Source organism: Flavobacterium lacus, from assembly GCF_003268815.1.
In the GTDB taxonomy this organism is placed as follows: Bacteria; Bacteroidota; Bacteroidia; order Flavobacteriales; family Flavobacteriaceae; genus Flavobacterium; species Flavobacterium lacus.
The window spans coordinates 1-115,343 of record NZ_QLSV01000013.1 but is presented as its reverse complement, the minus strand read 5'-3'; the positions used below and the strand labels follow the sequence as shown (position 1 = coordinate 115,343).

Below are 115,343 nucleotides of genomic sequence, written 5' to 3'. Positions count from 1 at the left end.
ACCGCAAATGCAGGAACATTTAGCGGCATTCAAAGTGTTTGTGCTTCGGAAGGAACATTTGATTTGAATACATTATTAGATGGAACTCAACAAGCAGATGGTACTTGGACAAATAATGAAGGAGCAACTATTTCAAATGTAATAACGATCACCAATTTATCGCCGGGAACGTATAATTTTATTTATACAGTTGAGACCGATTGTAATAAAGATTCAGAGCCTGTGCAATTAATCATTATTCAAGGAACGGAAATTCTTCCGGAAGATGTGATTGTATTATCACCTATTTGTCAAGGCGAAAATTCTACGGTTACCATTTTCAATTTAGCAGATGGAAATTATTCTTTAAATTATTCGCTTTCAGGAAGTAATATAGTAGACAATCAAATCTTATTGTTAACAGTTATTGATGGCGAAGTGAGTTTTGAAATCGATACCGCACAATTGGCAAATCCCGGAGCAACTACTCTAGTTTTTAATTCTATTCTAAATACGGATACAAATTGTGAAACAGTATTATTAGGATTATCTTTTGAAATTGAAATCTTACAATTATTAACTTTGGAAATTAGTAACCTGACTATTCAAAATGTTTGTCTTGGAACGGAAGTTGTCGTTCAAATTTCAGGAGCAACTAATTTGGCTGACGGTACCTATCAATTTATTTATTCTATTCCGAATGCAAATCCGATTACCGGAAATTCAGGAGATGTTGCTATTACCGGAGGTTCAGGTCAATTTGCAGTTCCTGCTTCTGTATTTCCAACGGCAGGAAATTATACGTTGACTTTTAATTCAATTACAAGTGAAACTTTACCTTGTGATAATTTGAATCCGGCTATTTCTGCTTCATTTGAAATTTTACCGGCTGCAACCGTAACAGAAGCATTGGTTACGTTAACTGCACTTTGTGCAAATTCTGATGGAACTGTTTCAATTATAAATGCAATAAATTTAGCAAACGGAACATACCAATTAACCTATCAAATAACCGGAGCAATTTCATATAATGAAACAATTTCTGTTGAATTTTTGAATGGACAAGCTAGCTTTGTAATTCCATCCAACATAATAATAAATGCCGGTGAAATTACGATCTCCATCAATCAAATAAATTCTAATACAGGAAATCCTTGTGGCACACCAGGTCATACTTTTAATGCAGTAACATTAACCATAGAAAATGTAGAAACTCCTGAACTTATTGAAGGAGGAAATTCATTTTGTGAAGATGTAAATGCTACCATTGCCAATTTAAGCAACAACATCGATAGTGGCCAAACCATTATTTGGTATGATGCTCCTTTGAATGGAAATGCCTATTCTGATTCAACAGTTTTGGTTGATGGGCAAATTTATTATGCTTCCATTCAATCTTCAACCGGTTGTGAAAGTACCATCCGATTAGCGGTAACGGTATCAATTAGAAATTGCACAGACATACTTATTCCCGATGGTTTTTCACCAAATGATGATGGAATTAATGACTTTTTTGTGATTAAAAATATCAGAACATTGTATCCGAATTTCGATTTAGAAATATTCAATCGTTACGGCAGCATCCTTTACAAAGGAAATGCAGGGTCTCAAGATTGGGATGGAACATCAGACAAAGGAATTCAAGTTGGTGGGAACAAACTTCCCGCAGGCGTCTATTTCTTTATCATCAATTTTAATGACGGAATTAGAGAACCATTACAAGGAAGGGTTTATTTAAGCAGATAATTACAACATTGGTTATGAAAAAACTTTTGAAATATAAAATTCAATTATTGTTGTTGCTCTTCTCGTTTGTGGCAGAAGCGCAACAGGATCCGCAATACACGCAATATATGTATAATATGAGTGTGCTCAATCCTGCCTATGCAACAGACAATCCGGATGTAATTAATTTTGGAGCTCTTTATCGTGCACAGTGGGTTGGATCGGTGGGCGGACCAACAACAGGTTCATTTTTTGCTCATTCGCCTATTGCTAAAAAGATTGAAATGGGACTTTCTATTATCCACGATCAAATTGGTGATGTAGTGAATGAAACCAACGTTTTTGTCGATTTTGCTTATGTTTTAAAATTGAATGAAACTAATAAACTTTCCTTTGGAATAAAAGGAGGAGCCACTTTTTTTAATACAAGTTTTGACGGATTTGTTTATTCAGACGATCTTCCCGATCCGGCCTTTGCCAATAATTTAAGCAGAACTTTTCCTAACGTTGGAGTAGGGGCTTTTTACTTTGGTGAAAATTATTATGTAGGTTTATCCAGTCCGAATTTATTACGAACCAAACATTTAGAACGACAAGACGGAATTATAGCAACCGGTGTTGAAGAAATTCACTACTTTTTTACAGGTGGTTATGTGTTTAATTTGAATGATAATTTAAAATTCAAACCCGCCTTTATGACCAAAGCGGCAACCGGAGCACCAATGTCTTTTGATATTACAAGCAATTTTTTAATCAATAATGTGTTTGAAATTGGAGCCGGATATCGATGGGATGATTCTGTGAGCGGATTAGTGAATTTTAAAGTTTCGCCTTCGCTTCGGGTTGGTTATGCTTATGATTACACGCTTTCTAACTTGGGAAATTTCAATTCCGGAAGTCATGAAATTATGATATTGTTTGATTTGAACAAAAAAGGAAAGAACAATGGCTACGATAAATCCCCACGATTTTTCTAAAGAAATTAAAATGAGAAATAGCAACTATATAATTTTCTTTTTGTTGATGAGTCAATTTATTTTGGCTCAAAAACCAACTATCAAAAAAGCAAATGAACTTTTTGCCAACAAAGCATACGTGGAAGCAGCTAAAATGTATGAAAAGTTTAAGCAAAATCAAGACCAAAGTGTATTACAGAATTTAGGCGATTGTTACTATTACAATGCTCAAATGAAGTTTGCCGCAGATAATTATGGAAATCTGGTTTTTAAATACAAAGACAGTGTAAAACCGGACTATTATTTTCGTTATGCTCATGCCTTAAAGGGAATCGATGATTACGAAAAAGGCGATAAAATCATGAGCGATTACTTGAAATATCCTGTCGACACCAAAAAATTCAAAGAGCATCTCAACAATATTGTACCCTATAATTACAAGGTCAATCAAATGACGAGAAGCAACAGTACGGGCGATTTCGGAATTTCCTTTTTTGGAGAGAAAGTTGTTTTCGCTTCTTTGCGAAATGCTGAAAGTCCACTGTACAAATGGAACGAAAAGCCGTATTTAGATTTGTATGAAGCCACAGTTTCAACAGATGGAATCTTAGAAAATATCAAACCTTTTTCTGAGCAAATCAATACCAAAACACACGAGAGTAATGCTGTTTTTACCAAAGATGGTAAAACAATGTATTTTAGTAGAACCAGTGATGAGCAGGTTCAAGTTGGTGATGAAAAATTTGCATCGGTTAAACTTTTTAAAGCAGAATTTATAGAAAATGAATGGACAAACGTAACAGAATTACCTTTTTCTAGCAATCAGTTTTCAACACAACATCCCGCTTTGAGTGCGGATGAAAAGAAATTGTATTTTTCAAGCGATAGATCCGAATCACTTGGCTCGTTTGATCTGTTTTATGTTGATATTTTAGAAGACGGCGGATTTACAGAACCACAAAACTTAGGCAATAATATTAACACTATTCACAGAGAGCAATTTCCTTTTATAGCAGACGATGGAACATTGTATTTTGCTTCAGATGGTTTGCAAGGATTAGGCGGTTTGGATATTTTTATGGCACGTAGTTATGATGAAGTTTTTGCGAAACCCATCAATTTAGGAGAAACCATTAACACTGGAATGGATGATTTTGCTTATGTTGTAAAAGCAGAAGAAAATCTGGGGTATTTTGCTTCCAATCGAAAAGGGAGCGATAATCTCTATTCTTTTATTCGTGAAGAAAACGAACGCAGATTCATAGTAGAAGGAGATGTGCGAGATAAAGTGACCAAAGAACTTCTTCCGGGAACAACGGTAACTTTATTTGATATGGATGATAAATTAATCGGTCAATTAGTAGTAGGAGCAGACGCTGATTATGTATTTAACTCCGAACCCAATACAAAGTATAAAATTGTTGCCGATAGAGATTTTTACGCATCCAAAGAACAAATTTTTGAAACAACTGATGATGGAAGGGTTCGTTTTACAATTGAATTAGAAATTGAATCCTATGATGATGCCGAAGAAATTATTGTGACTAAAGACGACGGTTTAGTCTATATCCAGTTGGAAAACATTTATTTTGACTTGAATAAGTGGGATATCAAAGAAGAAGCAGCTCGAACTCTTGATGTCTTAGTGGCAATTATGAATAAATATCCACGAATGGTAATCGAATTGGGTGCTCACACTGATTCTAGAGCCTCAGATGCTTATAATTTGCGTTTGTCGCAAGATAGAGCAGGTGCTGCTTTGGAATATTTAGTTTCAAACGGAATTAACCGAAATCGCATGCGGTCAAAAGGATATGGTGAACGTGTTCCGTTAATTAAGTGCGGCGACAATTGTTCGGAAGTGGAACATTCCATCAATCGGCGTTGCGAATTTATTATCTTGAAATAATTATTTAATTACCAAATCATATTTAGAGAGCAATCCTTTTAAGCCTTCGGTCGAAAAGATTGCTCTTTTCATTTTATTTTTTTCCGGATCCAATACAAAATCGTAACTCGAATAGAAGTCGGCTTTTTGAAGGTTTGTATCAATAAAAACAGCTCTTCTCAAATTGCAATTGTCAAATAAAGCTTCGGATAAATCGCTCTTCATAAAATCAACCGAAATCATACTACAATTGATAAAGTGCATTTTTTTAAGTTTTAATGCATAAAACTGAGCGTAATCTAGGAGGCAATTCGTGAAATTGAAATCATAAATCACTTGATCGGTCATCGCAAAATTAACCGATGTAAAATCACAATAATTAAAATTTACACCGCGTAAAGACACATAATTAATTTTTGTCTCTTTGAAGTTACAGTGTTTAAAAACACAATCAACAAACATGACTCCGGTGAAATCACACGTTGTAAAATCACAATTTTCAAAAGTACAAAGCTCAAATTCTTTGTATCGAATTTCTAATGAACTATAAGTTATGTTTTGGAAAGTTTCTTCCATTAAAAAATTAGACGCCATTAATTTATTTTTTTCAAAGATAAGATTGAAAGTGAAATGAAATGATACAAGATGGTTTAATTTTTTAAACTAATTACCGTCAATTCTTCCTTAAGTAAGTATGGTCAAATTTATTTTAACTAAAAATTAATATTCGTTATAATTCGAATCAACGGAGAAATTGTAAATTTATAATCAATGGAAAATACTATAAAAAAAGGATTTCGTTTTAAAACGTATGAAGCTAAATTTCAAACACCATTTGATAAATTGTTTGAAATTTTTAAAGAATTAATCATGCATACTTCAGGCGATTTTGATGAAGCGATTGATTGGTTAAGACAGCTGGATGTTACTTATCAATTAACAGATGAAAACTATACAGTTGATGACTTTATTGAAGATTTAAAGAAAAAAGGATACATCAGAGAAGAATTCAAAGACGATGGAACGCCAGGCATTGGCATTACAGCGAAAACAGAAAGAGCAATTCGTCAACAAGCTTTGGAGCAACTTTTTGGTGATTTAAAGCGTTCTAGTTCTGGAAATCATAAAACCAAGTACTCGGGAAATGGCGAAGAACAAACCGGTGATTTTAGAGCTTATCATTTTGGCGATAGCGTTGAAAGCATTTCTTTAACTGAAAGCTTGAAAAATGCTCAAATTAATAATGGAATAGGCGATCTCAAATTAACCGAAAATGATTTGGTGGTTGAAGATACTCACTTCAAGGCTCAAATGAGTACGGTTTTGATGATAGATATCAGTCATAGTATGATTTTATATGGTGAAGATCGTATAACTCCTGCAAAAAAAGTAGCCATGGCGTTAGTAGAATTTATCATGGCTCGTTACCCAAAAGATACGATTGATATTCTTGTTTTTGGTAATGATGCCTGGCAAATTGAAATTAAAGATTTGCCTTATTTGAAAGTTGGTCCCTACCATACTAACACTGTCGCAGGTTTGCAATTAGCGATGGATTTGTTACGCAGAAAACGAAATGCTAACAAACAAATTTTTATGATAACTGATGGAAAACCAAGTTGTGTAAGAGAAAAAGATGGAAGTTATTACATGAATTCCAATGGCTTAGATTCCTATATCGTCGAACAATGCTACAACCAAGCAGCACAAGCCAGAAAATTGAACATTCCAATTACAACGTTTATGATTGCCAAAGATGCTTACTTACAGCAATTTATTGATACGTTCACCGAGGCCAATCAAGGAAAAGCATTTTATTCTGGTTTGAAAGGTTTGGGAGGAATGATTTTGGAAGATTACGAATCGAATAGAAAAAAGCGAACTCGAAAATAGAAAAGTATATAAATAGTGACTTTTTGACCGTTACAAACAACATATTAAAAAAAAATGAAAATAGAAACGATTACAACGATAGGTGAATTAAAAAATGTAGGTTGGAAATCAAGAAGTATTAAAGAGGAACTTCGAGATAATTTAATTAAAAAAATAAAAGCGAAAAAACCACTTTTTGAAGGCGTGCATGGTTTTGAAAATACGGTAATCCCTGAATTAGAACGTGCAATACTATCAAGACATAACATTAATTTACTCGGTCTTCGCGGTCAAGCAAAGACGCGTTTGGCAAGACAAATGGTAGAATTGTTGGACGAATACATTCCGATTATTGCTGATTCTGAAATAAATGATGACCCATTCCAACCCATTTCAAGGTTTGCAAAAGATTTAATAAACGAAAAAGGTGATGAAACGCCAATTACGTGGTTGCATCGATCGGAGCGTTTTTTTGAAAAATTAGCCACTCCGGATGTAACGGTTGCCGACCTAATTGGGGATATTGATCCAATTAAAGCAGCAAATTTAAAATTAGCCTACGCTGATGACAGAGTAATTCACTTTGGAATGATTCCGCGTGCCAATCGCTGTATTTTTGTAATCAATGAGTTGCCTGATTTACAAGCTAGAATTCAAGTTGCCTTGTTCAATATTTTACAAGAAGGCGATATTCAAATCAGGGGTTACAAACTTCGTTTAAATTTAGATATGCAATTTGTTTTTACTGCAAATCCCGAAGATTATACCAATCGAGGTAGCATTGTTACCCCATTGAAAGATAGAATTGGTTCACAAATTTTAACGCATTACCCGGATAGTATTTCAATTTCCAGAAGAATCACAGAGCAGGAGGCAAAGATAAATGCGTCTCAATTACAAAGGGTACATGTACCTTCATTGGCAAAAGATTTGTTGGAGCAAATATCGTTTTCAGCTCGTGAAAGTGATTATATCGATTCAAAAAGTGGCGTTTCGGCAAGAATGACTATCACAGCGTATGAAAACTTAATTTCAACAGCAGAACGAAGAGCATTGCAACACGGATTGGACAAAACTACAGTTCGTTTGTCCGATTTTATGGGAATTATCCCAGCCATAACCGGTAAAGTTGAATTGGTTTACGAAGGAGAACAAGTAGGAGCAGTTGCTGTTGCATTGGATTTAATTTCAGATGCAATTCATGAATTTTTCCCGGCCTATTTTCCAAAAATTGAAAAATTGGAGCGTGATGCCGATGTCAGTCCGTATGCCAAAGTAGTAGAATGGTTTTTTTCAGAATCCGGTTTCGAATTGTTAGATGATGCAAATGATTCAGAATACCAAAAACAATTGGATGCGGTGACACCTTTGAACGATTTAATCGGAAAATACCAAGCGGACTTTCCGAAAGAAGATGTCTATTTTCTAAAAGAATTTATTCTATGGGGTTTGGTAGAGTTTAATAAACTCAGTAAGGATAGAGTAGAAGTAGGATTTCAATTTAAAGATTTATACGGGAGTTATATTAGTAAATTGTAATTTTTAATCCAGCGTGATAAAAAAATACAATTTTTTACTTACCTCGACAGGATTAACTTCGTTATTCAAGCATAAACTCCGCAGTAGAAATGAAAAGTTTTTTCAAACAAAGATTGAAAAACTTCTCTTGATTGGGATCTGAATTTTATGAGCAAGCTCAACATTCAGATTTCTAACATAAAAGCCCTCGCTATCGCGTGGGCTTTTCATTCTTAAGTGACCTCGACTGGATTTTGCGAGTAACATCCAATAAAGCTCCGCTTTGAAAATAGTAAAAACAAAAAAACGCTCAAGCAAGCTTGGCGTTTTTTCTTTTTTTACTATTGATTCGTGACCTCGACTGGATTCAAACCAGTAACCTTCTGAGCCGTAATCAGATGCGCTATTCAGTTGCGCCACGAGGCCTTAATTCGGGTGCAAATATAGTTATTTTTGTGTAACTTGCAAACCAAATTTACTTTAAAAATCACTTTTTTATGGCTCTTGAAAAATATATTCGTAATATCATTGACTTTCCGAAAAAGGGTATTGTTTTTAAGGACATTACGCCATTATTGGGTAGTTCAAAAGCAACTTCGGAATGCTTGCAACTTCTTTTACAAAGCTTAGATCATCAAAAAATTGACAAAGTGGTAGGGGTAGAAAGTCGTGGTTTCTTTTTTGCCACGCTGTTGGCTCAACAATTAAACGCGGGTTTTATTCCGGTTCGTAAACCCAAAAAACTTCCTTTTGATACCATTTCGGCTTCTTATGAATTGGAATATGGATTTGATTCGTTGGAAATTCATACTGATGCTATCCAACCCGGCGATAAAGTGTTAATTCACGACGATGTGTTAGCAACCGGCGGAACCGCCAAAGCCGTTTGCGAATTAGTAGAACAATTAGGCGGCGAAATCGTACAAGTCAATTTTTTAATGGAATTATCGTTCTTAAACGGAAGAGAAAAAATAAAAGAATATCCTTTTTTTGCAGCGATAACCTATTAATTTTTTACATCCAATGCTCGTGATGTGACAAAATATCGCCAACCGATAATAGCCATTTGCCATTTTTTGGCATTGGCTAAATCTAAATGCTGTTTAGTAAAACTCGGAAGTAGAGCTTTGTTCAGTTTTGCTAAAAGTGGAAACATCGTTTAATTTTTTATAAAGATAAAAAAAATCCCGTGCGAACGGGATTTATAATTTTAGTTGGTTTCTTCAATAACCACAGAACCTTTTTTCTTACCTATAAATAGTGAGGGAATTGGTTTGCTTGATTTAAAGTTTCGTTTTAATTTACTTTCTTTTTGTTTTAAATTTATCGATATGGATGTAATTTCACCTTTATCATTTCGCTTTATGCCGGAATAGTTGAATTCAATATTACTTTTGGCTAAAGTTGATTTATAAAAATCTAAATCTTCTTTTTTAGAGTTTTTAGAGATTGTAAATCCTTCATTATCACCTAGTATAAAATCAATATTGTCACTGTTTTCTTTTGCAACTGGATTATTTTTTTTATAAAAATCAGTAGACTCGAGTATTATTACACCATTTTTGCCAGCGTCACCATATTTCTTGATTGCATGATCTTTATCAGAAAATATTGATACAGATGAAATGATATTGGGGTTTATTTTTTCAAAATCAGAATAATTGATTTCTTTACCATCAAAATAAATTAATGCTTTTTTGTAGTCAATTGATTTGTTTTTTTTAATAAGCTCGATATTCTCTGTAGGACGAGATGTTTCGTAGGAAACTACAGTTTCGTAATAAACATTATTTCCAAATTTGTCTTTTTCTTTTGTTTTAAAATTATTTTTTTTTGAATCAGACGTTTCATAGGAAACACCAAAACCGGAAGTGTTTTTTTCTTTTGTTTTGTCCCTATTCTTATTAGAATCAGGCGTTTCTAAAATATAGTTGTAAAGAAACAAACCCTTCTCTTCGGATGGTTTAGTCAATTCATTATAACTTACTTTAACCGATGGCAACTTAATGGTATTTACTTCATAATAGAGTTTATCTTTAGCAGCTTTTTTATTATATTTCTTTTCAAATTCGTTTGCCGAAATCTCTTTCATGTCGCCGATCTCGTCATTTAAATCAATTTTTACATTATCAACCGATTCATGCACTTTACCATTTAAAATCAAAACAACTTCTTGGCCGTTTTTATAAAGATTAAGTAAACTCATATATTTTTCTAATGTTTCTTTACTGATAGTATTATCCTCTTTTAGAATAACATTAATTGGGATATGAACTACATCTTCAAAACCATAATCCAAATCGTCATTTTCATCCGAATTAATATAGATTTTGATGCTATTAATTCCTTTATCCGATTTACGCTCCATCACGCGATTGTAGGTTTTCCCAAAATCAAATTCTAATTTAATGGCAATGATTTCATCGTTACTGTTTCGTTTTACATTTGAAATGGTTAGTTTTTGTCGTTCATCTGAAAAAGTTTTTTCTAATTCTTTAATTTCTCGATCAGAAGTATTTTTGGTTAGAATAGAGGAATAACTGGAAGAAACGGCATAGGTTGTTTCTTTAACTTTATTTTCTTTTTCTTGAGCGACTATTTCAATTTGAAAAAGTAACGTAAAAGCAACTAAAACAGGAAGTACTACAGCATATTTCCAAGAGTTCTTTTTGTGCGAGGGATTGGTGTTTAACATAACGATTCGTTTTTTGATTAATGATTGAAAAAATTGATTGGTGATGGTTAATTGCTTGTTATTGGTGACTACTTTTAATAAGGTTTTTTGATAAGCGTGTTTGTTGTTAATCGTTAAGAATGTTTCATGATCGGCTATGAATTCTAAGTTTTGAATGATTGCTTTTCGGTACAACCAAACCACAGGATTTATCCATAAAAGGGCACACATAATTCTTGATAAAAGCACATCAAAGGAATGTTTTTGTTTTACATGAATGGACTCGTGAATGAGGATGTGATTTAATTCCTCCTCCGAAAAATGTTGCTGATTCACAACAATATAGCCAAAAAAAGAAAACGGGTTGTTAGTATTTGAAGAATGGATTAAAGTAAAATGCTTTTCTTTTATGCTTTGCTGATTTTTAATGCTTTTGTAAAAAGAAATCACCTCAAAACCTATTTTAAATAAAACAACAAGAGTAATTAGCAAATAAAAAGCAATAAATAGTTCATTCCAGTTAAATGTTTCTTCAATTTCAACTGCATTTTTAATAATAACCGGTTCAAAATTGGTCATTTCCCGGAAAATGAACGGTTTACTTTCCACCCAAACGGTTTTTGTAAATGTGATCAATGGCAAGACGAACGAAGAAATCAATCCCAATAGTAAATACCAACGGTTGGATGTAAAGAAGGTTTCTTTTCTTAAAAACAGAACATACATCAAATAGAATACAACTAGTAAACCATTTATTTTTGCGAAATAAATTAACCAGTTTTCCATATTATTTCTTTTTTTCGATGATCGCTAAAATCTCTCTGAGTTCTTCGGCAGAAATTTTTTCCTCTTCCGCAAAAAACGAAACCATATTTTTATAGGAGTTGTTGAAGTAATGCTCAATCGCAGTATTCATAAAGGTCTTGCGGTACTTTTCCATGCTGATGATAGGAAAGTACTGGTGTGTGTTGCCATACGCGTGATGCGAAACATATCCCTTGTCCTCCAAATTCCGAATAATAGTAGATAAGGTATTGTAATGCGGTTGATCTTCTGTAATTTCGGCCATCACATCTTTGACAAAAGCTTTTTCGAGCTTCCATAAAATGTGCATGATTTCTTCTTCTTTATTGGTGAGCTTTTGCATAATTGTAAAGTTTAAAACAAACCTACAACTATATTTTTAGTTATGCAACTATAAAATTAGTTATTTAACTATAAATTAAGTTTTGGATGTGATTGAAGATAGAAGACGGCAGATTTCATTCGCAGTAATAATCATCATAATAGCCATTAAAAGCTTAGTGCCTTAATTTCTTCGTGGCAAAGAAACAGACTACAACAGCCAACCTAAAACCAATAACCTACAACCCTTACTTATTCCTCCCTAACCATCTTCATCACCCAAACCGAACAACCAACAGCAACCAAGCCAAGCGTTCCCATTACCATCCAATTCACTTGATAACCAAAATGAGCGATGACTTCCATACCGGTTTTAGAACTCATAATGTGAGCCAAACTAAAACTCATCGTATAAAAAGCCATGTATCGGCCTTCTTGACCGCGAGGAGCACGACTCAAGGCAAACGAAATGGAAAACGGAAAAGCAAACATTTCACCAAAAGTCAAAAACAAAATGTTAATCAATAAAACACCGGCCCACACGTTAATCAGTAAAACATAAAAACTCAACGCCATGCACAGTGAGCCAAACAACACGATTTTTACCTTGTTCACTTTTTTGCGATCAAAATAATTTACAATCGGCATTTCTAACAAAAAAATCAAGAAACCGTTCAAAGTCATAAGTAAACCGGTTTGAAATTCCGTTAAACCATATTGTTCTTGATGATAGAGTGGAAGCGTTGTAAACAATTGAAAGAAAATCATCGCTGTAATAAAACTTACGATTAAAAAAACCCAAAACGGACGGTCTTTATAAACCGATTTCACTGGCAATTCATCCACAAAAACACTTGAATCAACCACTTTTTTCTTTTCTTTCACTAAAATCCAGAAAATAGAAATCGCAACAATACAGGAAGCACCATCCACCCAAAACAAACCGTGATAACCAATATTCATAATAATCAATCCGCCCAAAGCGGGTCCGGCGGCAAAACCTAAATTCACTGCCAAACGCACCAAAGTCAGGGCTCGCGTTCGATTTTCGGGTTTTGCATACGCACCTAGCGAAACAAACATGGCTGGTCTAAACATATCGGCTACCGTCATAATGACAAACATAGCAACACATAATCCGGCAAAAGAAGTAATAAATTGAAGAGCAAAAAACAGCAAACCGCTCACAAATAAGCTAAAAACCATGACTTTATAAAAACCAATACTGTCCGATAATTTTCCGCCCAAATAGGAACCCAACATCGAGCCCAAACCAAAGCAAACCATAATCCATCCCACTTCGCCATAGCTAAAATCCAAATCTTCCTTGAGGTATTTCGACAAAAACGGCAACACCATCGTACCCGCACGATTGATAAAAGTAATCAACGTTAAGATCCAAATTTCCCTCCTAAAACCTCGAAAAGAATTGATATAACGATTAAAAGCAGTTTTGAGCATCGGTAAAAATTGAGTACTGCAAAGGTACAAAGTTGCGTGTGTTTAAAAAGCGAACAGTTAAACAAAAAATGTTTATGATTTTTCAGGAGCTATTCCGGCTATCCGTTCCAAGCTTTTTTGTCTAGTTTTTTTTTTCTAAGCCAAAAAAGGAGCTTCTGCTAGTCGCTCTTTTTTAGCTAGAAAAAATACAACTAGACTGCAAAAGGCTTTCCACTACTATTCGGGCTAGAAATGTCGTTAATTACGCATTTCACTAGAACATTTTTCTGCGCATATTTTGATTCAAACCTACCAATCAATTTCCTATTTTTGTAAAAACACAACAATGAAAAAAGTAGTCTTTCTTTTCTTGCTCACGCAATTTGCTTTTTCCCAACATAAATTTGAACGCGATTCTGTCATTCAATTTCAAAAAAATATGAATGAACATTACGCCGATTCTGCCAAAAGTCCACTCAAGAAAAAAGATGTAGCCGTTTTCAAAGAATTAGAATTTTTTCCAATCAACGAAAACTATTTTGTGACAGCCAAGTTCATCCGAACCAAAAAGGAAAAGCCGTTTGAAATGAAAACCACCACTTCCCGAAAACCAATTTACCTCAAATACGGCGAACTCCACTTCGAACTCGACGGAATTCCGTGTCAACTAAATGTTTATCAAAACGTCGAATTCTCTAAAAAACCGGGTTACAAAAACAGTTTATTTCTTCCTTTCACTGATTTCACTTCCGGTGTGGAAAGTTATGGTGGCGGCCGCTACATCGACCTCGAAATCCAAAAAGGAAAGAACTGGACAATTGATTTCAACCAAGCCTACAATCCCTATTGTGCCTACAACGAAGTCTATTCCTGCCCAATCGTTCCTCAAGAAAATGATTTGAAAGTAGAAATAAAAGCAGGGGTAAAGGCGTTTAAGAAATAATATTTCTACTCTTTACTTTTTGAAATTTTTAATCCATGAAAACCGTGTCAAAACTCTTTAACCTCCACACGCACAGCTACACCAACCAAGAAAACATTCTTGAGTTGGTCAATCAATACCCATGGGAATTTGATGAAAAAATCCCATTGTATTCCATCGGAATTCATCCTTGGTATATTGATGAAAGTAGATTAGATTCCGATTTACAATTAATTAACGAAAAACTCTCACTCTCAAATTGCCTCGCGTTAGGCGAATGCGGATTAGACAAACGAATTGAAATTCCAATGGAAATTCAAGAAAAAGTATTCAAAGCACAAATTTTATTAGCAGAAAAACATCAAAAACCTTTAGTTTTGCACTGCGTTGCTGCTTTTCAGGAAATCATTCAAATCAAAAAGGAACAAAAGGTTACAGTTCCAATGATTATTCACGGATTTTCCAAAAACGAACAAACAGCAAAACAACTTTTGGATAACGGTTTTTATCTTTCTTTCGGGAAATATTTATTGCGAAATCCAGAGTTAAAATCGGTTTTTCAATCCGTACCAAACAATCGATTGTTTCTGGAAACCGATACAATTGAAGAATCATTAGAAGAAGTTTACGCACTAGCAGCGAACTATAAAAGCATAGAAATTGAAGAAATAAAGTCAATCATTCAAACAAATTTTGAAAAAGTTTTTAGAATGAAAATGGACGATAGACCGATTACCCATAACCTTTAACCTATTACCTAGCAATGGCTAAATGGCAAGAACGAGCAGAGCTCTTATTTAAAACAGAAGGATTAAACAATTTAAGAAATGCAAACGTACTCGTAGTAGGTTTAGGCGGAGTTGGCTCATTTGCAGCCGAATTTCTCGCTCGTGCCGGCGTTGGAAGTATGACCATTGTAGATGGTGATGTCGTAGATATTACCAACATCAACCGGCAATTACCAGCCTTGCATTCTACCATTGGTCAACCAAAAGTACAGATTGTTGGCGATCGATTAATGGATATTAATCCTGAATTAAATCTTACTCGTTTAGAAGAATTTTTATCACCGGAACGTGCTTTTGACGTAATTACCGAAGATTTTGATTACGTTTTAGATTGTATCGATAGCATTACACCTAAATTGAATTTGATTATTGCAGCAAAACGTAAACGTGTCAAAATAATTTCCAGTATGGGAGCTGGCGGAAAAATGGATGCTTCTAAAGTAAAAGTAACTGACATTGGTAATTCTGAAAACTGTTACCTGGCCAAAACGATGAAAAGACGATTGAAAGAAGTAAAAATCGACAAGTTAAAAGTCGTTTTTTCTTCTGAAATTCAAGATGAATCCAGTCTAAAAATGACCGACGGGAAAAACTTTAAAAAATCATTTTACGGAACCAACAGTTGGATGCCTTGCCTTTTCGGGTTGTATGCAGCGGAAACGGTGGTGCGGTATTTGTTGAAAAAGTAGGCACTTAGGTTCAAAGGTACTAAGGTACTGAGGACGTCACTGATTTACATTATGAAATTAATATCTAGAACTTTTAAAACCTTAGCCACTCAGAACCTTAGAACCTTAGCCCCTCAAAAAAAATGATACAAACCGTAATTTTCGACATGGATGGCGTAATCGTTGACACCGAGCCGGTGCATCACTTTGCGTATGTTCAACATTTTAGACAATTAAATATTGACGTTTCACCTGAAATGTATGCTTCGTTTACAGGCAATTCCACCAAAAATATTTACGAACGCTTAAAAGGAATTTACAATTTGAAAGAAGATGTTCAAACCTTAGTAGAAACCAAACGAAACTTATTTAATGAGGCTTTTGATCAAAAAGAAGATTTGTATTTATTGGATGGAGTGGAAGATTTAATCCAAGAACTACACTTTAACGGAATGCAATTGGTTTTGGCTTCTTCCTCAGCCAATGTGACGATTCAACGTATTTTTAACCGATTTGATTTGGATAAATACTTTACCTACAAAGTTTCAGGAGAAGATTTTCCAAAATCAAAACCACATCCTGCTATTTTTCTTAAAGCAGCCGAATTAGCAAAAACTGCCGTTCAGCATTGTATTGTGATAGAAGATAGTACCAACGGAATTTTAGCCTCCAAAGCAGCCGGAATATATTGTGTGGGTTATGAAAGTGTAAATTCAAAACTTCAAGATTACTCATTAGCTGATGAAGTCATCAGTCATTTTAACGAATTGAGTTTTGATAAGATTAGGAGCATTAGTTAAATAAAATTCCCCTCTTTTGAAGGGGAATCTACTAAATTTAGTCCTTAATTTCTACTTTTGCATCTTTATCAGATACATCAATCGTGGTTTTTTTATCACCATCTTTGGTGTTGATTTTTACACCGTCTTTTCCAATTTCCAACGATGTTCCGTCTTGTTCAACAGGCTCAGTGGGAGCGGGAGTAGGAGTTTCAGCAGGTTGTTCAATGATGATTGTATCTGCCGGTTGTTCTTCCTTCTTACCACAAGAAATTAAAAATAAAGTGGTGCATACAGTTGCAAGAATTACATTTTTGTTCATATTAGTTGGTTTTTATTTTTTGTAAGGTAGTGAATTTAAACGAATGAACCTATAAATTAACGTTTACTCACTTTGTTGGGTAGCGTATGTTTATCAATTATCCGACTTCCATCTTTTTTTACTTCTCCGTTTTTTCGCATTGACCAAAAGAAATCACTCGAAAATCGTCTGGCTTCTTCTAAATTCACAATCGGAAACGGATAATCTGTTCCAATTTCAAAATCATAAAGCATTTGTTCAATGGGGGTCAATTTCCAAGGTTCGTGAATGAATTCGGTTGGGATTTTGGAAAGTTCAGGCATCCATTTTTTGATAAAAATTCCTTCCGGGTCGTGTTCATAAGAATTTTTTACCGGATTGTAAACGCGTAGGGTGTTAATTCCGGTCACGCCTGCTTGCATTTGAATTTGAGGATAGTGAATACCCGGTTCAAAATCAAGAAATTGTCTGGCTAAGTGCGGACTACAATTTTGCCACGGTTGAAACAAGTGATGGGTATAAAATGAAACCACCAAAGCCCGCATTCTAAAATTCAAGTAACCGGTTGTGTTGAGGCATCGCATACAAGCATCGACCAAGGGAACGCCTGTTCTTCCGGTTATCCAAGCTTGATGAAATTCAGGAATTACACTTTGATTAAGCTTTCGATAACCTTTATTTACTGCTATGAATTCCATGTGGCATTCCATTTCAAATTTCTGAATAAAATGAGCTTGCCATCGTAAACGTGAAGCGAAATTATCAATTTGACGCACATTTTTTTTCTGGTCTCGAAATTTTAAAGCCAACTGGCAAACTTGCCGAATAGATAAATTTCCCCAAGCAATATAAGGTGAAATTCGGCTACAACTGTGTCTGCCTAATTCGGGTTTAGAAATGTGTTTACTGTAATTTGCAACTCGTTCTTTTAAAAATGAATTCAAATACCGCATTCCGACGGAAGTTCCTCCTTTTTGAAAAGGTGTATTTTTGGCAGTAGTTATTGAAACACTTTCGAAAATTGAACTAATTTTTCCAAAATCTTCGCTCGATAAAAATGAATTCAATTTGGGTTGAAATGGAAAAGGCTCTACATCCATAAATTCGCACCAATCGTCTCGCCAGGTTTTTCTATTCGACAATCCTCTTTCTACGCCATTGGTGATGTATTCATTCCATACAATGTTATGCTTTTTACAAAATGAAGCAACTGCTTTATCTCTGTCGAATGTGAGGTTAATTCCGGTTTCTTGATGCGAAAATAGATTTGTAATGGATTGATTTTGATTGATTTTTTCAAACGCATCAACCGCTTCACTTTCAATAATTAATAGTTGAGTTTGATACGATTTTAATTGATGTTGAAGTTCTTCCAACGATTGTTTTATAAAATCAAAATGACGTTGACTGTAATGATGATCATTGAGTAAAGACGGTTCAAAAATATAAAGCAAAAGCGTTGGATTATCAGATTCTAAAGCTCTAAAGAGAGCTTCATTATCAAATAATCGCAAATCTCTTTTGAACCAAACCACATTCATTTTTACTTATTTTAAATTACCCAACAGCTTCTTTATATACTTTTAAACATCTTTCCCGTGCTTCTTTGTGGTCAACGATGGGTTTTGTGTAGTTAACACTCTCAACTTCCGGCACCCATTTTTTAATGTATTTCCAATCTTTGTCAAATTTTTTAATTTGCTCAGTTGGATTAAAAATCCGAAAATAAGGAGCTGCATCCACCCCGGAACCCGCTGCCCATTGCCAGTTACCTACATTACTGGCTTGTTCATAGTCCAGTAATTTTTGAGCAAAATAAGTTTCGCCCCAACGCCAATCGATTAAAAGGTGTTTGCATAAAAAGCTGGCAACAACCATTCGCACCCGATTGTGCATGTGTCCGGTGGTATTGAGTTCTCGCATTCCGGCATCCACCATTGGGTAACCTGTTTTACCTTTGCACCAATTTTTAAAATCATCTTCATTGTTATTCCACTCAATTCGATCGTATTTTTCTTTAAAACTTTTGTTGTTAGTATGAGGAAAGTGCCATAGAATTTGCATGAAAAACTCCCGCCAAATGAGTTCGTTCCAAAAGGTTTCATTTTCTGATTCAATGGCTTTTGCAATCATTTTTCGGATGGAAACAGCTCCAAATCGCAGATAAACTCCAAGCATCGAAGTTCCCGAAACAGCCGGAAAATTGCGAGTAGCTTCGTAATTATTTATCAATTGATGTGAAACATCAAAAGGAGGAACTTTTATAGTGGAAGATTTAAAACCGATATCTTTCAAACTCAAAAAAGGGTAGGTGTGAAGCCCAATTTTATCTAGCTTTTTATCAGATTCATGATGAACTAATCGAATCGTTTTAAACTTTTCTTTCCATTTTTTGGAGTAAGGAGTATACACAACATAAGGAAGTCCGTCATCTTTTACGACTTCGCTTTTTTCAAAAATAACTTGGTCCTTCGTGGTTTTAAACTCAATTTCATTCTTCTTAAATAACTGATAAATTTCTTTGTCTCTTTTACGAGCATACGGTTCATAATCATGATTCACATAAACTGTCGAAATATTATTTTCAGCAATTAATTTTTGAAATATGTCAATTGGTTTTCCATGAAAAACAGCCAATGATTTTCCTTTTTCTTCTAATTGCTTCTGAATTTTAGAAAGTAACACGTGAATAAATGTCACACGAGCATCGTCTTTTGGTAATTGAGACAGAATATACTCATCAAAAATGAAGATAGGAAGCACTTCTTTAGCACTGTTTAAAGCATGAAAAAGACCGATATTGTCCTCTAAACGTAAATCTCTTCGGAACCAGAAAATTGTCATAATTTGGGTAATGGGTTAATGGTAACAAGTCAAAGTTAACTATTTACTAGCAAGGTTGACATTCCGCCATCCACATGAAAAATCTGTCCCGTAATCCATGTGCTTTTATCACTTAGCAGAAAAGTAGCCATTTGAGCCATGTCTTCGGTTGTACCAAATCGCTTGAGCGGATGACGTTCTGCTGATTTTTCACGTTTCACATCATTGTTCAAAAACTTATCTGCCAATGGTGTATCCGTTAAGGAAGGAGCAATCACATTCACCCTAATTTTTGGAGCATATTCGGCTGCCAATGCTTTTGCAAACCCTTCAATCGCTCCTTTTGCAGCGGCAACACTAGTGTGAAAAGGCAATCCCATACTAGCGGCAACACTACTGAAAACCACAATGCTCGATTGTTCAGAAGCGGTTAAATTTGGTAAAATAGTTTGAATTACTTTGACCATACTAATAAAATTGATATTCAAATCTGCTTCAAAAGTTTCAGGTTTAATGCCTTTGAATGGTCGCAAGTTGATGCTTCCCGGGCAATATACCAATCCATCAATAACGTTAGGTAGTTTTGAAGTATCTAACATATCGGTTGAAGCATCAAACGGAAGATGCGTTACATTCAAATCCTCTTTATTTTCAAAAGTTCTTGATGCTACAAAGACTTTACATTCAAATTGTAATTCTTTAGCGATGGCATACCCAATTCCGTAGGAACCACCTATTAATAAAATATTTTTCATTTTTTATCCTTTATATTCTCCAAAAAGTTCAATTAATTTTTTCTGACGGTAATCAAATATTTCTTTTAACTTTGGTTTAACCAAAATTGGGTGAACCAATTGTCCTAGAATTCCCATAGGAAGTTTATAATCTACAATATCTTCCATTTCAACTCCTCCAGGAATTTCTTTTAAAAAATGTTTATGATGCCATAAAGCATAAGGGCCAAATCGTTGCTCATCTACAAAATATTCTTTGTCGTGCACATGTGTGATTTCGGTAACCCATTTGGTTGGAATTCCTAAAACGGGAGTAACAATATATTGAATGATTTGCCCCGGAAACATTGGTTTGTCTGCCCCGCTTAGGATGTTAAATCCCATGTAATCTGGAGTAATTGTTTTTAAATTCTTTGGACTTGATAAAAAATTCCATGCTTGTTCTAAAGTAATCGGAAGGTTTTGTTTCGTGTGTAAGGTGTATATTTTCATTTTTTCTGTAAAGATATAATATTGTTTAATATTTAGCATTAATTGTTAAACAGAATATTTTCGATTTATATTTTCTTTAACAGTTTCTGCAAATAGGAAGCCGTAAATTTGAAGAATTAACTAAACTTATTTAATTATGAAAAAAATTGTACTAGCAGCGTTATTTTTTGTTGCTTCTTTCACTCTTTCGGCACAAGTAAAAACTCCTGCAGCGAGTCCGAGAGCAAATTTTGAACAAATTGTTGGTTTAACGGATATTGAAATTGATTACGGTCGTCCGAGTGCAAAGGGTAGAGCTGTTTTTGGTGATTTGGTTCCATTTGGAAAAATGTGGAGAACGGGTGCCAATCAAAACTCGATGATCACCTTTGGTGATGATGTAACCGTGGACGGAAAAACACTTAAGAAGGGAAAATATGCTCTTTTTGTTACGCCAAAAGCAGACAATTGGGAAGTTGTATTTTATACGGATACAGAAAATTGGGGAACACCTGAAAAATTTGATGAAGCTAAAGTAGCTGCACGAGTGAATGTTAAACCGGAAACCTTGAACCGTCATGTAGAGACGTTTACAATTTCACTGAACAATGTAGACAATGATTTTGCTCATTTAGAGTTTTCTTGGGAAAAAACGGTAGCCGCCGTTAAATTTGAAGTGCCAACTAAAAAGACAGCGATGGCCAACATTGATAAAGTACTAGCCGGGCCAGCTGCAAGTGACTTTTTTGCCTCTGCTCAATACTATTATCAATCAAATGGTGATATCAATAAAGCGTTAGAATATGTAAACAAAGCAACTGAAATGACAGCGGCTAAAGGAACACCATTTTGGTATAACCGTTTAAAATCTCAAATTCAAGCGAAAGCGGGTGATAAAAAAGGTGCGATTGAAACGGCAAAAGTTTCCTTAGAAGCAGCTGAAAAAGTAGGAAATGCCGATTATGTTAAAATGAATAAAGAAAGTATTGCTGAGTGGAGTAAAAAATAAATTTACTTTTTTATAAGTTTAAAATCCTATCATTTTTGTGATAGGATTTTTTGTTAAAATGCAGTTCGTACAGCTAAAATAAAGTTTCTACCAGCAGCAGTAATTCCTGACGAATACGGACGATAACGTTGGTCTGTTATGTTTTCAATTCCACCTGAAAACGACCATGTTTCATTGAGTTTATAAACTGATTTTAGATTTAGTGTATACCAACTTGGCACATACGGATTTCCATTCGCATCGGCTGCATACAAGTATTCTTTTTCCACTTCGGAAGGAGCTAAATCTTCTGCTTTAATCGTTGAATTATACACTAAAAATAAATCTGTTGTCCATTTATTAGTTTTAAAAATCAAGCGAGAATCACCAAAAAATGGAGCGGCATGTCGAAGTGGAGCAGTGTCGCCATTGTCTAATTCTTCTTCACCTTTGGTCCAATTGGCATTGGTTTTCCAATGCAGTTGAGGTAAAATTTCAACATTTAATCCGGCTTGAATTCCATAAACATTTGCTTTTGCTGCATTTTGAATGGCTTGAATGTTGCTTACTTCACCTTGAAATTCGATCGTACTTTCTCCGTTTAACGTAAAATTTCTTCGTACCAACGCATCAATCACATGCGTGTAAAAACCGGTTACATCAAACGAAATCGATTTTCCAACTTTTTGTTGAATGCCAATTTCGGCATTATAAGCATATTCATATTCCAAATTCGGATTGGGAACCACTAAATTTCCGGGTGTACTTTCATAAATTTTTCCCACATCATCCACATTCGGTGAACGAAAAGCGGTTCCTGCATTAAAAAATAAAGCTGTAATTTTTGTAGCCAAATAAGTAAAACCCAAACTTCCTGTAAATGCACTGGTATTAATATTTGTTTCGTCAAACGGATAATCTACAAATGTTTTATCGAACGTTGCATCTAACCAAATTTGATTAAAACGTATTCCGGACTGAAACGTAAATTTATCATTTAATTTATTTTCATATTGTAAATAAGCCGCCAATGACTGCCATTTTGAACCATCCGGATAGCGAGAAGGAGCATTAACTTGTTCGCGTGTTTGAATATTTTGTTGAAAACCAATGGAATTCACATTGTTCAATATGTATTCTAAGCCATATGATATTCTATTTTTTGATCCAAATTTTTTAATAAAATCAATATTTGCAGAATATGCATCTACATTTTCAACGTTACTGATTCGGGTTAAACCGTTAAAGTTTCGGTTGTGACGACTTTCTTCAAATTGTTGAAAACCAGCATTAAACTGTGCTTTATCAAACCATTTATTACCCTTAGTATAATTAATTTTTAAATGGTGCATCGACCAATCTTGTGGGCCGTAATACCATTCTGCGAAGCGAAGGTTTCCGTCTCTTCGTCGTAATAGTTGATCATATCGATTAAAATCGGAGGTGCTGGAATAATGGTAAGCATAAGTAAATTTCCAAAATTCATTGGGCTGATATGCTACTTTTTGAATAAAATTGATTTGGTTATAACCCGAAGCAACTTGTTTTTGAGGATTACTATTCACGATAATTTCATCAATACCATCAACAGTTTGCACATAATCGGGTCGAGTGTACGCATCTGATCCATGATTTCCCATACGTAAATCTTCAAAATCACTAAATGAAGCCGAAGTAACAAAAGCCCATTTTTTAGAAGAAACATTCAAATCAAAATGCAACGTTTTTTCGTTGTTGGCAGACGACCATCGACTCATTACATTTCCAAAATAATATTGATTTTTGTTGGGCGTGAATTCGGGTTCTAATGTATAAAAATTCATTACTCCTCCTATTGCATCGCTACCATAAATTACTGTTCCAGGACCAAGAATGACTTCGGTATTTTGTATCGAATTGGCATCAATCGAAATAATATTTTGCACATTTCCACTTCTAAAAATCGCATTGTTCATTCGAATTCCGTCCACATTTATTAAAACTCTATTGGTTGCAAAACCACGAATCATCGGGCTTCCACCACCTAATTGACTTTTTTGGACAAATACTTTTCCGGTATTAGTTAACAAATCGGCTGTAGTTTGCGGATTAGCTAGAATGATGTCTTTTGGTTTAAAAGTGACGATGGAATTTGGTATACTTTTTTTGGTTTCTTCCCATTTTGAAGCCGATAAAATGACTTCGTTTAACGAGGTATTTTCGGGAGTTAAAAACACTTTAAACCCTGCTCTTTCAAGTTGATTGTAGCTCATTGTCAAGGTTTCATACCCTAACATTCTGATGTGAATTTGCTTTACTTCTTTAAAATCGGTAAGATTTGCAACTCCCATTTTATTTGTGACCGCTGAAATTTTAGGTTGGTTTGAATTGAAGGTAACGGCTTCCAGTTTTTCACCAGAAACCGCATCTTTAACGATTACCTCTTGGGCGAATAATCCAAATGAAAAAAGTTGGATCAATATAAATCCAAGTAAATTTTTATACATAACAACCTTAGTTAAGTTTTGATTTCGAAAAAGCTTGAATCAAAAATGATAATCCAATGGTGAGTGCAGCTCCAATTGCATTAAGCCACAAATAGCCTAAAATTTCTTTTCCGGATGGATAAATATGAATGCATTGGTAATAAATCATAAAAATAACTAATTGACTAATTACGCCTCCATAAAATATGGCATTCCCTTTTATAAATTTCAGAAAGAATGCCACAAGAAATATGCCAAGAATAGTTCCGTAGAACACCGAGCCAATGATATTTACTAATTGAATAAGATTTTCAACTAATGTACCGAAACAAGCAAAAAGAATGGCGATTGCTCCCCAAAGGAATGTGAAAAATTTAGAAGCTAGCACAAAATGTTTATCTGATTTTTCGCCTTTAATATTTCGTTTATAAATATCAATTACGGTTGTAGACGATAATGCATTTAGTTCAGAAGCTGTGGAAGACATGGCAGCAGAGAGAATGACAGCCAACAATAATCCCACCAAACCAGTTGGCAAATAGTTCAATATGAAATGAATAAACACATAATCTTTATCGTTCGATTCTTGATTGATGCTTTTGATAATAGCTTTTGCTTCTTCTTTCAGCAGTTTTTCTTTTTCGTATAAACCAATCATCCTTTTACGTAAAGTAGGATTGTCAACATCAATATTTAACTGGTTCGAATAGGCTAAAGTTACAATTTTCTTTTCTTGGTGAATTTCTTCAAGTTCCTTTTCTAATGACTTATATTCTTGTGCATAAATTGATTTTTCTACAGCAATTTGACTGGTAGGATTGAAATTTAAAGGTACTTTGTTGAACTGAAAAAACACAAAAACCATTACTCCGGTAAGCAGAATAAAAAACTGCATTGGTACTTTCATAAATCCGTTGAAGATGAGTCCTAACTGACTTTCTCGCAACGATTTTCCTGAAAGATACCGTTGAACCTGGGATTGATCTGTACCAAAGTAAGAAAGGGCTAAAAATAATCCGCCCGTGATTCCACTCCAAAAAGTGTAGCGACTATTCGGATTAAATGAAAAATCAAGGACATTCATTTTTTCATTCACCCCTGCAATTTGAAGAGCATTACTAAATGAAACTTCTTTTGGTAAATAGCTCAATATCAAATAAAATGCAATAAACATTCCCGACATGATGATGAACATTTGTTGTTTTTGCGTAACATTCACTGCTTTCGTTCCTCCGGAGACAGTATAAATAATTACTAGAACACCAATAATAAAATTGAGTAAATTAAGGTTCCATCCCAAAATAGAGGATAAAATAATAGCGGGAGCATAAATGGTAATTCCGGCCGCTAAACCTCTTTGAATTAAAAAAAGAACAGCAGCTAAACTTCTGGTTTTTAAGTCGAATCTATTTTCTAAAAATTCATACGCAGTATAAACACTGAGTTTATGATAGATAGGAATAAAGAACATACAGATTAAAACCATCGCAATCGGCAAACCGAAATAGAATTGCACAAAGCCCATTCCGTCATGAAAAGCTTGACCGGGAGTAGAAAGAAAAGTAATTGCACTGGCTTGTGTTGCCATGACAGAAATACCTACTGTCCACCATTTTGCTTCGTTATTGCCTAATATATAGTCTTTAACGTTCTGACTTCCTTTTGTTTTCCATGCACCGTAAACCACTATAAAAAGCAGCGTAAAAATAAGTATGAACCAGTCGAGTATTTGCATGGATTATGAAAAGTAAATCATTATAAAATAAAACAATAAAATGTAGAACGCATTCATGAGCAGCATCCAAATATAGATGTTCTTCAAGTTGTTTTTTTTACTGTCTTTCATGTTCTAATTTGTTTTTGTTCCGATGGAAATCATATTGGCAAACAAACGAAAGGCTCCCGAAACACCCGCAGGAAGCTCTCTAAAAAAGCTCAAACCGGTGTAAATGTAATGTCCTTTTCCGTATTGAGCCACTAAAAGCCCACCATTTTTTGCCTCTTCACCTTTGTCATTAGATGACAGGATAGGCGTGAAGGTTGCGTCCCATTCATTCGGATAATACAAACCTTGCTCTTGAACCCAGCCTTTAAAATCGTTAGAAGTGATTTTATTCGGAAAGTCTAGTATTTTATGATTGGGAGCTAAGAAACGAACTTCAGCATCTTCTTCGGTAACTCGATCTCTTGATAATTTTAACGAAAAAGGAGCTAATTCTTTCACTGTAAGTTTTCCTGTGGTATTGTATTGCACAATCATCGTATTACCATTTTTGACAAAATCAAAAAGCAATTGTTGTTTGAAAGCCAATTCTTCAACCGTGTTGTAAGCTCTGATTCCTAAAATAACTACTTGAAAATTAGTGAGATTTTCTTGTGTAATTTCTTCGGGTTTTATTGAGGTCACTTCATACCCCATTTGCGATAGATAAAGTGGAACTTCGTCACCTGCACCCATGATGTAAGCTATTTTTTCATTTTTAATGATAATATCTAACTTACTGAATTTTGCCTCGGAAAAGGCTAAAACTTGCTGTTGAGCAATGTGTTCGTATTGAATGTTAATTTGCTCTTTATCAAGTTTTTCGTTGTTTACAACCACATAACTATTCGCTATTATTTCTGCTGAATTTTTTGGTGGAGTTACTTCAAAATATAAAGTGGTTTCGCCTCCTTTTTTATTGATTTGGAAAGGAATGGATTTTGGAAAAACTTTCCAACCATCTGCAGCCGTGAGAAATGCATCGCCAGTTAGATCATCTTTTCCGGCTTTTATTTTTACACCAACGGATTTGCTTTTTTCGGAATTAAATATTTTTACCTTATCTAAAATAGACGAAGTGGCAACCGGAACAACGTCGAGTGGTTTATACACTTCACCTTTAACTTCGTCGTTGTATTTATAAATTACTTTTCGTTCAAATGGTATGACAACTCCGTTTATTTCGACTAAAAAAGTGACAGAAATAGTTCTGATAATATCGGGAATTCCAATATTTTCTTGATTGGAAACGGTGTACATTCCCACTGTTCCTGCCTCTTTTAACCAATACGGAGCAGTATATTCATGGTTTAAATTTATTTTTAATTCAATATCAAAATAAGTAGGTTGGTTGTTTTCTAAGGGGGTAATCGACATTGTGTTGACGGATGCCGGATGGGTGTTGATAGTATTTAGAACCATTTTTTGATCACTTCGGTTGGTTGCTTCTAATTTTACTTTTAAAGTGCTTCCCGGAGTTGTGCTTTGCGAATTGGCAACGGCTTCTAAATATAATCCGGCACAAGCTGAAATGATTTTTTTAAGTTCTTCTAATTTAATGTTTTTCCAATGCTCATCCTCCAATTTTTGAATTTGTGAATAAGCTTCTGTTAGTTTTGGAATGCTAGCCGAAGGATTTTTAAAATCAAACTCTTTTTCAATTTCTGAAATTAAATTTCCAATGATTGAACCACCTTTTACACGACTCCAAGAGGTATCAATTCCTTCAAAAATATTTTTATTGTCTTTCGCTGCTTCTCCTTTTATGAGTTCTAAATATTCAATTTCGTCACCTCTGGAACCAGTGCTTCCAAATCCTTGCGATTGGTGACGGCTTCGGCTAAGAGCAGCAATTTCCTGATTTGATTTTCCAAAAGATGGATAATAAACGCCCATGTCAAAGTTGTTCAGTTTACTTTTATCGGCTTTATCAAACTTTTCTTTTCCACCGTAAAACCACCAAGACGTGTTGAAAAATAAACGTTTAGGTTGCCAAATGGAAGTATACTTTAATTGATTTGGATAGACTTTTGGATCATTCGTTTGGTCAAAAAGTTCAATCGAAAGCATTGCAGAGGAAGTATGGTGTCCATGCGTTGTCCCTGGCGAACGATGATCAAAACGATTAATAATTACATCCGGTTTAAATTTCCGAATTATATAAATCATATCTTCAAGGACTTCGTTTTTGCTCCAGATTTTTAAAGTTTCATCGGGAACTTTTGAAAATCCAAAATCGTTGGCACGGGTAAAAAATTGTTCTCCTCCGTCAATTTTCCTGGCTTCAAGTAATTCTTGGGTTCTAATTACGCCTAATAATTCACGTAGTTCTGTTCCGATAAGATTCTGACCACCATCACCGCGAGTAAGCGACAAATAACCGGTTCTGGCTTTTATATGATTGGCCATGTAGGAAATTAAGCGAGTATTTTCATCATCCGGATGAGCAGCAACATATAATACGGAACCTAAAAAATTTAGTTTTTGAATCTGATGATAAATTTCAACCGATGAAGGTTTTTGAGGCTGTTGAGCCAATAAAGTTGTAACTGAAAGGAATAAGAGAAGAAATAAAAAATATTTTTTTAAACTCATTGAAAGCTTATTTTTATGTAAAATTCAAATATAGTAAATTAAATAAGTTGACGTTTTAATTAGAAATTCTTTAACAGTTATTCCTTAGAATATGTTAAAATTAGTCAAAGTGCTTTATTCATACAAAACAGTTTTCGGCTTATTAATTTCAAAGTCTAAATAACCAAAGTCACTTGTTTTAAACGTATTGGATTTAAAAATATTTTCGCCCTGATTAGGAATACGAGGATAGTAGGCAAATGAAATTTGGAATGAATTAAAAACAAGGTAATCATTTGTAATTATAAGACCTAAACCCAACTTAGAATAGCCATTACTTTTAACAAAGTTGAGTGATGAGTCTGATAAAAAAGCTAAAGAATAGTTGATAAAAGGACTAAATCGAAATCCAGCCCACTGCCACGGTGAATAACTTTGTGTTTGAAATGAAACTAAGACTTTGCTGGTTCCTAAAAATTTTGGATCGTTAAATCCATTAATACCATTTGATTCGTTTATCGAAATCCGATCACCGACAGATTCTAAACGATGGCTACCTATAATAAAGTCATTCTTGATAAATTGGCGTATTTTCCATTTTCCTAACTCGATCAGTGGCGTGAAGTAGTTTAATTGTAAGGCAAGAGCTGTCTGTTGATTTTTTCTCCCCCTAAAAAAGCTTCCATACTCATAATTGGTACTTAAATAGCCCCATTTAAAATAATTACCCAACGTTGCTTTAGCCCCTATATACAAACGTTCTTCATTATTTTTTTGTTGAACTCCTGCGGTTATGCCATAGTATTTTCCAATGGGAATATCTTCCGCAATCGCAAAATTGAAAACATACTCATCCTGAACAAAATTTCGGGAGGAAAGCCCTATGCCGGTTAACCAAAATGATTCATTGGTAAAAAAATCAATTGCATCGAATTCAGGAGAGATGTCTTCCAGATAATTTACTTTGTAATACCGCAGGGTAGTCACCAAATTTGTATTTTTCCGATCATTAAATTCGTCACTTCTTATTCGAAATGAATGTCCTACCCACAAATCAAATGTATTGTATTTGAATGTTTGAAGTGAATAATTTGATGCTATATTAGGCAAACTATCTCGTCGCAATCGATTTTCCATAAAAAACCCTCCTGCCCAACGCGTAAAGGGAGAGAAGAAACTTCGCTCTACACGCATGCTCTTGGAATAATTGCTTTCTAAATCTATTTGATAGATTAAATCGGTTTGGATATAAGTATTTTTTATATTTGGAATAACGTATCGTGTAGAAAAAGCTCTTCTTTTTTCATCTAATTCGTGTTGATATCGATTGTCCCAAAGATGACCTGAACCTAAAAAATTACGCTCCGTAAGTTCATACGTTGCTTTGGAAGGGGTTATAGTAGCATTCGGAATCAAACTCCATGAGTCCAAAACAGTTATAGTAACATCTACACTATCGGTATTTTTACCAACTAGTTCTGAATTAATAGCAACGCGTCGGACAAAGCGTTGACTTCTTATTAAACGTTCTGTTTCTTGGACAATTAAACTATCATAAGGTTTGTTTTTTTTAAGTAGAAGTATGTTTTTTATAGCAAAATTCCTGCTTTTCATATGAATAGTATTGCCAGCTTTTTCGGTAAATCGCTTAGGTTTTTTTGTGGAATCTATTTCAGAGTAACCAAACGGATCAAGGGTTTTAATAGTGATATTTCGTATGATTTTATTCTCATAAACAGCATGTTTTTTAGCTATTGATTGAATTTTATTGGGTTGTTTAGGCTTCACATTCGTTGATCTAAAAACAAGCTTGTGTACAAATTTTGTAAACTTATTTTTTTTAGAATAATTTTCAATTTTTTTATAGCCGATAGCTGTAGAATCAGCCTTGGTTTTATTATCCTGAGCATAGGAAACAAAACACAACCAGAATAGTAGGAATGAAAATAGGTACTTTTGAGTCATAGCTTAATGATTCGAAGATAACGCAAAAAACAGAAATGTGTTATCTTTAGAATGTTAATCTGTATACTCATGATTTTCCGTGGTGTATTTTAAAACTGTAATCCCTTTTTGCAATAATAAACTGTTTGGATAAGTAATAAGTTCTCCTTCCTTGGTTTTCAAATAGGTATGAAAACCTCTGATGTCTTCAATTTCAGCTTCAATGGGAAAATCTTTGTCGTGAATTCTAATGGTATCACCAATTTTAAATGGAGCAGAGAAGAATAAAATTATACCCGAGGTTACATTGCTCAATATAGACCATTGGGCAAACATGGCGACACCTATGACGGCAAAAACGGATGAAAAGACTAGAATAACATTTTGCGGTTTAACTCCCCAAATGATAAAAACAGCAATAATGGCAATAGAACTTAAAAGAATATTGAAATATTTTATCACTAGATTGGAACGATGTTCTAGTGTGTGACTCACTTTGGCAAACCGTCGAACAATTTTAGCCGTCATGATTCGGGCTATAAAATAGAGCAATAAGACAAATCCCGTTGCAATTTCTTCTTTGATGTAAAGTTTAAGGAAGTCCATTTCTTATTCGATTATAAAATTCGTTAATTTTTGAAATACTAAATGCATTGGCATTCCCACCACATTGGTATACGAACCTTCAATTTTACTGATGCCGATATAACCAATCCATTCCTGAATAGCATAACTTCCGGCTTTATCAAAAGGTTTATAATTATCTATATAATAGCGTATTGCCTCGTCTGAAAGTGTTTGAAAAGTTACTTTGGTCACATCGTAAAAAGTTTCAGTTTTATTTGTTGTGGTAATACAAACCGAAGTAATTACTTCATGTGTTGAATTGGATAACGATTGCAACATTCTAAAGGCATCTTCTTCATCTTTTGGTTTTCCTAAGCATTGCTTTTTGTGCCAAACAATGGTGTCGCTGGTAATTAAAATATTGTTTGGATGTAGCTCCCCATCAAAGGCTTTTGCTTTTAGTTCAGCTAAAAAATTGGTGATTTCTGAAGCTTCAAGGTGTAGCGGATAAATTTCTTCCACTTCTTTCAACTTAATTTCAAAATCAATGTTTAAGTCTTTAAAAAACTGTTGTCTTCTTGGTGAACCCGAAGCTAAGATGATAGTGTACGGTTTTAGTTTTTCTCTAAGCATTGGTATTCATTTTGATGTTAAAGGTAATTACAGCAATTGATAAAATCCCAAAGAAAATTACCCATTTTAAAGTAAGGCTCAACGCTTTAAAATCTTGATTTGTTTTGGCATTCCAACATTTAATTAGAGCAAATAAAAGTGGTCCTAGCACCAAAAAAAGAACATATAAAACAGCATAATACAAATCAAAACTCATTAAATGTTGGTTGATGTACCACGATATAATGGCGGAGGCAATGGCCAATAGAACAAAAATTATTTTGCCAGTTCTCGCAATGCCCAAAATAATGGGAAGTGTTTGCATGCCTTGGTTGTAGTCACCTTTTACGTCTTCGCAATCTTTGATTATTTCTCGAATAAAGTTTAGAAAAAATGCAAAAATTGCATAATCGGTTAAGATTTTGAAGAGTAAAGCCATCTTGTCGCGGTTACCATCGTATGTTGCCGGATACAAATCGAAAACACCAATGATTAAAACACTCAATCCGAGAATAAAAGCAACTAATAAATTTCCTAACAACAACATTTTTTTTAACGTAGTAGCATAAAAATAAAGACAGGCTGCGATGAATATAAAAATCGTGGCAAAACTTGGTTTTTCAATTAAATTAGAAAGATAAAATCCAATGGCAACACCAGCAATGTTAAGTCCGACATAAATGTTATAAGCTCTTGATTCTGAAATGGATTTTCCGACAATTACGCTATCCGGACGGTTGATTATGTCTGTTTCCTGATCAAAAATGTCATTAATCACATAACCGGCTGCCGCTAACAACACAGTTGACAAAACCAATAAAAAGTAGTGCCAATCAGCTAATGCCAAATAACCATCTTGTTGTTTTAAAAATCCGTAACGAAAAATTAACTGCATGAATGCTAGTAAGAGTAAGTTTTTGTAGCGTATTAATTTTAGATAAATCATTTTGTTGAAGGATATAATCTTTGTTTAATTGTAGAATAAAATTATCTGCTTTTTTGCCTGCTTTGCAGGAGATTGCTTCGCCAGTTCGCTATTGCTCGTGTCCTCTTTCGACTTCGTCCTCTTTCGGAATGACAAAAAGTTTCTTCCATCTCCCATCTTCCAACTTCCAACTTCCATCTCAATCATGCTTCCCGTCATAATACAAGTGCCATTTTCCTTGCACTTTCATAACTTGTTCAATCACTTCACGCACAGCTCCTTTACCACCGTTCTTATGCGAAATGTACTTTGAAATTGCTTTTATTTCCGGACTGGAATCTTGCGGACAAGTCGGCAAACCAACCAATTTCATTACATGATAGTCGGGAATATCGTCGCCCATATAAAGCACTTGTTCAGGATTTATGTTGTAAATAGCACAGTATTCTTTAAAAGTTTTCACTTTGTCAGGTGAACCTAAGTAAATAGCTGTAATGCCAAGATTTCGCAACCGAATTTGAACGCCTTCATTGCTTCCGCCGGAAATGATACAAACATGATAACCGCTTTCTACCGCCGCTTTCAAGGCAAAACCATCTCTAATATTCATAATGCGAAGCATTTCGCCGGTAGGCGTTATGTGAACAGAACTATCCGTTAGTACGCCATCAACATCAAAAACAAAAGTGGTAATGTCGTTCATTAATTCTTTATAGCTTTTTGCCATGGTCAATAATTGATTTAGTTAAGAGTTTGTAAATTTCTTTTTGATTTTCATCAGAAATAAAATTCAAATGCGAGTTTATGGTTTCCGTGTCATTCCTTTTTGCCGGTCCGGTTTGAGCATTTTCGGGCGATAATTGAATTATTTTTTGAGCCGTTTCAACAATTAATGGCTTTAAAATTTCAAACGAAAGTTGATTTTCTACACAAATATCATTTCCAATTTTATACAGATGATTTACAAAATTACAGACAAATACAGCCGCCACATGCAACGCTTTTCGCTGTTCGGAGGAAATGGATTGAACTGAATTGGAAATAGATTTGGCTAATTTTTCAATCCTCATAAAATCATCAGCCAGTTCGCTTTCCAAACAAATCGGAATTTCTTTAAAGTTAATCGCTTTGTTTTTGGTGAATGTTTGCAACGGATAAAAAACACCACGGCGATTTTTTGAATCTAAAATTTCGATCGGCATACTACCTGAAGTATGAACAACCAAACGATTTTCAAATGGAAGTTTTGACGAAACTTCCCCAATCGCATTATCCGAAACGGCAATGATGTAAATAGCAGCTTCTTTTATTTCATCATAATCGGAAACAATTTTATCTAAAGAAATCAAATGCGAAACACTTTCTTTCTGCCTTGAAAATACTTGAATTAGCTCAATTTCATCACTTTGCAAAAAAGCAGTAATCAAATGTTGAGCTACATTTCCCGAACCGATAATAACAATTGAAACCATGGGTCAAAAATAATAAAAACACAACCGATTTCCGATTAAAATCAGTAAGAATAAAAACCTGCTTCAACTTCCCTTAAAAATTATATAAAAATCAATAAGATTCTTTCTTTTATAAGTATTTTTGTGCTTTTAAAAATTACTCTTATTACAATGGACAAAAAAATATTTTCTTTCCTTTTTTCCACTCGTTTAATGGCTTTTTTATTTATTTCATTTGCAGTGGCAATGGCAGCCGGAACCTTTATTGAAAGTTATTACAACACTGATACAGCAAGGATTTGGATCTATAACGCCTGGTGGTTTGAAGTGATTATGCTGTTTTTTGTCATCAATTTTATTGGAAACATTAAACGTTATCAACTTTGGAAAAAAGAAAAATGGGCCACTTTGATGTTGCATTTTTCGTTTATTTTTATCCTCGTGGGAGCATTCGTTACGCGATATATTAGTTTTGAAGGAATGATGCCTATTCGAGAAGGAGCTTCTGAAAAACGATTTTATTCGGATAAAACCTTCCTGACCGTTTTTACAGACGGTGATTATAACGGGGAAATTAAACGAAAAACCATAGAAAAACCATTAATTCTATCGCAAGCGGCAAACAATAGTTTTTCGATTAATGATAAATTTGATACCAAACCTTACACGATTCGTTACAAAAATTTCATCATGAATGCCACTGAAACCATCAAACCCGATGAAAGTGGCGAGAAGTATTTAAAGTTAGTCGAATCGAGTGGTGGAACTCGTCACGAGCATCACCTTAAAGAAGGCGAAGTGCAAAGTTTACACGGAATTCTTTTTGCCTATAACAAGGACACCGACGGAGCAATTAACATCATTCAAGACGGAGATTCATTTTTTATCAAATCTACTTTTGGAGGGGATTTTATGCGAATGGCTGATCAAATGAAAGGGTTGGTGGTAAAGGACTCTCTTCAACCCTTGATGTTTCGTTCGCTTTATAATATTGCCGGTGCTCAATTTGTGTTGCCCGATGCTCCTATAAAAGGGAAAAAGGATTATGTTTCTAACAACGATTGGAAAGACATGTCAACCGATGATGCGTTGGTATTGCAAGTAGAAGCGAATGGCGAAACAAAAGAAGTGACTTTAGTTGGCTCAAAAGGAAAACAAGGCGTTCCGCAAACCGTTACGATAGGGGATTTGGATATCACGCTGATGTTTGGAAGTAAAATTTATGAACTACCTTTTAGTATTCAATTGAATGATTTTATTGCTAAACGTTACCCGGGAACCATCAACAGTTATTCCGCATTTGAAAGTAAAGTAACCGTTTTGGATGGTGATAAAAAGCAAGATGCGCATATTTTTATGAACAATATTTTAGATTATCAAGGCTACCGATTTTTTCAAGCTCAATTTGATCAAGATGAAAAAGGAACAATTCTCTCGGTTAATCATGATTTTTGGGGAACTTGGATTACCTACATTGGTTACTTTTTGCTTTACATTGCAATGATGGCCATTTTGTTTGATAAAAATACACGCTTTGCAGATATTAAAAATAAGTTAGAAAAAGTGAAGAAAAAGAAATCTGCTTTATTATCGATTTCATTTTTACTTTTTTCATTACTTGGATTTTCTCAAGAAACTGCAGAAGCACAAAATCATAGTCATAAACGTCCAACATTAGCTGAAGTTGAAAAGTTTCTCGAAACTACTATTCCTAAACCGGAACACGCAGCCAAATTTGGTCGATTAGTGATTCAAGATGCGGGCGGAAGAATGAAACCGGTAAATACTTTTTCGTCTGAATTATTGCGTAAAGTCAGTAAAAGCGACAATTATAAAGGCTATACTGCCGATCAGGTTTTTCTATCGATGTCGCAAACACCCAATGCATGGTTTGAAGTGCCGTTGGTTTTTCTAAAAAGAGGAAACGATAGTATTCGTGCTATTTTAGGTGTTGATAAAGAGGCTAAATTCGCTCCATTCATCAGCTTTTTTGATGAAAAAGGAAATTATAAATTGTCTCCTTTTTTAGATGAGGCATATAAAGCTACTATTCCAAATCAATTTCAAAAAGATTTTATTGAAGTGGATAAAAAAGTAGTGCTTCTAAATTCGGCGTTGAGCGGAAGTATTCTCAAAATTTTCCCTGTTCCAAACGATGATAACAACAAATGGATTTCTTATTTGGAATTGGATGAATATGAGGATACAGAACTTAAAAATCTAAAAAATATTCTTCCGGCGTATATGCAAATTTTAGGTGAAGCGAGTCGCACACAAGAGTATAAAATGGCCGATGACATCATCGGCGGAATGGAGAAATTTCAAATTAAATATGGAAGTGAAGTGCGTCCGTCCGACAGTAAAATCGATTCGGAAATTACATACAACAAATATGATATTTTTAAAAAGTTGTATTATTTGTATATGTTGGCGGGCGTTTTGATGTTGTTGTTTACGATTATTCAAATTTTTAAATCATCCAAATTCATTAACTATACCGTGAATACTTTTCACATTCTAATCGGTATTTTCTTTGGTTTACATACGTTAGGTTTAATTGCCCGTTGGTACATTTCCGGGCATGCACCGTGGAGTGATGCTTATGAAAGTATGATTTATGTGGCTTGGGCAACCATGTTTTTTGGATTGGCATTTGATAGAAAATCAAAATTAACCGTTGCTTCAGGTGCCTTCGTTACGTCGATGATTTTAATGATTGCTCATTGGAGCTGGATGGATCCTTCGATTGCGAACTTACAACCGGTTTTAAATTCGTATTGGTTGATGATTCACGTAGCGGTAATTGTAGCAAGTTATGGTCCGTTTACGTTAGGAATGGTTTTGGGAATTGTGTCGCTTTTATTGATTTTACTCACCAACGATAACAATAAAGAACGCATGAAATTGAACATTCAGGAAATCACTTATATTAACGAAATGGCGTTAACCATCGGTTTGGTCATGCTAACGATTGGTAACTTTTTAGGTGGTCAATGGGCGAACGAAAGTTGGGGTCGCTATTGGGGCTGGGATCCCAAAGAAACATGGGCATTAATTAGTATCATGATTTATGCTTTTGTGATTCATGCTCGATTTGTACCTTCCTTGCGTGGAACTTGGGTGTTTAATTTGATGAGTATTTTTGCCTTCTATTCGATCATGATGACCTATTTTGGCGTGAATTTCTACTTAACAGGTTTGCATTCTTATGCGAGTGGAGATAAAGTGGTTACACCTAGTTTTGTTTATGTTTCTGCAGTTGTAGTAACCCTGCTGGGAATAGCTTCCTATTTTCAATATAAAAAATATTACAAAAAATAGTTTAGCAACGTTTTGTGATTTGTTTAGGATGTTGATAACGGGGAAAACTTTAAATTTGAAATAAAATTAATAGTATGAAATCATCTTTTTTAATCATTTTTTCTTGCTTTATGTTGCTAAGTTGTCAAAACCAAGCTCAAACAAAGAAGGAAAATACAGCCACACAATCCACTATGAAACAATCGATTTATACATTTAAAGTAGAAGATTTAGAAGGAAAAGAATTTGATTTTGCTTCCTTGAAAGGAAAAAAAATCATCGTAGTAAACACCGCTTCCAAATGCGGATTAACACCACAATACAAAGATCTTCAAGCCTTATATGAAGAATACAAGGATAAAGGATTGGTAGTTATCGGTTTTCCTGCCAATGATTTTATGAAACAAGAGCCTGGAACCAATGAAGAAATTGGTGCTTTCTGCGAAAAAAATTACGGCGTCACTTTCCCGATGATGAGTAAAATTTCGGTAAAAGGAAAAGAAATGCATCCGTTGTATCAATTTTTGACCCAAAAAGCACAAAACGGTTTGCAGGATAGCGATGTAGAATGGAACTTTCAAAAATATTTGTTGAATGAACGAGGTGAATTGGAAAAAGTAATCAGTCCACGAACAAGTCCAAAAGATAAAGAAATTTTGGACTGGTTAGCAAGTTAAATTCACTTTTATTAACTAAATTTAGTAGGAACACAGATTAGTAAAATCAGATAAATTTTTAAAATTTTATAGATTTCTTTAATCTGTGTTCTTCATTAATGCATTTTCTTCCAAAATTAACTGCATAAAAACAGAATCCAACCAACGATTAAACTTAAATCCGGATTCTTTAATAATTCCCACATTTTTAAATCCATACTTTTCGTGAAATAAAATACTCTGGGTATTTTCAGCATCAATTACACCGATCATCGTATGCAATCCTTGTTTTTTGGCTAATTCGATTAACGATTGAAGTAATTTTCCACCAATGCCTTTTCCTTTAAAATCAGTAGAAACATAGACCGAATGTTCCACCGTAAACCGATACGCCTCGCGAAAGCGAAATTCGCCATACATACCAAAACCGGCAATTTTTCCATCCATTTCTGCCACAATAACAGGAAAGTTTTTGGCTGTTTTATCTTTCAATAAATCAGACTGTTTAGCTAGACTTCTTGGTGCATAATCATACAGCGAAGTAGAATGTAAAATGTTATCGTTAATGATGTCCAAGATACCTGAAACATCGCTTTTATTATATGGTCGGATTTGAATTGTCATTTGTTGAAAAGTATTTTCAAATATAACAAAACTTTAATCGTTGTAACAAGCTTTTTTCAATGTTAAAATAATAACTTTGTTTGTTGCTTCATCATGTTTTTGTTGCAATTAAATTTCATGCAAACGAAATGATTTATCCCAAAATAGCGTTAGCCCAAAGTATCATCGAAATATGTCATGCTAAAGGTATTCAACATATTGTTATTGCCCCAGGTTCAAGAAATGCACCCTTAACGATAGGTTTTACGGCCAATCCGTATTTCACTTGCTACAGTATTGCAGATGAACGTTGTGCCGCTTTTTTTGCAATGGGAATTGCTCAACAAATTGGCAAACCGGTTGTTGTTGTTTGTACTTCCGGTTCGGCTGTTTTAAATTTTTATCCGGCTGTTGCCGAAGCTTTTTACAGTATGATTCCGTTAGTCATTATTTCTGCCGACAGACCAAAAACGATGGTGGATATTGGTGACGGACAAACCATTCGTCAGGAAAATGTCATGGCCAATCATACTCATTTCAATGCCAATTTAACGGAAACTGCTTCTGAAGAAAATGATTTCCTGATTAACGAGGCATTTAATAAAGCCTTTTCAAAATCGGGACCAACTCACATTAATGCTCCCTTTGAAGAACCGTTGTACGAAACAATTTCGGTTCCAACAGTGGATACGATGATTTCTACCTTTGGAAAAGTCTATAAAACCATTCCGTTTGAAGATGTCATCGCAGCCACGAATATTTGGAATACGGCCCGAAAAAAATTAGTGCTGGTTGGAACACTCAATCCAAATGAAATTGATTCAGTAATCATAAAGCATTTGGCTAATGATCCTTCTGTTTTGGTGATGACAGAAACGACCTCAAACCTGCATGATGAATCATTTTTAAATAACATCGATGCAATTATTACGCCTTTTTCCAAAGAAGATTTTGACTATTTTCAACCGGATATTGTCCTCACATTTGGCGGGATGATTGTATCGAAACGCATTAAATCATTCTTGCGAAATTATCAGCCAATACATCATTGGCATGTGGATAGACACAGAGCCTATAACACATTCGGTAGTTTGACCTATCATTTTGAAGTGAATCCGAATGATTTTTTTAATCAATTTTTGCCTTATACAAAATATATCGAAAGTAACTACCGAGATGTAGGATTGGGAATTAAAGCAGTACGAAAAGAAAAACACGCTGCTTACATGACTAATTTATCCTTTTGTGATTTTAAAGCCTTTGAGCAAATTGTAAATAAACTACCTGAAAACCTTCATTTGCAGGTGGGAAACAGTTCGTCTATTCGCTATATGCAATTGTTTGATTTACCAAAATCGGCGGAGGTTTTTTGTAATCGTGGAACGAGCGGTATCGATGGAAGTACATCAACTGCCATTGGAGCAGCATTAGCTTCAGAAAAAGACACTTTATTAATTACCGGCGATGTGAGTTTCTTTTACGACAGCAATGCGTTATGGAACAATTACATCCCCAAAAATTTTAAAATTATCGTAATCAATAATGGAGGAGGAGGTATCTTCCGTATTTTACCAGGTCACGAAGAAAACGAAACGTTTCACACGTATTTTGAAACGGCTCATTGTTTGACGGCAGAGCAATTGGCTGCGATGTATCGTTTTGAGTATCGAAAAGCGAGCACGGTTGAAAGCTTGGAGCAAGAGTTGAAATCATTTTTTATGGAGACAGATACTCCTCAAATATTGGAAATCTTTACACCGACTTATGAAAATGATAAGTTGTTGAAGGATTATTTTAGAAAGTTAGTTTAATCTTATTCTTTCAAAATCTTTTGTGTTACTATAGAATCCGTTGTAATCACTTTTACAAGATAAATACCACTGTCTACATTCAACTCATACGAATTGCTTTGTTTGGATGGATAGGTTTCAATTAATCTTCCATTCAAATCGTATAAAGAAACACTCAAAACAGTTTTGTCAGTATAGATGGAAAAAGCATTTTCAACAGGATTTGGCGAAATTACAAAGCGATTGTTCAAAACGAAATCGCTCGTATTTAAAGTGCAATTCGAATCAACCGTACAATTTGGAATCTCCCAATCAATCAATAAAAGTTCGATTGATTCAATTTCTGCTTCATCACAACAGATGTAGCTTAAATTTGGGTTTCCACTGAAAGAGGCTGATTCATTTGCTCCGTTTTTAAGATTCAATTCCACCAAATTATTGTTTTCTAAATAAACATATTCCAATAATGGTGAGTCACTTACGTCCACTTGAACCAATTGATTGTTTTGACACTCCAACGCAAGCAAGTTAGGTAATTCGTTTATTTCTAAGTTTGTAAGTTGATTGTTATTACATATTATACCTGCTAAATTCGGGCATCCTGCTAAATTTAAACTAGTTAAATTGTTATGTTCACAAAGCAAATTAATTAAATTTATTGATTCACTCACATTTAATTGTTCCAAAGAGTTATGATTAACAATCAATATAGCTAATTGTGATAAACCACTTGAATCAAATGCTACAAAGTTATTATATCTAAGATTAATTGAATACAACTGTGAATTGGGATGAAAAGTAATTGTGTGTAGATTATTCATTTCGGCATCCAGCGATAGTAGGTTTTCTGTGAGCGAGAGATCCAATACTTCCAATTGATTTAATTGACATTGCAAATGATTTAAATTGGGTAGTTCTGGAAGTACTACTGATTCTAAGTTATTCATTGCACATATTAGATCGATCATATTCGTAAAAAACTCAATTCCATCTAAGGAAGAAATATCACTATTAAAGACATTTAATTTGATAACCTGCAAGGCTTCATTGACTTGAATAATTCCGTCGTTATTGCTATCAATTTGAATTGAATTATTGTTTTCATCTAACGCAATAGTATTCAACGGAGAAGCTTCCAAAAGTTTAGCTTCAAATTGAGTATCCGTGAACGAAATGTCTTGTGCAGTTGTAGTTATACTGATGAATGATAAAAATAGTATAGCGTATTTCTTTTGAATCATAAAAAATCGATTTTTATGTAAATGTAAAAAATAGTGACAAGTAAGATTATGAAATTTTAAAAACAAATTTCTTGTGCGTATTTGGAAATCCTTCCCGTTCATAAAAGACATGCGCTTTTCCGCGTTTAAATCCGGAAGTGACTTCAATTTGAAGAAAATTCCTTTTCTTGGCGATGATTTTTAATTCATCCAGTAATTGTTTCCCAATACCATGACTTCTATAGTTGGCATCAACAAACATTTCTTGAATCTCGCCCACCAAACCGCCATGATGAATGAGGTTTTGAACATGACAACTCAGAAAACCAACTGGATTTTTATTGATTTCTGCAATTAAAAAAATGTGTTTGAGGTTTGCAAGATTCTCAAGAAAGATTTCGTGCTGTTGTTCTCTGGGAAAAACAAAGTCTTCCAACTCGTTAATAAAATGATAAACAGTCTCAAAATCGGTTACGGTTGCGTGGCGAACGTGGCAGTTCATGCTGCTACTTTTTGATGGATTTTAAAACGACTTTTTTGTCAAAGTTCAGCACTTCTAAGGTAATTGGAACTTGATTGACTGTTTGTCCTTCAATGACATATAATTTAGCGGCTCCTTCTTTTACGTTGCTTAGACTAAAATCGATATCGCCGTGCGTTAAGGTATTTTTGATGTCTACGGTATCAATCCATGCTTCTGCCATTACAATTGAGGCTTCTTCGGAATAATGAAATGGTTTAGTTCGGATGTCTTTCAATACTCGACAGTTGGGTAAATAACAAAATGTTACACCCCTTGATTCAGCTTTTGCTCCTAAAAAGTAGACAAGAAAAATAACTCCAATTAATAAACCGAATAAGAAAAAAGCAAGACGTTGATAGAATTTCATTACTATATTTTAAGGCTACAAAAGTACGAACTAATTCGCTAAAACACAATCAAATTAATATCACTGTTGGGTAAATCAAACCAATCGCCAATGGATTTGTTGGTTAGAATACCGTGGTAAAAATAGAGTCCGTTTTTAAGTCCGCGATTGCACCGAATGGCACTTTCAACACCGCCATCTTCCGCAATTTGAATGAGATATGGCGTTAAAATATTACTAATTGACAACGAAGCTGTTTTAGAATAACGTGATGGAATATTCGGCACACAATAATGAATAACGTTGTTTTTGATGAACGTCGGTTTTTCGTGTGTTGTGATTTCGGAAGTTTCAAAACAACCGCCGGTATCAATGCTTACATCTACAATTACAGCACCCTTTTTCATGTGTTCTACCATGGTTTCTGTTACTACAACAGGCGTGCGGTTTTGTCCACGCATGGCTCCAATGGCTACATCGCAACGACGTAATGCTTTTAATAATCCTTTTGGTTGAATGGTTGAGGTAAAAATGGGATGTTTTAAATTGTTTTGTAAACGACGAAGTTTTGTGATCGAATTATCGAAAACTTTTACATTGGAACCCAATCCAAGAGCAGTTTTAGCAGCAAATTCGCCCACAGTTCCTGCACCAATAATTACAACTTCGGTTGGGGCTACTCCGGTAATATTTCCAAAAAGTAAGCCTTTGCCAAATTGGTTGTTTATCATCAATTCGGCTGCAATTAGGATGGAAGCGGTTCCGGCAATTTCGCTTAACGATTTCACGGCAGGGTAGGAACCATCGTCATCTTTGATGAATTCAAAAGCAAAAGCGGTGATCTTTTTCTTAGCTAATTTTTCGAAATATTCTTTTTTACGTGTTTTTAGTTGAATGGCAGAAATTACAATTGTGTTAGGATTGATCATTTCGATTTCGGCAGAAGTTGGCGGTTCTACTTTTAGAATCATCGGACAACTGAACACCTTTTTAGGATCTTGCGTGATTTCTGCACCGGCATCCGAGTATTCTTTGTCAGAATAACTCGCACTTTCTCCTGCTCCCGCTTCCAACATTACCCGATGTCCATGCGAAACAAGCGAATTGACAGCATCCGGTGTCAGGCAAATTCTACGTTCCTGATAGGAAGTTTCTTTGGGAATTCCGATAAATAATTCGCTTTTATGTCGGGCAATTTCCAATTTTTCTTCCTGTGGAAGTAATTGCTGTTTGGAGAAAGGAGTGATAGGCATAAATCAAATTGTAAAAATAAGTGTCTAAGTTATGAATTATTTTGGAATTTGAAAGAGATATTTTTTTTCTGAAAAGTTTCAGGTTTCAAGTTTCAGGTTGAGTTGAACTATAAATTAATTTATAATTAGTGTACGATCACCGTTTTCTAAAATTTCGATAGTAATGACACTATTTTTTTCCGGAATTAGAGTCGGAATTTTTTCCGCCCATTCGATAAAACACCAATGACCAGAATAGAGGTAATCTTCGATACCGAAATCAAGGGCTTCTAGCTCATTTTTTAGACGATACATATCGAAGTGATAAACTAAACCTTCATTAGTTTCATATTCGTTAACTAAAGAAAAAGTAGGGCTGGAGGTTGGATTTTTAACACCTAATGCCTTGGCTAACGCCTTGACAAGGGTTGTTTTTCCGGCACCCATTTGCCCGTTAAAAAGGATTACTTTTTCGGGGTTTGAATTTATTATTTTTTGAGCGATGGATTCTATTTCGCTTAAATTGAACTGGTATTGCATTTTAGTTTTTCACTTTTAGTGGTACACAGAATTTGATTCAAATTGCAAAATTAGCAAATTTTATGCGTTTCGGCTCGCTTCTTATTTGGAGAGGAGCTGGGGTGAGGAAATGGCACACGGATTTCATCAGATAAAGTAGATTTCCACAGGTTTATAACTACTAAATTAGAGTTTTCAACCGACAACCAACAACCAACAACAGTTCTTACCTAGGATTAAACACAATAAACGGCACAATCATTTCCTCCAACGAAATCCCGCCATGTTGATAAGAGTTTCGATAATAACTCACGTAATGATTATAGTTATTTACATAGGCCAGAAACAAATCATTTTTAGCAAAAATAAAAGAACTACTCATATTTATGGTAGGAAGTCCGATTTTTTTTGGGTCTTTGGCTACATATACATCTTTGTCTTCGTAAGTCAAACTTCTTCCCGTTTTGTAGCGAAGGTTTAAACTAGTGTTTTTATCGCCAATTACTTTCGACGGATTTTTCACATTTATAGTTCCGTGATCGGTGGTCAAAATAAGTTTGAAACCCATTTGTTGAGCCATCTGAATCATTTCTAACAACGGTGAATTCTTGAACCAACTCAACGTTAATGAGCGATACGCTTTGTCATTGGAAGCCAATTCTTTCACTACTTCCATTTCGGTTTTGGCATGCGAAAGCATGTCCACAAAATTGTAAACAATTGTAGTTAAATCGTTGTTTTTTAAACCCTTGAAGTTATCAACTAATTTTTTACCATCTCTAAAGTTGGTGATTTTATAATATTCACTTTTAATGTGTAAGCCTAACCGTTTTAATTGAGCTTCTAAAAATTCACCTTCATATAAATTTTTTCCACCATCTTCAACATCATTTCGCCAATATTGCGGAAATTGTTTTTCCATTTCTAGCGGTGTTAATCCGGAAAAAATAGCATTTCTGGCATATTGAGTAGCGGTAGGAAGCATAGCGTAATAGGCCAATTCTTTTTCTGCTTTGTAATGCAGATTGACAACACTTTCAAAGGCTTTCCATTGATCGTAACGCAAATTGTCAATCACAACAAAAAGAATCGGTTTGTCTTTTTTTACAATTTCGGGCAATACATATTCACGAAATAATTTGTGTGATAAAACCGGTTTGTGAGCTTTGTCTTCAAACCATTTTTCGTAATTTTTTTCAATAAACTTTCCAAATTGATTGTTGGCTTCTACTTTTTGTGATTCTAAAATAGAAATTAAGCCTTGGTCTTCAATGTTTTCTAGTTCAATTTCCCAAAAGATCAGTTTTTTATACAATTCTGTCCAATCTTCAAATGTATTAACCATCGCTAAATCCATCGCTATTTTGCGGAATTCTTTTTGATAATCTAAGGTTGTCTTTTCAGAAATTAACCTTGAATGATCCAGATTTTTCTTTAATGCCAATAAAATTTGATTCGGATTCACCGGTTTTATCAAATAATCAGCAATTTTAGAACCAATGGCTTCTTCCATGATATGTTCTTCTTCGCTTTTGGTGATCATAATCACAGGAACAGCCGATTTTTTTTCCTTCATTTCCGAAAGAGTTTCCAGACCACTCATACCGGGCATATTTTCATCCAAAAAAACAATATCAAATTGATTTTCTTCAAATATATCTATCGCATCCCGACCGTTATTGCAAGTGGTCACGGCATAATTTTTATTTTCTAAAAATAGAATATGTGGTTTAAGTAAATCAATTTCATCATCTACCCAAAGAATTTTTATTTTGTCCATAAATGGTATTTTATATTTGGTGCAATTTAACAATTATCGAACGCAGGAAGTATTAAAGTTATTGTAAAAAAATCGTTGATTGATTCAAAATCTAAATCAGTATATTTGCAATCCAACATTAAGGCTGTGAGCAGAACCAATAAATTAAAAATTTTTAACGACCCAATCTACGGTTTTATAAGTATTCCGAATGAATTGGTTTTCGATTTAATTCAGCATCCCTATTTTCAGCGTCTGCGAAGAATCTCTCAAATGGGATTGTCTTATTTGGTTTACCCCGGAGCTCATCACACCCGTTTTCATCATGCTTTAGGAGCAATGCACTTGATGCAAAAAGCGGTGGAAGTTCTACGTTTTAAAGGGGTTTTAATTTCACAAGACGAAGAAACAGCTCTTTATATTGCCATTTTGTTGCATGACATTGGTCACGGACCGTTTTCGCATGCATTGGAACAAAGTATTGTAGAAAATGTGCATCACGAGGAAATTTCCCTGTTATTTATGCATCAACTTAATGAGGAATTTGAAGGGAAATTAATTTTAGCAATTCAAATTTTTAAAGGAGAATACCACAGAAAATTCATGCTTCAATTGATTTCGAGTCAGTTGGATATGGATCGGATGGATTATTTAAAAAGAGATAGTTTTTATTCTGGTGTTGCCGAAGGAAATATCAATTCCGACAGATTAATTCAAATGCTTCATGTGGTTGACGATGTGTTGGTTGTGGAAGAAAAAGCCATTTATTCCATCGAAAAGTTTCTAATGGCGAGGCGATTAATGTATTGGCAAGCTTATTTGCACAAAACCAGTTTGGTGGCAGAATTAATTCTAACTAAAGCGTTAAAAAGAGCCAAAGAACTGTCGCAAAAAGGAGTTGTGTTGGATGCTTCCCAACCGCTTTTGTTTTTTTTGACTAATAAAATTGAAAAAGAAGATTTTACAGCAACTATTTTAGAAAAATTTTCTCAATTAGATGATTTCGATATCATGAGTGCCTTGAAATCATGGCAATATCACAATGATTTTGTGCTCAGTTCTTTAAGTAAAATGATTATCAACAGGGATTTGCTTAAGGTTAAACTAAGTAACGAAAAGTTTGAAAGAGAAGTTTTAACCGCTTACAAAGAGCAATTATTAATCGAATATCCAGTCTCGATATCAGAAACGGATTATTTTGTTTTTAAAGGAAAAATAAAAACATTAGGTTACAATAAAGAAGCCCAACCCATTCAAATTGTAAAAAAAGACAGGACAATTGAGGATGTGGTTATTTCTTCTGACCAACTAAATTCAAGAGCATTCTCTAAGCCGGTGACAAAATACTACATTTGTTTTCCAAAAGTACTCGAAGAAATTAACAAATTATAGGTAGTTTTTTATATTTTTGTCAGAATGAAATTTACTGCAGAACAAATAGCATCCATCTTAGAAGGCGAAGTCGTTGGAAACCCCAATGTTGAAGTCTTTAAATTGTCCAAAATTGAAGAAGGTTCAGAAGGATCACTTACTTTTTTAGCAAATCCTAAATATTTAAATTATATTTATTCTACAAAAGCATCAATTACTATTGTAAACAAATCGTTTGAAGCAGAACAAGAAATTGAAACAACCTTAATAAAAGTTGTGGATGCTTACAAATCTTTTTCAAAATTACTCGAATATTATAACCAAGTAAAATTGATGAAATCCGGAATCGAGCAACCTTCTGTAGTTTCAGAGGGCGTTACGTACGGAGAAGGATTGTATTTAGGTAGTTTTTGTTACATTGGCAAAAATGTACAAATTGGCACTAATGTAAAAATTTATCCAAATAGTTTTATTGGTGATAATGTTGTAATAGGTGATAATTGTGTATTTTTTGCCGGAGTAAGAATTTATTCAGAAACAGTAATAGGTCATAATTGCACTCTTCACTCGGGGGCAATCATAGGTTGTGACGGATTTGGATTTGCACCAATGGCCGACGGTAGTTTTGATAAAATTCCACAAATAGGAAATGTGATTATCGAAGATAATGTAGAAATAGGGTCCAATTCAACAATAGATAGAGCAACTTTAGGTTCAACAATCATTAGAAAAGGTGTTAAATTTGATAATCAAATTCATATTGCTCATAATGTTGAAATTGGCGAAAATACTGTTATTGCGGCTCAAACAGGCATTGCTGGTTCCACAAAAATCGGAAAGAATTGTTTGATAGGCGGACAAGTAGGAATTGCCGGTCATCTTGTTATTGGTGATGGAGTGCGAATTCAAGCTCAATCTGGAGTAGGTAAAAATTTAAAAGATGGAGAAGTAGTTCAAGGTTCACCATCTTTTAATTATGGAGATTATAGCAAATCGTATGTGCACTTTAAAAATTTACCAAAAATTGTTAACGATTTAGAAGTATTAAAAAAAAATAATGAATAGTAATGGTACAATCGGCTAAACAAAAAACAATCAAAAAGGAAGTTACTTTAAAAGGAGTAGGCTTACACACCGGTCAGGAAGTAACCATGACATTTAAACCGGCTCCTGTAAACAACGGTTTTACATTTGTTAGGGTTGATTTAGAAGGTCATCCAATTATTGAAGCAGACGCCAATTATGTGGTTAACACACAACGTGGAACCAATTTAGAAAAAAATGCGGTTAAAATTCAAACTTCCGAACATGTGTTGGCGGCTTGTGTAGGATGTGATATCGACAATATTATTATTGAGCTAAACGCTTCAGAACCACCTATCATGGATGGTTCTTCTAAATTTTTCGTTGAAGCACTTGAGCAAGCAGAAGTGGTTGAGCAAGCCGCTGATCGAAAAGTATATGTTGTGAAAGAAGTAATTTCGTATACAGACGAAGCTACCGGCAGTGAAATTTTGGTCATGCCCTGTGAAACTTACCAAGTGACAGCCATGGTTGATTTTGGAACTAAAGTTTTAGGTACTCAAAATGCAACATTAAAAAATATCAGTGAATTTAAAAAGGAAATTGCCGATGCCAGAACTTTTAGTTTCTTGCACGAATTAGAATCGCTGTTAAATAATGGTCTGATTAAAGGTGGCGATTTAAACAATGCTATCGTTTATGTTGATAAAGAAATTTCTCCGGAAACAATGGAAAATTTAAGAACCGCTTTTGGAAAAGATAAAATTTCGGTAAAACCAAACGGTATTTTAGACAATTTGACATTGCATTATCCAAACGAGGCCGCCCGTCATAAGTTATTAGATGTGGTTGGTGATTTAGCCTTGGTTGGAACTCGAATTCAAGGAAAAGTAATTGCCAATAAACCAGGTCATTTTGTCAATACGCAATTTGCTAAAAAGCTTGCCAAAATCATCAAGATAGAACAACGTAATCAGGTACCAACCTATGATTTACATCAAGAACCATTGATGGATATTCATAAAATCATGGCTATGTTGCCACACCGTCCTCCATTTTTATTAATAGACAAAATTTTTGAGCTTTCTGAAAGTCATGTGGTCGGCTTGAAAAACGTAACCATGAACGAACCATTCTTTATAGGTCACTTTCCGGATGCTCCCGTAATGCCTGGTGTTTTAATTGTAGAAGCAATGGCTCAAACAGGCGGTATTTTAGTACTAAGCACTGTTCCGGATCCTGAAAATTACCTTACTTATTTTATGAAAATCGATAATGTAAAATTCAAACATAAAGTGTTGCCGGGTGATACATTAATTTTTAAATGTGATTTAATTACGCCAATTCGTCGCGGAATTTGTCACATGCAAGCCAATGCATATGCCAACGGAAAATTGGTTGCAGAGGCCGAACTAATGGCACAAATTGCCAAAAAGAACTAACAACTAAACTATGAATCAACCTTTAGCCTACGTACACCCGGGAGCAAAAATTGCACGAAATGTTGTCATTGATCCGTTTACAACCATTCATAATAATGTAGTGATTGGAGAAGGAACCTGGATTGGTTCCAACGTAACCATCATGGAAGGAGCTCGAATTGGTAAGAATTGCAATATTTTTCCAGGAGCTGTAATTTCAGCGGTACCACAAGATTTAAAATTTGGAGGCGAAGATTCACTCGCTATTATCGGGGATAATTCGACCATTCGCGAATGCGTGACCATCAACAGAGGAACAATTGCTTCGGGTCAAACAACCATTGGAAAGAATTGTCTGATTATGGCAACGGCTCACGTGGCACACGATTGTCATATTGGTGATAATGCTATTATTGTGAACGGAGTTGCTTTAGCAGGCCATGTTACCGTGGGTAGTTTCGCCATCATTGGTGGATTAGCTGCCGTGCATCAGTTTATTAACATTGGTGATCATGCTATGATTTCAGGTGGTTCGTTAGTTCGAAAAGATGTTCCGCCTTTTACCAAAGCAGCAAAAGAACCTCTTTCGTATGTGGGAATTAATTCAGTAGGACTGCGAAGAAGAGGGTTTACCTCGGAAAAAATCAGAGAAATCCAAGAAATATACAGAATATTATACCAAAAAAATTATAATACATCACAAGCTGTGAGCATTATTGAAGCAGAAATGGCTGCTTCTCCTGAACGTGACGAAATTCTTCAGTTTATTAGAAACTCTTCACGAGGAGTAATGAAAGGTTACACGGGAGTTTATTAGAAAGGTAATTGGTAAATGGTGATAGGTGCTGGTATTTCCTATAAAAAAATTAAAAAACAAACAAAAATTTAAATAAAAACAAGAATGGCAAGTACTTCAGATATTAGAAACGGATTATGTATCAAACACAACCACGATATTTATAAAATAATCGAATTTCTTCACGTAAAACCAGGAAAAGGCCCTGCGTTTGTTCGTACAAAATTAAAAAGTTTAACCAACGGAAAAGTGTTAGACAATACGTTTTCTGCCGGTCATAAAATTGATGTGGTTCGTGTAGAAACGCATACGTTTCAGTTTTTATACTCAGAAGGAGCTGATTTCTATTTTATGAATACCGAAAGTTTTGAGCAAATTACGCTAAACAAAGATGTGTTAGATGCTCCGGATTTATTAAAAGAAGGAACCAACGTTATGATTCAAATCAACACGGAAACCGATTTACCTTTATCAGTTGATATGCCGGCTTCAATTATTTTAGAAGTAACTTATACAGAACCGGGTGTGAAAGGAAATACTGCTACAAACGCAACAAAACCAGCTAAAGTGGAAACAGGTGCAAGTGTAAACGTTCCTTTATTCATCAACGAAGGCGACAAAATTAAAATTGATACGGCTTCGGGTGCGTACATGGAGCGTGTGAAGGAATAATTTCAAAAATCAATTACAATATCAATTTCAAAAATCAATTACAAAAATCAATATCAATTTCAATAACAAATTTCAAGTTTTATGAAATTTCCAAAAACACATTCGCTCAAAGAAATAGCTCAAATTATTGGGAGTGAATTTGTAGGGGATGAAAATTTTCCGGTGCAAGGTATGAATGAAATTCATGTGGTTGAGCCCGGCGATATTGTATTTGTTGACCATCCGAAATATTACGATAAAGCTCTTCAATCGGCCGCAACTATTGTTCTAATTAATAAACAAGTGGATTGTCCGGACGGAAAAGCCTTGTTGATTTCTGACGATCCTTTTCGTGATTTTAATAAATTAACGAATCATTTTAGACCGTTTACCTATTCAAATGTATCGATTTCATCTTCTGCTCAAATTGGAGAAGGAACTCTGATTCAACCGAATTGTTTTATTGGAAATCATGTGAAAATCGGCAAAAATTGTCTCATTCATGCCAATGTTTCCATTTATGATCATTGTGTAATTGGTGACAACGTCGTCATTCAAGCCGGAACCATTTTAGGAGCTGATGCTTTTTATTACAAAAAGAGACCCGAAGGATTTGATCAATTGCTTTCCGGAGGTCGAGTAGTGGTGGAAGATAATGTCGGAATTGGTGCTTTGTGCACTGTTGACCGAGGTGTTACAGGCGACACAACCATTGGGGCCGGAACAAAAATTGACAATCAAGTGCATGTTGGTCACGATACCGTAATTGGTAAAAAATGCTTAATTGCCGCACAAACCGGAATTGCAGGTTGCGTAATCATTGAAGATGAAGTAACTTTATGGGGTCAAGTAGGAACGACAAGCGGAATCACAATTGGTTCAAAAGCGGTGATTATGGGACAAACCGGTGTTACGAAGTCTGTCGATGGCGGAAAAACCTATTTCGGTACACCAATCGAAGAATCACGTGAAAAGTTGAAACAATTAGCCAATATCAAACGTATACCGGAGATAATTGAAAAATTAAAATAAAATGAGTCCAAAAGAATTAGTTCAAGCGTTTTATAATTCTGATGCGTTGTATAACAGCAGCACATTGGAAACTTTTTTGCATCCTGATGTAATTTTAGAATGGAACAGCAGCAAAGGTTTTTTAAAAAAAGATCGAAACGAATTGATTCAGATGGCAAATGATTTAAAGATTGGGTATGAAACATTTGTGGTTCAAATTCATCAAATTTTAGCCGAAGATAATTTAGTTTCTGTCCACTATACTCATTTTGGAACAACAATTGAAAATCCGTCTCAAATAAATCGATTAGCTTATTTCTTTGTGATTTGGGAAATTGTTGACGGAAAATTGTTTCGAGGTTATCAAATGAGCCAATTACCTTAAAGAAAATCAACTGTATAGTAATTTTGCAAAAAAAATATAAAAAAGCATAAAAAAAGTAATCGAAAGAATTACTTTTGTAACTCGAAAATTAAACACAAACAAACACAATCATGAGCGTTTTAGTTAATAAAGATTCAAAAATAATTGTTCAAGGATTTACAGGAAGCGAAGGAACTTTCCATGCTTCACAAATGATTGAATACGGAACAAATGTAGTTGGTGGCGTTACACCGGGTAAAGGTGGTTCAACCCATTTAGACCGTCCGGTTTTCAATACCGTAAAAGATGCAGTTGAACAAGTGGGAGCAGACACAACCATCATTTTTGTTCCACCCGCTTTTGCTGCCGATGCCATTATGGAAGCTGCGGATGCCGGAATTAAAGTAATTATCACCATCACAGAAGGAATTCCTGTTGCGGATATGATTAAAGCATATGCTTATATTAAAACTAAAAACTGTCGATTAATCGGACCAAACTGTCCGGGTGTAATAACTCCGGGAGAAGCAAAAGTGGGCATCATGCCGGGCTTCGTTTTCAAAAAAGGAAATGTAGGAATTGTTTCAAAATCAGGAACATTAACCTATGAAGCGGCTGACCAAGTGGTAAAACAAGGTTTAGGAATAACGACAGCTATCGGAATTGGTGGCGATCCAATCATCGGAACTACAACCAAAGAAGCAGTTGAATTATTGATGAATGACCCGGAAACACATTGTATCGTAATGATTGGTGAAATCGGTGGTCAATTAGAAGCTGATGCTGCAAAATGGATCAAAGCCGACGGTAACCGCAAACCGGTTGTTGGTTTTATCGCAGGTGAAACAGCTCCAAAAGGAAGAACAATGGGGCACGCAGGTGCTATCGTTGGTGGTGCAGATGACACAGCAGAAGCGAAGAAAAGAATTATGAGAGAAAGCGGAATTCATGTAGTTGATTCACCAGCTGAGATTGGTAAAAAAGTAAAAGAAGTTTTAGGATAAACATTCAAAAATAGAAAGATATGATAAGCCTTGATTAGTCAGGGCTTATTTTTTTTAAATATAAAATAGAAGTATAGAAATGTATAAAGAACTAAGCAAATTTAAAAATAGTGGAAGTTTTCAATTCTCGTCAAACGATGATTTGGAAGTAGTTTGTAATGCTCCAAATGAGGCCAGTGGTGTTTTTTTGGTGTATGCCATTCAAGAAGAAAATAGAGAATTAATTATGGTTGGTTCTACCGGAACAGTTCAAAATGATGGAACGTTGAAAGCTAAAAACGGCGGCTTGTATGACAAAATCGTAAACGGACATCAATTTGCCAAAACCGCTCGAAAATATTCTTGGAAAACACAGTTAAAACTAGAAAAAATAGAAGCAGTTGAAGTGTTTTGGTATGAAACCTATAACAACAAAACCAAAGTAATTCCAACCTTTGTAGAAGGACAAATTTTACAATTGTTTTTGAAGGAAAATGCAAAGTTTCCGAAATGGAATGTGGCTTTTTAAAAGATTTAGTTAAAATTGAAAGAAGGTTTTCTGAGTAAGAAAACTTTTTTTGTTTAAATCCGTTCGACGAAATCCACTAATTTCACATCAAATTTAAAAATAGAATTACTATTTTTAATAAATCTTCAAACAATTCAAATGAAACACCTAGCACTATTACGTGGCATCAACGTATCCGGTCACAACATGATTAAAATGGATACTTTAAAAACCATCCTTGAAAATAGTGGATTTCAAAATGTGGAAACCTACGTTCAATCCGGAAATGTGTTTGTAGAATCGGAAGATGAAAATCCACAAAGTGTTGGTTTTACCATCAAACAAGAAATAGCTAAGCACCTTGGTTTTGATGTTCCGGTTATAGTAATTAGTAAAGCTGACTTAGAAAAATGCTTGACTAATAATCCGTTTTTCAAAGAAAAAGGAGTTGATATTAAGAAACTATATGTTGCCTTTATTTCAAAAGAATTGAACAATACTTTTTTGAACGAATTAAAAATAAGTCAATTCAAACCCGATGAAGCCTTTATTGATGGAAACCGAATCTACATGAAATTAGAAACCGGTGCAGGAAATACAAAATTGACTCAAAAATACATTGAAAAAAAGTTAAATGTAACCGCTACAAGCCGAAATTGGAATACGGTTAATAAGTTGATTGAGTTGTTTTAGGAGAGGTTAAAAGTTTAAATGGGACGAATTTTATAAACTTTACAGTAAATTAGTACAATTGTTAAAGTCTTTCCGTTTTTTGAAAGATTTTTTTTATATATTTGATTTTCAATTACTTTTTTATGAAAAAAATTTACACTTTAGTTTTGTTGGTTATTACTTTTTTAAATGGCAATGCCCAGATAATTAATATTCCTGATGCGGCTTTTAAAGCGAAGTTGTTGGAAGCGAGCCCAAGTAATCAAATTGCGTCGACACAAGCAGTTAATGCTAATGGTACTATTTATGTTTCAGGTTATAATAAAATTGATACAAATAATAATGGTGAAATTGAAGTCAGTGAAGTAATTAATATTAAATACTTAAATGTGGGCTTTTCATATATAAATAGCCTAGAAGGAATAAGCTCTTTTTCAGCTTTAGAGTATTTATTCTGTCATTATAATTCAATAACTAATTTGGATGTTTCGCAAAACAGTTCGTTAATAACTTTACAATGTAATTGGAATTTATTGTCAACATTAATATTACCAAATGGTCCATTATCTTATTTTAATTGTGAGTATAATCAATTAACAAATTTAGATATTTCACAAAATCAACAATTAAAATTACTTTATTGTTACAACAATCAATTATCTACATTAGATGTTTCTCAGAATCCTAACTTACTTTATTTGTCTTGCGAGTATAATCAATTAGATAATCTGGATGTTTCGCAAAACAGTTTGTTGATAAATTTAAATTGTAGTAATAATTTATTATCAACATTAACAACACAAAATAGTGCATTGTCTTCTTTATCTTGTGAAAATAATCAATTAACCAGCTTAGATGTTACGCAAAATACAGCTTTGGAAGATTTAAGTATTTTTTCCAATCAATTAACTACCTTAGATGTTACACAAAATATAGCTTTAGATTATTTATCATTAAATGATAATCAAGTAACTAACTTAGATGTTACACAAAATATAGCTTTGTCATATTTATTATGTGGTAACAATCAATTAACCAATTTAGATGTTTCACAAAATATAAATTTAATAAGCTTATTTTGTGATTCCAATCAATTAGCAACCTTAGATGTTACACAAAATATAGCTTTAGATTATTTATCATTAAATGATAATCAATTAACTACCTTAGATGTTACACAAAATATAGCTTTGTCAGATTTATCATGTGGTAACAATCAATTAACCAGTTTAGATGTTTCACAAAATATAAATTTAATGGGTTTATTTTGTGATTCAAATCAATTAACTAGTTTAGATGTAACACAAAATGTAGCTTTATCTGATTTAAGTTTTGATAACAATCAATTAACTACTTTAGATGTGTCGCAAAATCCAAATTTATATATTATATTCTGTAATTCAAATCAATTAACAACTTTAGATGTAACTCAAAATAGTAGATTATCCTATTTGGTATGTAATTATAATCAATTATCATCTTTATATATTAAAAATAATAATCAATTTTGGTTAGATTTAAACTTTGATGAAAATCCAAATTTAGAATATGTTTGTGCAAACGAAAATGATATTGCAATAGTTCAACAAAGAATCAATTCCTATGGATATACAAATTGCCATGTTAACAGTTATTGTTCTTTTGTACCAGGAGGATTATTCTACACTATACAAGGAAATACAAAGTATGATAGTAACAACGATGGTTGTGATGATTTAGATATAAATTATTCAAATTCGAATTTTACAATTTCAAATGGAGTAGCGACAGGATCATTAATTGTAGATACTTCTGGAAATTATTCAATTCCAGTTCAAGGAGGAAATCATACAATCACACCAGTTTTAGAAAACCCATCTTATTTTAATGTTTCTCCATCCTCAGTAACAATTAGTTTCCCATCCGAAACAAGTCCTTTTAATCAAGATTTTTGTGTCACCGCCAATGGCATAAAAAATGATTTAGAAATAACCATCATTCCCATACAAGTGGCTCGCCCAGGTTTTGATTCTAATTATAAAATAGTTTATAAAAACAAAGGAAATCAATTAGCAAATGGCACTCTTACTTTTAGTTTTGATGATATAATTATGGATTTGATTTCATCAATTCCTTCCCAAGATGGTTCAGGAACAAACATTTTAAATTGGAATTTTTCGGATTTAAATCCTTTTGAAACAAGAGAAATTAATTTAACTTTCAATATCAACTCACCAATGGAAACGCCTGCTGTTAATGGAGGTGATAGTTTAGTTTATACGGCCACTATTGTTGGAGCGACAGATGAAACACCAAATGACAATACATTTACATTAAACCAAACGGTAGTGAACTCCTTCGATCCAAACGACAAAACCTGTTTAGAAGGCAATACGATTTCCCCTGAGATGGTTGGTGAATACGTACATTACGTCATCCGATTTGAAAATACTGGAACTTTTGCTGCAGAAAATGTTGTAATTGCAGATGTTATTGACGCAACAAAATTTGAAATTAATACATTAATTCCACAAAGTAGTAGTCATAATTTCTTTACGAGAATTAATGGTAACAAAGTTGAATTCATTTTCGAAAACATTAATCTTCCTTTTGATGATGAAAATAACGATGGTTATGTAGCTTTCAAAATTAAAACGAAATCTAATTTGTTAGTGGGTAATACGTTTACCAATAAAGCGAATATTTATTTTGATTATAATTTTCCTATCATCACCAATACAACTTCCACAACGGTAACGGCTTTAAGCAATCAAGATTTTGATTTTGAAACTAACTTTACACTCTTTCCAAATCCGGCAAAAGATGTTATAAACATTAAAACAAAAAGCGAAATGGATGTAAACTCGGTTTCCATTTACAACACACTCGGACAAATTATAATGACAACCATTCATGCTGAAAATGGTGAAATAAATGTTTCAAACTTACAAACGGGAAGTTATTTTATAACCGTGTTTACAGATAAAGGTAGTTCAACAGCAAAATTTATTAAACAGTAAAAACACATTTTCTCTATTTAAAAGCTCTACTTCGATAGAGCTTTTTTTATTTCCATAATTTTTTATATTTTTATCAAGTGATAGTTTACATCCAAGCCTGCGACGATCATGTAGAAAAAGGAAATATGTAAGTTTTTAAAGCGTTAGATGCTTGTTCACTAACCATTCATCCCAATTCGCGCATCATTCTTTTTGGCGGACAACCGTTTGAGCAAGAACGCCACATATTTTGGAATTTTGTGGCTTCCGATGCATCAACCATAGAAAAAGCAAAAGAAAATTGGAAGAATAAAACCTTCCCTAGAGTTAAAAATGACAATACAGATGTTCCTCTTCCGTAAGGATTTTAATAAATTTAAATAAATGAACAACAATCAGCTTATCCAGAAGGTTTTTGATTTACAAAAAAGCAAAACCCTAAACTATCAAATCGATAAACTTTTAAATTCCAGCAATTTAAAAGAAGAGGAAATAATTCATATCAAAGAACAAGCCAATAAATTATACGCTCAATACAAAAGAGAGTTTATCATCAAAAGGAATAAAATTGTATTTTTTTCTGCTACAGCGTTAACAGTAATCACGATTTTAGTTTTCTTTATTTTGCTTCCAACCCAAAATATTGTTCAAAATGTGGGGATTCTTTCCATTTTTGGCACACTTTGATTGTGTCTCGGACTTTATTGCATGCTGTTTTTTTATAACTCATGGAAACCTGAAAAAATTGACGAAAATCCAACTTTAGATTTCAATTTTGGAAATTTCTTTTCCTTTTTTGGCTTATTAGCTGCGATTCCGGCTGTCATTTTTTATTTTTTAATCTCTTGGTTGATTGAAAGTGGAGCAGAAAAAAGACTACTAGAAACTAAAGTAGAAACAAAAGCGTTAGTGGTTAACGGAAATTATTACGAGGGAGGCGGAATCAGACGAAGACGACCCGATGAAGCAGAAATAACCGTAAAATTTAGAACAAAAGAGAATATGGTCATCAGTAGAACAATAGAAATTCCAACATATCAATTTCAACATTTTTATAAAGGCCAGCAGGTTGACATTATTTATTCAAGCGAAAATCCTAACAACATTATGCTTCTTAATTCAAAAGAAAGTTTGCAACAAGTGTATAAAACGGAAGAAAGAGAAGTGATTTTTAAAGATTTATTTGCTTTCCTAGAATTTTCAGACAATGAAATTCAAGACAATTTAAATAAAATTTCAACAGGCTGGGTGTATGATAAACAGCAACAAGGTTGGGTTAATGCGAGTAGACAATGTTATATAAAAAAATCGGAAGGAGCTATTTTCTATATTCCAAAACGAGAACTCATTATGTTATTGGATCATGATATTCGTAAAAATAAATTCAGAAGAGTTTTTGAAAACCAAGGCGGAATTTTGGCTCAATACGAAAATGAAAAATATATAATTCAAAAAATGTCAGAGCGATCTGGCAATAGCGTCACCGTTTTTTATTTAGTGATGCAAAATATTTCCAATGCATCAACAAAGTAGATAGCAATACGAATAACTTTAATTTACTTTTAACAACAAAACACGGTGTTTGCATTCAATTCTGCCAATAGAATTACTTATATTTGTCGTTTAAATCTAACAAAACAAACAAACATAGCATGAAATTATTAGAAGGAAAAGTAGCCATAATCACCGGAGCCAGTCGCGGAATTGGTAGCGGAATCGCTAAAGTTTTTGCTCAACACGGAGCAAATGTAGCATTCACTTACAGTTCGTCTGCAGAATCAGCTTTGGTATTAGAAAATGAATTAAACGCTCTAGGAATCAAAGCCAAAGGATACAAATCAAACGCAGCCGATTTTAACGAAGCTCAAAAATTAGCAGAAGATGTCATGGCAGAATTCGGCACCATCGATATTTTAATCAACAACGCCGGAATCACGAAAGACAACCTTTTAATGAGAATGTCCGAAGAAGATTTCGATAAAGTCATCGAAATCAACCTAAAATCGGTTTTCAATATGACCAAAGCCGTTCAGAAAATTATGTTGAAAAACCGTAAAGGTTCCATCGTGAACATGAGTTCGGTGGTAGGGGTAAAAGGAAATGCAGGTCAAGCCAATTACGCTGCTTCAAAAGCCGGAATGATTGGTTTTACGAAGTCAATTGCGTTAGAATTAGGTTCGCGAAACATCCGTTGCAACGCCATCGCACCCGGATTCATCGAAACCGAAATGACCGGAAAATTAAACGAAGAAGTCGTGCAAGGCTGGAGAGATTCCATTCCTTTAAAACGTGGCGGATCACCGGAAGATGTGGCCAACGCTTGTCTTTTCCTAGCTTCTGATTTGAGTGCCTACGTAACCGGACAAGTGATGAACGTGGATGGAGGAATGTTGACTTAGGGAGTTTAAAAGTTTATGGGTTTATAAGTTTAAAAGGTATTACTTATGAGGATATTCAGTTTTGAAAAGTTAATAGCTTGGCAAAAAGGAAGAGAATTGGCTCTTTTAATTTATAAAACAACAAAACAATTTCCGAAAGAAGAAATATTTGGTTTAACAAGTCAAATGAGACGTTGTTCCATTTCCATCGCATCAAATTTAGCTGAAGGTTCTGGAAGACAATCTTTAAAAGAAAAAGCTAGATTTTCTGAAATTGCCTACAGTTCATCATTAGAATTATTAAATCAAGTCATTTTGTCTAACGATTTTGAATACATCAATGAAAATGATTATTTAAGTTTAAGAGAAAAAATAGCTGAAGTTAATATGTTAATTGATGGTTTATACAAATCACAAATTAAAAATTTGGAACACTAATTTAACCTCAATCCCTTTTAACCTTTTAAACCTTTAACCTCTTAAACTTTAGCAATAAATGACCACAACCACCGTCCTTTTACTCATACTTTCAGTATTATTAGCCGGAGGAGTATCATTTTTTCAATATTTCTATAAAGCCAAAACCCATTCAAAAATCAATTGGTTCTTGGCTTTTTTGCGTTTCATTGCGATTTTCGGATTATTGGTTTTATTAATCAACCCAATTCTTACCCGAAAATCATTCGAAACCATCAAGATTCCGTTACCAATTGTTGTCGATAATTCGTCATCAATTACCGAATTAAATTCCAATGAATCAGCGTTAGAAGTTTACAAAAAACTGACTTCCAATTCCGCTTTACAAGAAAAATACGAAGTACAATCCTATCAGTTTTCTAGCGAATTGGAATCTTTGGAAACCTATGACTTCAAAGGAACCCAAACCCGAATCGATGGCGTAGGCAAAGGACTGAAGAGCATCCACAAAAGTGTCAACCATCCCACCGTTATCATTACCGACGGAAATCAAACACAAGGAAACGATTACATTTATTCATTCGACGAAAATAAAGCCGTTTACCCAATTGTTTTGGGCGATACGACTTCGGTTTTAGATTTAAAAATCAGCCAGCTTAACGTCAACAAATATGCTTTTCTAAAAAATAAGTTTCCCGTAGAAGTATTTGTCAACTATTCCGGAAACAAAAATATGAATGCCACTTTTTCTATTTCACAAGGAAATTCAGTTTTGAGCAAGCAAAATGTGAGCTTTTCATCCCGTCAAAAATCACAATTAATCACTGTTTTATTACCCGCCGAAAAAGTAGGCGTTCAAGTTTTTAAAGCAACTATTTCTTCATCAGAACCTGAAAAAAATACGTATAATAATACCAAAAATTTTGCGGTTGAAATCATTGATCAAAAATCGGAAATTGCTATTATTTCTTCAATAAATCATCCGGATATCGGAGCGTTAAAACGTGCGATTGAATCAAATCAACAACGTAAAGTAACCATTGTTAAACCGAATCAAATCAATTCGTTACAAGATTTTAATGTGTTGATTTTGTATCAACCAATCTCCGAATTCAAGTCAGTTTTCGAAAAGAATGTGCTAGCTAATTTGAATACTTGGATCATCACCGGATTACATACCGATTTCACTTTTTTAAATCAACAACAATCGACGTTTGATTTCAAAATGAGTGGTCAACAAGAAGATTATTTGGCTACTTTTTCTACACAGTTCAATCTTTTTGCTATTGATAATATTGGTTTTGAAAATTTTCCACCGTTGCAAAATCCCTTCGGGACAATTACATCCAAATCAGCTTTCGAAAAATTACTTGGAGCCAGAATTCGTAATGTAGAACTTGATTCGCCAATTTTAGCCTACACCGAAAATCAAGGCAAAAGAACCGCCTTTTTGTTTGGTGAAAATAGTTGGAAATGGCGTTTGCAAAGCCATATCGACCAACAAAGTTTTGAAAAATTTGATGTGTTTATTGATAAAACGATTCAATTTTTAGCTTCCAACAACGCTAGAAAATCATTGGTTGTCACGCACGAAAATTTCTATAATTCTGGCGATGCTATCGAAATAAATGCTCAATTTTTCAATAAAAATTATGAGTTTGATGACAATGCTCGTTTATCCATCACGGTAAAAAACAAAGCGACCAATCAAACCAAATCGTATGATTTATTGAAATCAACCAATTCATATAAAGTAAATTTAGACGGACTTTCAGCCGGAAATTATTCATTTACTGTTACCGAAAACAACACCAAAACTTCCTATTCCGGCTTTTTTGAAGTTTTAGATTTTGATATTGAAAAGCAATTTGTGAATCCTGATTATGCTAAACTAAATCAATTAGCCAATCAAACCAATGGAAAATCATTTCTCGCTAATCAAACCGACGAATTGATTGCAATGTTATTGGCGAACGAAAACTACAAACCCATCCAAAAAGAAATCGTCAAAAAAACGCCCATTATTGATTGGATTTGGTTGTTAATCATTATCGCTTTAGCCCTGACTTCGGAGTGGTTTATTAGAAAGTATAACGGTTTACTTTAATTTTTTCTGAAAATTTTTCGTTTCAAAATATAATATTGAAATCGTAAATAATCAAAATAAATTGCCATTATTAACAAAGCACTAGCTACAAGAAGCGTTTTCAGTTCAAAATATTTGAATAAAATTCCGCCAATCAATCCTCCTGCAAAGAAAAAGGTGATAATTGCCAAACGCAACGTAATGTTTTTTTCTAACACTACTTTTTTTCGTTCATTATTTTTGAAGAAAAGCTGCGATAAATCGATTCCTAAATCAGTTAGAAGTCCGGTAAGGTGCGTAGTTCTTACCACAGATTTTGAAACATTGGTGACCAAAGCATTTTGAATTCCCATCGCTAACAGTAAAGCATAGGCAATATACTGACTGTTAAATAGGTTTAAATTTTTTTCAAAAAAAGTTAAAGCGACAAAAGTGATCAACACTATTTCTAAAAGTAAAGGATAAAAGTGGGGATTTTTATTTTTATTTTTTAAAGCTAATTCAGTCAAAAAATTAGAAATAAATGCTCCTAGTAAAAAGCACATGGTAAAAAGTAAAAAAACCAGTCCGGTGGCATAATCTTTCCCAGCTATTTCTTCGGAAAAAAAAGCAATATGCCCGGTTACATTAGTGGTTAATACGCCTAATGCTAACAATCCACAAATATTTACAATCCCCGCAACCATTGAAAGTGTGGTCGCTAAACGAATGTTGTGTTTAAAAGTTCGGCTATTTCCTAGATGTCTGAACATTTTTTATCAAAGATAAAATGTATTGCTCCAAAACGGTTAGCGATAGTCATTTAATTTTTAAGATTTGCTTAAGATGTGTCTTTCCATGTAATTTATTCATAAATGTGCAGTTATTTTGTTATAAATTTTAAGATATGAAAAGATTAATTTTAATTGTTTTTTTAATAACAAATTCATTTTCACAAGCCCAAAACTGGCAAACCAATTTTGAAGAGGCAAAATCTATTGCTACCAAAGATAATAAAAATATTGTCTTAGTTTTTTCAGGTTCTGATTGGTGTGCTCCCTGTATGAAATTAGAAAAGAACATTTGGATGTCAGATGAGTTTAAAGCGGAGGCAAATAAAAGTTGGGTCAGTTATAAAGCCGACTTTCCAAAGAAAAAAGCCAATCAATTAACTCCGGAACTAACAGAACAAAACAAAAAATTGGCTGAAAAGTATAACAAAGGAGGAAGTTTCCCTTTAGTTGTTTTGTTAGATAAAAATGGAAAAGTGCTAGGAATGACCGGATTCAAAAATGTATCACCTACAGAATATATAGCGATGATTAAAAAATTCGAGAAGTAAATGAAATCGATTCTTCTATATTGTAGTCTTTTCTTTTTGTGGAATTCTTCCGCTCAAATCATTCATACCAAAAAGACATTTATGCTTGGTAGTCCTTTTGAAATGACCGTTGTGGCTAAAGATACTGTTCAAGGAAATCAATTTATTAACCAAGCCATTGAAGAAGTCAAACGTATTGAAAATTTAATTTCCGATTGGTTTCCAACCACACAAATTTCCAAAGTCAATCAAAATGCCGGAATTTCTCCTGTAAAAGTGGATGAAGAAGTTTTTGAATTGATTGAAAGAGCCATTAAAATTTCGAAATTAACAAACGGAGCTTTTGATATTTCCTATGCTTCCATGGATAAAATTTGGAAGTTCGATGGAAGCATGAAAGAAATGCCTGCGCAAGAAGCTATCAAAAATTCAGTTGCCAAAGTAGGTTATCAAAATATTATCCTAAATGAAAATGAATCGACAATTTTTCTAAAAAACAAAGGAATGAAACTCGGTTTAGGTGGTATTGGTCAAGGTTATATTGCCGATAGAGTCAAAGCTTTATTAATCGAAAACGGCTGTAAATCTGGAATTGTAAATGTCTCTGGTGACATCTTTGCCTGGGGAAAACAACCTGATGGAAAACCGTGGACAGTTGCTATTGTAAATCCAATGAATAAAAATAAAGTGTTTGCTACTTTTCCTTTGGAAGACAGTGCAGTGGAAACTTCCGGTACCTATGAAAAATTTGTCACTTTCAACGGAAAACGTTATTCACACATTATAGATCCAAGAACAGGTTATCCTGCTACCGGAATTGTAGGTGTATCGGTTTTTGCAAAAACCACAGAACTAGCCGATGCACTGGCTACCGGAATTTTCGTGCTCGGCATTGATGTCGGAATCGATTTAGTCAACCAAATCAACGGAATCGAATGCATCATTGTAGATGATAAAGGTGTGGTGCATACTTCTAAAAATATTGACCTGAAGAAATTCAACAATTAATAATATCAAAGTAATTTTTTTTAAATTTTTATAAATCTGTGTCATCTGTGTTCAAATAATTATCAAAATGAAAAATATAATAATTCTTGCCCTAATTCTAATCGCATTACAATCCTGCAATTCAGTAAAAGAATACGAAAAAGAAAAAATCAACGATGCCGACATGAAATTAGCCGCTCGATCGTCAGAACGTTTTGAAACCAATTTTCAAGTTTATCGCGAAGCAGCAGCCGGAGCCAATGGTGGCAAGACCGGCGGTGGTTGCGGATGTAATTAGTTTAAAAGTTTAAAAGGTTAAGTGGTTAAAACAATTTGAAATACATTTTTATGAAAAATATAAGTTTTATTTTTCTTCTATTTATTACTGCAATAGGGTTTGCTCAAGAACAAGATTCAACACTCGTGTTCAAAAAAAGAGTGCTCGAATCAGTTGAAGTCGATTTTTTAATGAGTTATTATAAACAAGACGGAATTCATTCAGCGGTTTCCGGTGGAAAAGGAATGGAAGAATTAACCGACATTACACCAACCATTGTTGTTTCTGTTCCATTAAACGACGACGATGTGTTAACGGTTGACATGGGAATTTCGGCCTATTCATCGGCTTCGTCAGGAAATATCAATCCGTTTGATAGTGCTACTCCAAGTCCGTGGCAAGCGAGTTCCGGTGCTTCTGCACAAGATGTTTTAACTACGTTGGTCGTCAATTACAGTCATAGTTCGGATGATCGAAATACGATTTGGAATGCACACCTTTCCGGTTCGATAGAATATGATTACTCTTCCATTGGATTTGGTGGTGGATTAACCAAATTATTTAACGATAAAAATACTGAAGTAGGTATCGCAGCTAATGTTTATTTAGATACATGGAAACCTATTTATCCGAAAGAATTGCAAGATTTTGCCGATAACGGAAATACATTAAACGGTGGAATTTTTGATGATTTTTCAATCACTGGAAATACAGATTATAACCCAAACCGTTTTGTTTTTCAACCGATGAAAAACAGAAATTCTTTTGCTCTTTCTTTCAGTTTTTCTCAAGTACTAAATAAGAAAACACAGCTTTCAATTTTTGTAGATGTTTTGCAACAGCAAGGCTTGCTTTCTACTCCGTATCAACGCGTTTATTTTGCCGATGTGAGTGATTCGTTTATCAATGAATTTCAATTAGCGGATGATATTGAACGATTGCCGGACAGTCGATTTAAATTGCCAATCGGTGCTCGATTGAATTATTATATCAATGAAAAATTGGTTTTCAGAACCTATTACCGCTTTTATGCTGACAATTGGGGAATCAGTTCGCATACAGCAAGTATCGAATTGCCGTACAAAATAACTGACCGATTTACTGTTTTTCCCATGTATCGTTTTTACACACAATCCAAATCGAAGTATTTTGCTCCACACGAACAACATCTTTCGACCCAACAATATTATACTTCCGATTATGATTTATCAACATTTGATGCCCATCAATACGGATTTGGTGTCAATTATACCGATATCTTTACAACGTCTAAAATTTGGAAGTTTGGCATAAAAAATATTGATTTAAGATATAATCATTATTCTAGAAGTGATGGGTTGAAGGCGAATATTGTTTCCTTCGGAATTAAATTTGTCATGCAATAGTTATGTAACATTAGTTACAAAAAAAAATGTTAAAATGAAGTAATTTTGAGGAAAACCTAATCACATGAAAACTATTTTTTACACAGCACTTTTTTTTGTTTTTACACAGTTTACAGTTGCCCAAAATGACTTTAATTATTCATTAGAAATCAACCCAATAACCATTAATGGTCTTCCTGGTTTACATTCTTTTTCTTTTGGTCAAGACAACGGAAAATGGCTAATTATTGGCGGAAGATTAGATGGTTTGCATGCCCGGCAACCCTTTAACGCTTTTCCGGCATCCAATAACAATACAACTATTTTTGTGGTCGATAAGTCAACGCAACAAAGTTGGTCTGTTTCACTTTCAACTCTTCCGGTTGGAATTCGGGAACAGCTCCAATCGACCAACATGAATTTCTATCAAGATGGCTCAACACTTTATATTATTGGAGGTTATGCTTTTTCAACAACCGCTAATGATCACATTACGTTTGATAAATTAACAGCCATCGATGTCCCGGGATTAATCAACGCAATCATAAATAATACACCAGTCACACCATTTTTTAAACAAACGACTCATTCATTATTTGCTGTAACTGGCGGACAATTGGGAAAAATAGATAACGTTTTTTATTTAATCGGTGGACATCGATTTGATGGTCGCTATAATCCGATGGGTAATCCGACTTTTACGCAGAATTATTCTAATCAAATTAGAAAATTTACCATTGATAATTCTGGAAGTCAATTGAGTTTTTCTCTGATAGAACAAATTACCGACCCGATTCATTTGCACAGAAGAGATTATAACTTAGTGCCGCAAGTTTTTCCGGATGGTGAGTTAGGCTACACCATTTCTTCCGGTGTTTTTCAAATTAATCAAGACTTACCTTTTTTGTATCCTGTGGATATTAAAGCGGAGGGACATTTTCCTCAAACCGGTTTTAATCAATATTTGAGTAATTATCATAGTGGAAAAGTAGGATTATATGAAGTAAACGCCAACAACATGCATAGTTTGTTTTTTGGTGGAATGAGTCAATATTATTACAATGGAACGACCTTAGTACAAGATAATTTAGTTCCTTTTGTGAAAACCATTAGTCGAGTGACAAGAAATGAAAATGGCGTGTTATCAGAACATCAATTTCCGGTTGAAATGCCCTTGTTAAGCGGTGCTGGTGCAGAATTCATTCAAAATTTAGATCTGCCTCATTGTACAAATGAAGTAATAAAATTAGACGATATTGATGAGGAAGAATTTGTTATTGGTCATCTGGTGGGAGGAATTCATAGTAATAGCTTGAATCCTTTTTCCGCTAATCAAACCAGTACCACTTCTGCAAGTCCAACAGTTTACGAAATAAAGTTAACCAGACAAGAGGATTTATCAATTGCTGTAAACCAAAACACGAATCCTTTTAGCGTAAAAATAGCTCCAAATCCAATCAAAGGAAAAAAAATAAATGTTGAATTTTATATTCCATACCACGGTGATGTTGCGTATTTTATTACATCATTAGATGGTAAAATGGTGAGTGAAGGTGAAATTGTCGATTTTGAAGTGGGTTCAAATAAATTTGATTTTCAGTTGAACCAAAAAATGTCAGAAACCTTCATTATTACCTTTGTTTTTGATAATAAATTCTATAATTCACAAAAAATAGTGGTTCAATAAACCAACTACGAAATTGTTTTAAAATGATAAAATTACTGATTGTTGAAGATGAAATTGGAATAGCTAACTTTTTAAAACAAGGTTTGGAAGAAGAAGGCTATGAAGTGTGGGTTGCAAACGATGGTCAATTAGGATTGGAAATAGCGATTGCCCAAAAGCCTGATTTAATTTTATTAGATTGGATGTTGCCGAAACGCTCTGGGTTAAACGTTTGTGAATCCTTTAGAAAAACCAATACTACAACGCCAATTATTTTTCTAACAGCCAAAGATACTGTTCAAGAAACGATAGAAGGCTTAAAAGCCGGAGCGAATGATTATATAAAAAAACCGTTTAGTTTTGATGAATTAGTAGAAAGAATAAAAATTCATTTTAGAACAACAAATGAAACTGATGTTTTGAATTTAGGAAAGATTAAAATCATCCATTCCAAACACCAGGTTTTTTCAGAAAATAGCGAGGTTTCATTAACGCAACGGGAATATGAACTGTTGATTTATTTAATTAAGCATAAAGGAACTGTATGCACTCGAAATCAAATTATTGAAGATGTTTGGGATATTCATTTTGAGTATGATACGGGTGTAATTGATGTATTTATGAATGCCATTCGTAAAAAACTCAATCTTTCTAAGGAAGATGAAAGTATTAGAACCATTCGTGGGGTTGGTTATATTGCAAACGATTACTCTTAATACAAACCATGTTCAAATTATCTTTTCGAAATAGAATTGCTTTTTACTACATTATCAGTACTGCATTACTGATAACAATTGTGTTTGTAGTAATTTATCAAATGGTAAGTCTAAGCGTCTACAACCACATTAATGATGACATTCAAAACGAGGTTGAAAAACATTTACAAGAAATTGAAATAGATCGCAACAATTCCTATCTTATTCAAGTAGATGAATGGCGGGAACGAGAACATAATACGGTGGACGTAAACCCGGTATTTGTTCAGTTTTTTGACAGTAACAACAAATTAATTGATAAATCTCCCAACCTAAAAAAACTCAATTTAAAGCTATATCCGGAAAATAGAAATGACGAATTTATTGATACGTATTTAAACAAAAAACCTATTCGTCAGATTCAGGTTCCGCTTAATGATAATGAAAAAGTAATTGGTCGTTTGATTGTAGCTATGTCGTTGGATGATGCCATTATGGTATTATCAAATTTACGCAAAATCTTAGCGATTGCTTTTCCATTAATTTTGATAAGTTTATTTCTTATCGCTCGGTTTATTGTGGGAAGAAGCATCAAACCAATCAAAACGATCATTGAAACATCAAAACAAATTAGTCGCGAAAACCTAAGTTCGCGAATAGATTTACCACAAAATAAAGATGAATTATTCGTACTTTCAAAAACAATTAATGACCTGTTAGACCGAATTGAAAATGCTGTAGAACGCGAAAAACAATTTACATCCGACGCCTCCCACGAATTACGAACACCTTTAGCTGTCATTAAAGGAACGTTAGAAGTCTTAGTACGTAAACCTCGCAGTCAATCGGAATATGAAGAAAAAATAAATTACAGTATCAAAGAAGTTGATCGTTTAAATCAATTAGTGGATGAATTACTTTTGCTCGCTCGTTTTGAAAATCAGAAAGAAGCGAGCAAAAAAGAACAAGTTTTTCTCAATGCTCTGATTTTAGATAATTTAGCACGGTATTCGCAGAAAATTAATAACAAAAATATTACCATTATTCACGACTTTAAAGATGATTTTTTTATACTATCCGATAACTATTTAGTTTCGATTATTATCAGCAATCTACTTTCAAATGCGATTAAATATTCCAATCAAGATGGAGTTGTTTCTATCTATTTGTTGAAAGAAAATAATCAAATTATTTGCAAAATTCACAATAACGGTATTGGAATTCCAAGGGACGAGTTGGATAAAATTGAAAACCGCTTTTTTCGATCACAATCTGTACTTGAGACCAACACAAAAGGAACAGGTTTGGGGTTGTCTATTGTAAAACGACTTACCAATTTATTGAATATCGAAGTCAAAATTCAGAGTAAATTAAATAGTGAAACTATTGTTGAATTAAGGTTTAACTAATCGATTCCTAAGGCAATCTTAAGTCAATTTCAATAGTTACATAGTAACTTTACTAAAATTAAAAATTTGCCAAAATGCTTCAAAAAATTATAGGCTTTAGTTTAAAAAATAAATTTTTAATACTGCTTTTTACACTCGGTATTTTTGGTTATGGTTTGTTTTCTGTTTTCCAAATTTCTATTGGTGCAGTGCCTGATATTACCAATAATCAAGTGCAAGTCATTACCACTTCCCGCAATCTTTCCACACAAGATATTGAACAATACATAACTTATCCTGTTGAAATTGAGATGGCTAATTTGCCTGGTGTAATCGAAATTCGCTCTATCTCTAAATTTGGCTTATCGGTGGTTACCATTGTATTTGAAGACAAAGTTGGAACGTATTTACCAAGACAATTAATTGCCGAAAAAATTAAAACAGCCACCGAAAAAATACCGGAAGGATTCGGAACACCGGAAATGGGACCAATTACTACCGGCTTAGGCGAAATTTATCAATATACATTAGAGGTTAAACCTGAATTCAAAAGCCGATACTCAGTTACCGATTTAAGAACGATTCAAGACTGGGTCGTTAAGAGACAATTATCCGGTATCAAAGGTGTGGTGGAAATTAATACTTGGGGTGGCTTTTTAAAACAATATGAAATTGCGATCAATCCAGCTAGTTTAAAAGCAATGAACATTTCTACTACTGATGTTTTTACAGCTTTAGAAAAAAACAATAGTATTGCGGGTGGTTCGTATATTGAAAAAACCAATCAAAGCTATTTCATTCGTGGCGAAGGAAAAGTCAATTCTGTTCAAGATATAGAGAATATTGTGGTTAAAAATGATTTGGGTTTACCCATTTACATTAAAGACATTGCTAAAGTTCAATTTGGTCACGCCAATCGATTTGGAGCCATAACCGGAAATGGTGAAGGCGAAAAGGTTTTGGGTCAAGTGATGATGTTGAAAGGAGGAAACTCAAAACAAGTCATTGATGATGTAAAACTTCGTGTAGCAGAAATTGAAAAAACATTGCCCGAGGGTGTTTACATCAACGGATTCTTAGAGCGAAGTGAATTAGTTGGAAAAACAACGTTTACCGTTGCCGAAAATTTAATTTTAGGCTGTTTAATCGTCATTTTTGTGGTGGTTTTATTGCTTGGAAATTGGCGTTCCGGATTGGTAGTTGCATCTGTCATTCCGCTTTGTTTATTGTTTGCCATCTCGTTCATGAATATTTTTGGAATTGATGCCAATTTAATGAGTTTAGGTGCTATCGATTTCGGGATTATCATCGATGGTGCAGTAATTATAGTTGAATTTATTGCGTTTCAAATTGCTCATAAATCCAAACATTTAATCGGTTTAGCCAAAGAAGACCGACACTGGAAATGGATCAAATCACTTATAAAAGTGCTTCTAAAATGATGAATTCAGCCATTTTTGGTCAGTTAATTATTCTGATCGTATTTATTCCAATTCTTTCCTTATCAGGTGTGGAGGGAAAAATGTTCAAACCTATGGCCATGACGTTCAGTTTTGCCTTAATCGGTGCAATGTTGTTGTGTTTTACCTATGTTCCGGTTGCGGCTTCGTTGTTTTTAAAACCGCAAGAAGAAAATCCAAAATCCATCTCAAATCGTTTGATTAACAAATTGAATTCTTGGTATTTACCCGTGATTACTTGGGCGTTGAGCAATACTAAAAAAGTACTTTACGGAGCTGTTGGGTTATTATTTTTAGCCGTAGGATTGTTTTCAACGATGGGAGGCGAATTTATTCCAACATTAGATGAAGGTGATTTCGTAATTCAACCCGTTTTAAAAACAGGAACATCACTTTCTAAAACCATTGAAACGACTACCAAAATCGAAAAAATAATTCTCAACAATTTCCCTGAAGTTACCCAAGTTGTGAGTAGAATTGGTGCTGCCGAAGTGCCAACCGACCCAATGAGCATGGAAGAAAGTGATATTATCGTTAAATTGAAACCTAAATCAGAATGGGTTTCGGCAAACTCTAAAGATGAATTGGCTGATAAAATTAAAGCCGCTATAGAAGAAAAAATTCCTAACATGGAAATTGAGTTTACGCAACCTATCGAAATGCGATTTAACGAATTAATTTCAGGTTCTCGTTCCGATGTAGCCATTAAAATCTTTGGTGAAGACTTAAATGTTTTAGCTAAAAAAGCAAGAGAAATTGAAAAAGCTATTAAAAATGTGGAGGGTGCTTCGGATATTATTATCGAAAAAACGGAGGGTTTGCCTCAAATGATGGTTGATTATGACCGAAGTAAGATTGCTCGTTATGGCTTGAATATAGCCGATTTAAACGAAATGATAGCGTTGGGTTTTGCAGGAAAAACTGTTGGAAATGTTTTTGAAGGTGAAAAACGATTTGATATGGTGATTCGTTTGGATAAAGCCAATAGAAGCGATATTGAAGACTTACGAAATCTGTATGTTTCCACTCCAAATGGTGAGCAAATTCCGTTAAATGAATTAGCCTCTATTGAATATACCGAAGGTCCGGCTAAAATTTCAAGAGACAATACGAACCGAAGAATTATTGTGGGAATCAACGTCAGAAACCGCGATTTACAGAGTGTTGTAGATGATATGAAAAAAATTATCGACACCAAAATTGATTTGCCAACAGGTTATCGTGTTACCTATGGCGGACAATTTGAAAATCTGCAAAGTGCCAAAGCCAGATTATTAATTGCTGTACCCATTGCCTTATTCTTAATTTTTATCTTACTGCATTTTGCTTTTGGTTCCATCAAAGAAGCTCTAATGGTGTATTCTGCAATTCCTCTCTCTGCTGTAGGTGGTGTTTTATTTTTATGGATGCGAGATTTACCCTTTAGTATTTCCGCTGGCGTCGGTTTTATTGCTTTATTCGGAATTGCTGTGCTAAACGGAATTGTATTAATTGAACATTTTAAAGAATTAAAACACAGCGGAATGAAAGATATAAACGAATTGATTTTAAAAGGAACTACCGATAGACTGCGACCGGTTTTATTAACAGCAGCCGCAGCAGCTTTAGGTTTTTTACCGATGGCTATTTCATCGGGAGCAGGAGCAGAGGTACAGCGTCCGTTAGCTACTGTTGTGATCGGCGGATTAATTACGGCGACGCTTTTGACTATGATTGTTTTACCCATTTTGTTTAAAGTTTTTGATGAGAAAGAATTCAAAAAACCAAAATTCAAAAAACATGTAAACGGAACTTTTATTTTGTTATTCTTATTGGGTACTAGCTTTGGTTTTGCACAAGAAAATAATGCTGAACTAGATTCAATTATGGCTCAAGCTTTGCAAAACAATAAATTAGTAAAAGCTGGGCAATTGCAAATCGACAAAGCAAATGCAAACGTAAAAACGGCTTATTCTTTTGATAAAACAAGTGTGTATTACAGTTATGACCAAAATAATTTAGCCCTAAATAACGTACCTTTAAAAGTATTTGGAGTGCAACAATCATTTGCTTTTCCAACGGTTTATGGTGCACAAAAAAAGGTCTATAAAGCCGAATTAGAAAGTCAAAAGGCTTCTTTCGAATTGCAAAAAAACAAACTCAAATTGGAAGTTTCAAAAGTATATCATCAAATCGTATATGTGCAACATCAGGAAAAATTATTTAAATATTTAGATAGTTTGTACCAAAATTTCTCTAAAGCAAGCGACCGAAGATTTGAACTAGGCGAAACCAATTACTTGGAAAAAATAACTGCTGAAGCTAAATTTAGACAAATTAGAACCAAACTTTCGCAATTAGATAAAGAGAAAACAGCACAAGTAGAAGTATTACAAGCTTTAGTACAATCGGAGGAAAAAATAAGTATAAAAACGAATGAAATTAAACCAATAAATACTATACTAAAGGATTCAAGTAAAGAATTGTATAGTGTTTATTTAGAAAGCCTTACAAAAAAATACAAATCCAATGAAAAACTCCAAAAACAAAATTGGTTACCTGATTTAAATGTAGAATATTTTCAAGGCCGAAACAATGGACTTTCGCAATCTTTATACGGATTTCAAGTGGGTGTGGCTATTCCAATCTTATTCAATGGAAATGTGGCTAAATCAAAAGTTGCCAAGTTAGAATCACAAGCTTGGGAAGAACAAAAACAGCACGAGTTAATCAAAATTGAAACATACATCAATCAGAAAAAAAGCGAATTAGAACAATACAATCAGGCAATTGAATACTATAATCAATACGGAAAAAAAGTTTCTCAAGAGATTATTAAAGTAGCCAATATGAGTTACCAACACGGTGAAATTGATTTTTTTCAGTTCATACAAAGTTTAGAAAATGCAACCACTATTCAAGTTGATTATTTAGAAGCTGTAAACCAATACAACCAAACGCAATTAGACTTACAATATATTAATGTACAATAATTTACAAATGAAAAAACTATTTTATATAACAACAATAGCTACACTTTTATTTTCATGCAAACAAGAAGTAGCTGAAGAAAAAGTAATTGATGACGGATTGATTACGGTAACTGAAGTTCAATTTCAATCTTCAAAAATGGAAATAGGTTCACCAATTGAACAAGATTTCGAAGTTACAGTCAAATCCTCTGGAAAAATTGACGTTCCACCACAATATAGAGCTAAAGTAACCACATTTTTAGGTGGTTATATAAAAGCTACAAAATTAATGGTAGGAAATAAAGTAGTAAAAGGACAAGCTTTAATCACCTTAGAAAACACCGATTATCTGGATTTACAAAAGGATTATGTAGAAGTTGCCGAACAAATTAACTATTTGAAATCCGAATTTGAACGCCAAAAAACTTTATACGATGAAAAAATCACGTCTCAAAAAAACTATCTAAAAGCAGAGAGTGATTACCGTCAAGCGAAAGGAATGTATCAAGGTTTACGTGAAAAATTAGTGTTGTTAAACATCAATCCGGCTAATGTTGAGCGTGGAAAATTTACTTCACAAATTACGATTTTCGCACCAATTTCCGGTGATATAACAGTAATGAATGCAAATGTTGGCATGTTTATGTCGCCTTCCGATGTAATTTTAGAAATTGTGGATACCAATTATTTACATTTAAATTTAAGCATTTTTGAAAAAGACATTTTACATGTAAAACAAGGTCAAAAAATTACTTTTAAAGTACCGGAATCAAGTAAAGAACAATTCAGTTCCAAAGTGCAATTAGTTGGAAAATCGATTGAAAATAAAAACAGAACCATTTCGGTTTTTGGTACATTATCTGCGGAAACAAAAGGAAAATTATTGTCTGGAATGTTTGTAGAAGCCAACATAATTACCAATTCTAAAAAAGGTTTAGGTGTTCCATCAGAGGCTATCATTACAGAAAATGACAAACATTATGTCTTAGTTTTAAATAGTACCACAACGGAATATAAATTTAAAAAAACTGCCGTTACGCTAGGAGAAAAATCAGAAGAATTCATCGAAATACGGCCGAATGATGCAGTTAATTCAACCACAAAATTACTCAGGAAAGGAGTTTTTGAATTAGGCAATTAGTTGTTTTTTTATGAATCATAGATCTATATTTCGATATAAAATTTATGATGATGAAGCAAGGCTTTAAAAATTGATTTTCATTTTGTATCTTTATCAAAATCAAAAAAATCATAATGCAAAAAGAATTCAATCCTAAATTAATTCCAATGATTATTGGATTAATTATCTTAATTATCATACTTTTTAAATCAACTGTTACGATCGATTCGGGTCAAGCTGGTGTTCTTTACAAAACGTTTGGAGGAGGAGTGGTGACCGATGAACCGCCTTTGGGCGAAGGTTTTCATATTGTTGCCCCTTGGAATAAAGTGTATATTTATGAGGTGCGTCAACAAGAATTGTCTGAACAAATGCAAGTATTGTCTTCCAACGGTTTGGAAATCAAATTAGATGCCACAGCTTGGTTTCATCCGCAATATGAATTCACCGGAAAATTACATCAGGAAAAAGGAGAGAATTATATCGAAAGAGTGATTCGTCCCGCAATCCGTTCTGCCGCCAGAAGTGTGGTGGGAAGATATACTCCGGAACAATTGTATTCTACCAAAAGAGATGCCATTCAAGACGAAATTTTTACAGAAACCAAGAAGATTTTAGCCAATCAATATGTGCAATTGAATGAAATTTTAGTGCGTGATGTTACTTTGCCATCCACAATTAAAATTGCCATTGAAACCAAATTAAAACAAGAGCAAGAAAGTTTAGAATATGAATTTCGTTTAGAAAAAGCTCAAAAAGAAGCCGAACGTCAACGCATTGAAGCAGAAGGAAAAGCCCGTGCTAATCAAATTTTAAGTGCTTCGTTAACCGATAAAATTTTACAAGAAAAAGGCATTCAAGCTACAATTGAATTGTCTAAGTCTGCCAATTCAAAAGTAATTGTCATTGGTTCAGGGAAAGACGGAATGCCGATTATTCTGGGAAATCAGTAGATTTTAAAAACATATAGTTTGCTCAAACCGTTTGAATTTCAGACGGTTTTTTTTATTCAATATAGTGGGAAGCGATTTTTTGACTAACTTTTTTATGTTGGGCTCGGCATAAATTTTTGTTAATCACTTTTTACTTTGTAAGATAATTTGTTTCATTTACGTTGTGAAAATAATAATCATTCATTATTAATTTTTTAAATTATTGAATGAAATTATGATTTTAAAAAGACTTAACATTGTTATTTATGAAAAAAAGTTCTCTGCTTTCAGTTTTGTTTTTATCATTTTCAATGATAACTTTCGCTCAGAAACAACCAACCAAATCAGTATTTAATTTTGATTTTGAAACAATAGAAAATGGACATCCTCAAAGTTGGGAAAACTTTGGAAATGAAACATATCAAAAAGCGTTAGATTCGACAATTGTTAAAAATGGAAAGTATTCGGTTTCATTAGCTTACACTGATGGAAATTCAGGTTTCAAAGCATGGGCATATACATTACCCGACAATTACAAAGGAAAATCAATCACGCTTAGCGGTTTTATTAAAACAGAAAATGTTTCCGAAGGTCATGCCGGATTATGGATGAGAATTGACCCAAGTTTAGGTTTTGATAATATGGACGATAGAGGAATTGTTGGAACAACAGATTGGACTAAATACGAAATTACCTTACCAATGAGCCCGGATAAAACCGATAAAATTGTTGTTGGCGGCTTGCTAGTTGGAAAAGGCAAAATGTGGTTAGATGATTTTAAAGTCACGATTGACGGAAAAGAAATTCAAAATGCAAAGCCTTATCTCAAACCGGTTTTTCCTGCTCAATTGGATAAAGAATTTGACGAAGGTTCAAAAATAGCATCGTTTGATTATACTTCTTCTCAAATTACAAATCTCAAAATGCTCGGATTGATTTGGGGTTTTTTAAAATACCATCATCCAAAAGTGGCATCGGGTGATTTAAATTGGGATTATGAATTGTTCCGAATCATGCCAAAAATACTTTCTGCAAAATCAACAAACGAACGCGATGCTGTTTTAACAACTTGGATAACTGATTTAGGTGATTTTAAAACAAGTGCTCCCAAGAAACCAAAACTTGAAATCAAATTGCAACCTGATTTAGATTGGATTACAACTTCCAATTTTTCGAGTGAATTAACAACTGCACTTTACAAAGTAAAAATAGCGAAACGAACGGATAATCATTACTATTTAGCTTTTCATCCTGGAGTAGGTAATGCGGATTTTAAAAATGAAAACGCCTATGCAAAAATGGTTTATCCGGATACAGGCTTTCGTTTATTGACTTTGTTTCGCTATTGGAATATGATTCAGTATTATTTTCCATACAAAAATTTGATTGAAGAAGATTGGAAAATGGTTTTAGAACAATTTATTCCCAAGTTTATTCAAGCAAAAGACGAAACACAATACACACTGACTACGTTAGAAATTATTGCTAGAATTCATGATACGCACGCCAATATTTGGGGTGGAAACGCAGTTTTAAATAAGTTTTATGGTTCAAAATTTGCAGTGGCTGAAATCAAGTTTATTGAAGGAAAAGCGGTTGTTCATCGTTTCTACGATGATAAATTGGGAGAAGAATCAGAATTAAAAGTAGGCGATGTGATTGCTTCGGTGAATCAAAAACCAATAGAAGAAATAGTGAAAGAACGATTATATAGAACCCCGGCTTCCAATTATCCAACTCAATTGCGAGAGATTGCCCGTTCTGTATTGCGGACAAATGACGATGAATTAACAATCGAATACATTCGAGACGGGAAAATAAATCAACGAAAAATTTCAACTTATGCAAAAGACAAAATTAATATTTACAAATTTTATGAAGAAAAAGACTCCTGTTTTAAATTTATAGCAAAAGACATAGCCTACATCAACAATGGTGCAGTAAAGCGAAAATATTTACCAGAATTGTGGGAACAATATAAAGACACGAAGGGCTTGATTATTGATGTTCGAAATTACCCTTCTGATTTTGTGATTTATCAATTAGGGAGATATTTAGTAGATAAAAAGAGTCCATTTGTGAAATTTACCGGAGGAAGTTTCAAACAACCAGGGATGTTTACTTTTTATAAAACCAATAATGTTTGGCGAAGTAAAGGTGAAAATTACCAAGGTAAAGTAGTTATTTTGGTCAATGAAACGACCCAAAGCTCGGCAGAATTTCATGCGATGGCTTATCAACAATCGCCAAATGCCATCGTTATGGGATCAACAACTGCGGGAGCTGATGGTAATGTTTCCGATATTGAACTTCCGGGAGGAATTTCAACCATGATTAGTGGAATCGGAGTTTATTATCCCGACGGCAGAGAAACCCAACGCATCGGAATTGTTCCCGATATTGAAGTGAAACCGACTATTGAAGGCGTTAAAATGGGTAGAGACGAAGTGCTTGAAAGAGCCATTGAGTATATAAATAAAAATTAATTTAGACAAAACAAGAAAATCAATAATAGTTCAACAAATCACAAAGTTTCTAAATTTTTTGTTTTCTACAAATTTAAGTCCTTACATTTGCAACATCAAAATAGAACAACATGTTTTCAAATCAATTACATCATCATCATCACACCTCCGCTCAAGCGAAGAAATGATGCTATGTAATTAATTCATATATCTAAAACCCGTTTGAGTACATCAAACGGGTTTTTTGTTGCTCTCCGCTTTGGTGTACTCATTTAAAAAAAAAAACAAAAAATGAACACCTTAAAAATTGCGATTCAAAAATCAGGTCGACTCAACGAAGAAAGTCTTCAAATGCTCAGAGATTGTGGCATTTCCATTAACAATGGCAACGACCAACTTAAAGCCGAAGCATCAAATTTTCCGCTGGAAATTTTGTTTTTACGAAATTCAGACATTCCACAATATCTCATCGATGGAGTGGTAGATGCGGCCATTGTCGGAGATAATCTGTTAGTTGAAAAAGGTCAAAACATAACCGTTGCCGAGAAATTAGGTTTTTCCAAATGCCGAGTTTCAGTGGCGGTTCCCAAAACATTTGAGTATAATTCTATTCAAGATTTGAATAATTTGCGAGTGGCAACATCCTATCCAACCACGGTTTTAAACTTTTTTAAGTCAAAAAATGTTTCAATCGATATTCACCAAATTTCCGGTTCAGTTGAAATTGCTCCGAACATTGGCTTGTCAGATGCAATTGTCGATATCGTTTCCAGCGGAAGCACTTTATTCAAAAATAACCTGAAAGAAGTAGAAGTCATTTTGAAAAGTGAAGCTGTTCTAGCCGTTTCACCAAACATTTCAACTGAAAACCAAGAAATTTTAAGCAAACTCCGATTCCGAATTCAGTCTGTACTCAAAGCCAGAAAATCCAAATACATTTTGATGAATGTGCCGAATGATAAAATTCAAGAAGTCAGCCAAATTCTTCCGGTTTTGAAAAGTCCAACTATAATGCCTTTAGCAGAATCGGGTTGGAGCAGCCTTCACTCTGTCATCGAAGAAGACACTTTTTGGGAAGTCATCGATCAACTCAAATCCGCCGGAGCAGAAGGAATTTTGGTTTGTCCGATTGAGAAGATGGTTTTGTGAGAAAGTGATTAGTGAATAGTAATTAGTCATGCTTAATGAACCTTAATGAAATTCCCCTTATTACCTTAATGTCAAAAAAAAACTAAAAAATGAAAAAATATAAAAATCCACCCCAATCCCAATGGTCAACGTTAACCCAACGCCCCACCCAATCATTCGCCGAAATCGAAGAAACAGTAAAAGCCATTTTCAAAGAAATCCAAACCAAAGGAGATACAGCAGTTGCCAAATATACTTCGCTGTTTGACGGAATTAAATTAGATAATTTTTTAGTTTCTGAAAATGAAATCAAAGAAGCCGAAAAGCAAGTCGCAACCGAATTAAAAGAAGCCATCGCTGTCGCTAAATCAAATATTTACAAGTTTCACGAAGCTCAAAAATCCTCTAAAATTGAAGTAGAAACCACCAAAGGTGTTTTTTGTTGGCAAGAAAAACGTCCCATTCAAAAAGTAGGCTTATACATTCCAAGCGGAACAGCTCCTTTATTTTCAACCGTTTTGATGTTGGCCATTCCGGCTCAAATTGCAGGTTGCGAAGAAATAATTTTATGTTCACCACCGGATAAAAACGGAAAAATAAATCCTACTATTTTGTATGCTGCCAATTTATGTGGTGTGACAAAAATTTACAAAGTAGGCGGAATCCAAGCCATTGCCGCATTAACGTTTGGTACAAGATCGATTCCGAAAGTCTATAAAATTTTCGGACCCGGAAATCAATTTGTAACCGTTGCGAAACAAGTGGCAACCCAATTCGGAACAGCCATCGATATGCCGGCCGGACCAAGCGAGTTGTTAGTGTACGCCGATGATTCAGCAATTCCCGCTTTTGTAGCCTCTGATTTGTTAAGCCAGGCCGAACACGGAACCGACAGTCAAGTGATCTTGGTTTCCAATTCTCAAAAAATAATTGACGAGGTTGAAAAAGAAATTGTCGACCAAATTCAAGCTTTACCTCGAAAAGAAATCGCTCAAAAAGCAATCGATAATTCCAAATTAATTTTTATTGAAAAGGAAAGTGATGCATTGGATTTTATCAACGAATATGCTCCCGAACATTTTATTATTTGTTCCAACAACGAAGAGTATTTTGTTAGCGGAATTCAAAATGCCGGTTCTGTTTTCATTGGAAATTTTACTCCCGAAAGTGCTGGTGATTACGCTTCTGGAACCAATCACACCTTGCCAACAAACGGGTTTTCAAAGAATTATTCCGGTGTAAATCTCGATAGTTTCTTGAAAGCGATGACTTTTCAAAAGATAACTGAAAAAGGAATTCAAAATATTGGAAAATCAATTGAAATTATGGCAGAGGCCGAAGGATTGCAAGCGCACAAAAAGGCCGTTAGTTTACGATTAAAAAGTTTAGAAAATGAATAAAAATATAACCCCAATCAGCACTTTTTCGATTGAAAATATAGTTCGAAAAAGTATTCTAAAAATGAAACCTTATTCGTCTGCTCGCGATGAATTCAAGGAATTTGAAACCAAGGTGGTTTTTTTGGATGCGAATGAAAATCCGTTTTCCAATGGGTACAATCGCTATCCCGATCCGCAACAAAAACAATTGAAAACACTTTTAGCTAAACAGAAAAAGGTTTCTTTAAACCAAATTTTAGTAGGAAATGGAAGTGACGAAGTGCTTGATTTGCTCTTTCGTGCTTTTTGCGAACCCAATCAAGACAACGTCATCACGTTGCCACCAACCTATGGAATGTATGGCGTTTTAGCTGATTTGAATGCCATTGAAAACAAAGAAATTCTGTTAACCGATGCTTTTGAGCCCAATGTAGGTGAAATTTTGAAGGCTGTTTCAGAAAATACCAAAATCATCTTTTTATGTTCGCCAAATAACCCAACCGGCAATTCATTTTCAGATGAAAGTATTTTGTATTTGCTTAAGAATTTCAATGGTTTGGTAGTTTTGGATGAAGCGTACATCGATTTTTCGTCCAAAGAAAGTTGGTTGTCAGAATTGAATGATTTTCCCAATTTAGTCATCATTCAAACATTGTCAAAAGCCTATGGTTTGGCCGGACTTCGAATCGGAATTGTATATGCTTCGGAAGAAATTATTTCTATTTTAAATAAAATTAAACCGCCGTACAATTTGAATACGGCTTCACAGGAAATTGCACTGAAAAAATTAAATCAAAACACATTAGCTGCTCAATTGAAAAAGCTCATTTCGGAACGGGAAAATGTTATCAATTCATTAAAATCAATTACATTTATTGAACGTATTTTTCCATCCGATGCGAATTTCATTTTGGTAAAAGTAGATGATGCAACCTTGCGATACAATCAATTAATTCAAGCTGGAATAGTAATCAGAAACCGAAGTAATCAGCCTTTGTGCGAAAACTGTCTTCGCATTACGATTGGCACAAAAGAAGAAAACAATCAATTAATTACAATCTTAAAATCGCTTTAAAATGGCACAAAAAATCCTATTTATTGATCGTGACGGAACCATCATCAAAGAACCTGCTGATGAACAAATTGATGCGTTTGAAAAAGTGACTTTCTATCCAAAATCACTGACGTATTTAAGCAAAATTGCCTTAGAATTAGATTTTAAATTAGTGATGATAACCAATCAAGATGGTTTGGGAACTGCTTCTTTTCCTGAGGAAACATTTTGGCCGGTTCATAATTTTATTGTCAAAACATTTGAAAATGAAGGGGTTGTTTTCGATGAAGTTCTGATTGATAAAACGTTTCCACACGAAAATGCTCCAACTCGTAAACCAGGTGTTGGTTTGTTGCAAAAGTATTTTTCGGCTGACTATGATTTAGAAAATTCATTCGTAATTGGTGATCGTTTAACGGATGTTGAATTGGCTAAAAACCTTGGTTCAAAGGCGATTTTTATCAATGATAATACCAATTTGGGTACGAATGAGATTTCCGTCAAACGGGAAGAATTGAAATCAATTATCGCACTCGAAACCAATGATTGGAAACTAATTTATGAGTATTTGAAACTGGAAAACCGAACGGCTTCGGTCTATCGAAAAACGAATGAAACCGAAATCGCCATCACTTTAAATTTAGATGGAACCGGAAATAGTAACATTCGAACCGGATTGGCTTTTTTTGACCACATGCTCGATCAACTTTCCAGACACGGTCAAATGGATTTGGATATTCAAGTCAAAGGCGATTTGCAAGTGGATGAACACCACACCATTGAAGACACGGCCATTGCGTTAGGCGAAGTTTTTGCGAAAGCCTTAGGAGATAAATTAGGCATCGAACGATACGGATTTTGTCTCCCCATGGATGATTGTTTGGCTCAAGTTGCCATTGATTTTGGTGGTCGCTCTTGGTTGATGTGGCAAGCTCCTTTTAAACGAGAAAAAATTGGCGACATGCCAACCGAAATGTTCTTTCACTTTTTCAAATCGTTTGCCGATGGTGCTAAAGCCAACCTAAACATCAAAGCAGAAGGTTTTAACGAACACCATAAAATTGAAGCGATTTTTAAAGCTTTCGCAAAAGCAATTAAAGCCGCCGTAAAAAGAGATTCGGAGAAAATGATTTTGCCAAGTACAAAAGGAATGTTATAATTTTTTTGACATTAAGATAGTAAGGTTGATTTCATTAAGATTAATTAAGCAAATGAATGATTTAATCTTAATGAAAATCCTTAATGAAACTTAAAAACTTAATGATTCAAATTTTTAAATCTTAAATTTTCGTATAAAAATGAAAATAGCCATAATAGACTACGGTGCAGGAAATATAAAAAGTATTCAATTTGCCTTAAATCGATTGGGATTTGAAGGAATTTTGACAAACAATCCAAGCGAAATTCGTTCTGCCGAGAAAGTTATTTTTCCCGGTGTTGGTGAAGCAAGTTCCGCGATGAAAAAACTTAAAAGCTCTGGTTTAGATGAATTAATTCCCACGTTAACCCAACCGGTTTTAGGTATTTGTTTAGGAATGCAATTAATGTGTAATCACACAGAAGAAGGCGACACCAAAGGTTTAGGAATTTTTGATACGAATATTGTTCAATTTTCCAACCGAGTTAAAGTGCCACATATGGGTTGGAATACTATCTATAATTTGCAATCTCCTTTATTTCAAGGAATAAATGAAAAGGAATACTTGTATTTAGTACATAGTTATTATGCTCCTTTATCTAAAAATACGATTGCGAATACAATTTACGAAAAAGAATTTAGTTCAGCCTTGCAACTCAATAATTTCTACGGCGTTCAATTTCACCCAGAAAAAAGTGGAATGGTTGGTGAACAAATACTCAAAAACTTTTTAAATCTATAATATAATAGGAACACAGATTTAAGGAATGATAAAAATTTTTAAAATTCCTCAAATTATATCAATCTGCGTTCAAAAAAATATTCAAAAATGAAAATTATCCCTGCTATCGACATTATAAACGGAAAATGCGTCCGATTAACCAAAGGCGATTACGCCACACAAAAAATATACAACGAAAATCCGTTAGAAGTAGCCAAACAATTTGAAGCTCAAGGCATTCACTATTTGCACTTGGTGGATTTGGATGGTGCAAAATCCGGACAAATCATCAATTATAAAATTTTAGAAAAAATTGCGTCAAATACTAATTTAAAAATTGATTTTGGAGGTGGATTAAAAACCAATAAAGATGTTGAAATTGCTTTTGAATGCGGTGCTAACCAAATTACAGGTGGAAGTATTGCGGTAAAAAATCCTTTGTTATTTGAAGAATGGATTCAGCGTTTTGGGAATGAAAAAATCATTCTCGGAGCCGATGTTTCCAATGGAAAAATTGCTGTTTCCGGTTGGCAGGAAGAAAGTAGCGAGGAATTAATTCCGTTTATTCAAAACTATCAAACCAAAGGAATTCAGTCCGTTATCTGCACTGATATTGCTAAAGATGGAATGTTGGAAGGACCTAGTTTTGAAATTTATAAAACGATTTTAAAAGAAATTATAAACATAAAATTAATCGCTTCCGGCGGAATTTCAACAGTTGATGAGTTGCCAAAATTAGCCGAATTAGGTTGTTACGGCGTAATTATCGGCAAAGCCATTTATGAAAACCGAATCTCATTAAAAGAACTAGAAAATTTTATAACTAAACAAAAAGCGTAGCGTCTTTGCGAGAAATAAACATGTTAACAAAAAGAATAATCCCCTGCCTCGACATCAAAAACGGACGAACCGTAAAAGGAATTAATTTTTTAGAGTTAAAAGATGCCGGCGATCCGGTCGAATTAGCTTTGAAATACAGTTTAGAAGGTGCCGATGAATTGGTCTTTTTAGATATTTCTGCCACAGAAGAACGCAGAAAAACATTAGTTCAATTGGTTCAAAAAGTGGCTCAAACGATAAACATCCCATTTACAGTTGGTGGCGGAATTTCATCGGTGGAAGATGTTGAATTGCTTTTAAAAAACGGAGCAGATAAAATTTCAATTAATTCATCCGCAGTTAAAAATCCGAAACTGATTTCAGAAATTGCTAAAAACTTCGGAAGTCAATGCGTGGTGGTGGCCATCGATGCCAAATTCATCCATGAAAATTGGAAAGTCCATTTAGTTGGCGGAAAAGTGGCTACCGAATTGGATTTATTTGATTGGGCAAAAGAAGTGGAACAACTTGGAGCCGGCGAAATTTTATTCACTTCCATGAACAATGATGGAACAAAAAATGGTTTTGCAAATGAAGCGTTGGCTCAACTATCAAAAACAGTAAATGTTCCCATTATCGCTTCCGGTGGAGCAGGAACAATGAACCATTTTGAAGAAGCTTTCTCAATTGGTAGTGCTGATGCAGCTTTAGCAGCCAGTGTTTTTCATTACAATGAAATTTCAATTCCGGAATTAAAAAATTATTTAAAAACAGCTGGAATTCCAGTTAGAATTTGATATTTATGAAACTAGATTTTACAAAAAATAGCGACGGATTAATCCCTGCCATCATTCAAGATGCAACAACTAAAACCGTTTTAATGTTGGGTTATATGAACGAAGAAGCCTATCAACAAACCGTTTCTTCACAAAAAGTAACGTTCTTCAGTCGCACAAAAAATCGATTATGGACAAAAGGCGAAGAAAGCGGAAACTTTCTCAATCTCGTTTCAATGGAAGCTGATTGCGATAATGACACGCTTTTAGTACAAGTTAGCCCAACCGGACCGGTTTGTCATACGGGAGCCGATACTTGTTGGCAACAGCCCAATAAAACAAAGTTTGGGTTTTTATCAGAGTTAGAAAATACGATTCAACTTCGTAAAGAAAATGGCGAATCTGAAACAAGTTATGTTGCTTCGTTATTTGCAAAAGGAATAAATAAAATAGCTCAGAAAGTAGGCGAGGAGGCCATCGAAATGGTTATTGAAGCCAAAGATTCCAACGATGATTTATTTTTGAATGAAAGTGCCGATTTGCTGTTTCATTATTTAATTTTATTGAAAGCAAAAGGTTTTGAATTGAATGATGTTGTGGAAATTTTGAAGAAACGGTAAAGGGTAATTGGTAAAAGGTTTTTGGATACTATTTTTTTTCCCCTTTTCCCCATAACCCATAACCCATAACCCATAACCCATAACCCATAACCCATTACCCATTACCATTTAAAATTTCTTTGTATATTTAGACCTTTAAAAAGTAAATTTTATGCTCAAAAAATCAGCAGTTGCTCTAAGCACCATCGTCTTATTTTCAACTTTATCCTGCGAACAAAAAAATATGAAGGCCCAAACAGAAACGGTAACTGAATCCAATTCAGAACATAAAATTGTTGTATATCAAGTTTTTACACGATTATTTGGAAACTCAAATACTACTAATAAACCTTGGGGAACAATTGAAGAAAATGGCGTTGGAAAGTTTAATGATTTTACCGACAAAGCTCTTCAGGAGATTAAAGATTTAGGCGTGACACACATTTGGTACACCGGTGTTCCGCATCACGCTTTAATTAATGATTACACAAAATATGACATTTCCAATGATGATCCTGATGTCGTGAAAGGTCGTGCCGGCTCGCCGTATGCCGTGAAAGATTATTATAATGTAAATCCTGATTTAGCAGTTGATCCGGCAAAACGATTAGAAGAATTTGAAGCGTTGATTGAACGAACACATAAAAACGGTTTGAAAGTCGTAATTGATATTGTGCCCAATCACATTGCCAGAAAATATGAGGGAAAAACCAATCCGAAAGGGGTGAAAGATTTTGGAGCTGATGATGATAAAACCCTTGAATACAAACGAAATAATAATTTCTATTATATTCCAAATTCTAAATTTGAAGTGCCAACCGATGCCAATTATAAACCACTTGGTGGTGAAAAACATCCGCTGGCTGATGGAAAATTTGAAGAAGTTCCGGCAAAATGGACAGGAAATGGTTCTCGTTTAGCCAAACCGGATATTAATGATTGGTATGAAACGGTCAAAATTAATTATGGGGTAAAGCCGGATGGAAGTAAAGATTTCCCGACTTTACCAGAGGGTTTCGACAAAAAAGATTACAAAGCTCACGCCGATTTTTGGAAAGGAAAAGACGTGCCGGATTCTTGGAAAAAATTTAAAGACATCACTCAGTATTGGATTGATAAAGGTGTGGATGGTTTCCGCTATGATATGGCAGAAATGGTTCCGGTGGAATTTTGGAGTTATATGAATTCATCCATCAAAATGAAAAATCCGAATGCGTTTTTGTTGGCAGAAGTTTATAATCCGGGGGAATACAGAAATTATATTCACTTAGGAAAAATGGATTATTTGTATGATAAAGTACAAGTGTATGACACATTGAAAAACATCGTGCAAGGTCGCGGTTTGCCGAAAAATATCTCAGGTATTCGTGAAGATTTGAAAGATATTGAACACCATATGTTACACTTTTTAGATAACCACGACGAACAACGTTTGGCGAGTCCGCAGTTTGCCGGAGATGCTAAAAAAGGAAAACCCCTGATGGTTGTTTCGGCAACAATCAGTTCATCGCCCACAATGATTTATTTTGGTCAGGAAGTAGGTGAACCGGGTGCTTTTGATGCCGGTTTCGGAAAAAATTCACGAACCTCTATTTTTGATTATGTTGGAGTTCCGCATCATCAACGTTGGATGAATGATGGAAAATTTGACGGCGGACAATTGAAACCGGATGAAAAAGAATTACGTGATTTCTATAAACGTTTGTTGAATTTTACTTTAAAAAGCAGTGCTTTGATGGGTGAATTCGTGCAAATTCAGGATGCTAATTTAAATGCGGGTTCCAATTATGATTTCGGATTGTATTCGTATGTGCGTTGGAGTGATGACGAGAAATTGGTGATTGTGACTAATTTCAATCAAAACACACCCGTTGAATGTGATGTGATGATTCCGGCAGATGTAGTGAAAAAAATGAATCTGAAAGATGGAAAATATAAATTAAAAGATCAATTATACGGAAAAAGTTCAACCGAATTAATCATTGAAAATGGAGTAGGGAAGTTTAAGTTGAAAATTGGTGTGAATGAGAGTTTTATTTATAAGATTTAAATTTCCTGTGGTCGACGAGTCTCACTAATTACAACAGATTTTTAAATAATCATTAGAAAAAAAGCCACGAATTTCACTAATTAGCACGAATTAATTTGTGTAAATTAGTGAAATTCGTGGCTTAAATTACCGCAGTTTTTCTGCCTTTACATTAATTATAACAAGTTTTTTATACTTTATTTGGCTTTAATTCCCGAATTAGTCACTAAATTTAAGAAGTAAACATTTTTTATGGTTTGGTGGAAAAAAACAGTCATTTTCGTTTTCGTTTTAATTGCTCTGATTTTCGTTTTGAATATCGGATTGAGCTTTTGGATTAAAAAAGAACTGCCTAAAATCATCAACGAAAATAACGATTCGCCTTATCACATTGTTTATAAAACGATCGATATTACCTTGCTGAGTGGAACGATTTTAATCAATGACATTACGATTGTTCCTAAAAAAGCGATGAATGAAACATCGGATAAAACCGGATTATTTGCCGCAATTTCAGATGTTGACATCAAAGGAATTAGCATTTGGAGTATTCTTTTCAGTAAAAAAATTAAAGCGTCAAAAATCACAATTAATAAGCCGGAAATCATTCTCTATAAAAAGGATGACAAAGCAGTAAATAATCCGAATAGCATTAATGAAAGTGTCGTAAAACCGTTTAAAAACACCATTTCAGTTTCAGATATTGAATTGGAAAATGCTAATCTGAATATCATATCAACTGAAACAAATTTACCTTCTTTGGTTGTTACTAATCTTTCGTTAGAATTGGATGATGTTGTTTTAAACGATGAGACTTTAGAAGAGAAAATTCCCTTCAAGTATAACGATTTTGATTTTTCGTGTGATAGTATTTATTTCAGAGCCAACGAATTTTATCACTTTAAAGCATCAACTATAAAAAGTACAAAATCAGAATTAAAAATTGATAATTTTAAACTGATTCCGGTATATAGCCGAGCTGAGTTCGTTAGAAAAATTCCGGTTGAAAAAGATCTTTATTCTGTCAATGTTCAAGTGATTTCATTTTCTGAAATGGATTGGGGTTTTGAAGAAAACGACTTTTATTTTCATTCAAAAAATATCGTTTTAGATTCAGTTTATGCTACTATTTATCGATCAAAAATTCCAACGGATAATCTTTCCAAAAAGCCTTTGTATAGCAAATTATTGCGAGAGATTCCATTTAAATTGCAAGTTGATTCGTTGCAAATTAGAGAATCCATTTTAGAATACGAAGAAGAAAAAACCTTTGAAAAAGGAGCGGGATTACTATCATTTCATCAATTTAATATGGCTGTAACCAATATCAACAGCGGTTATAAAGAGCAAAAATTATCGGATGTAAAAATTAAAGTGGATTGTCGTTTTATGAATGTTTCACCGTTGAAAGTCGATTGGCAATTCAACGTACTCGATAAATCAGACGGATTTACGTTTAAAGGAACAATTTTGAACTTTCCGGCAGAACAACTTAAACCTTTTACAAAACCGTATATGAATGTGGATGTGGAAGGAATGTTGGATGAAGTCTATTTTAATTTCGCTGGAAATGATATAAAATCAAAAGGTAATTTTGCTATTAAATATGAAGATTTGAATGTGACAGTTTACAAAAAAAATAGCCGAAAAGAGAAAAATAAATTTCTTTCAGCTATTGGTAATTTGTTTGTCAAAAAAGATTCCGATGAAAAAGTCAAAGAAGTGGAAGTAGAAGTGGAAAGAATTCCTGAAAAATCGTTCTACAATTTTCTATGGCGAAACATCGGCGAAGGTCTCAAAAAAACCTTGCTTTAAGTTTATTCCACTTGTTTTTTAGTTAGCACTTTTTCTCTGTTTTCTTGTTCTTTCATAATATCAGAAAGGTGGTTGGAAACCAAACTTTCAAATTCCTTTTCAGAAATGTCATTTGCCTTTGGTTCATCAACTAATTTTAACCAGGGCGATTTCCCATCAAAATCATAGTCACCAAAAACTAATACAGGAATTCCTTTTGCTTCAACGGTATTGGCATCTTTCAAAATCCACTCGTCCGCCCAATCATACATCCATTTGGCATCGTTTTCTAACAATCGCAAACAAGAATGCGAAGCCGGGTAACCAGGCAATTCATATTGATGCCAACCTACGCCTTCTTCATTTTCGATATTGAAATTCCAACGTAAAATCCACTCATCATCCACGGTGCTTTGCACTTCTTCGCCTTTCCAGTTGGTGAAAAATAATCCGGTTGGTGTTTTATGTGCTTCTGAACCTAAACTTGATGGTCCCCATTTGACCAATTCGCCGTATTCATACAATCCATAAGCTTGAATAGGATAGGAGAAAATAGCAATTTTGGGTACATCATTTAAATTTTTAATTGTGAAAGGAAAAGCAGAATAAGCTAAAAAATCAGCATCAAATTTGTTAGGAATAATCAAACTATCCGCTTTTTGTAGTGTGTTTTTATCTATTCGGTTCAACGAAACAATTGTCGTTATTTCACTACTTGAAAATTTAGATTTGAAAATTTTTCGAACCGAATCATTTTTCAATGACCAAATCGTATAAGTGAAGTCTTGTGGTTTATCATATTTTCGGGTTGGTTTTGGGCGTTCAGTAGTTGCTTTTTCTTTTGATTCTTGGCAAGAAATCGCCACTGTGAATATAAAGAAGAAAATTAGCTGTTTAAAATGCATCATCATTATGTTGTATATTTTGAGGTTTTACTTTTTTTACAAGATAGTTGTTAGCATTAAAACATCCCAGTGATAAGGAAACCTTTAACTTTTTTAAATGAATTTAGTTGTTGAAAATGAGTTATTTAATGAAAAAAAATATGAAAACTTACTATTTATCTTTCAATCGATGAAATTCCCCTCTAATTCCCTCAAAAATAGTTTTGTATATTCAAAAAAGGTTCGTAATTTTGCACACCTTTTGGCGGAGAAGAGTTTCCATTGGGTATAAACTATTTATGTAAACAACTTCTGCTGTTTTCTATCGCATTAAGAAACTCAAGAGAACACAGAATACAAATTTTTATTCAGAATGTCTGAAATTTTAAAAGAACAAGAAGCGTTTTTAGCAAACTTTAACTGGCATAACTTCCAAGAAGGAATTGATGCTGTAGATGAGAAAAACTTAAGAGAATTTGAAGAGTTAGTTGCTAAAACCTTCATCTCAACTGACAGTGACGAAGTAGTAATGGGAACTGTTGTTCGTGTTACCGATCGTGATGCTATCGTTGATATCAATGCAAAATCGGAAGGTGTTATTTCATTAAACGAATTCCGTTACAACCCAGGATTAAAAGTGGGTGACAAAGTAGAAGTTTTAATCGATGTTCGTGAAGACAGAACCGGTCAATTGGTTTTATCACACAGAAAAGCTAGAACTATCAAAGCTTGGGACAGAGTTATTGCGGCTAATGAGTCAGGCGAAATCGTAAACGGTTTTGTGAAATGTAGAACTAAAGGAGGTATGATTGTTGATGTTTTCGGAATTGAAGCATTCTTACCGGGATCACAAATTGATGTGAAACCAATCCGTGACTACGATCAATATGTAAACAAAATGATGGAGTTTAAAGTGGTAAAAATTAATCACGAATTCAAAAACGTGGTAGTTTCTCACAAAGCTCTTATCGAAGCGGATATCGAAGTTCAGAAAAAAGAAATCATTGGTCAATTAGAAAAAGGACAAGTATTAGAAGGTGTTGTTAAAAACATTACTTCTTATGGTGTGTTTATTGATTTAGGTGGTGTTGATGGATTAATCCACATTACTGACCTTTCTTGGTCAAGAATCAATCACCCAAGCGAAGTGCTTGAATTAGACCAAAAATTAAACGTTGTAATTCTTGATTTTGATGATGAGAAAACAAGAATCCAATTAGGTTTAAAACAATTAAACGCTCACCCTTGGGATGCATTGAATGCAGACTTGAAAGTGGGTGACAAAGTGAAAGGTAAAGTAGTAGTTATCGCTGATTACGGTGCTTTCATTGAAGTTGCTGAAGGTGTTGAAGGTTTAATCCACGTTTCTGAAATGTCTTGGTCAACGCATTTACGTTCGGCTCAAGATTTTATGAAAATTGGTGATGAAGTAGAAGCTGTTGTATTAACATTAGACAGAGACGAAAGAAAAATGTCGTTAGGTATCAAACAAATGTCGCAAGATCCTTGGACTGATATCACTTCTAAATATCCTGTTGGTTCTAAACATAACGGTATCGTTAGAAACTTTACAAACTTTGGTATTTTCGTAGAATTAGAAGAAGGTATCGATGGTTTAATTTACATCTCTGATTTATCTTGGACTAAAAAAATCAAACATCCATCAGAATTCATCAATGTGGGTGAAACGTTAGATGTTGTTGTTTTAGAATTAGATGTTGACGGACGTAAATTATCATTAGGTCACAAACAAACTACTGCAAACCCTTGGGACAAGCACGAAGATGCTTTTGCTGTAGGAACTGTTCATAACGGAACTATCGCTGAAATTGTTGACAAAGGTGCAACAGTTGATTTTGGTGATGATGTTGTTGCTTTTGTACCAACACGTCATTTAGAAAAAGAAGATGGTAAAAAATTGAAAAAAGGTGATGTTGCTGACTTCAAAGTAATTGAATTTAACAAAGAATTCAAGAGAGTTGTTGCTTCACATACAGCTATCTTTAGAGAAGAAGAAGAGAAAAATGTTAAAGCAGCTTCAGAATCTGTTGCTTCTAACAATAACTCAAATGCTCCTGCTCAAACCTTAGGTGAAAACAATCAAATTTTAGCCGACCTGAAAGCTAAAATGGAAAAAGGAGAGAAATAATATTTCTTAACTTTATAAATTCAAAAATCCCTCTTCGCAAGTTGAGGGATTTTTTTGTGCTAACATTTTTGAAATAGTAATCACTAATTATAATATTTACTCAACCAAATGTCTTCATTAAAATTCTTGCCTTGCCATAAGCAATAATAAATTGCAATTCCCATAATAGATTTAAGCATAAATAAAAAAGTAACTAAACCCATTATATTTTGAGGAGATTTCCCAAATAAGTTTTGCGGTAATAAAGCGGTTAAAAATAAACTGATAAATACTAATAAAATTATAAAATTGCCCATTGTTTTAAATGGTTTCATAGCCAGTTTACGTAATGGATGCAAATCATCTCCCCATTTGTGAATTAAATAATAATAGCCATTTCCAATTGGAGCAAATAGTAACGGATCATCATAATTTTCTAATTTAAACAATTTTGAAGGAGCTACAATTCTGAAGCCTTCAAGTTTTGTTTGATGCTCTTTTTCCAAATGATGAATTTTCGTGATAGCCTCTTCCGGAATTTTTCCTTTAAATAAGTGACTATCTAAAAATCGTAATCGATAATCAACGCATATTGATTTAATTTGTTCTAAATGAAATATTCTATCCGATTCTAAACAATCAAAATGAAAATTATTGTATTTTGTTGAACTTTTTTCAGTTAAGGTTGAAAGAATTTCAGTCCTTTTGATTTCATTTTCATTTAAAATTGAAAAAATTTCATTTAAAATAGCTTCTTCCGTTTTGAATTTATTTCTCTCCAATCGTAATTCATTTAAAAGATTCTTCTTTTTCAGTAGCATTTTAAGTTGTTTTTATGAGTTGATAAAAATAATTACAATACATTCTAAATTAATTATTTATCCAATAATAATGAAATTTTTATAATTTTTTTTTGTAAAAAACAGATACTAAACTATTGTTAAAACATGATAGTCATAAAACCATAAAATGATTAGTTCCGTAAATCCTTTTATAACGTAAAAAAAACGATCATGAAAACACAAAAAAGATTAGCAACCTTAGTAGTTGCCTTAACAATGATGATGGGAACATCAACTTTTGCTCAAACCAAAGAAAAAACCGTTCAAGTGGGTGGAGCTCCAATGTATCCGAGTAAGAATATTGTAGAAAATGCAGTAAATTCTAAAGATCATACCACGTTGGTTGCAGCCGTTAAAGCCGCCGGTTTGGTTGAAACGCTGCAGGGAAAAGGACCATTCACCGTTTTTGCACCAACCAATGCGGCTTTTGATAGATTGCCAAAAGGAACAGTTGAAACACTTTTAAAACCGGAAAACCTTAAAACGTTACAAGCAGTTTTAACCTACCACGTTTTAACGGGAAAATTTAGTGCCGCCGATATTGTTGCAGCCATTAAATCAGGAAATGGAAAAGCAGAATTTAAAACCGTAAGTGGTGGGAAATTATACGCTTCAATGAGTGGAAAAGATGTTATTTTAATGGATGAAAATGGAGGAAAATCGAAAGTGACAATCGCCGATGTAAATCAATCCAATGGCGTGATTCACGTAGTTGATGCAGTTGTTACACCAAAGTCATAAAAGTTTGTTGATTTGATTTTGTTTTAAAAGGAAAAGACCACAATTTTTAAAGTTGTGGTCTTTTTTTATTATCTCAAAACTGCTCCTAATTCTTTTTCAAAATTTTGCTGAAGCTTGTTCATTATTTTATCAATTTGATTGAAAAATAAAAGGTTTTAATTTCATATTGATTTTATTAATTTTTATTCTTTAATAATTTTCACAATCTTAACACTTTCATTACTGTATATTTTTACTAGATATAGATTTGAAATTAAATCTTTTAAGTCAATTTCAACTTCATTCACTTCATTGAAATCATATGTTTTTATATTGTTACCAATTAGACTATAAATCTCAACTTTTTTAATATTTAAATTATCTCCTGATATTTTTAAAAAGTCTTTTACAGGATTTATAATTTTAATGTTGGAAATAGTAGGTTCTACAATATTTAAAGAAGAAATCGCTTTTATAGGTAATCTATACGTACTTTCTATACCATTTATAGTTTGTGTTGCATAATATGTTGTATTATTAACTAAAACAGTATTGATAGGTAAAGGTGTATCGCTATTTAAAGTTGAATTACTAACATTTAAATTTAAAACACAATCTAATTGGTCACTAAACCATGATATATTTTCTCCAATAACATTTAAATTTTCTAACGTATCACCATTTGAAAAGTTCTGAATTGGAGGACCAATTGGAGTATTAACAAATGAAGCATTTTGTGAAATATCATACCTTTTTAAATTGTCGAAATTCTGAGTATAATTACTTTCATTATAATTATAGATTAATTGAACGAGAATTTTATCACAAAATTGTTGGTAAATTTTAAAAATTTGATGTTCAAAATTAACTACTCCCTCTAAAACACCATCGATGCTATATTTTTTCAATTGATTAGAATAAGCAATAATAATTTTATTTTCAGAATTAATTATTATTTTACTACAACCTGATGTAAAATCATTAAAGGAGGTATCAAGTGACCCATCAGAATTTAATCTTTTTATAAAATTATCATCATAATTAACTATGAGTTTATCACCTTGCTTTTGATAATGTTTTACACTATACCCATACCCTGGCATAACATAAGCGTTAAATGAATTATTTATGGTGCCATCGGGATTCAACTTATATATTTTTCGGGTACCTGAACTTGTTAGTGATCCATTAGAATATAATGAACCATCATTAAATCTTTTAAACGAATTACTTGAAAAAAAGTTATAAGGAGTAAATGTATCATCAAAGCTACCATCATAATTTAAACGATATATTTTATTATCATTGTAGTTTCTATATAATATTTTGTCATCGTTTGTAATTTCAACAAATCTTAAGTCAGAGGATATTGTTGGATTAAATGTGTTGTCTATAGTTCCATCTTCATTCAATCGAATAAATTTATGTTCAATTGAATTAATGTAAATTCTACCATTTGCACTACCAGAACCTGCAGCAATTAAAATTTTATTATTACTGAATTCTTTAAAGTGAAACACTCCACTTGTTATTTCTTGAATTTGTGGGTCTAAATTAAAGCTATTATCAATTGCTCCTTCTGTATTTAATTTTATTATGCTTTTACATGGAGTATCATTGTATGATGTTAAATCAGGACTCTGAACTAGTATGCTTCCATCATTTAAAACTGCCATATTTTGTATTGTTTTGTTTGTAGATTGCTGAGGATTAAAAGAAAAATCTAAATCACCGGAACTATTTATTTTATGAATTTTTTCTCTTGTAATTCCTTCTGAAGATTTGTATGAGGAATTAACTAAAATTTTACCATCTGGACAAAGTTGTAAGATTTCATGAAGATAATTCAATTCTGTATTTTGATAGTTAAACGAATTATCGATAGTGCCATTGGAGTTTATTTTTTTTAAAAAATTACCATTATGTGCGACAATCATTTTTCCATTATCCAATATTACAGCATCATTAGCATAACTAATATCTAAACTATTAAATGTTGTGTCCCTTGAGCCATTGGAATTTAATCTTGTAATACCTCTTGATAAAATTGTAGAACCATTTATAAAATTTGGCCCTAATAAAAGAATTTTACCATTGGTCTGAACTATAATCTTACTTATATGACCTGGATCGCTTAAACCATAAAATTGATTTGTGAAATCATAAAAACTATTATCAACAGTTCCATCATAATTTAATCGAGCTAATTCAATATTGTGAAAATTTCCCGAAAAACCTGAAAGGAATTGACCTCCAATAACATATTTACCATCAGATTGAATAGCAAAAGAATATATGCTACCAGTAAAGTTAAAATATTCATCTAGATTAATAAAACTTGTGTCTACAGAACCATCAGGATTTAATCTAACCATATTCTTTCTGCTAATACCGTTGACATAATTAAACGAACCGCTTACAATAACTTTTCCATCTGAATCAATTTTAGCACAATGAATAACAGGAGGAAAAGTGGATTGGAAGATAGGAGTAATAAAATTAGTGTCTTCTAAACCATTACTATTGTATACTTTCAAATCAAAATCTGTACTATTCCATCGATTAAAAGCAACAAGTTTACCGTTACTACCTTTCACAAGTGAAGAGAATGGTATTGGCAAAATATAGTTATCAGGGTCATTAATTATACTTCCATTAGAATTATACAAATTTGGTAATCCGTTGTATGTAAGAATATTACCGTCATCTAAAATAATACCACTTCCTCCAATATTTTCATTAAAAGGGCCATTATTATTTAGGTTAAAAGTATTGTCAATATTTTGAGAAAATAATGATAAATTACAAAGTAATATTAAACATAAAATTTTTTTCATTGGTCAAAGATTTATATCGTAAATATAAAAAAAATACTCACTTAAAAAAATTATATTATTTTCAAGTGAGTAGTAATCAATAACTTCTAATAATTTAGTTTTGGATTGTTTATTTATCTCAAAACTGCTCCTAATTCTTTTTCAAAATTTTGCTGAAGCTTGTTCATTATTTTATCAATCTGATCATCCGTCAGTGTTTTGGTTGTATCTTGAATAATAAAACTCAATGCATACGATTTCTTTCCTTCCGGAAGATTTTTTCCTTCATACACATCAAAAAGATTAATGTCTTTCAGTAAAACTTTCTCTGTTTGACGAGCGATTGAATATAATTTGTCGAACGTAACATTTTGGTCTAACAGCAATGACAAATCTCTTTTCACCTCAGGATATTTCGGAATATCTTGAAATTTAATTTTGTTTGAAATCATTTTCAAAATCAAATTCCAATTAAAATCGGCATAAAAAACTTCCTGTTTGATGTCGAAATATTTTAGAATAGATTTCTTCACTGTACCAAATTCAACCAAAATGTCATTTCCAATGGCGATAGCAATTCCTTCATTAAAGACATCATTTGAAACCGGAACAGTTTGCGTTTTTCCAAAAGAAAGTCGAGTCAGAACGGATTGAACATATCCTTTAAACAAAAAGAAATCACTCGTTTTTTGTGGAGTTGTCCAAATTTCAGCTTGACGATTACCGGTTACAAACAACGAAAGGTGCTTGTTTTCTTCATAACCGGATGGCATTTTGTGGTAGCTTTTACCAAATTCAAATAATTTTAAATCTGAATTTCTACGGTTGATATTGTAGGATACAGCTTCTAAACCGGAAAACAATAGTGATTGACGCATCGCTGATAAATCATTGCTCAACGGATTGAGCATCATCACATTAAATTCTTCTTTCAGATTTTCGGATAATTTCACATAATCAGGAGTGGTAAGAGAATTGGCCATCATTTCATGAAAACCTACCGAGTTCAGTTGTGAAGCGATGATGTTTTGAACTTTATAATCTTCTGTTCTTCCGGAATTGGCAACCGTTGCATTTAATTTTTTTGAAAACTGAATATTGTTGTAGCCGTAAACACGAAGAATTTCTTCTATTACATCTATTTCTCTTTGCACATCCACACGATAGGCAGGAATGGTTAAGCCCAAACCGGCATCGGAAACGCTGTTTACTTTAATATCTAAAGAAACCAAAATCTTCTTGATGATTTCTTTTGGAATTTCCTGACCGATGATTTTGTTTACTTTATTGAAATTCAACAAAACCGTAAAATCTTCAATTTTCTTTTGATAAATATCGATGATATCCGAAGTAATTTCGCCTCCGGCAATTTCTTTGATTAAAATGGCGGCTCTTTTTAATGCATATTCGGTAATGGTTGGGTCAATTCCACGTTCAAATCGAAACGAAGCATCAGTGCTTAAACTATGTCTTTTTGCCGTTTTACGGATTGAAACCGGATTAAAATAGGCACTTTCTAAAAATATATTGGATGTGTTTTCGGTTACGCCGGAATTTTTCCCACCAAAAACACCTGCAATACAAAGTGGTCCCTTTTCGTCGCAAATCATCAAATCCTCTTCGTGTAAAATCCGTTCAACATCATCTAACGTTTTGAATTTTGTTCCACTTTCAACCGTTTTTACGATAATTTTTCCGTTAATTTTATTGGCATCAAATGCATGTAGTGGTTGTCCTAATTCGTGCAATACGTAATTTGTAGCATCCACAATATTGTTTTTTGGCGTTAAACCAATGGCCTTTAAACGATTTTGCAACCAATCCGGAGACGGTTTCACCGTGATTCCCGAAATCGTAACGCCGCAATAACGTGGAGCTAATTTGATATCTTTTACTTCAACATCAATTTTGAGTGTTCTTTTATCCACTCGAAAACTGGTAACCGAAGGCGTAATTAACTCAGGATGCACATTTTTCTGAACTAAACCGGCACGTAAATCTCTCGCAACACCCCAATGCGACATGGCATCGGCTCTGTTTGGGGTTAAACCTATTTCGAAAACTTCATCGTCTTCAATATTCATCACTTTGGAAAATAGCGTTCCTGCTTGCAATGAATCATCTAAAATCATAATTCCGTCGTGACTTTCACCCAAACCTAATTCGTCTTCGGCACAAATCATTCCATGACTTTCTTGCCCGCGAATTTTTCCTTTTTTAATTTGAAATTCGTTTCCGTCTTTATCAAATAAATTGGTTCCAATGGTAGCAACAGGCACTTTTTGACCCACTGCAACATTGGGAGCACCACAAACAATTTGTATCGGATTTCCATCACCCAAATCAACTGTGGTTACTTTTAAACGATCAGCATCAGGATGTTGCACGCACGTTTTTACTTCGCCAACCACGATTCCTTCTAAACCACCTTTTATGGATTGGTATTTTTCAACCACTTCAACTTCTAAACCTAAATCGGTGAGCAAAGCAGCTGTTTCTTCGGACGAGGAATCTAATTTAATAAATTGTTTGAGCCAATTGTATGAGATACGCATTTTCTATGAGCTTTTAAAGGTGGCAAAGATAATCAATGAATTACTTTTTGCATAATTTTAAAATAAAAAAGGTCACTTTAATTAGCGACCTTCTTAAAACTTATTTTAACTATGTTTTTTAGTTGATGCAATAAAGAAAATAGGGTAATTTTTCGCTTCCGGGAAGAATTTGGGATACACTGTGGCCTGATTTTATTTCTTCTGAACCCATGTTTGTAAATTTGAAATGTGTAGCAATATAAATACAACCATTTTTATCAAATTTTAAATCACTTTTTTCTATACTGATGATGTTTTCGGGAGCGATTGATTTTGCGATGTGATTGTGGGTTGGAATAGTCTTGTTATCCGAAATACTTTTACGAATGTTAGAAAATGTTCCAAAATACAAGTCTATTTCAGATATTGTAACGTTTGCATTGGTTTTACAAACGAGATAAATGGTAGTTTCATCATGATAAATAGATAATTCACCAATTGATTTGGAGTCATCATCAATTATTTCATAATTCACTTCAGATTTTAAAACAGTATCTTTTTTAGAGGAAAGCAGTGCAAGATTTGTTTGTTCTTCGTTAAAAGAATCGTCTTTACTACAATTAAGCGTCAGAAATGCAGTAAAAATTACTAATGTAATTTTTTTCATGTTGGTTAAGTTTTTTGTGTTAGACTTGGGATCTATTCAACTAAATGCCGGGCAAGCTTTTAATTGATGGTGCTAAGCTAAGTGCAAGTATTCGTTTACAAAAAAATAATCGTTCAAAAACACGTTTTCTCGATAACTAGCTTAAAAACAGCTTTTTTATGGCATATTAAAGGATTTCTTCTACGTGTTTTTTGATATTAGAAGCGATTTTTTCGATAGGAAGGTCATTCGCATCAAACCCGAATGGATCTTCAATTTCTTCGGCAATTAATTCTAAACTTGCTAATACATAAAATATAAAAATTACTACCGGAATCGAATAATAGCCCAAACTGAAAACATAGCCAAACGGCAACGTCATCACATAGAAAAAGATAAATTTTTTGATAAATGCACTATAGGAATAGGGGATAGGAGTGTTTTTGATACGTTCACAAGCTCCACAGATATCAGTAAACGACATAATTTCGTTGTTCAAAATAATCAGCTGATCGCCGGTAATTTTCTTTTGATCATATAAATCATTTATTTTTTGAAAAAGCATTTTGGCCAATTGATTGGGTTTGTGTTTCTGGTGATCAATTTCCAAATCAGCATCATCATAAAGTTGTTTGCTCGTTTCCACATTAGTAAGATGCTTACTCAAAATAGAAGCATAACCGGGAATAAGTTTTCTAAAATAGGATCTGTCATTTTCCTCGTGCAACATCACACGAAGCTTTATAGCCAAGTTTCTACTGTTGTTGACCAATGCTCCCCATAATTTTCGTCCTTCCCACCAACGATCATAAGCTGTGTTTGTTCTAAAAACCAACAATAACGAAATCACAAAACCTAACATATTATGCATAATCGTAATATTGCTCAAATGACTTTTTTCAGACATTTTCCAGTAAACAATCTCCAAATAACCAACGCCAAACGTATAAACCCCGATAAAAATCATCATCGGAATCAATTTTCTGAATGTATCTGATTTGTGAAATCTGAAAATAAAGGTAATCCAGTCTTTTGGGTTGTATTGAACCATTTTTTAGGGTGATGGGTTAAGGGTAATGGGTGATTGGTTTGAAAACGTAAATGTAGAGAAGAAATTTTAATTTCTGATTAGTGAATATAAATTTTCATTTCTAGAACTCACAACTCGCAACCCGTAACTCGCAACCCGCAACCTTCAACCTCTATTAACTAATATAATTCCAAATATTCTTCTTCTTACTCATTTCCATAAAAACCATTCGCAATGTTTGGTGTTCCGGTAATGTCATTGAAGCATCTTTTTTCAAGAGTTTGATGGCTTCGTGGCGAGCAAGTTGTAAAATATCTCGGTCGCGAACCAAATCGGCGATTTGTAAATTCAGTACGCCGCTTTGTTGTGTTCCCATAATATCACCGGGTCCGCGAAGTTTTAAATCCACTTCGGCAATTTCAAAACCGTCGTTGGTGCGGCACATGGTTTCTAATCGGGTTTTGGAATCGTCACTCAGTTTGTGACTCGTCATCAAAATACAATAACTTTGTTCGGCACCACGACCTACACGTCCGCGAAGTTGGTGCAATTGGGATAATCCAAATCGTTCAGCACTTTCAATCACCATTACGCTGGCATTAGGAACGTTTACGCCGACTTCAATGACAGTCGTGGCGACCATAATGTTGGTTTTTCCTAACGAAAAACGCAGCATTTCTTCTTCTTTGTCAGTCGCTTTCATTTGTCCGTGAACGATGGAAACACTGTACTGTGGCAGTGGAAAATCCCTTGAAATGCTTTCATAACCATCCATCAAATCTTTGTAATCCATTTTTTCACTTTCATTAATCAATGGATAAACAATGTAAATTTGTCGGCCTTTGGCAATTTCATCTTTCAAAAATTTCCAAACTTTCAATCGGTTAGAATCATATCGATGAACGGTTTGAATGGGTTTTCGTCCCGGAGGCAATTCGTCTATCACAGAAATATCCAAATCGCCATACAGACTCATCGCCAATGTTCGAGGAATAGGTGTAGCCGTCATTACCAAAACATGTGGCGGAATAGCATTTTTCTTCCATAATTTGGAACGTTGTTCTACACCAAATCGATGTTGTTCATCAATAATCGCTAATCCTAAATTGTTGAATTGAACTTTATCTTCTAACAAAGCATGTGTTCCAATAATAATATGTAATTCACCATTCTCCAAAGCTTCATGAATGATTTTTCGTTCAGAAGTTTTGGTTGAACCGGTTAATAGTTTTATGTTGATATTCAAATCTTTGGCTAATTCAGTTAAGCCATTGAAATGTTGTGTTGCCAAAATTTCCGTGGGAGCCATCAAACAACTTTGAAAACCGTTATCTAAAGCAATTAGCATACACATTAAAGCCACGATGGTTTTTCCGGAACCCACATCACCTTGTAATAAACGATTCATTTGAGCATTGCTGCCTAAGTCATTTCGAATTTCTTTCAACACTTTTTTTTGAGCATTTGTCAATTCAAAAGGCAAATGATTTTGATAAAAATTATTAAAATAATCACCAACCTTTTCAAACGGATGACCTTTTATTTTGTGCTTACGGATAAGATTTTTAGTAATTAATTGCAATTGAATAAAAAACAATTCTTCAAATTTTAATCGGAATTGAGCTTTTGCCAACAATTCCTGACTTTTTGGAAAATGGATATTAAACAACGCTTCATTTTTCGAAATCAATTTTAATTCACCTAACAAATAGGAGGGAAGGGACTCTGTAAAACGAGCTTGCGTTTCCACAAACAATTGTTGCATCATTTTGTTAATGGTGCGATTGGAAATGCCTCTTTGCGTCAATTTTTCAGTAGAAGGATAAACCGGTTGCATGGCCGAACGAAGACTTTGTTTGTGTTCCTCTAACAATTCTAATTCCGGATGAGCCATGTTGAACAAGTTAGAAAAAGCAGCCACTTTTCCAAAAGCAACATAAACGGCATTGAGTTTTAAGCTTTCACGAATCCATTTCTGACCTTGAAACCAGACCAATTCCATTTCGCCGGTGTCATCTACAAACGTAGCGACTAATCGACCTCGTCCTTTTTTTTGTTCAACAGTTTTAAGGTGGATGATTTTCCCAACAATCTGAACTTCTGTATTTCCCGCTTGCAATTCATTGATTTTGTAGTAACGCGTTCGGTCGATATACCGATTGGGAAACAACGTCAACAAATCGCCATACCGATGAATGCTGAGTTCTTTCCGAAGCATTTCGCCACGAGAAGGACCAACGCCTTTAAGATATTCTATTGGAGTTTGCAGGATATCGTTCATTTTAAAAAATCAACTTCAGTAACAATGACAATTTCAATTTCAATTCAAAGCGAAGATAGTTTTTTGTGGTGGAATTTGAAAGTTGTAAAGTAATTCAATGTTGAAAGTAAAATTTGGTAGTTTTAATTCTACGGAAAAACGACAGAAATGTTAATAATTTCACATAAAAATCATATGAAATGTTAAAATATCTTCTTAATTTTATAATTCAATAATTTTAAAACAACTAATATGGGATCATTTGTAATCAGTAAAAGAAAAAATGGAGAATTTCAATTTGTATTAAAAGCCGGAAATGGTCAAGTAATTTTGGCTAGTGAAGGCTATACAACAAAAGCTGCTTGTGAAAACGGGATTGAATCAGTTAAAAAGAATTCGCAAGACGATAAGCGTTTTGATCGATTAGAAGCAAAAAATGGTAAACCCTATTTTAATTTAAAAGCAACAAACGGACAAATTATTGGCAACAGTGAAATGTATGAATCAGTTGCAGCTCGTGAGAACGGAATTGCTTCTGTAGCAAAAAATGCTCCGGATGCCGATGTAAAAGAAGATTTAGAATAGCCACCGTACTTACTATAGCAGTAAAGCCTTGAGAATTCTCAGGGCTTCTTTATTTTAAACTTTGAAAGAGTGAAAACAGTCCTATCAGGAGAATTAAGAATAAAGAAATTCGTTTGAAATAATCTTGTGAAATATGTTTTAAAATCCGTTGGCCAATCCAACTGCCAACAAAACCAATGATGAATAGAAACGGAATGTAAATCAATATTTCTTTCGTAATATATCCATTACTGAAATAAACAATCGTTCGCGATAAATCAATCATCATGTCGATGGCTGCTGATGTGGCCACAAACACGCTTTTTTCTAAATTAAAAGCAGCCATGGTTAATCCTCGAATAGCTCCGCCAGTTCCGATTAATCCGGCTGAAAATCCTGAAAGAGCACCACCAATAACAGTTTGTTTGAATTTCGCAGGAATGACAAGCTTGTCTTTAATCAAAAACAGCAAACTAAGAGCGATTAGAAAAATACCTAAGGCAATTTCTAAAATTTGACTTTCGAAAAACTTACTTAAGAAGCCACCAATAATCACGAAAAGTACTGACGGTATCCCAATTTGAAGAATAAGTTTTTTATCCAACCCTTTTCTAAACAAATAGATTTTTGATAAGTTGCTTGACAAATGAAAAACTGCTGTGATTCCTAAAACGGTATGAAAATCAAAGAAAATGTTGGCAAAAGGCACAAAAAACACGGAAGATCCAAAACCGCCAATGGTTCCGATGATTTCTGCAAGTAAAGTAAGCAGTAAAAACCAAAGGGTTTTGTCAATTTCCATGATGAAAAATAGCTACTCAAAGGTACAAAAAAAACACAAAATTGCTTTTGCGTTTTTCAGTTATTTTGATAAGAAACTATTTACCGTCTTTATCTACTTTCGGTCTTTCATCAGCATTAGCTAACTTCCAAGCTACTGCAAAAGCCAATTGTGTTCTCTTGGCTAATAAAGGATAATCAATTTTGTCAGTTGTGTCTGTTGCTTTGTGATAATCGTCGTGCACACCATTGAAATAAAAGATAGCTGGAATCCCTTTTTTAGCAAAATTATAATGGTCAGAACGGTAATAAAAACGATTCGGATCATTCAAATCATTATAGGTATAATCTAATTCCATCCCAATATACTTTGTATTTGCTTCTTCTGAAATTCGGTGTAAATCGGTACTCAAACGGTCAGAACCAATAACATAAACATAATTATTGTTATCCTCTTTTCCATAACCTCGTCTGCCTATCATGTCAATGTTGATATTGGCAATCGTGTTGGCAATTGGGAACAAAGGGTTTTCAGCATAAAATCGTGAACCATGCAAGCCATGCTCTTCTCCGGTTACGTGCAAAAATAAAATGGATCGTTGTGGACCATTGCCTTCTTTTTTTGCTTTTTGAAAAGCAGCAGCCATTTCCAATAAAGCCACAGTTCCTGAACCATCATCATCAGCACCATTATAAACCTCGCCGTTTTTCATACCAACATGATCATAATGAGCAGAAATAACCAAAATTTCATCGGATTTTTCAGAACCTTCTACAAAAGCCCAAATATTTTCAGAATCACCTAATTTTGGACTAAATTGTTTCTTAAAAAATTCAGACGGAATAGGTTGATAAAATGTAGTCGCTCCTTTTGGAAAAGGAATTCCCATCGCTTTGTATTGATTAATTAAGTATTCGCCGGCTTTTTTCTGTCCGGGAGTTCCGGTATCTCGACCTTCCATTTCATCGGAGGCTACTATATAAAGGTGCTTACTTAAATTTTCAGCTTTAATTTCGGATAAATACTTTTCCGGTGAAATTTCTCGAGTACTATTTTTATTGGAAGAACAGCCCACCAACAAAAATCCCAATACAAAAGAACTCAGAATTATTTTTTTCATTTTAAATCAAATTATTTCGACAAATATAATAAAGTAGGTTTACAAAATTTCTTTCAAGAATGATAAAAAGTGAACAAAGGAACGTTTGTCCGCCAATTCATTATAAGCCGCACCTTTTGAATTATCGTTTCCTGCTTTTTTATTGGTGAACGAATGCACCGCACCGGAATAATAAATCATTTGCCAATCGGCTTTACTATCTTTCATTTCTTTTTGAAAAGCGAAAATTTCTTTTTCAGAAACAAACGGATCATCTGCTCCATGGAGCACTAACACTTTCGGTTTAATCTCAGAAATAATTCTTTCTTCCGCTTTGCCCAATCCACCATGAAAAGAAACAACTCCTTTCACATTCAATCCGGCACGAGCGACTTCTAAAGCACCGGTTCCGCCAAAACAATAGCCAATTACTACAATTTTGTCTTTATTAGCCCCTGATTTAAGGAGTTGGTCAAGTGCTAATTGAATTCTTCGATGATAATCGGCTACATTATTTTTATAAAAACCGGCTTGCTTTCCGGCTTCAGTACTATTCTTAGGATAATTTCCTTCGCCATAAATATCCGCAATAAAAGCATAATGTCCAAGATCTGAAAGTTGTTGAGCCACTTCTTTAGAATGGTCGTCAATTCCCATCCATGCCGGTAAAATCAAAATTCCGGATTTGTCAGCATTTGCTTTTTTGGGTTTGGAAGAAAATCCGTTAAGGTTTTGATTTCCGTATTGATACGTAACTGATTGTATTTGAGCATTCATTGAAAAATGTGTAAATAACAGTAAGACAAATAGTTGTTTCATAATTTTTTTTATTTCAAATTTCGTTATTTAATTCTAAGAAAATGTAATATTTAGTGTATTTTTATGATTCAAAATTCAATAAATAATAATGAAAGAACTTTTAAAGACAACGTACGGGTTTATTTTTGAAGATAATTTAATAGATGAAATAGCAGAAGTTTCATTGCTTAGAGATTTTACTGAAGGCGATGTTTTAATTGATTTTGGCGATTACATAAAAAAAATGCCACTGCTCATCGAGGGAGCGATTAAGATCTTAAGAGAAGACTTTGACGAAGGTGAATTACTTCTTTATTTTATTGAAAAAGGCGATACGTGTGCCATGACCATGGCATGTTGCATGGGCGAAACCAAAAGTGAAATTCGGGCTGTTGCCGAAACCAACGGAAAAGTAATCATGATTCCGGTGCACAAAATGGAGGAGTGGTTAGGCAAATATAAAAGTTGGCGAAATTATGTTTTTAATAGTTACAACAATCGTTTAAAAGAAATGCTGAATGCGATTGATAATTTAGCTTTTATGAATATGGATGAGCGATTAATGAACTATTTAATCGACAAATCTAAAATTAATCATTCCAAAGAAATTCATACGACGCATCAGGAAATTGCCTATGATTTGCACACTTCTCGTGTGGTCATTTCACGACTGTTGAAAGCATTAGAAAACGGCGGTAAAATCAGACTTCATCGAGCTTCAATCGAATTATTGAAATAGCTAATGTATCAAAAGTTACAAAGTAATCGATTTGTCAGCCGTACTTTTGGTAAAAATTGTAATAATGGAAACAGCCCAAATAGTAGGATATTTGCTTGCCGTCCTTGTCGGAATTTCACTGGGGTTAATTGGTAGTGGAGGTTCCATTTTAACCGTTCCAATATTAGTCTATATTATGGCTGTTGAACCTGTTTTGGCCACAGCCTATTCCTTATTTATTGTAGGTTCAACAGCATTGGTCGGCGGAATTAAAAGTGCAATTCTTAAAAAAGTCGATTTTAAAACGGTTTTAATTTTCGGAATTCCTTCCATTGCTGCGGTTTATTTAACAAGAGCATTTCTAGTTCCAATAATTCCTGATGTAATTTTTACTGTTGGAACGTTCGAATTTACCAAACCTATCGCTTTAATGATTTTGTTTGCCGTTGTCATGATGATGGCATCTGTGTCAATGATAAAGCCTTCAAAAGTAAAAATTGATGAAAATACACCTTTAATTTACAATTTTCCACTTATTTTAGTAGAAGGTATAGCGGTTGGAATTTTAACCGGTTTGGTAGGAGCAGGGGGCGGATTTTTAATCATTCCTGCTTTAGTTTTATTTGCCAAAATGCCAATGAAATTAGCTGTTGGAACATCACTTTTTATTATTGCGGCAAAATCACTTATCGGTTTCTTAGGTGATTTAAAAAGTGATCAGCCAATTGATTGGATTTTGTTGTCCTATTTTACCATCACCTCCATAATTGGAATCTTCATCGGAATTTTTCTCTCCAAAAAAATAGAAGGAAACAAATTGAAAACCGGTTTTGGCTGGTTTGTTCTTTTCATGGGAATTTATATTTTACTTAAAGAATTAGTATTATAATTGTAGTATGATTTCTAAAAAAATAGTACCGGGAATTCTTTTTACCGCATTAATTTCAGCTTTTGCATGGGGAATAAGTGTTTTATTTCCTTTTTTAAACAGCATTTTAATCGGATTGTTATTAGGCATTATAATTGGAAATTTTTTTAAATTACCATCACAATTCTCGCCTGGAATAAGTCTTACAGGTTCTAAAGTATTAGAATTCTCAATCTTGTTTTTAGCCTTTGGTATCAATTATTCTTACATGGGGAAAATTGGTTGGCAAAGTTTTTTATTAGTAGCACTTGTTGTTTTTGCAGTTCTAATATTTAGTGTTTTTCTATCCAAAAAAATGAATTGTCCCAGCACCGTTGGTTGGATGGTTGGCTTTGGAACCGCCATTTGTGGTTCTAGTGCAATTGCCGCTTTGGCTCCAAGTTTAAATAAAAACAAAGAGGATGTGGGTGTCGCCATGGCAGTTGTTAACCTTTTTGGTACGTTGGGAATGCTTTTTTTGCCAATAATTCTCGCTCTTTTTCCTTTTTCAACCACCGAAATAAGTTTGCTTTTGGGAGGAACACTTCATTCTGTCGGCAATGTAGCCGGAGCAGCTTTTTCCATTTCACCCGAAGTTGGTGAACAAGCCTTAACCATAAAATTAGCTCGCGTTGCTTTGCTTTCTCCCGGTTTAATATTTTTTTCCTTTTTAACGCAAGATAATAAAGGTAAAAATTGGAAAAGCTACTTCCAATTACCGTGGTATTTATGGGGTTTTATACTCATAACAGTATTCGTTTCTTTGACCGAAATTCCTCAAAACTTCATCAATTTCACCGCAGAAGTAGGCAAAATTCTTTTAACTATTGCAATGACTGCAATTGGATTAAAAGTGAGTTTTTCATCCCTAATTCAATCCGGAAAAAAAGGATTATTCTACGGTTTTCTGATTTTTTTATTTCAAATTATATTGATTCTTATCGGCATATATTTTTTTATTAATTGATGTCGAATCAAACCCAATAAATTTTGCAATTAAACAGTACTATATTTTTGTCAATAAGTTAAATGTGAGACTTAATTTTTTTTATTTTCCTATCTTTGTAACTAATGTTACACGTTTTTTGGATGTTAAAGTATAATTTTACAAAAAATTAAATAAGTATGAAAATAGAACAAATATATACAGGATGTCTGGCTCAAGGTGCCTATTTTATTGAAAGTAAAGGAGAAATTGCTATTATTGATCCATTGCGAGAAGTGCAACCCTATATTGATAAAGCAGAAAATGTTAACGGAAAAATTAAATACATTTTTGAAACACATTTTCATGCTGATTTTGTAAGCGGTCACGTAACGTTAGCTGAAAAAACAGGAGCAACAATTATTTTCGGGCCTAGTGCCAATCCAAGTTTTAAAGCCCACATTGCTAAAGATAACGAGGTTTTTCAGTTAGGCGAAATCACTATCACTGCCTTACATACCCCAGGACATACTATGGAGAGCACAACCTATTTACTAAAAGATAAATACGGAAAAGATTATGCCATTTTTAGTGGCGACACTCTGTTTTTAGGCGATGTGGGTCGTCCTGATTTAGCTCAAAAAGCAGCTGACATGACGCAAGAACAATTAGCAGGATTGTTATATGATAGCCTTCGAACTAAAATCATGACATTAGCCGATGATGTGATTGTTTACCCGGCACATGGAGCCGGTTCCGCCTGCGGAAAAAATTTAAGTAAAGAAACTGTTGGAAGCATCGGAGATCAAAAAGCCACTAATTACGCTTTGCGAGCTAATATGACCAAAGAAGAATTTGTGAAAGAAGTAACCGACGGTTTATTACCTCCACCTGCCTATTTCCCGATGAATGTGAAATTGAATAAAGAAGGTTACGAAAATGTTGAAAACATCATTAAAGAAGCACAGTCCTTCCAACCTAATGTTTTTGAAACGGTTGCCAATGATACGGATGCACTAATTTTAGATGTTCGTCACCAAGACGATTTCGCAAAAGGACATATCCCTAAATCGATTTTTATTGGTATCGATGGACAATTTGCTCCATGGGTTGGTGCGTTAATTTTAGATTATAAACAACCAATTTTGTTAGTAACGCCTGATGGTCGCGAAGAAGAAACAATTACTCGTTTAGCTCGTGTTGGATACGATAATACAATAGGTTACTTAAAAGGTGGTTTCGATGCATGGAAAAAAGCCGGAATGGAATATGACACTGTATCAACAATTGATGCTCACGTATTAGAAGAAAAAATAAAAGAAAATGTGCCCGTTTTCGATGTTAGAAAACCAGGCGAATATGCTTCTGAACACATTGTAGATGTTCCTTCAACTCCATTGGATTTTTTAAACGAGCATTTAAGCGAATTTCCAAAAGAAAAAGATTTCTATGTGCATTGTGCGGGTGGATACCGCAGTATGATTGCCGCATCTATTCTTAAAGCAAGAGGTTATCACAATGTTATTGATGTAAAAGGTGGTTATGCAGCTATAAAACAGACCGAAATTAAAAGAACGACCTACGTTTGTCCGAGTACATTGTAATTTTAAAATACCAAAAAAATGAAGAAAATAATTTTATTATTTCTATTTGCTTTGCTGGCTTTTTCTTGTCAATCTCAAAAAGACCCAAGAATTAAAGTCGTACCAGAATCAGAATTTAAAGCGGTAATTGCTAGGGAAGACGTTCAACTCATTGATGTTCGAACCCCGCAAGAATATGCCGATGGTTTCATAAAAGGAGCAAAAAACATTAATGTAAATGACGCTGATTTTGAAACCGAAATCCAAAATTTAGATAAATCTAAACCCGTTTATATCTATTGTAGAAGTGGAGCACGTAGCCAAACAGCTGCCAAGAAAATGGTAGAATTTGGGTTCACTCAAATAGTTGATTTACAAGGTGGATATATGAATTGGAAATAAACTTACTATGTCAAATTTTACAGATATCATTAATTCTCCAAAACCTGTGTTGGTCGATTTTTTTGCCACTTGGTGCGGACCATGCAAGATGTTGGCTCCAATTCTTAAAGAGGTGAAAGATGAATTAGGCGAAAATATTTCAATTATAAAAATAGATGTGGATAAAAATCAGCCATTAGCAACTCAATACCAAGTGCGAGGTGTGCCAACCATGATGCTTTTTCAAAATGGGAAACAACTTTGGCGACAGTCAGGCGTGTTGTCTAAACAAGAAATTATTAAAGTAATTCAAAATAATAAGTAGAATTAAATTTTCTATAAGAATTAAATTATAAAACTTAAAATTGAATTAAAAAACGCAGGTTTTTATAAAAGTATGACAATAAATTATATATTTGTATAACTAAATCGTTAATTCCTAAAATCGTATATCATGAAAAAATTAGTTTCATTATTAGTTGTAGCCGCGTTTTTTGTAACTGCAGATGCTATGGCAACAGATCCAAAAAACAAAGAAAAGAAAAAAGACAAAGCTAAAACAGAACAAGTAGAAGCTTCAAAAGAAGAAAAAAAATCATGTTCTTCAGGTGAAAAAAAAGCATGTTGTGCTTCTAAAAAAGCTGAATCTAAATCATAATTAGATTTTAATATTACTAGTAAAAGTGTCAAAGAAATTTGACACTTTTTTTATACAAAATACCTATCTTTCGAGAAAAATTGCGCTATGAAATTTCTTCAGATGTTTTGCTTGCTTTTTTGCTTCTCCTTGACTTCAATTAGTCAAACACTCGAAGAACCGATGGTGCAAACAGATATTATTTCCAAATCCTATTCACAACAATGGGAACTTGATTCGATCCACAAGAAAGGAACATTCAGACTTGTTTCCCATAAACCAATATACATTACGGCTGGAAGATGGTCTAGCAATCCAAATGAAAAACCATACAGCGAAAATCCTGAATATTCTGCCACAGAAGCACAAGATTTCAATCGCTACGAGGCAAAGCTTCAGCTAAGTTTCAAAACAAAATTACTTCAGGGTCTATTTTGGGGTAAAGCTGATGTATGGTTAGCTTATACACAAAGAGCATATTGGCAGATTTACAATAAAGATTTGTCACGTGCTTTCCGAGAACTTAATTATGAACCAGAACTCATTTTTGTTTACCCACTTAAAATAAAAGCGTTCGGCGGATATTTTCGATCAACTGGAGTTTCGGTAAACCACGAGTCAAACGGACGTGATTTTCCACTTTCAAGAAGCTGGAACAGAATAATTTTTCATTTGGGATACGAAAATGAAAATTGGATTGTTTCGATCAATCCTTGGATTCGTTCCGCAGATACCGATGATGAAAACCCGGCCATCACAAAATTCATCGGAAATGGGGAAGTTAATGTTGGTTATTCTTATAATCGTCATGAGTTTTATACCATTATCAGGCATCCATTTGACCGAATTAAAGGTGGAAGCATTCAATTAAACTACGTTTTCCCAATGAAAGGACATTTACGTGGGCACTTTCAATTTTTCCACGGATACGGCGAAACGTTAGTCGATTACAATCATAGCCAAACCACACTCGGAATCGGCATCTCATTCGCCAATTGGTAAAATTTAAAATTAATTAAAATCTATTTTTTATGAATTTATCACACATCGAACACATCGGCATCGCCGTAAAAAGTCTGGAAGAAGCCATCCCTTTTTGGGAAAACATGCTCGGACTCAAATGCTATAACATCGAAGAAGTAAAAGAACAAAAAGTCAAAACCGCCTTTTTCATGATTGGTCAATCAAAAATAGAACTCTTAGAATCTACCGATCCCGACGGACCAATCGGAAAATTCATAGAAAAAAAAGGCGAAGGAATTCACCACCTAGCCATTGCCGTAAAAAACATCGAAGAAAATTTACAAGAATTAGACCAAAAAGGAGTCCAATTAATCGACAAAACACCCAGAAAAGGAGCAGAGGGTTTAGACATTGCTTTTCTTCATCCTAAAGCCACACATGGCGTTTTGTTAGAACTTTGCGAAAATAAAAATGCGTAAATCAATTGGTTTTTGGTAAAACCAATTTAAATTCACTCAAATAACTGTCCAATAATTCACCTTCTTTAAATACTTTTTTAAACAGAATGTCTTCCGTTCCATAATGCAAATGAACTTCCACATAAAAAGTGTTCAAACTATAAAGTTTCTTGATAACGGGCTTTTCATTTCGCTCAGCAACAAGAACGCCGCTTTCAAAAAGAGTCTGATATTGTTCCTTTTCCGGTAAGGCCAAAAAGGTGATGAGTTTCACGCTTAGTTTATTTTTGACGAAGATACCAAAAAACTTTTTTTTAAAAAGATTTTTTTCTAATGTTCATTGTAACACAATTTGAAACAACATTCTTCAGCTTCCATCCTTTCAGAAGCTATTTCCCGCTTTCCATTCCAAGCTTGTTCGTCTTGTTGTTTTTTTCTACGTCAAAAAAAGAGCTACCGTTGGTCGCTTTTTTTTGCCAAGAAAAAATACAACAATACTTCACAAGGCTTTCCATTGCAATCGGGGCTAGGGGAGCAGTGGCCAATTAGCAGTTTTCAGTCTCAGTCGCAGTCTCAGTTTTGTCATTCCGCAAGATGACGAAGTCGAAATAGGACACGAGCGATAGCTAACTGGCAAAACAATCTCCTGCAAAGCAGGCAAAACCTGAACCCACCACCCAATAGCTTCGTGCCTTGATTTCTTTGTTGCAAAAGAATCATTGCGTAGCAATCCTTTTCTGTGCTTTGCGTGCTTTCTGTGAGAAAAAAGTTTTCAGTCTCAGTACCAGTTTTGTCATTCTTCGAGAATGACGGGTCAGACAACCGACAACTATAGATAAAGCCTATATAAAGCCTATATAATGTATGGATAAAGTATGGATAGTGTATGGATAGTGTATGGATAAAGCATCAAAGGTGGCAGATTTAATCAGAGCTAAAAAACTTTCATTTGCAAACAGCGACAAATCAGCCTCTTAAAAAAAACTTTCAAAAAGAGTTTAAAAAAGATTTGGAAAGCCCAAAAAGAGTACTACTTTTGCACCCGCATTGAGAGCGACGTTCTGTAGAA

100 protein-coding genes, 1 tRNA gene and 2 pseudogenes (1 of these 103 running past the window's edge) are annotated in these 115,343 nt (G+C 33.9%); 64 read left to right on the top strand and 39 right to left on the bottom strand.

Annotation, left to right across the window (positions count from 1 at the left end; all coding sequences use genetic code 11):
- The 3 genes from B0I10_RS12755 to B0I10_RS12745 all read left to right on the top strand — a co-directional run.
- Positions 1 to 1,725 carry part of the coding region annotated (locus tag B0I10_RS12755) for a gliding motility-associated C-terminal domain-containing protein (RefSeq protein WP_146740355.1) on the top strand (this coding region is incomplete at its 5' end). Its footprint begins 272 nt before the window's first position, so 1,725 of the 1,997 annotated nt are shown.
- A 14-nt stretch (positions 1,726 to 1,739) separates the two neighbouring features.
- Positions 1,740 to 2,681, top strand: a complete 942-nt coding sequence (locus B0I10_RS12750; protein ID WP_112086895.1) for a PorP/SprF family type IX secretion system membrane protein — start codon at positions 1,740 to 1,742, stop codon at positions 2,679 to 2,681.
- Positions 2,650 to 4,569: an OmpA family protein gene (locus B0I10_RS12745; protein ID WP_245942994.1), complete on the top strand. Its 1,920-nt coding sequence runs from the start codon at positions 2,650 to 2,652 to the stop codon at positions 4,567 to 4,569. The genes B0I10_RS12750 and B0I10_RS12745 overlap by 32 nt, the downstream gene beginning before the upstream one ends.
- On the opposite strand, the gene B0I10_RS12740 is transcribed toward B0I10_RS12745, so the two are convergent.
- Complete coding sequence (locus B0I10_RS12740) at positions 4,570 to 5,142, bottom strand: pentapeptide repeat-containing protein (protein WP_112086894.1); 573 nt, start codon at positions 5,140 to 5,142, stop codon at positions 4,570 to 4,572.
- Between the two features lie 177 nt (positions 5,143 to 5,319).
- On the opposite strand from B0I10_RS12740, the gene B0I10_RS12735 reads away from it, so the two are divergent.
- Positions 5,320 to 6,441 (top strand): vWA domain-containing protein, encoded by a 1,122-nt coding sequence (locus tag B0I10_RS12735; RefSeq protein WP_112086893.1) that lies wholly within the window; start codon positions 5,320 to 5,322, stop codon positions 6,439 to 6,441.
- A gap of 54 nt (positions 6,442 to 6,495) precedes the next feature.
- Entirely contained in the window at positions 6,496 to 7,959 is a 1,464-nt protein-coding gene (locus B0I10_RS12730) for a sigma 54-interacting transcriptional regulator (protein ID WP_112086892.1), read from the top strand.
- 331 nt (positions 7,960 to 8,290) lie between these two features.
- Here the strand turns inward: B0I10_RS12730 and B0I10_RS12725 are convergent.
- Positions 8,291 to 8,364 (bottom strand) — tRNA-Arg (locus B0I10_RS12725).
- Positions 8,365 to 8,435: 71 nt separating this feature from the next.
- On the opposite strand from B0I10_RS12725, the gene B0I10_RS12720 reads away from it, so the two are divergent.
- Positions 8,436 to 8,948, top strand: coding sequence for an adenine phosphoribosyltransferase (locus tag B0I10_RS12720; protein ID WP_112086891.1), 513 nt, complete (start codon positions 8,436 to 8,438; stop codon positions 8,946 to 8,948).
- On the opposite strand, the gene B0I10_RS12715 is transcribed toward B0I10_RS12720, so the two are convergent.
- From B0I10_RS12715 to B0I10_RS12700, 4 genes are all read right to left on the bottom strand, one after another.
- On the bottom strand, positions 8,945 to 9,094 hold the full coding sequence (locus B0I10_RS12715; protein WP_112086890.1) for an SsrA-binding protein: 150 nt from the start codon (positions 9,092 to 9,094) through the stop codon (positions 8,945 to 8,947). The two genes, B0I10_RS12720 and B0I10_RS12715, sit on opposite strands and share 4 nt — an antisense overlap.
- 54 nt (positions 9,095 to 9,148) lie before the next feature.
- Positions 9,149 to 11,398: a M56 family metallopeptidase gene (locus B0I10_RS12710; protein WP_112086889.1), complete on the bottom strand. Its 2,250-nt coding sequence runs from the start codon at positions 11,396 to 11,398 to the stop codon at positions 9,149 to 9,151.
- A gap of 1 nt (position 11,399) precedes the next feature.
- The gene (locus B0I10_RS12705; protein ID WP_112086888.1) at positions 11,400 to 11,759 is read right to left on the bottom strand and encodes a BlaI/MecI/CopY family transcriptional regulator; all 360 of its coding nucleotides are present in this window, start codon (positions 11,757 to 11,759) and stop codon (positions 11,400 to 11,402) included.
- A 230-nt stretch (positions 11,760 to 11,989) separates the two neighbouring features.
- Entirely contained in the window at positions 11,990 to 13,198 is a 1,209-nt protein-coding gene (locus B0I10_RS12700) for an MDR family MFS transporter (protein ID WP_112086887.1), read from the bottom strand.
- A 325-nt stretch (positions 13,199 to 13,523) separates the two neighbouring features.
- Here B0I10_RS12700 and B0I10_RS12695 point away from each other — a divergent pair, with 325 nt between their 5' ends.
- The 4 genes from B0I10_RS12695 (at position 13,524) to B0I10_RS12680 (ending at position 16,355) form a co-directional block, all read left to right on the top strand.
- Positions 13,524 to 14,120 (top strand): DUF1684 domain-containing protein, encoded by a 597-nt coding sequence (locus B0I10_RS12695; protein WP_112086886.1) that lies wholly within the window; start codon positions 13,524 to 13,526, stop codon positions 14,118 to 14,120.
- A 35-nt stretch (positions 14,121 to 14,155) separates the two neighbouring features.
- On the top strand, positions 14,156 to 14,848 hold the full coding sequence (locus B0I10_RS12690) for a TatD family hydrolase (protein ID WP_112086885.1): 693 nt from the start codon (positions 14,156 to 14,158) through the stop codon (positions 14,846 to 14,848).
- Between the two features lie 14 nt (positions 14,849 to 14,862).
- Positions 14,863 to 15,576 carry a tRNA threonylcarbamoyladenosine dehydratase gene (locus B0I10_RS12685; protein ID WP_112086884.1) on the top strand — a complete coding sequence of 238 codons (714 nt, stop codon included), beginning with the start codon at positions 14,863 to 14,865 and terminating at the stop codon, positions 15,574 to 15,576.
- 122 nt (positions 15,577 to 15,698) lie between these two features.
- Positions 15,699 to 16,355 (top strand): HAD family hydrolase, encoded by a 657-nt coding sequence (locus B0I10_RS12680; protein ID WP_112086883.1) that lies wholly within the window; start codon positions 15,699 to 15,701, stop codon positions 16,353 to 16,355.
- Between the two features lie 37 nt (positions 16,356 to 16,392).
- On the opposite strand, the gene B0I10_RS12675 is transcribed toward B0I10_RS12680, so the two are convergent.
- The 5 genes from B0I10_RS12675 to B0I10_RS12655 are packed head-to-tail and all read right to left on the bottom strand — an operon-like array spanning position 16,393 to position 20,684.
- Positions 16,393 to 16,656, bottom strand: a complete 264-nt coding sequence (locus tag B0I10_RS12675; protein WP_112086882.1) for a hypothetical protein — start codon at positions 16,654 to 16,656, stop codon at positions 16,393 to 16,395.
- Positions 16,657 to 16,712: 56 nt separating this feature from the next.
- Positions 16,713 to 18,176: a cryptochrome/deoxyribodipyrimidine photo-lyase family protein gene (locus B0I10_RS12670; protein WP_112086881.1), complete on the bottom strand. Its 1,464-nt coding sequence runs from the start codon at positions 18,174 to 18,176 to the stop codon at positions 16,713 to 16,715.
- A gap of 16 nt (positions 18,177 to 18,192) precedes the next feature.
- Positions 18,193 to 19,479 carry a cryptochrome/photolyase family protein gene (locus B0I10_RS12665; RefSeq protein WP_112086880.1) on the bottom strand — a complete coding sequence of 429 codons (1,287 nt, stop codon included), beginning with the start codon at positions 19,477 to 19,479 and terminating at the stop codon, positions 18,193 to 18,195.
- A 35-nt stretch (positions 19,480 to 19,514) separates the two neighbouring features.
- The gene (locus B0I10_RS12660; protein WP_112086879.1) at positions 19,515 to 20,213 is read right to left on the bottom strand and encodes an SDR family NAD(P)-dependent oxidoreductase; all 699 of its coding nucleotides are present in this window, start codon (positions 20,211 to 20,213) and stop codon (positions 19,515 to 19,517) included.
- Between the two features lie 3 nt (positions 20,214 to 20,216).
- Positions 20,217 to 20,684 (bottom strand): SRPBCC family protein, encoded by a 468-nt coding sequence (locus tag B0I10_RS12655; protein WP_112086900.1) that lies wholly within the window; start codon positions 20,682 to 20,684, stop codon positions 20,217 to 20,219.
- Positions 20,685 to 20,820: 136 nt separating this feature from the next.
- Between B0I10_RS12655 and B0I10_RS12650 the strand changes: the two genes are divergently transcribed.
- Positions 20,821 to 21,672, top strand: a complete 852-nt coding sequence (locus B0I10_RS12650; RefSeq protein ID WP_112086878.1) for a DUF2911 domain-containing protein — start codon at positions 20,821 to 20,823, stop codon at positions 21,670 to 21,672.
- A gap of 53 nt (positions 21,673 to 21,725) precedes the next feature.
- Here B0I10_RS12650 and B0I10_RS12645 read toward each other — a convergent pair whose 3' ends face one another.
- The 9 genes from B0I10_RS12645 to B0I10_RS12605 form a co-directional block, all read right to left on the bottom strand.
- Positions 21,726 to 24,137 carry a TonB-dependent receptor plug domain-containing protein gene (locus B0I10_RS12645; RefSeq protein WP_112086877.1) on the bottom strand — a complete coding sequence of 804 codons (2,412 nt, stop codon included), beginning with the start codon at positions 24,135 to 24,137 and terminating at the stop codon, positions 21,726 to 21,728.
- Positions 24,138 to 24,144: 7 nt separating this feature from the next.
- Positions 24,145 to 25,851 (bottom strand): sodium:solute symporter, encoded by a 1,707-nt coding sequence (locus B0I10_RS12640; RefSeq protein WP_112086876.1) that lies wholly within the window; start codon positions 25,849 to 25,851, stop codon positions 24,145 to 24,147.
- 114 nt (positions 25,852 to 25,965) lie between these two features.
- The gene (locus B0I10_RS12635; RefSeq protein WP_112086875.1) at positions 25,966 to 28,473 is read right to left on the bottom strand and encodes a PIG-L family deacetylase; all 2,508 of its coding nucleotides are present in this window, start codon (positions 28,471 to 28,473) and stop codon (positions 25,966 to 25,968) included.
- 114 nt (positions 28,474 to 28,587) lie between these two features.
- Positions 28,588 to 30,417, bottom strand: a complete 1,830-nt coding sequence (locus B0I10_RS12630; protein WP_146740354.1) for a hypothetical protein — start codon at positions 30,415 to 30,417, stop codon at positions 28,588 to 28,590.
- A 54-nt stretch (positions 30,418 to 30,471) separates the two neighbouring features.
- Positions 30,472 to 31,002, bottom strand: a complete 531-nt coding sequence (locus tag B0I10_RS12625; protein WP_112086873.1) for a mechanosensitive ion channel domain-containing protein — start codon at positions 31,000 to 31,002, stop codon at positions 30,472 to 30,474.
- A gap of 3 nt (positions 31,003 to 31,005) precedes the next feature.
- Complete coding sequence (locus B0I10_RS12620; RefSeq protein ID WP_112086872.1) at positions 31,006 to 31,596, bottom strand: Maf-like protein; 591 nt, start codon at positions 31,594 to 31,596, stop codon at positions 31,006 to 31,008.
- The gene (locus B0I10_RS12615; RefSeq protein WP_112086871.1) at positions 31,589 to 32,521 is read right to left on the bottom strand and encodes a geranylgeranylglycerol-phosphate geranylgeranyltransferase; all 933 of its coding nucleotides are present in this window, start codon (positions 32,519 to 32,521) and stop codon (positions 31,589 to 31,591) included. The genes B0I10_RS12620 and B0I10_RS12615 overlap by 8 nt, the downstream gene beginning before the upstream one ends.
- 178 nt (positions 32,522 to 32,699) lie before the next feature.
- Positions 32,700 to 33,227, bottom strand: coding sequence for a KdsC family phosphatase (locus B0I10_RS12610; protein ID WP_112086870.1), 528 nt, complete (start codon positions 33,225 to 33,227; stop codon positions 32,700 to 32,702).
- Positions 33,211 to 33,972 (bottom strand): Rossmann-like and DUF2520 domain-containing protein, encoded by a 762-nt coding sequence (locus B0I10_RS12605; RefSeq protein ID WP_112086869.1) that lies wholly within the window; start codon positions 33,970 to 33,972, stop codon positions 33,211 to 33,213. The genes B0I10_RS12610 and B0I10_RS12605 overlap by 17 nt, the downstream gene beginning before the upstream one ends.
- A 150-nt stretch (positions 33,973 to 34,122) precedes the next feature.
- Between B0I10_RS12605 and ccsA the strand changes: the two genes are divergently transcribed.
- Entirely contained in the window at positions 34,123 to 37,272 is a 3,150-nt protein-coding gene (ccsA, locus tag B0I10_RS12600) for a cytochrome c biogenesis protein (protein ID WP_112086868.1), read from the top strand.
- A gap of 74 nt (positions 37,273 to 37,346) precedes the next feature.
- Positions 37,347 to 37,928 (top strand): glutathione peroxidase, encoded by a 582-nt coding sequence (locus B0I10_RS12595; protein ID WP_112086867.1) that lies wholly within the window; start codon positions 37,347 to 37,349, stop codon positions 37,926 to 37,928.
- A 78-nt stretch (positions 37,929 to 38,006) separates the two neighbouring features.
- Here B0I10_RS12595 and B0I10_RS12590 read toward each other — a convergent pair whose 3' ends face one another.
- A complete protein-coding gene (locus B0I10_RS12590; protein ID WP_112086866.1) occupies positions 38,007 to 38,531 on the bottom strand; it encodes a GNAT family N-acetyltransferase in 525 nt (174 codons plus the stop codon).
- A 128-nt stretch (positions 38,532 to 38,659) separates the two neighbouring features.
- Between B0I10_RS12590 and menD the strand changes: the two genes are divergently transcribed.
- The gene (gene menD, locus B0I10_RS12585) at positions 38,660 to 40,321 is read left to right on the top strand and encodes a 2-succinyl-5-enolpyruvyl-6-hydroxy-3-cyclohexene-1-carboxylic-acid synthase (RefSeq protein ID WP_112086899.1); all 1,662 of its coding nucleotides are present in this window, start codon (positions 38,660 to 38,662) and stop codon (positions 40,319 to 40,321) included.
- Positions 40,322 to 40,323: 2 nt separating this feature from the next.
- Here the strand turns inward: menD and B0I10_RS12580 are convergent, their stop codons facing one another.
- From B0I10_RS12580 to porX, 6 genes are all read right to left on the bottom strand, one after another.
- Complete coding sequence (locus B0I10_RS12580; protein WP_181456951.1) at positions 40,324 to 41,541, bottom strand: T9SS type A sorting domain-containing protein; 1,218 nt, start codon at positions 41,539 to 41,541, stop codon at positions 40,324 to 40,326.
- Positions 41,542 to 41,587: 46 nt separating this feature from the next.
- Positions 41,588 to 42,022 carry a GNAT family N-acetyltransferase gene (locus B0I10_RS12575; protein ID WP_112086864.1) on the bottom strand — a complete coding sequence of 145 codons (435 nt, stop codon included), beginning with the start codon at positions 42,020 to 42,022 and terminating at the stop codon, positions 41,588 to 41,590.
- A gap of 4 nt (positions 42,023 to 42,026) precedes the next feature.
- The gene (locus B0I10_RS12570) at positions 42,027 to 42,410 is read right to left on the bottom strand and encodes a DUF4258 domain-containing protein (RefSeq protein ID WP_112086863.1); all 384 of its coding nucleotides are present in this window, start codon (positions 42,408 to 42,410) and stop codon (positions 42,027 to 42,029) included.
- 38 nt (positions 42,411 to 42,448) lie between these two features.
- Positions 42,449 to 43,642: an alanine dehydrogenase gene (locus B0I10_RS12565; protein ID WP_112086862.1), complete on the bottom strand. Its 1,194-nt coding sequence runs from the start codon at positions 43,640 to 43,642 to the stop codon at positions 42,449 to 42,451.
- A 114-nt stretch (positions 43,643 to 43,756) separates the two neighbouring features.
- Entirely contained in the window at positions 43,757 to 44,161 is a 405-nt protein-coding gene (gene tsaE, locus B0I10_RS12560) for a tRNA (adenosine(37)-N6)-threonylcarbamoyltransferase complex ATPase subunit type 1 TsaE (protein WP_112086861.1), read from the bottom strand.
- Positions 44,162 to 44,366: 205 nt separating this feature from the next.
- Entirely contained in the window at positions 44,367 to 45,920 is a 1,554-nt protein-coding gene (gene porX / locus B0I10_RS12555; RefSeq protein WP_112086860.1) for a T9SS response regulator signal transducer PorX, read from the bottom strand.
- A 126-nt stretch (positions 45,921 to 46,046) separates the two neighbouring features.
- On the opposite strand from porX, the gene B0I10_RS12550 reads away from it, so the two are divergent.
- The 17 genes and pseudogenes from B0I10_RS12550 (at position 46,047) to B0I10_RS12470 (ending at position 62,579) form a co-directional block, all read left to right on the top strand.
- Positions 46,047 to 47,291, top strand: coding sequence for an HD domain-containing protein (locus B0I10_RS12550; RefSeq protein WP_112086859.1), 1,245 nt, complete (start codon positions 46,047 to 46,049; stop codon positions 47,289 to 47,291).
- Positions 47,292 to 47,315: 24 nt separating this feature from the next.
- Complete coding sequence (lpxD, locus tag B0I10_RS12545; RefSeq protein ID WP_112086858.1) at positions 47,316 to 48,335, top strand: UDP-3-O-(3-hydroxymyristoyl)glucosamine N-acyltransferase; 1,020 nt, start codon at positions 47,316 to 47,318, stop codon at positions 48,333 to 48,335.
- Between the two features lie 2 nt (positions 48,336 to 48,337).
- Entirely contained in the window at positions 48,338 to 49,735 is a 1,398-nt protein-coding gene (locus B0I10_RS12540) for a bifunctional UDP-3-O-[3-hydroxymyristoyl] N-acetylglucosamine deacetylase/3-hydroxyacyl-ACP dehydratase (RefSeq protein WP_112086857.1), read from the top strand.
- Positions 49,736 to 49,745: 10 nt separating this feature from the next.
- The gene (gene lpxA, locus B0I10_RS12535) at positions 49,746 to 50,531 is read left to right on the top strand and encodes an acyl-ACP--UDP-N-acetylglucosamine O-acyltransferase (protein WP_112086856.1); all 786 of its coding nucleotides are present in this window, start codon (positions 49,746 to 49,748) and stop codon (positions 50,529 to 50,531) included.
- 84 nt (positions 50,532 to 50,615) lie between these two features.
- A complete protein-coding gene (efp, locus tag B0I10_RS12530) occupies positions 50,616 to 51,182 on the top strand; it encodes an elongation factor P (protein ID WP_112086855.1) in 567 nt (188 codons plus the stop codon).
- An 81-nt stretch (positions 51,183 to 51,263) separates the two neighbouring features.
- A complete protein-coding gene (locus B0I10_RS12525; protein ID WP_112086854.1) occupies positions 51,264 to 52,193 on the top strand; it encodes a UDP-3-O-(3-hydroxymyristoyl)glucosamine N-acyltransferase in 930 nt (309 codons plus the stop codon).
- A gap of 1 nt (position 52,194) precedes the next feature.
- Positions 52,195 to 52,557 carry a nuclear transport factor 2 family protein gene (locus tag B0I10_RS12520; RefSeq protein WP_112086853.1) on the top strand — a complete coding sequence of 121 codons (363 nt, stop codon included), beginning with the start codon at positions 52,195 to 52,197 and terminating at the stop codon, positions 52,555 to 52,557.
- Positions 52,558 to 52,667: 110 nt separating this feature from the next.
- Complete coding sequence (gene sucD / locus B0I10_RS12515; protein ID WP_112086852.1) at positions 52,668 to 53,540, top strand: succinate--CoA ligase subunit alpha; 873 nt, start codon at positions 52,668 to 52,670, stop codon at positions 53,538 to 53,540.
- Positions 53,541 to 53,619: 79 nt separating this feature from the next.
- Positions 53,620 to 54,048, top strand: coding sequence for a hypothetical protein (locus tag B0I10_RS12510; protein WP_112086851.1), 429 nt, complete (start codon positions 53,620 to 53,622; stop codon positions 54,046 to 54,048).
- Between the two features lie 138 nt (positions 54,049 to 54,186).
- The gene (locus B0I10_RS12505; RefSeq protein ID WP_112086850.1) at positions 54,187 to 54,720 is read left to right on the top strand and encodes a DUF1697 domain-containing protein; all 534 of its coding nucleotides are present in this window, start codon (positions 54,187 to 54,189) and stop codon (positions 54,718 to 54,720) included.
- 122 nt (positions 54,721 to 54,842) lie between these two features.
- Positions 54,843 to 57,698: a DUF7619 domain-containing protein gene (locus tag B0I10_RS12500; RefSeq protein ID WP_112086849.1), complete on the top strand. Its 2,856-nt coding sequence runs from the start codon at positions 54,843 to 54,845 to the stop codon at positions 57,696 to 57,698.
- 155 nt (positions 57,699 to 57,853) lie between these two features.
- A pseudogene (locus B0I10_RS12495) lies at positions 57,854 to 58,039 on the top strand (pirin-like C-terminal cupin domain-containing protein); the annotation flags it as partial.
- 22 nt (positions 58,040 to 58,061) lie between these two features.
- On the top strand, positions 58,062 to 58,364 hold the full coding sequence (locus tag B0I10_RS12490; RefSeq protein ID WP_112086847.1) for a hypothetical protein: 303 nt from the start codon (positions 58,062 to 58,064) through the stop codon (positions 58,362 to 58,364).
- Positions 58,365 to 58,385: 21 nt separating this feature from the next.
- The gene (locus B0I10_RS12485) at positions 58,386 to 59,210 is read left to right on the top strand and encodes a hypothetical protein (RefSeq protein WP_112086846.1); all 825 of its coding nucleotides are present in this window, start codon (positions 58,386 to 58,388) and stop codon (positions 59,208 to 59,210) included.
- Positions 59,211 to 59,329: 119 nt separating this feature from the next.
- Positions 59,330 to 60,076 carry a 3-oxoacyl-[acyl-carrier-protein] reductase gene (gene fabG, locus B0I10_RS12480; RefSeq protein WP_112086845.1) on the top strand — a complete coding sequence of 249 codons (747 nt, stop codon included), beginning with the start codon at positions 59,330 to 59,332 and terminating at the stop codon, positions 60,074 to 60,076.
- A 45-nt stretch (positions 60,077 to 60,121) separates the two neighbouring features.
- On the top strand, positions 60,122 to 60,493 hold the full coding sequence (locus B0I10_RS12475; RefSeq protein WP_112086844.1) for a four helix bundle protein: 372 nt from the start codon (positions 60,122 to 60,124) through the stop codon (positions 60,491 to 60,493).
- Positions 60,494 to 60,551: 58 nt separating this feature from the next.
- Entirely contained in the window at positions 60,552 to 62,579 is a 2,028-nt protein-coding gene (locus B0I10_RS12470; protein WP_112086843.1) for a hypothetical protein, read from the top strand.
- Here the strand turns inward: B0I10_RS12470 and B0I10_RS12465 are convergent.
- Positions 62,576 to 63,310, bottom strand: a complete 735-nt coding sequence (locus B0I10_RS12465; protein ID WP_112086842.1) for a YoaK family protein — start codon at positions 63,308 to 63,310, stop codon at positions 62,576 to 62,578. The two genes, B0I10_RS12470 and B0I10_RS12465, sit on opposite strands and share 4 nt — an antisense overlap.
- Positions 63,311 to 63,444: 134 nt before the next feature.
- On the opposite strand from B0I10_RS12465, the gene B0I10_RS12460 reads away from it, so the two are divergent.
- The 21 genes and pseudogenes from B0I10_RS12460 to B0I10_RS12360 all read left to right on the top strand — a co-directional run bounded on the left by B0I10_RS12460 (position 63,445) and on the right by B0I10_RS12360 (position 90,621).
- Entirely contained in the window at positions 63,445 to 63,879 is a 435-nt protein-coding gene (locus B0I10_RS12460; RefSeq protein ID WP_112086841.1) for a thioredoxin family protein, read from the top strand.
- The gene (locus B0I10_RS12455; RefSeq protein WP_112086840.1) at positions 63,880 to 64,866 is read left to right on the top strand and encodes an FAD:protein FMN transferase; all 987 of its coding nucleotides are present in this window, start codon (positions 63,880 to 63,882) and stop codon (positions 64,864 to 64,866) included.
- A 67-nt stretch (positions 64,867 to 64,933) separates the two neighbouring features.
- Complete coding sequence (locus B0I10_RS12450; protein WP_112086839.1) at positions 64,934 to 65,143, top strand: DUF4266 domain-containing protein; 210 nt, start codon at positions 64,934 to 64,936, stop codon at positions 65,141 to 65,143.
- A 50-nt stretch (positions 65,144 to 65,193) separates the two neighbouring features.
- On the top strand, positions 65,194 to 66,507 hold the full coding sequence (locus tag B0I10_RS12445; RefSeq protein WP_112086838.1) for a DUF3570 domain-containing protein: 1,314 nt from the start codon (positions 65,194 to 65,196) through the stop codon (positions 66,505 to 66,507).
- A 64-nt stretch (positions 66,508 to 66,571) separates the two neighbouring features.
- Positions 66,572 to 68,173, top strand: coding sequence for a hypothetical protein (locus B0I10_RS12440; RefSeq protein ID WP_112086837.1), 1,602 nt, complete (start codon positions 66,572 to 66,574; stop codon positions 68,171 to 68,173).
- Positions 68,174 to 68,199: 26 nt separating this feature from the next.
- Positions 68,200 to 68,868: a response regulator transcription factor gene (locus B0I10_RS12435; RefSeq protein ID WP_112086898.1), complete on the top strand. Its 669-nt coding sequence runs from the start codon at positions 68,200 to 68,202 to the stop codon at positions 68,866 to 68,868.
- A gap of 8 nt (positions 68,869 to 68,876) precedes the next feature.
- Positions 68,877 to 70,256 (top strand): sensor histidine kinase, encoded by a 1,380-nt coding sequence (locus tag B0I10_RS12430; protein ID WP_112086836.1) that lies wholly within the window; start codon positions 68,877 to 68,879, stop codon positions 70,254 to 70,256.
- A 74-nt stretch (positions 70,257 to 70,330) separates the two neighbouring features.
- Positions 70,331 to 74,667: pseudogene (locus B0I10_RS12425) on the top strand (CusA/CzcA family heavy metal efflux RND transporter).
- Positions 74,668 to 74,674: 7 nt separating this feature from the next.
- Entirely contained in the window at positions 74,675 to 75,787 is a 1,113-nt protein-coding gene (locus B0I10_RS12420; protein ID WP_112086897.1) for an efflux RND transporter periplasmic adaptor subunit, read from the top strand.
- 113 nt (positions 75,788 to 75,900) lie between these two features.
- Positions 75,901 to 76,719 carry a prohibitin family protein gene (locus B0I10_RS12415; protein WP_112086835.1) on the top strand — a complete coding sequence of 273 codons (819 nt, stop codon included), beginning with the start codon at positions 75,901 to 75,903 and terminating at the stop codon, positions 76,717 to 76,719.
- A 245-nt stretch (positions 76,720 to 76,964) separates the two neighbouring features.
- On the top strand, positions 76,965 to 79,184 hold the full coding sequence (locus B0I10_RS12410; RefSeq protein ID WP_112086834.1) for a S41 family peptidase: 2,220 nt from the start codon (positions 76,965 to 76,967) through the stop codon (positions 79,182 to 79,184).
- A 270-nt stretch (positions 79,185 to 79,454) separates the two neighbouring features.
- Positions 79,455 to 80,312, top strand: coding sequence for an ATP phosphoribosyltransferase (hisG, locus tag B0I10_RS12405; protein WP_112086833.1), 858 nt, complete (start codon positions 79,455 to 79,457; stop codon positions 80,310 to 80,312).
- Between the two features lie 89 nt (positions 80,313 to 80,401).
- Entirely contained in the window at positions 80,402 to 81,691 is a 1,290-nt protein-coding gene (gene hisD, locus B0I10_RS12400; protein WP_112086832.1) for a histidinol dehydrogenase, read from the top strand.
- Complete coding sequence (hisC, locus tag B0I10_RS12395) at positions 81,684 to 82,745, top strand: histidinol-phosphate transaminase (protein WP_245942993.1); 1,062 nt, start codon at positions 81,684 to 81,686, stop codon at positions 82,743 to 82,745. Before hisD ends, hisC begins: the two co-directional genes overlap by 8 nt.
- A gap of 1 nt (position 82,746) precedes the next feature.
- Positions 82,747 to 83,883 carry a bifunctional histidinol-phosphatase/imidazoleglycerol-phosphate dehydratase HisB gene (gene hisB, locus B0I10_RS12390; RefSeq protein WP_112086831.1) on the top strand — a complete coding sequence of 379 codons (1,137 nt, stop codon included), beginning with the start codon at positions 82,747 to 82,749 and terminating at the stop codon, positions 83,881 to 83,883.
- Between the two features lie 139 nt (positions 83,884 to 84,022).
- Positions 84,023 to 84,604: an imidazole glycerol phosphate synthase subunit HisH gene (hisH, locus tag B0I10_RS12385; protein WP_112086830.1), complete on the top strand. Its 582-nt coding sequence runs from the start codon at positions 84,023 to 84,025 to the stop codon at positions 84,602 to 84,604.
- An 87-nt stretch (positions 84,605 to 84,691) separates the two neighbouring features.
- Positions 84,692 to 85,423, top strand: coding sequence for a 1-(5-phosphoribosyl)-5-[(5-phosphoribosylamino)methylideneamino]imidazole-4-carboxamide isomerase (gene hisA, locus B0I10_RS12380; protein ID WP_112086829.1), 732 nt, complete (start codon positions 84,692 to 84,694; stop codon positions 85,421 to 85,423).
- Between the two features lie 20 nt (positions 85,424 to 85,443).
- Positions 85,444 to 86,199, top strand: coding sequence for an imidazole glycerol phosphate synthase subunit HisF (hisF, locus tag B0I10_RS12375; RefSeq protein ID WP_112086828.1), 756 nt, complete (start codon positions 85,444 to 85,446; stop codon positions 86,197 to 86,199).
- 5 nt (positions 86,200 to 86,204) lie between these two features.
- The gene (gene hisIE, locus B0I10_RS12370; protein WP_112086827.1) at positions 86,205 to 86,798 is read left to right on the top strand and encodes a bifunctional phosphoribosyl-AMP cyclohydrolase/phosphoribosyl-ATP diphosphatase HisIE; all 594 of its coding nucleotides are present in this window, start codon (positions 86,205 to 86,207) and stop codon (positions 86,796 to 86,798) included.
- 151 nt (positions 86,799 to 86,949) lie between these two features.
- The gene (locus B0I10_RS12365) at positions 86,950 to 88,827 is read left to right on the top strand and encodes an alpha-amylase family protein (protein ID WP_112086826.1); all 1,878 of its coding nucleotides are present in this window, start codon (positions 86,950 to 86,952) and stop codon (positions 88,825 to 88,827) included.
- A gap of 231 nt (positions 88,828 to 89,058) precedes the next feature.
- Positions 89,059 to 90,621 carry an AsmA family protein gene (locus B0I10_RS12360; RefSeq protein ID WP_112086825.1) on the top strand — a complete coding sequence of 521 codons (1,563 nt, stop codon included), beginning with the start codon at positions 89,059 to 89,061 and terminating at the stop codon, positions 90,619 to 90,621.
- Positions 90,622 to 90,623: 2 nt separating this feature from the next.
- On the opposite strand, the gene B0I10_RS12355 is transcribed toward B0I10_RS12360, so the two are convergent.
- Positions 90,624 to 91,511: a L,D-transpeptidase gene (locus B0I10_RS12355; RefSeq protein WP_112086824.1), complete on the bottom strand. Its 888-nt coding sequence runs from the start codon at positions 91,509 to 91,511 to the stop codon at positions 90,624 to 90,626.
- 346 nt (positions 91,512 to 91,857) lie between these two features.
- Here B0I10_RS12355 and rpsA point away from each other — a divergent pair, with 346 nt between their 5' ends.
- Positions 91,858 to 93,633, top strand: coding sequence for a 30S ribosomal protein S1 (gene rpsA / locus B0I10_RS12350; RefSeq protein ID WP_112086823.1), 1,776 nt, complete (start codon positions 91,858 to 91,860; stop codon positions 93,631 to 93,633).
- Positions 93,634 to 93,716: 83 nt separating this feature from the next.
- Here rpsA and B0I10_RS12345 read toward each other — a convergent pair whose 3' ends face one another.
- The gene (locus B0I10_RS12345; RefSeq protein WP_112086822.1) at positions 93,717 to 94,433 is read right to left on the bottom strand and encodes a hypothetical protein; all 717 of its coding nucleotides are present in this window, start codon (positions 94,431 to 94,433) and stop codon (positions 93,717 to 93,719) included.
- A 192-nt stretch (positions 94,434 to 94,625) separates the two neighbouring features.
- Here B0I10_RS12345 and B0I10_RS12340 point away from each other — a divergent pair, with 192 nt between their 5' ends.
- Positions 94,626 to 95,195, top strand: a complete 570-nt coding sequence (locus B0I10_RS12340) for a fasciclin domain-containing protein (protein ID WP_112086821.1) — start codon at positions 94,626 to 94,628, stop codon at positions 95,193 to 95,195.
- Positions 95,196 to 95,377: 182 nt separating this feature from the next.
- On the opposite strand, the gene B0I10_RS12335 is transcribed toward B0I10_RS12340, so the two are convergent.
- The 5 genes from B0I10_RS12335 to recG all read right to left on the bottom strand — a co-directional run bounded on the left by B0I10_RS12335 (position 95,378) and on the right by recG (position 104,481).
- Positions 95,378 to 98,011 (bottom strand): T9SS type A sorting domain-containing protein, encoded by a 2,634-nt coding sequence (locus tag B0I10_RS12335; protein WP_112086820.1) that lies wholly within the window; start codon positions 98,009 to 98,011, stop codon positions 95,378 to 95,380.
- A gap of 113 nt (positions 98,012 to 98,124) precedes the next feature.
- On the bottom strand, positions 98,125 to 100,545 hold the full coding sequence (gene pheT, locus B0I10_RS12330; RefSeq protein ID WP_112086819.1) for a phenylalanine--tRNA ligase subunit beta: 2,421 nt from the start codon (positions 100,543 to 100,545) through the stop codon (positions 98,125 to 98,127).
- A gap of 118 nt (positions 100,546 to 100,663) precedes the next feature.
- Positions 100,664 to 101,191, bottom strand: coding sequence for a hypothetical protein (locus tag B0I10_RS12325; protein ID WP_112086818.1), 528 nt, complete (start codon positions 101,189 to 101,191; stop codon positions 100,664 to 100,666).
- A 166-nt stretch (positions 101,192 to 101,357) separates the two neighbouring features.
- Entirely contained in the window at positions 101,358 to 102,221 is an 864-nt protein-coding gene (locus B0I10_RS12320; RefSeq protein WP_112086817.1) for a bestrophin family protein, read from the bottom strand.
- Positions 102,222 to 102,375: 154 nt separating this feature from the next.
- Positions 102,376 to 104,481 carry an ATP-dependent DNA helicase RecG gene (gene recG, locus B0I10_RS12315; RefSeq protein ID WP_112086816.1) on the bottom strand — a complete coding sequence of 702 codons (2,106 nt, stop codon included), beginning with the start codon at positions 104,479 to 104,481 and terminating at the stop codon, positions 102,376 to 102,378.
- A 231-nt stretch (positions 104,482 to 104,712) separates the two neighbouring features.
- On the opposite strand from recG, the gene B0I10_RS12310 reads away from it, so the two are divergent.
- Positions 104,713 to 105,045 carry a YegP family protein gene (locus B0I10_RS12310; protein ID WP_112086815.1) on the top strand — a complete coding sequence of 111 codons (333 nt, stop codon included), beginning with the start codon at positions 104,713 to 104,715 and terminating at the stop codon, positions 105,043 to 105,045.
- 49 nt (positions 105,046 to 105,094) lie between these two features.
- On the opposite strand, the gene B0I10_RS12305 is transcribed toward B0I10_RS12310, so the two are convergent.
- The 3 genes from B0I10_RS12305 to B0I10_RS12295 form a co-directional block, all read right to left on the bottom strand.
- Positions 105,095 to 105,826: a sulfite exporter TauE/SafE family protein gene (locus B0I10_RS12305; protein ID WP_112086814.1), complete on the bottom strand. Its 732-nt coding sequence runs from the start codon at positions 105,824 to 105,826 to the stop codon at positions 105,095 to 105,097.
- A 76-nt stretch (positions 105,827 to 105,902) separates the two neighbouring features.
- A complete protein-coding gene (locus B0I10_RS12300; RefSeq protein ID WP_112086813.1) occupies positions 105,903 to 106,925 on the bottom strand; it encodes a M28 family metallopeptidase in 1,023 nt (340 codons plus the stop codon).
- 39 nt (positions 106,926 to 106,964) lie between these two features.
- A complete protein-coding gene (locus tag B0I10_RS12295; RefSeq protein WP_112086812.1) occupies positions 106,965 to 107,723 on the bottom strand; it encodes a dienelactone hydrolase family protein in 759 nt (252 codons plus the stop codon).
- An 88-nt stretch (positions 107,724 to 107,811) separates the two neighbouring features.
- Between B0I10_RS12295 and B0I10_RS12290 the strand changes: the two genes are divergently transcribed.
- The 9 genes from B0I10_RS12290 to mce all read left to right on the top strand — a co-directional run bounded on the left by B0I10_RS12290 (position 107,812) and on the right by mce (position 114,295).
- The gene (locus B0I10_RS12290; protein WP_112086811.1) at positions 107,812 to 108,441 is read left to right on the top strand and encodes a Crp/Fnr family transcriptional regulator; all 630 of its coding nucleotides are present in this window, start codon (positions 107,812 to 107,814) and stop codon (positions 108,439 to 108,441) included.
- Positions 108,442 to 108,505: 64 nt separating this feature from the next.
- Positions 108,506 to 109,309, top strand: coding sequence for a sulfite exporter TauE/SafE family protein (locus tag B0I10_RS12285; RefSeq protein WP_112086810.1), 804 nt, complete (start codon positions 108,506 to 108,508; stop codon positions 109,307 to 109,309).
- A gap of 7 nt (positions 109,310 to 109,316) precedes the next feature.
- Positions 109,317 to 110,294, top strand: coding sequence for a YeiH family protein (locus B0I10_RS12280; protein WP_112086809.1), 978 nt, complete (start codon positions 109,317 to 109,319; stop codon positions 110,292 to 110,294).
- A 158-nt stretch (positions 110,295 to 110,452) separates the two neighbouring features.
- Positions 110,453 to 111,856: an MBL fold metallo-hydrolase gene (locus tag B0I10_RS12275; RefSeq protein ID WP_112086808.1), complete on the top strand. Its 1,404-nt coding sequence runs from the start codon at positions 110,453 to 110,455 to the stop codon at positions 111,854 to 111,856.
- 18 nt (positions 111,857 to 111,874) lie between these two features.
- Complete coding sequence (locus tag B0I10_RS12270; RefSeq protein WP_112086807.1) at positions 111,875 to 112,237, top strand: rhodanese-like domain-containing protein; 363 nt, start codon at positions 111,875 to 111,877, stop codon at positions 112,235 to 112,237.
- Positions 112,238 to 112,244: 7 nt separating this feature from the next.
- On the top strand, positions 112,245 to 112,541 hold the full coding sequence (gene trxA, locus B0I10_RS12265) for a thioredoxin (RefSeq protein WP_112086806.1): 297 nt from the start codon (positions 112,245 to 112,247) through the stop codon (positions 112,539 to 112,541).
- A 129-nt stretch (positions 112,542 to 112,670) separates the two neighbouring features.
- Entirely contained in the window at positions 112,671 to 112,874 is a 204-nt protein-coding gene (locus B0I10_RS12260; RefSeq protein ID WP_112086805.1) for a hypothetical protein, read from the top strand.
- An 87-nt stretch (positions 112,875 to 112,961) separates the two neighbouring features.
- On the top strand, positions 112,962 to 113,855 hold the full coding sequence (locus B0I10_RS12255) for a phospholipase A (RefSeq protein ID WP_112086804.1): 894 nt from the start codon (positions 112,962 to 112,964) through the stop codon (positions 113,853 to 113,855).
- 29 nt (positions 113,856 to 113,884) lie between these two features.
- The gene (mce, locus tag B0I10_RS12250; RefSeq protein WP_112086803.1) at positions 113,885 to 114,295 is read left to right on the top strand and encodes a methylmalonyl-CoA epimerase; all 411 of its coding nucleotides are present in this window, start codon (positions 113,885 to 113,887) and stop codon (positions 114,293 to 114,295) included.
- 1 nt (position 114,296) lies between these two features.
- Here the strand turns inward: mce and B0I10_RS12245 are convergent, their stop codons facing one another.
- Positions 114,297 to 114,548 (bottom strand): hypothetical protein, encoded by a 252-nt coding sequence (locus B0I10_RS12245; protein ID WP_112086802.1) that lies wholly within the window; start codon positions 114,546 to 114,548, stop codon positions 114,297 to 114,299.
- Positions 114,549 to 115,343 lie beyond the last annotated feature (795 nt).

Bases quoted from the DNA above. Each gene is read 5' to 3' on its own strand.
- B0I10_RS12665 (WP_112086880.1), bottom strand. From the start codon at position 19,479: ATGACAATTTTCTGGTTCCGAAGAGATTTACGTTTAGAGGACAATATC.
- B0I10_RS12490 (WP_112086847.1), top strand. From the start codon at position 58,062: ATGAACAACAATCAGCTTATCCAGAAGGTTTTTGATTTACAAAAAAGC.
- B0I10_RS12620 (WP_112086872.1), bottom strand. From the start codon at position 31,596: ATGCTTAGAGAAAAACTAAAACCGTACACTATCATCTTAGCTTCGGGT.
- B0I10_RS12465 (WP_112086842.1), bottom strand. From the start codon at position 63,310: ATGTTCAGACATCTAGGAAATAGCCGAACTTTTAAACACAACATTCGT.
- B0I10_RS12595 (WP_112086867.1), top strand. From the start codon at position 37,347: ATGAAATCATCTTTTTTAATCATTTTTTCTTGCTTTATGTTGCTAAGT.
- B0I10_RS12540 (WP_112086857.1), top strand. From the start codon at position 48,338: ATGGTACAATCGGCTAAACAAAAAACAATCAAAAAGGAAGTTACTTTA.
- B0I10_RS12660 (WP_112086879.1), bottom strand. From the start codon at position 20,213: ATGAAAAATATTTTATTAATAGGTGGTTCCTACGGAATTGGGTATGCC.
- B0I10_RS12335 (WP_112086820.1), bottom strand. From the start codon at position 98,011: ATGAAAAAAATTTTATGTTTAATATTACTTTGTAATTTATCATTATTT.
- B0I10_RS12710 (WP_112086889.1), bottom strand. From the start codon at position 11,398: ATGGAAAACTGGTTAATTTATTTCGCAAAAATAAATGGTTTACTAGTT.
- fabG (WP_112086845.1), top strand. From the start codon at position 59,330: ATGAAATTATTAGAAGGAAAAGTAGCCATAATCACCGGAGCCAGTCGC.
- B0I10_RS12300 (WP_112086813.1), bottom strand. From the start codon at position 106,925: ATGAAAAAAATAATTCTGAGTTCTTTTGTATTGGGATTTTTGTTGGTG.
- B0I10_RS12740 (WP_112086894.1), bottom strand. From the start codon at position 5,142: ATGGCGTCTAATTTTTTAATGGAAGAAACTTTCCAAAACATAACTTAT.
- lpxA (WP_112086856.1), top strand. From the start codon at position 49,746: ATGAATCAACCTTTAGCCTACGTACACCCGGGAGCAAAAATTGCACGA.
- B0I10_RS12615 (WP_112086871.1), bottom strand. From the start codon at position 32,521: ATGATTTATCTAAAATTAATACGCTACAAAAACTTACTCTTACTAGCA.
- B0I10_RS12670 (WP_112086881.1), bottom strand. From the start codon at position 18,176: ATGAATGTGGTTTGGTTCAAAAGAGATTTGCGATTATTTGATAATGAA.
- B0I10_RS12610 (WP_112086870.1), bottom strand. From the start codon at position 33,227: ATGGCAAAAAGCTATAAAGAATTAATGAACGACATTACCACTTTTGTT.
- B0I10_RS12580 (WP_181456951.1), bottom strand. From the start codon at position 41,541: ATGATTCAAAAGAAATACGCTATACTATTTTTATCATTCATCAGTATA.
- B0I10_RS12590 (WP_112086866.1), bottom strand. From the start codon at position 38,531: ATGACAATTCAAATCCGACCATATAATAAAAGCGATGTTTCAGGTATC.
- B0I10_RS12460 (WP_112086841.1), top strand. From the start codon at position 63,445: ATGAAAAGATTAATTTTAATTGTTTTTTTAATAACAAATTCATTTTCA.
- B0I10_RS12295 (WP_112086812.1), bottom strand. From the start codon at position 107,723: ATGAAACAACTATTTGTCTTACTGTTATTTACACATTTTTCAATGAAT.
- B0I10_RS12500 (WP_112086849.1), top strand. From the start codon at position 54,843: ATGAAAAAAATTTACACTTTAGTTTTGTTGGTTATTACTTTTTTAAAT.
- rpsA (WP_112086823.1), top strand. From the start codon at position 91,858: ATGTCTGAAATTTTAAAAGAACAAGAAGCGTTTTTAGCAAACTTTAAC.
- B0I10_RS12455 (WP_112086840.1), top strand. From the start codon at position 63,880: ATGAAATCGATTCTTCTATATTGTAGTCTTTTCTTTTTGTGGAATTCT.
- B0I10_RS12430 (WP_112086836.1), top strand. From the start codon at position 68,877: ATGTTCAAATTATCTTTTCGAAATAGAATTGCTTTTTACTACATTATC.
- ccsA (WP_112086868.1), top strand. From the start codon at position 34,123: ATGGACAAAAAAATATTTTCTTTCCTTTTTTCCACTCGTTTAATGGCT.
- menD (WP_112086899.1), top strand. From the start codon at position 38,660: ATGATTTATCCCAAAATAGCGTTAGCCCAAAGTATCATCGAAATATGT.
- B0I10_RS12720 (WP_112086891.1), top strand. From the start codon at position 8,436: ATGGCTCTTGAAAAATATATTCGTAATATCATTGACTTTCCGAAAAAG.
- B0I10_RS12345 (WP_112086822.1), bottom strand. From the start codon at position 94,433: ATGCTACTGAAAAAGAAGAATCTTTTAAATGAATTACGATTGGAGAGA.
- B0I10_RS12310 (WP_112086815.1), top strand. From the start codon at position 104,713: ATGGGATCATTTGTAATCAGTAAAAGAAAAAATGGAGAATTTCAATTT.
- B0I10_RS12290 (WP_112086811.1), top strand. From the start codon at position 107,812: ATGAAAGAACTTTTAAAGACAACGTACGGGTTTATTTTTGAAGATAAT.
- sucD (WP_112086852.1), top strand. From the start codon at position 52,668: ATGAGCGTTTTAGTTAATAAAGATTCAAAAATAATTGTTCAAGGATTT.
- hisH (WP_112086830.1), top strand. From the start codon at position 84,023: ATGAAAATAGCCATAATAGACTACGGTGCAGGAAATATAAAAAGTATT.
- B0I10_RS12365 (WP_112086826.1), top strand. From the start codon at position 86,950: ATGCTCAAAAAATCAGCAGTTGCTCTAAGCACCATCGTCTTATTTTCA.
- B0I10_RS12680 (WP_112086883.1), top strand. From the start codon at position 15,699: ATGATACAAACCGTAATTTTCGACATGGATGGCGTAATCGTTGACACC.
- porX (WP_112086860.1), bottom strand. From the start codon at position 45,920: ATGGACAAAATAAAAATTCTTTGGGTAGATGATGAAATTGATTTACTT.
- B0I10_RS12440 (WP_112086837.1), top strand. From the start codon at position 66,572: ATGAAAACTATTTTTTACACAGCACTTTTTTTTGTTTTTACACAGTTT.
- B0I10_RS12640 (WP_112086876.1), bottom strand. From the start codon at position 25,851: ATGCAAATACTCGACTGGTTCATACTTATTTTTACGCTGCTTTTTATA.
- hisB (WP_112086831.1), top strand. From the start codon at position 82,747: ATGGCACAAAAAATCCTATTTATTGATCGTGACGGAACCATCATCAAA.
- B0I10_RS12360 (WP_112086825.1), top strand. From the start codon at position 89,059: ATGGTTTGGTGGAAAAAAACAGTCATTTTCGTTTTCGTTTTAATTGCT.
- B0I10_RS12705 (WP_112086888.1), bottom strand. From the start codon at position 11,759: ATGCAAAAGCTCACCAATAAAGAAGAAGAAATCATGCACATTTTATGG.
- B0I10_RS12485 (WP_112086846.1), top strand. From the start codon at position 58,386: ATGCTGTTTTTTTATAACTCATGGAAACCTGAAAAAATTGACGAAAAT.
- B0I10_RS12655 (WP_112086900.1), bottom strand. From the start codon at position 20,684: ATGAAAATATACACCTTACACACGAAACAAAACCTTCCGATTACTTTA.
- recG (WP_112086816.1), bottom strand. From the start codon at position 104,481: ATGAACGATATCCTGCAAACTCCAATAGAATATCTTAAAGGCGTTGGT.
- B0I10_RS12255 (WP_112086804.1), top strand. From the start codon at position 112,962: ATGAAATTTCTTCAGATGTTTTGCTTGCTTTTTTGCTTCTCCTTGACT.
- B0I10_RS12270 (WP_112086807.1), top strand. From the start codon at position 111,875: ATGAAGAAAATAATTTTATTATTTCTATTTGCTTTGCTGGCTTTTTCT.
- pheT (WP_112086819.1), bottom strand. From the start codon at position 100,545: ATGCGTATCTCATACAATTGGCTCAAACAATTTATTAAATTAGATTCC.
- trxA (WP_112086806.1), top strand. From the start codon at position 112,245: ATGTCAAATTTTACAGATATCATTAATTCTCCAAAACCTGTGTTGGTC.
- B0I10_RS12700 (WP_112086887.1), bottom strand. From the start codon at position 13,198: ATGCTCAAAACTGCTTTTAATCGTTATATCAATTCTTTTCGAGGTTTT.
- hisD (WP_112086832.1), top strand. From the start codon at position 80,402: ATGAAAAAATATAAAAATCCACCCCAATCCCAATGGTCAACGTTAACC.
- B0I10_RS12415 (WP_112086835.1), top strand. From the start codon at position 75,901: ATGCAAAAAGAATTCAATCCTAAATTAATTCCAATGATTATTGGATTA.
- B0I10_RS12340 (WP_112086821.1), top strand. From the start codon at position 94,626: ATGAAAACACAAAAAAGATTAGCAACCTTAGTAGTTGCCTTAACAATG.
- hisA (WP_112086829.1), top strand. From the start codon at position 84,692: ATGAAAATTATCCCTGCTATCGACATTATAAACGGAAAATGCGTCCGA.
- B0I10_RS12525 (WP_112086854.1), top strand. From the start codon at position 51,264: ATGAAATTTCCAAAAACACATTCGCTCAAAGAAATAGCTCAAATTATT.
- B0I10_RS12650 (WP_112086878.1), top strand. From the start codon at position 20,821: ATGAAAAAAATTGTACTAGCAGCGTTATTTTTTGTTGCTTCTTTCACT.
- B0I10_RS12450 (WP_112086839.1), top strand. From the start codon at position 64,934: ATGAAAAATATAATAATTCTTGCCCTAATTCTAATCGCATTACAATCC.
- hisF (WP_112086828.1), top strand. From the start codon at position 85,444: ATGTTAACAAAAAGAATAATCCCCTGCCTCGACATCAAAAACGGACGA.
- B0I10_RS12695 (WP_112086886.1), top strand. From the start codon at position 13,524: ATGAAAAAAGTAGTCTTTCTTTTCTTGCTCACGCAATTTGCTTTTTCC.
- efp (WP_112086855.1), top strand. From the start codon at position 50,616: ATGGCAAGTACTTCAGATATTAGAAACGGATTATGTATCAAACACAAC.
- B0I10_RS12735 (WP_112086893.1), top strand. From the start codon at position 5,320: ATGGAAAATACTATAAAAAAAGGATTTCGTTTTAAAACGTATGAAGCT.
- B0I10_RS12745 (WP_245942994.1), top strand. From the start codon at position 2,650: ATGGCTACGATAAATCCCCACGATTTTTCTAAAGAAATTAAAATGAGA.
- B0I10_RS12510 (WP_112086851.1), top strand. From the start codon at position 53,620: ATGTATAAAGAACTAAGCAAATTTAAAAATAGTGGAAGTTTTCAATTC.
- B0I10_RS12635 (WP_112086875.1), bottom strand. From the start codon at position 28,473: ATGAGTTTAAAAAAATATTTTTTATTTCTTCTCTTATTCCTTTCAGTT.
- hisG (WP_112086833.1), top strand. From the start codon at position 79,455: ATGAACACCTTAAAAATTGCGATTCAAAAATCAGGTCGACTCAACGAA.
- B0I10_RS12685 (WP_112086884.1), top strand. From the start codon at position 14,863: ATGGCTAAATGGCAAGAACGAGCAGAGCTCTTATTTAAAACAGAAGGA.
- B0I10_RS12690 (WP_112086885.1), top strand. From the start codon at position 14,156: ATGAAAACCGTGTCAAAACTCTTTAACCTCCACACGCACAGCTACACC.
- B0I10_RS12730 (WP_112086892.1), top strand. From the start codon at position 6,496: ATGAAAATAGAAACGATTACAACGATAGGTGAATTAAAAAATGTAGGT.
- B0I10_RS12675 (WP_112086882.1), bottom strand. From the start codon at position 16,656: ATGAACAAAAATGTAATTCTTGCAACTGTATGCACCACTTTATTTTTA.
- B0I10_RS12630 (WP_146740354.1), bottom strand. From the start codon at position 30,417: ATGACTCAAAAGTACCTATTTTCATTCCTACTATTCTGGTTGTGTTTT.
- tsaE (WP_112086861.1), bottom strand. From the start codon at position 44,161: ATGCAATACCAGTTCAATTTAAGCGAAATAGAATCCATCGCTCAAAAA.
- hisIE (WP_112086827.1), top strand. From the start codon at position 86,205: ATGAAACTAGATTTTACAAAAAATAGCGACGGATTAATCCCTGCCATC.
- B0I10_RS12605 (WP_112086869.1), bottom strand. From the start codon at position 33,972: ATGGTTTCAATTGTTATTATCGGTTCGGGAAATGTAGCTCAACATTTG.
- B0I10_RS12275 (WP_112086808.1), top strand. From the start codon at position 110,453: ATGAAAATAGAACAAATATATACAGGATGTCTGGCTCAAGGTGCCTAT.
- B0I10_RS12325 (WP_112086818.1), bottom strand. From the start codon at position 101,191: ATGAAAAAAATTACATTAGTAATTTTTACTGCATTTCTGACGCTTAAT.
- B0I10_RS12285 (WP_112086810.1), top strand. From the start codon at position 108,506: ATGGAAACAGCCCAAATAGTAGGATATTTGCTTGCCGTCCTTGTCGGA.
- hisC (WP_245942993.1), top strand. From the start codon at position 81,684: ATGAATAAAAATATAACCCCAATCAGCACTTTTTCGATTGAAAATATA.
- B0I10_RS12505 (WP_112086850.1), top strand. From the start codon at position 54,187: ATGAAACACCTAGCACTATTACGTGGCATCAACGTATCCGGTCACAAC.
- lpxD (WP_112086858.1), top strand. From the start codon at position 47,316: ATGAAATTTACTGCAGAACAAATAGCATCCATCTTAGAAGGCGAAGTC.
- B0I10_RS12355 (WP_112086824.1), bottom strand. From the start codon at position 91,511: ATGATGATGCATTTTAAACAGCTAATTTTCTTCTTTATATTCACAGTG.
- B0I10_RS12410 (WP_112086834.1), top strand. From the start codon at position 76,965: ATGAAAAAAAGTTCTCTGCTTTCAGTTTTGTTTTTATCATTTTCAATG.
- B0I10_RS12280 (WP_112086809.1), top strand. From the start codon at position 109,317: ATGATTTCTAAAAAAATAGTACCGGGAATTCTTTTTACCGCATTAATT.
- mce (WP_112086803.1), top strand. From the start codon at position 113,885: ATGAATTTATCACACATCGAACACATCGGCATCGCCGTAAAAAGTCTG.
- B0I10_RS12475 (WP_112086844.1), top strand. From the start codon at position 60,122: ATGAGGATATTCAGTTTTGAAAAGTTAATAGCTTGGCAAAAAGGAAGA.
- B0I10_RS12445 (WP_112086838.1), top strand. From the start codon at position 65,194: ATGAAAAATATAAGTTTTATTTTTCTTCTATTTATTACTGCAATAGGG.
- B0I10_RS12645 (WP_112086877.1), bottom strand. From the start codon at position 24,137: ATGTATAAAAATTTACTTGGATTTATATTGATCCAACTTTTTTCATTT.
- B0I10_RS12420 (WP_112086897.1), top strand. From the start codon at position 74,675: ATGAAAAAACTATTTTATATAACAACAATAGCTACACTTTTATTTTCA.
- B0I10_RS12565 (WP_112086862.1), bottom strand. From the start codon at position 43,642: ATGCCTATCACTCCTTTCTCCAAACAGCAATTACTTCCACAGGAAGAA.
- B0I10_RS12305 (WP_112086814.1), bottom strand. From the start codon at position 105,826: ATGGAAATTGACAAAACCCTTTGGTTTTTACTGCTTACTTTACTTGCA.
- B0I10_RS12320 (WP_112086817.1), bottom strand. From the start codon at position 102,221: ATGGTTCAATACAACCCAAAAGACTGGATTACCTTTATTTTCAGATTT.
- B0I10_RS12520 (WP_112086853.1), top strand. From the start codon at position 52,195: ATGAGTCCAAAAGAATTAGTTCAAGCGTTTTATAATTCTGATGCGTTG.
- B0I10_RS12715 (WP_112086890.1), bottom strand. From the start codon at position 9,094: ATGTTTCCACTTTTAGCAAAACTGAACAAAGCTCTACTTCCGAGTTTT.
- B0I10_RS12625 (WP_112086873.1), bottom strand. From the start codon at position 31,002: ATGGACTTCCTTAAACTTTACATCAAAGAAGAAATTGCAACGGGATTT.
- B0I10_RS12570 (WP_112086863.1), bottom strand. From the start codon at position 42,410: ATGAAATTCTATCAACGTCTTGCTTTTTTCTTATTCGGTTTATTAATT.
- B0I10_RS12750 (WP_112086895.1), top strand. From the start codon at position 1,740: ATGAAAAAACTTTTGAAATATAAAATTCAATTATTGTTGTTGCTCTTC.
- B0I10_RS12575 (WP_112086864.1), bottom strand. From the start codon at position 42,022: ATGAACTGCCACGTTCGCCACGCAACCGTAACCGATTTTGAGACTGTT.
- B0I10_RS12470 (WP_112086843.1), top strand. From the start codon at position 60,552: ATGACCACAACCACCGTCCTTTTACTCATACTTTCAGTATTATTAGCC.
- B0I10_RS12260 (WP_112086805.1), top strand. From the start codon at position 112,671: ATGAAAAAATTAGTTTCATTATTAGTTGTAGCCGCGTTTTTTGTAACT.